Genomic DNA, 108,459 nt, shown 5'->3' with positions numbered 1-108,459 from the left:
AAGCGTGACAGGGTGAATGCCGTTAAGGCGAAAATTGCCAATGAGGTGAAGTTTCCAGCGCAGCGGATCGTGAAGTGATCCGTGCAGCAGTAAGGTGCGTTGGCCGGTGAGTTCGAATTCGGCGTTACTAACGGCGTTAAGCGCGTCATCGCTGGCGAGGTGTGACTCGGCGAAGCGTACGGCGAGCTTGTGCGCGACGGCGATGGCTTCGGCGTCAGAGTGGATGATGTGGGGCGGTGCGAGGGGGTTGGGCAGAGGTTGTCATGGGGCCGACTCCGGGATCCTGGTGAGTACCCGAGACCTGTAACACAAGTCGTGCCAAAACAATTAATCGTTGTTATTGATAAAAATATGGTCGTTCTAGAGGAAGTATCTGAACACCGTTGCAACAAAATGTGGGTTCATTGTTGCTTGAGCAACACTCAAGCAGCAATGCCCAACTTTCAAACAGAAAGTTGAGCATTTCTACAAAACCGATTCGATCAGGAATCACTGATGCGGTAAGTGGCAGGAGGGGAAATTCGAACGTCCCCCTCACGATCGACCCTATATGTAAAATCTGCAGAACGCTCTACGAAGTTCAGCAACATCCGCCTTGACACTTTAAGGTGGATTGGAAACTTCTCATCGCCAATCAAAAGTTGCTCCGCAACAAACACGTCAACAACAAAAAGACGGACAATATCGCCCTTCTCAATATTGGGTATATGGGGGATTTCAGCTGTTGCCCCATCGGGGACAAGTTTCAGCTTAATTTCGTTTTCTACAGCTTCGAGAATTTTGAGTTTGTGTAACATTTAAAGATTCCTTTCACTTGACGTTCAAGAGAGCCTGATTAGCAATGAATATGTATTGCCGAAGTACCGCGCGGCACACAGCGCGAACTGATCTCTATTTGAAGTTCAATCGGACTCTGCGTCTACTGTCAGAAATAACAGGTTGGTGATGACTTCCGACGAACGGTAGCCTGTAATCAAATCACTACGTTCCGCACAAATTGCGTCGCCACGTTTCCATCATTGCGGTAGGAATGCGGCTGGTTACTGGCAAACATGAAAAACTCACCCGCGCCAATCTGATGCGGCGTATCTCCCAGCATCAACGTCAAGCAGCCTGCGAACACATAGATCTGCTCACTCCAACCCTCCGCATCCGGTTGCGACGGATAAATCTCCCCCGGTTGCAGGCACCATTCCCATTGCTCCACTTCACGGGTGGCGGTGGCTTTGGACAGTAGAACGGCTTTGCTGCCGGGAATCGTTCCGGCCCAGGCGACTTCGTTGATGCGGCTCGGGTCGCGGGCATCCGGCGCCTGGATCAAATCACTGAACGCCACGTCCAGCGCTTCGGCCACGCGGTCGAGGGTGGTCAGGCTGACGTTTTTCTCGCCGGCCTCGATCGCCACCAGCATGCGGCGGCTGACACCGGACTTTTCGGCCAGCGCGGTCTGGCTCATGTCGGCGGCATGGCGCAGGCGTCGGACGTTCTGGCTGACGTGCTGAAGGACCGAAGCCCGCGGGGTAGAATCTTTGTGCACTATATTGCTCACTCGATGGGGTTGGGCAGTATACTGCGCAACATTCGGCGCATTGTGCGTCCCCCTCAGGTAGCGCGCAAGGTCATGACGTCGGTGAACGCCTCTCCCACTTCTTCCCGTTTCTCGCGGTTCAGCAAGGCCGAGTGCGTGCTGGTGCTGATCACCATGGTCTGGGGCGGGACATTCTTGCTGGTGCAGCACGCAATGACCGTCAGCGGGCCGATGTTTTTCGTCGGCCTGCGCTTTGCCGCGGCGGCGATCATTGTGGTGCTGTTCTCCTGGCGTCAGCTGCGGGAACTGACCTTGTTCGAACTCAAGGCCGGGGCGTTTATCGGCGTGGCGATCATGCTCGGTTATGGCTTGCAGACTGTCGGCTTGCAAAGCATTCCCAGCAGTCAGTCGGCGTTTATCACGGCGCTGTACGTGCCCTTCGTACCGTTGCTGCAATGGCTGGTGCTGGGACGGCGTCCGGGGCTGATGCCGAGCATTGGAATCATGCTGGCGTTTACCGGATTGATGCTGCTGTCCGGGCCAGCCGGAGCTTCTTTCAACTTCAGTCCGGGTGAAATCGCTACGTTAATCAGCGCTGTCGCGATTGCGGCGGAAATCATTCTGATCAGCACCTATGCCGGTCAGGTCGATGTACGCCGGGTGACGGTGGTGCAACTGGCGACCACCTCGGTGCTGTCGTTCCTTATGGTGGTGCCGACTCAGGAAGTGATTCCGGGTTTCTCATGGCTGTTGCTGTGCAGCGCGTTGGGGCTAGGCGCGGCAAGTGCGGCAATTCAGGTGGCGATGAACTGGGCGCAGAAAAGCGTCTCGCCAACCCGGGCGACGTTGATTTATGCGGGGGAGCCGGTATGGGCCGGGATTGTCGGAAGGATAGCAGGGGAGCGGTTACCGGCGATTGCGCTGGTGGGTGCGGGGTTGATTGTGGCGGCGGTGATTGTGAGTGAGTTGAAGACCAAGGGTAAGGCAATACCCGAAGTTGAAGAAGATTCGGTACAGGAAACCGAACACTGATCGTTCCCACGCTCTGCGTGGGAACGATCAAATCCACCCCTTTGAAACAATGTGAATCAGGCTTTTCCCATCTATCTTGTAGGATTCTGCGACAGCTTGGCGTTTGGTGATCCGGGAGCTGGCACGTATGATGCTTCACAAACTTCCGCAGATTAGAAGCCTATGTCCCTGATAGTTCTACTGCTTCTGCCTTTTATCGGCAGCTGTCTGGCGGCTTTGCTGCCTCACAACGCGCGTAACACCGAATCTTTGTTGGCTGGCCTGGTGGCCTTGATAGGCACCGTGCAGGTTGCCCTCTTGTACCCGCAAATCGCCGATGGCGGCGTCATTCGTGAAGAGTTCTTCTGGCTGCCCAGCCTGGGCGTTAACTTCGTGCTGCGCATGGACGGTTTCGCCTGGCTGTTTTCGATGCTGGTGCTGGGCATCGGCACGCTGGTTTCTTTATACGCACGCTACTACATGTCACCGGACGATCCGGTGCCGCGGTTCTTTGCGTTTTTCCTGGCGTTCATGGGCGCGATGCTCGGGTTGGTGATCTCCGGCAACCTGATCCAGATCGTGTTTTTCTGGGAGCTGACCAGTCTCTTTTCATTCCTGTTGATCGGCTACTGGCACCACCGCGCCGATGCGCGACGCGGCGCCTATATGGCGCTGATGGTCACCGGCGCAGGCGGATTGTGCTTGCTGGCGGGGGTCATGCTGCTCGGCCATGTGGTCGGCAGCTATGACCTGGACAAGGTCCTGGCCGCCGGCGATCTGATTCGCGCCCACTACCTCTACCCTATCCTGCTGCCCCTGATCCTGATCGGCGCCCTGAGCAAAAGTGCGCAATTCCCCTTCCACTTCTGGCTACCCCACGCGATGGCGGCGCCGACACCGGTTTCGGCCTATCTGCACTCGGCGACCATGGTCAAGGCCGGGGTGTTCCTGCTCGCAAGACTGTGGCCGTCGCTGTCCGGCAGTGAAGAATGGTTCTACATCGTCAGCGGTGCCGGGGCTTGCACCCTGTTGCTCGGCGCGTACTGCGCGATGTTCCAGAACGACCTCAAGGGTTTGCTGGCCTACTCGACCATCAGCCACCTCGGCCTGATCACCCTGCTATTGGGCCTGAACAGTCCGCTGGCCGCCGTGGCCGCGGTGTTTCACATCCTCAACCATGCCACCTTCAAGGCCTCGCTGTTCATGGCCGCCGGGATCATCGACCACGAAAGCGGCACCCGGGACATTCGCAAGCTCAGTGGCCTGATCAAGCTGATCCCGTTCACCGCCACCCTGGCGATGGTCGCCAGCGCCTCGATGGCCGGAGTGCCGCTGCTCAACGGCTTCCTGTCGAAAGAGATGTTCTTCGCCGAAACCGTGTTCATCAACGCCACGGCCTGGATCGAGATGACCTTGCCGATTGTCGCGACCATCGCCGGCACCTTCAGCGTCGCCTACTCGCTGCGCTTCACCGTTGACGTGTTCTTCGGCCCGACCGCCACCGACCTGCCCCACACCCCGCACGAACCGCCACGCTGGATGCGCGCGCCGGTTGAATTGCTGGTGTTCGCCTGTCTGATCGTGGGGATTTTCCCGGCGCAAGTGGTCGGCCCGTTGCTGGCCGCGGCTGCCCTGCCGGTGGTAGGTGGAACCTTGCCCGAATACAGTCTGGCGATCTGGCACGGCTGGAACGCGCCGATGATCATGAGCCTGATCGCCATGTCCTGCGGCATCGCGCTGTATCTGCTGTTGCGCAAGCAGCTCAAACTCGGGCGTTTCAAATACCCGCCGATCATTGGCCGGTTCAACGGCAAGCGCCTGTTCGAACGCAGCCTGGTGATCATGATGCGCCTGGCCCGTCGGCTGGAGCGGCGGATCAGCACCAAACGCCTGCAAACCCAATTGTTCCTCGTGGTCCTCGCGGCGGTGCTCGCCGGGTTGATCCCGATGCTGCACAGCAGCCTGAGCTGGGGTGACCGGCCGAAGATTCCGGGCTCGATCGTGTTCGTGACCCTCTGGCTGCTGGCGATTGCCTGTGCCCTCGGCGCGGCGTGGCAGGCGAAGTATCACCGGCTCGCGGCCCTGACCATGGTCAGCGTCTGCGGCCTGATGACCTGCGTTACGTTTGTGTGGTTCTCGGCGCCGGACCTGGCGCTGACGCAACTGGTGGTCGAGGTGGTGACCACGGTGCTGATCCTCCTCGGTCTGCGCTGGTTGCCGCGCCGGATCGAAGAGGTGTCGCCGCTGCCGAGCACCCTGCGCAAGGCGCGCATCCGTCGCATCCGCGACTTGCTGCTGTCGACCGTGGTCGGTGGCGGTATGGCGTTGCTGTCCTACGCGATGCTGACGCGCCAGACGCCCAACGACATTTCCTCGTTCTACCTCAGTCGCGCCCTGCCCGAAGGCGGCGGCAGCAACGTGGTCAACGTGATGCTGGTGGACTTCCGTGGCTTCGACACCCTCGGTGAAATCACCGTATTGGCGGCCGTGGCCCTGACCGTATTCGCCCTGCTGCGACGCTTCCGCCCGCCGAAAGAAAGCCTGCAGTTACCCGCCCAGCAGCGTCTGCTGGCGCCCGACGTCGTCACCGACCTGGTCAACCCGCGTCAGGCCAGCGACACCGCGCTCGGCTTCATGATGGTCCCGGCGGTGCTGGTACGTCTGCTGCTGCCGATTGCCTTTGTGGTGTCGTTCTACCTGTTCATGCGCGGGCATAACCTGCCGGGTGGTGGTTTTGTCGCCGGGCTGGTGATGTCGGTCGCGTTCATCCTGCAATACATGGTTGCCGGCACCCAGTGGGTCGAAGCGCAAATGAGCCTGCGACCGCTGCGCTGGATGGGCACCGGCCTGCTGTTCGCCACGGTCACCGGGCTCGGCGCGATGGCCGCTGGATATCCGTTCCTGACCACCCACACCTGGCATTTCGGATTGCCGGTGCTGGGCGACATTCACATCGCCAGTGCGTTGTTCTTTGATATCGGCGTCTACGCCGTGGTGGTCGGCTCGACGCTGTTGATCCTCACCGCCCTCGCGCACCAATCGGTACGGGGTCACAAGACCGCTGCCCTGCCTAGATCCGTCGCCACCAAAGGAGCCGTCTGATGGAAGAAGTCATCGCAATCGCCATCGGCGTACTCGCCGCGTCCGGCGTCTGGCTGATTTTGCGGCCACGGACGTTTCAGGTGGTGATGGGCCTGTGCCTGCTGTCCTACGGGGTCAACCTGTTCATCTTCAGCATGGGCAGCCTGTTCATCGGCAAGGAGCCGATCATCAAGGACGGCGTGCCGCAGGACTTGCTGCATTACACCGATCCACTGCCGCAAGCGCTGGTGCTGACCGCCATCGTGATCAGCTTTGCCATGACCGCGCTGTTTCTGGTGGTGCTGCTGGCCTCCCGCGGCTTGACCGGCACCGACCATGTGGATGGCCGGGAGCCTAAAGAATGACTGCGATGACGCACCTGATCGCCGCACCGATTCTGCTGCCGCTGCTGACCGCCGCCATCATGCTGATGCTGGGCGAGAAACATCGCCCGTTGAAGGCCAAGATCAACCTGTTCTCCAGCCTGCTGGGCCTGGGGATCTCCGTGATGTTGCTGCAATGGGCGCAGACCACCGGCGTGCCCGGCTCGATCGGCGTCTACCTGCCGGGTAACTGGCAGGTGCCGTTCGGTATCGTGCTGGTGGTCGATCGCTTGTCGGCGTTGATGCTGGTGCTGACCGGGATCATCGGCGTCAGCGCCTTGCTGTTTGCGATGGCGCGCTGGGACGGCGCCGGCTCGAGTTTCCATGCGCTGTTCCAGATCCAGATGATGGGCCTTTACGGCGCGTTCCTGACGGCGGATCTGTTCAACCTGTTCGTGTTTTTCGAGGTGCTGCTGGCGGCCTCCTACGGCCTGATGCTCCACGGTTCGGGCCGGGCACGGGTGTCGTCGGGCTTGCATTACATCTCGATCAACCTGTTGGCGTCGTCGCTGTTCCTGATCGGCGCGGCGCTGATCTATGGCGTCACCGGCACGCTGAACATGGCTGATCTGGCGCTGAAAATCCCGCTGGTCCCGGAAGCCGATCGCGGCCTGCTGCATGCCGGCGCGGGGATTCTCGCGGTAGCGTTCCTGGCCAAGGCCGGGATGTGGCCGCTGAACTTCTGGCTGGTGCCGGCCTATTCGGCGGCCAGCGCGCCGGTGGCGGCGATGTTCGCGATCATGACCAAGGTCGGCGTGTACACCTTGCTGCGCTTGTGGACCCTGCTGTTCTCCGGCCAGGCCGGGGCGTCCGCGTACTTTGGCGGTGACTGGCTGATCTACGGCGGCATGGCGACCATCGTCTGCGCCGGCGTGGCGATTCTCGCCGCACAACGGCTGGAACGCATGGCCAGCCTGAGCATTCTGGTGTCGGCGGGGATCCTGCTGTCGGCTATCGGTTTTGCCCAGCCCAACCTGATCGGCGCGGCGCTGTTCTATCTGGTCAGCTCGACCCTGGCGTTGAGCGCGTTGTTCCTGCTGGCGGAATTGATCGAGCGCTCCCGGTCGGCCAATGAAATGCCGCTGTTCGACGACGGCGACCTGCTGCCACGACCGATGGAATCCCTGCAACCGCCCAAAGGCATCAACCTCGATGACGAACAGAAAGCCGTGGTCGGCCAGGTGATTCCCTGGACCATGGCGTTCCTCGGTTTGAGCTTTATCGCTTGCGCGCTACTGATCATCGGCATGCCGCCGCTGTCCGGATTTATCGGCAAACTCAGCCTGCTCAGCGCCCTGCTCAACCCGTTGGGATTGGGCAATGGCGCTGATGAACCGGTGTCGAACGCGGCGTGGGGTTTGCTGGCGTTGTTGATCCTGTCCGGGCTGGCGTCGTTGATTGCGTTCTCGCGCTTGGGCATCCAGCGTTTCTGGACCCCCGAAGAACGGCCATCACCCTTGTTGCGCCGCTTCGAGTGCGTGCCGATCATCGTCCTGCTGGGGCTGAGCGTTGCGCTGACCTTCAAGGCCGAACCGCTGATGCGTTATACCCAGGCCGCCGCCGATGCCTTGAATAACCCGCAGCAATACGTCATGGCGGTGCTGGGCACGCGTGTGGTCCCGAGCCCGGAAGCCAGGGCGGCGATGCTGGAGGTGCAGCCATGAAGCGTCTGTTTCCGGCACCGTGGTTGTCGCTGGCCTTGTGGTTGTTGTGGCTGGTGCTGAACTTGTCGATGAGCCCCGGCAACCTGTTGCTCGGCGCAGTGCTGGGGTTCTGCGCGCCGCTGATGATGCGCAAGTTGCGGCCGCTGCCGATCCGCATTCGTCGGCCCGGGGTGATCCTGCGTCTGTTCTTTCTGGTCGGTCGCGACGTGCTGGTGTCGAACCTGGCCGTGGCCTGGGGCGTGCTCAACGCCGGTCGCCGTCCACCGCGCTCGCGTTTCATCAAAGTGCCGCTGGACCTGCGCGATGCCAACGGCCTGGCGGCGCTGTCGATGATCTGCACGGTGGTCCCCGGCACGGTCTGGTCGGAACTGGCGCTGGACCGCAGCATCCTGTTGCTGCACGTGTTCGATCTGGATGATGAAGCGCTGTTTATCGAGCACTTCAAGGCGACCTATGAGCGCCCCTTGATGGAGATCTTCGAATGAGCGAATTGCTGTCGAACGCGATCCTGCTGAGCCTGTTCCTGTTTTCCCTGGCGATGATCCTGACCCTGATTCGCCTGTTCAAAGGCCCGTCGGCCCAGGACCGGGTTCTGGCGCTGGATTACCTGTACATCATCGCGATGCTGATGATGTTGGCGCTGGGCATTCGTTATGCCAGTGACACGTACTTCGAGGCGGCGCTGCTGATCGCCCTGTTCGGCTTCGTCGGCTCGTTTGCCCTGGCCAAATTCCTGCTGCGTGGCGAGGTGATCGAATGAACGCGGAACTGTCTCTGTGGGTTGAAATTCCGGTGGCGATCCTGCTGGTGCTCGGCAGTGTGTTTGCGCTGATCGGCGCCATTGGCCTGGTGCGGATGAAGGATTACTTTCAGCGCATGCACCCACCGGCGCTGGCCTCGACCTTGGGGGCGTGGTGCGTGGCGCTGGCCTCGATCATCTACTTTTCGGCGCTCAAGTCCGGGCCGGTGCTGCATGCCTGGCTGATTCCGATCTTGTTGTCGATCACGGTGCCGGTGACCACGTTGCTGCTGGCCCGCGCGGCGCTGTTTCGCAAGCGCATGGCGGGGGATGATGTGCCGGCTGAGGTGAGTAGCCGGCGCACTGAGAATCAGGGCCAGGTTTAGAGGTTTGTGGTGAATGACACGGCCTCTTCGCGGGCAAGTCGAATCGTCGCACCGCTCGCTCCTACAGATTTTGCGCGATCCTGTAGGAGCGAGGCTTGCCCGCGAAGCTTTTCAGCAACAATTCAGATCCAGGCAACTGCCAACAACCCGGCCCCTAACACCACACACAATGGCGAATACGCCCAGGTGTCGAGCCGGGCAAACTTCGAATCCTTGACCTGCTTGAAGAACCCCACCAGGTTCGAGTCGCCAATCGCCCGGGCAAACATCAGCATCGCAATGGCGCTGATCACCCATTGCAGCGCCCAGTGCTGCACCGCCGGCAAGTACAGGCCGACCCGCAGGCATACGAGCATCGCAATCAACAGCAACCCCACCGCGACCAGCAACGTGGCAAACCCCGACGGCTTGAACGCCGGCCTGGACTCCGCGCCGCCCTCCCCGGGCACGCGTGGCACCGCCGCCTCGCTCCCCAACTTGCCGCCCGCCGCCCAGTACAAATGGACCAGGCTGATCAAGAGGAAGATTGCTGCAATCCATTGCGCGACCATTAAGCTCATATTCAGACATCCAGCGTGAAATGTTGCAGCAGGATGAACCTCCTTGAACGTTTTTGTAAGGGTATTTGTCATCGACGGTGGTAAAGTACCGCTCCATGAAATTCGCCCGAACTGATCGCACTTTGATGGCCTGGATGCTTTATTGCTGCGTCCTGTTCAACGTGTTCGCCTGCAGTATCGGTCACGGGCAAATGGTCGGGATGCAGCTCAACGGCATCGGCGGCCAGTTCTGTTCGGTTGATCCGGCCACTCAGGCGCCAGCCTCCCCGAACAGCTCCGAAGACAAACTGCCGACCCTGTCCAAAGCCTTCGGTTGCCCGCTGTGTTCCACCGGCGGCATGGGCCCGGCGCTCAACTCCAGTCTGACCCTGGCGATCCTCCCGGAGCAACACAGTCCGCCCTTGGCCGTCGTCGCCAGTGCTGACCTCCCTGCCCGCTTCACCTGGCCTTCGGCCAATCCTCGCGCCCCGCCTTTCGCCTGAGTTTCTTCGCCTATTCCGATCAGCCCACCACGCCAACGCGTGACGTTTGCCTGTGCGCTGCTTCCTAGCCAAGAATTCAGGATTCATCGATGAAACGCATTCCTTTACTGGCCAGCCTTTGCGGCTGCCTGTCTGTTAACGCCTGGGCGCAATCCACTGTCGACCTGGCGCCTATTACCATTGATGGCGAAGCGACGGCCGAGCCGGGGCTAAGCCTCGATCAAGCCAGCGGCATGGCCTCGCGCCTGGGCCTGAGCGTGCGTGAAACCCCGGCCTCGGTGGCCATCGCCAACCGTAACGACATCGAGCGCCACGGCGCGCAAAACTTCCAGGACGCTGCCAACACCTTGCCCGGCGTCAATGCCAGCGCCCCGCCGGGTTTCGGCGGGTTCGTCTCCTACCGCGGTTTCACCAGCAGCCAGATCACCCAGATGTTCAACGGCATCAACGTCTCCGGCGGCCTTGCCCGGCCGGTGGATGCGTGGATTTATGATCGGGTGGAACTGGTGGGCGGCCCGTCGTCGCTGATCAATGGCGCGGGCTCCGTGGGCGGCTCATTGAACTACGTGACCAAACTCGCGACCCGCGAAGAGCAAGCGGTCGAGGGCCGCGTCAGCTACGGGACGTATGACACCACCGAGACCGCGTTCGGCCTCAATCACGCGCTCAGCGAGCCCGGCGCTGATGTGCAGCATTACGCGCGGCTCGACGTCAGCCACAACACCGGCAATGGCTACATCGACCGTCAGGAGCGCGATGCCTGGAGCGTAGCGTTCTCGCTGCTCAGCGACCTGACGTCCAATCTGTCCCACACCCTGGCCCTGGAATATCAGGACGAACACGAAGACAGTCCCTACTGGGGCACGCCCGTGCTGAACCCCAAGGCCGGCGAACTTAAAATCGACAGGCACAACCGCTTCAACAACTACAACGTCGAAGACGGGCGTTATGAGCAACGCACCCTCTGGGTTCGCTCGATCATCGACTACCGGATCAACGACAGCACCACCCTGCGCAACACCCTTTATCACCTCGACAGCCAGCGCGATTACCGCAACCTGGAAACCTACCAGTACAACGCCGACAACAGCGCGGTGAACCGCTCCACGGCGTATCAGGTCCGGCATCAGGGCGAGCAGAACGGCAACCAGTTCGAGCTGCGCCACGACAATTCGCTGTTTGGCCTGGACACCACTTGGTCTGGTGGTTTCGAGTACAAGGTCAACCAGACCACCAACTCGCCGTTGAACGTCAAAGGCGCCAGCACCGGCGACCCGAACAACTTTCAGCCAGGGCACTTCTATGACATCCCCGGCACTAAACCGGGGTTTGTCAGCGACAAGACCAACGAGGTGACGACCAAAGCCCTGTTCGCCGAGAACCGACTGGCGCTGACCGACAAACTGGCGTTGCTGACCGGCCTGCGTTACGACGATATCGACCTGGACGTGACCAATCACCGGGAAGTGACCGCCAGCAATCCCCGGCATTTGAAACGCAGCTGGGAGCCGGTGACCGTTCGGGTCGGCCTGACCTACCAGTTCATTCCCTCCGCCAACGTCTACGTGCAATACAGCACCGCCGCCGAACAGCCCAACGGCACGCAGAATTTTGACGTGTCCACCGGCAAGCAATGGGAAGTTGGCAGCAAGTTCGATTATCTGGACGGGCGCGGTTCGGCAACGGTGGCGGCGTACACGATAGAGCGCAAGGATTTCGCCGTGACCGATCCACTGGACCCGACCACCAGCATTCCCGTGGGGCAGCAGACCTCCAAAGGAATCGAGTTGGCCAGCTCGTTGCGGATCACCGATAAGCTGTTGGCTGAGGGCAACTTCGCGTGGGTCGATGCGCAGTACGACGAGTTCACCGAGAAGAACGCGGCCGGCGTGGTGGTTTCACGCAAGGGCAACACACCGACCAACGTGCCGGACCGGGTCGGCAATCTGTGGTTGACCTATGACTTCGCGCCACAATGGCAAGGCGGTGTCGATGCGCGGTACGTGGCCTCTGTGTTTGCCGACAGCGCCAACACCATGACCGTGCCTTCGTACACGCTCTATGGTTCGTTCCTCAGTTACAAGGTCGACCGGCACACCACCGTTACTGGCCGGGTGCGTAATTTGACCAATGAGGTGTATGCCGAGTTTGCGCATGTGTCGCCGGCGTATTACCTCGGGACACCGCGGACGTTTGAATTGGCGGTGCAGACTCGTTTTTAACCCTGCACATAACTTGTGGCGAGGGAGCTTGCTCCCGCTGGGCTGCGTAGCAGCCCTGACTTTCTTTCACCCAACACCGTGTAAGCAGGTTTTACGACTGCTGCGCAGCCGAGCGGGAGCAAGCTCCCTCGCCACATTAGTCACTGGAGACTGGCGGAAACCTTATCCGCCACATCCTTTGGCACCCACGCCTGCCACACCTCCGGGTGCGCCTTCATGAACGCCTCCGCCGCCTGACGTGGCGGGGTGTGTTTTTCGCTCATTTCAGCCAGCGCCTTGTTCAAAGGGGCGATCGGAAAATCGACCTTGCTGAAGAAATCGGCAATCTGCGGATACTGTTTCTGAAAAGGCGTGGACACGCCAATCGACAGCTTCGAGGCCAGCGAGCGAGTCGGTTTCGGATTGGGGTTGTCAGCATCGGTCAGAGTTTTCCAGGCTTCTGCATCGAAGGGTGGCTCCTCCAGCTGAATCAGCTTGAAGCGCCCGAGCAACGGCGTCGGTGACCAGTAGTAAAACAGCACCGGCTTGCCGCGACGGATCGACGAACTGATCTCTGCATCCAGCGCCGCCCCGGAACCGCTGCGGAAATTCACATAACTGTCGTTCAGGCCATAGGCCGTGAGTTTCTGCTTGTTCACCACTTCCGACGTCCAGCCAATCGGGCTGTTGAGGAAGCGTCCCTTGCCCGGGCTTTCCGGATCGCTGAACACATCCTTGTACTTTGGCAGGTCACTGACACTGCGCAAACCTGGCGCCAGCGGCTTGATGCCCTTGGCCGGGTCGCCCTTGATCACATATTCAGGCACCCACCAGCCTTCAGTCGCACCTTTGACCGTATCGCCCAGGCTCACGACTTTGCCCTCGGCTTCAGCCTTGACCCAGACCGGACTGCGACCAGCCCACTCTTCGCCAATGACCTGAATGTCATTGTTGGCCAGTGCGGTTTCCAGGGTGATGGTGGTGCCGGGCAAGGTGTCGGTCGGCAAGCCGTAGCCCTTCTCAACGATGATCCGCAGGATGTCGGTGATCAGGCTGCCACTTTCCCAGTTCAGGTCGGCGAAGTGGATCGGCGCCTGGGCAGCGGATACCGGAAGGGATGAACTCAACACGCCAAACGTGGCCAGGGCAACGGCCAGCAACCGTCGAAATCCTTTCATGCTTTTGCACCTCGTGCTGTTCACAGCAATAGCAGGATGGCCTGACAGAAGACCGCAAGCCTCTGAATACTCAGTCAACTGACTGTAGTAGAGGTTCCTGCTTTCGAGGGGCATGAATTACTTTTCGGAAGTTTCCTGCAAGCGTGCCAGCTCTCTTCTTACCATGCTGGCGTACGCCGCCGGGCGCAGCGTATAGATCTGTGACCCCACCCAACTCAGCCAACCTCCCTGCAGAACAGCCTTCTGCTCGAACAGCCGCCGGGCTTCGACTTGCGCGCTGGCCTGGTTCTGTTCGTGGAAATCGGCGCGGGTCAGGGTCATTACTCGCTGGCCTTGAACGTGATCAGTTCGCCCTTGCGCCACTTGGCGGCTTTGGCGGTCACGGCTTTCAGGGTTTTGGTCAGGCCTTCCTGCAACTGCTGGTGGGCGGCGAAGACCATCACCACGCTATGACCTTCCTTGAACACAATCGCGTGACCGTCTGCGGTGGTGACAAAGGCGTAATCGCCCAGCCCATAAACCGTCAGTTTGATTTCACGGAACTTGATGTCGAGCTTGCCGCCTTCACGACTGGGCAATACCGATGCGCTGAAATGATCGCCGACCTTGAGCTTGAGGCCAGGCTTGTCATCGACCACCAGCGCCTCTTCGGTGTCGATCTCGGCAATGTAAATGCCTTCAGCGTTCTGTTCGGTGATGTAAACGAAACGTGACTGAAACTGTTTCACCAGCTTTGCGCGCAAATCACCCAGCACGAACAAAGCATGCATATCGAGATTACTTACTGCCAAGGAAACATCCCCACATCTGAAAATGATGCCGCACGCAGAAGAAGCGCACAGCAGAAAAAAGCGGCCATGCCGAAAGTTTGCCGAAAGACCCGGTTTGAAATCCTGAGCCGAGCAGAGCGCTCATGCCTCGCGAGGTCAGTGAGGTTACTGGAGTACCCCTCGCGCCGTCCTCTGTGAAAGTCGTCAGATGTTGAAGGAAAACGCCCTTCTTACAGCCAGAGGAAACCGGATTACCAACTTTAGGGAAAATTCTCTTTAAAAAAAGCACTTTTCCGACATATCGCCAGTAAAAAATTGCTTTAGATGAACACCATTCGCCCACTAGTGAGGGTGATTCTAGAGCAGCCATGCTCACCGAGACTACCCAAAACGACGTACACACGTCGGCAAAACAATGAAAAGGACTTCACATGTGCACAATGACTCACTTCGTTTCCTCCCAAACAAAGCGCGCAAACAGCTCCGCCCCCTTGCTCCCGATGCTGTTCCAGCCGCATGGGTTTCAGCCGGAAAGCTTTCTGCTGCCACGCTTTCAAGTGGTACTGGCCGGTAACGCCTTCTTCCATATCAAGGAAATTTCCACCGGCCGTGTAAGAGGTTTCCGTGGCAGCCATAACGAAGCCTGCGCCCTCGCCCGTTCACTCGAGTCACGCGCCTGACGCGTTCGTCTGCATTCATGCCAATAGACGTTTCGTCATGCCGGCGACTTAACTCAGCCGCCGGCAGGCAACTACTGCCATACTGCCTGACCCACGAAATCCGTCCCCAGAACGGATGGCGTTCAACACAACAATATATTTCCAAGGGAAGGCAGCTACGTGACGGAATTTGATATCGGTGAATTTTTTATCCGGGGCGAAGCCAGAGAGGTCGAGGGCGAATTCCAGGCAGTCATTGTCATGCGTCCTAAACCACCGTTGACCAAGGAGACGTATCACCAGGTCGAGAAGGATCGCTGGTTTAAAACCTCGGATGTCGCCGCCGTTGCTGCCCAGGAAGCCGCCAAGGAACTGAAGCTTGCCGTCGATAACGGTGCATTGAAAGCCTGATCGTCGGATTTGCCGTCTATGCTCTCTCCTGCTTTCCAACATCGCTTTCGAACTCCTGAAGCGCGGCCCCCTCAGATGCAATGAAGCCGCACCTCAGATCGCGACCGCAAGGAGATAAAGATGGATTCACCTACCCACGACTTGAAAGGTTTGTTCGACCAACTCGGCCTGGACTCCAGCCAGAAAGCCATCGACGATTTCATCGCCAGTCATTCCCCCTTGGCCGACGACAAGAAACTCATCGATGCCGAGTTCTGGACGCCGCAACAAGCCGGTTTCCTCAAAGAACAATTGCGTGAAGACGCCGACTGGGCGCGGGTGGTCGACGACCTGAACCTGCGCATGCACCAGGTTCACTGACCCGCCTATCTTGATTCAACGAAAAACCTGTGGCGAGGGGCTTCCTGTGGCGAGGGGGCTTGCCCCCGTTCGGCTGCGCAGCAGTCGTCAATCCAGGCAACTCGGTCTGTCTGAAAGGACGTAGGGGGCCGCTTCGCGACCCAACGGGGGCAAGCCCCCTCGCCACAGGCAAGCCACCTCACCACAAGTTATTTATCGCTTGTTCTAATTCTTGGGCTTCTGCGGCTTGTAGCCCAACCGCAATCCACCCCAATGCCGCCCCTTGAGCATGATCGGCACCGAGAGGTCGTGCATCAGTTCGCCAGTGTCGCGGGTATAAGTCTGCAACAACACCGGCTGTTGATGGCTGCCACAGCGGATGCCGGTGCGGTCGGCGAATTTGCGCTTGGTGCGGTTTTGTACCGTATCGACCTGCGCATCGCCGGTCAGCGGCTGACTGAAGATTGTGTTGTGGGTGGGCACGTAACCCTGCTGGGTGCAGGCGATGGCAAACACCAGGCCTTCATGGCGCGGCAGCAACGGTTCCTGGATCGCCGGCAAGACCTGATCGGTATAGCGATCGAAGCGGGTCTGAAACTTCGCGGGGCTGGTGTTGGGGATCGGCTGGTAACTGCGATCGAACAGGTCATCGAGGCTGACACGGCCCTGATCGATATCCGCTTCGAAGCGCGCGGCAATCTGGCTCGCGCCTTCGCGGGCCAGGTCATAAATCCGTTGGTGGTAGTCATCCAGCCCGACTTCGGCGAGTCGCTCGCTGATGGTTTCGGCCTGACCTTCCATTTGCACGGCGGCCTGAGCCAGACGCTGGGTCTGTTGGTCGCTGACCGCCAGGTCGCTGCGCATCTGTTCGATGGCGTGGAACAGGCTGTCGAGTTGTTCACGGTTGGTGTCCGCGCCCCTGGCGATTTCCCCGACCTGGTGCTCGACACCGGCGGCCAGACGCGCAATGTTTTCCAGGTGCTGGCCAGTGTGTTCGACCTGCTCGACACCGGTGTCGAGATCGCTGGAGAGTTGGCGGATCTGCTCCACCACTTGCGCCGTGCGCTGCTGGATATCGGCGACCATGTCCCCGACTTCGCCGGTAGCGGTCGCCGTGCGTGCCGCCAGACCGCGAACCTCATCCGCCGCCACCGCGAACCCGCGACCGTGTTCCCCGGCCCGGGCCGCTTCGATTGCGGCGTTCAAGGCCAGCAGGTTGGTCTGGCTGGCGATCGACTGAATCACCAGGGTGACCCGTTGAATATCGTCACTGCGCAGGCTCAGGGCCTCGATCAGTTCACGGCTGCTACTGGCGCGCTGACTGAGCTGATGCATGCGGCTGATGGACTCAATAAGTTCCGTACGCCCTGCTGCGCTGCTCTGATGAGCTTCGCTGGCCGCACTGAGGGCTTCGCGACTGAGTGTCGAGGTGGCTTGTTCGGTCGCGATCATCACTTCGGCGTTGCTGACGATTTGCGCCGCCGCGTCGAGTTGCGATTGCAGTTTGTCCGCCAGCTGCTTGACCGAAAAGGCCACGCCTGCGGCCGACAAGGCGTTATGACTGGTGGTGTAGGAAAGATCGCGAGTCAACTCGGCGATGGCACTGGCGCCGTCGACACGGGTCGCTTCGGGAGTGGCGCGTGAACGCAGGCGAGGCAGCCAGATAACCAGCACGGCCAGTGGCAGGCAAAGGTAAAGCGACCAGCCACCCAGCGCCATGCCGCACAGCAAAAGCATCAGGGCGATGCTTTGCAGGGTTGGCGTCAGCCAAAGGTTTTTCGGCAAAAACACTGGTGCAGGCACTGCCGCAACCAGAGATCCGTCTCTCGTCATCTTCGTCACCCCATGTACCTTCTAATTGTTGTGCAGGCATTAAACGCCACTACAAGGCCATTATCTATGGTCCATTAGTAGTGGGCGTTGCAGCAGGTCAATAGAAGTACTTGAGATTTTCGCAGGCGAAAAAAAGCATCGCGGGCAAGCCTCGCTCCTACAGGAGTGGCTCGCCCGCGATGCGGGGCGCTACGAAATCAGGCCTGACGCTGGTGCTTGTCGATCTGTTCGTGACGCTCTTGAGCTTCGATGCAGTACTTGGTGGTCGGGCTGATCAGCAGGCGTTTCAGGCCGATGGCCTCGCCGCTGTCGTCGCACCAGCCGAAGCTGTCTTCTTTGATGCGTTCCAGAGCCTGTTCCAACTGAGGCAGCATGCGCTGGTCGCGATCGATCGCGTTCACCAGCCAGGTGCGCTCTTCTTCGACAGAAGCAGCGTCGGCCGGATCGGCTGGGGTGTCCAGGCTCTCGATGGCGATGCGGTTCTGTTCGATGCGCTCATGGGTTTCGACTTTCATGTTCTGCAACAGCTCGGAGAAGAAAGCATGTTGCTCGGCATTCATGTAGTCATCCGCCGGCATGGCCAGCAACTTGTCCTTTGTCATTGATATCTCTATAAAAAAACGTGCATTAAGGCGAATTAGGGAGCATTCCGGCAGACCAGGTCTGGCCATCGGAAAGGCGCCGTTTATTCCAAGCGCCACCCGGCACTCAATTTACGAGGGCCGGCAGTCTAAGGCCGACTTGAGGCCTCAGCAACTGAAAAGACAGCGAATTTGTCCGACAAAGCCCGGAAAGTGCTCTATGGCAGCCTTTGCGGTGGTTATCGGAGTGCGTTTATAGCAAGAAATTCAATCGGGCGGCTGTACAGAGAAGACAAACGGCTGCGCCACGCGGGTCAGGCGTGGCGCATTGGCTGTCTGTTCGACGACTCAGCGCTTGAGTTTACGCTTGTTGCGGTATTGGTCGATCACCACCGCCGCCACAATAATCAGCGCCTTGATGATGTCCTGAATATACGCATCCACCCCGACAAAGGTAAACCCGCTGGAGTTGCATGACTGCATCGTTTCAGCAAACCTCACGTCGGCCGCAAGCTCAAGATTTTGTTCCGGCCTACCCTGTAGACTGCGCACAGCCAACCTGTTGTCAGGGGATGACACAAAAGTCAGCCCTATAAGAACAAGCCAGAAGGATTCCCTATGTCCCGCACCGATCAGCCGGCTACGACCGAGAGCACGCCCGACAGCGCACTCGTCAGCCCCCCGATCAATGCCGAGCGTCTGCTGCAGTTGATCACCAACGAATACGAAAGCCTGCCGCGCCAGCTCAAACGCATCGCCAGCTACATGAGCCAGCAAAGCGACCGGATCATGGTCGACCGCATCAGCGACATCGCCCGCGAATGCGAAGTGCACCCGTCGGCCATCGTGCGGTTTTCCCAGCGCTTCGGGTTCAGCGGTTTCAGCGAAATGCAGGCCCTGTTCCGCGAGGCGTATACGCACAAAACCACGCCGGTACAGAACTACCAGCAACGCATTCGCAGCATGATCGCCAACAAGTCGCAGAAAGCCAGCGGCGGCGACCTCGCCCGCGAATGCATCGACGCGACCCTGTCCGGCATCGAGCGACTGGGGCAGGAACTCGATGACGAAGCCTTCGACAAAGCCGTGGACCTGGTGGTGAATGCCGACAACATCTACGTGGTCGGCGTGCGCCGCTCGTTCGCGGTCGCCGATTACCTGGTCTACAACCTGCAACACACCAACAAGCGCATCCACCTGGTCTCCGGCCTCGGCGGCAGCTACCGCGAGCAGATGCGCAGCGTGCGCGCCAATGACCTGGTCATCGCCATCAGCTTCACCCCGTATGGCAAGGAAACCCAGCACTGCCTGCGCATCGCCCAGCACAACCAGGCGAAAACCCTGATCATCACCGACAGCAACCTCTCGCCCCTGGCCAAACGCGCCAACACCGTGCTGCTGGTCAACGAAGGCAGCTCGTTCGCCTTCCGCTCGTTGAGCGCGACCTTGTGCCTGTGCCAGGCGCTGTTCATCGCCGTGGCGTATCGACTGGAATTGAAGGTCGACGAGATTCACGAACAGGTCGGTTTCGACGATTAGCCCGGCGCCGTTTGCAGGTCGCTGAACCTCAGCTAAGGTAGTCCATCCCGACATGGACACCTGAAGGAGCGGCTCAATGAAACTGATCGGCATGCTGGATTCGCCCTACGTGCGGCGCGTGGCCATTTCCGCCAGAAACCTGGGCATCGACCTGGAGCACGAATCGGTTTCCGTGTTCCGCCACTTCGAGCACTTCCAGCAGATCAACCCCGTGGTCAAGGCGCCGACCCTGGTGCTGGACGACGGCGAAGTGTTGATCGACTCGACGCTGATCATCGACTACCTCGAAGCCCTGGCCGGCCCTGGCAAAAGCCTGATGCCCGGCGACCTCAAGCAACGGCTGCGCGCATGGCGCCTGATCGGACTCGGGTTGGCGGCGTGCGAAAAATCGGTGCAGCTTTACTACGAACGCAACCTGCGCCCGGCCGAAATTCAATACCAGCCTTGGGTTGAGCGCGTCGAAGGCCAACTCGCCGCAGCCTATTCAGCGCTTGAGCGCGAACTGGAAAAACAGCCGCTATCAAGCGACGCCTCAATTGGGCAAGACGGCATCACCCTCGCCGTCGCCTGGAGCTTCACCAACCTGGTGACACCGGATCAAGTCGATGCCTCACGTTTTCCGCTGATTGCTGAATTCACCGCGCAGGCGGAAAAGCTTGAGGCCTTCATCAGTACCCCGATAACCTGACCGGCCCCCTCGAACGGACCCGACCATGACCGCCGCCGAACAACCTGCCCCGGCGCTGAAGGAAATCTTCAACGCCGAACGCCTCAAGCACATCGCCACCGAAATGACGGCGGTCTACCCGGCATTCAACGCCAAAGCCTTCCTGAAAATGGCCAACGACGGCCTCGCCGACCTGTCGATCATGCAACGCATGGCCCGGGTCAGCGAAAGCCTGCACGCCGTATTGCCGCTGGGTTATGACGAATCCCTCGAAGTGCTGCGCGCTCTCGCCCCTCGTTTGAACAGCGGGTTTGTCAGCATCTCGTTGCCGCATTACGTGGCGATGTATGGCGCGCATGATTTCGAGCAGTCGATGGAGGCGCTCAAGTACTTCACGGCGTTTGGGTCTGCGGAATTTGCGATTCGGTATTTTCTGCGCAGCGATCTGCAGCGGTCGTTGGTGCTGATGCAGGAATGGTCTCGGAGTGAGAATGAGCATGTGCGACGACTGGCCAGTGAAGGCAGTCGACCGCGGTTGCCTTGGTCGTTTCGGTTGGAGCAGATTCAGAGTGATCCGACGTTGGCGGCGGCGATTCTCGACAACCTCAAGGCGGATGACAGCCTTTACGTGCGCAAGTCGGTGGCCAATCACCTGAATGACATTACCAAGGACCATCCGGAGTGGGTGTTGGACTTGATTGAGGGGTGGTCGCTGGAGAACAAGCACACGGCCTGGATTGCCAAGCATGCGCTGCGGAGTTTGATTAAGCAGGGGAATCAGCGGGCGTTGGCGATTATTGGGGCTAGCGGTAAAGCTGAGGTTGATATTGTTGGGGTGAAGGTGGAGCCGGCGGTGATTCGGTTGGGGGAGAAGATTACGCTGTCGTTTGGGGTGAGATCTACGGTGGCGGAGAGTCAGCGGTTGGTGATTGATTATGCGATTGATTACGTCAAAGCCAATGGCAGCACTTCGGCGAAGGTGTTTAAGCTGAAGGCTTTGACGTTGACTGGGGAGGCGACTGAACGGGTGAGCCGTGGGCAGCAGATTAAGGAGCTGACCACTCGGAAGCACTATGTGGGGAAACACGCAGTCCACATCCTGGTGAACGGCGAACGCCTTGCCAGTACCTCATTCGAAATCCTCGCCTAACTCTTTGTAGCAGCTGCCGAGCAGCGCGAGGCTGCGTTCGGTTCGGGCCGCGTTCGGACGAAGCAGTCGTAAAATCACGCAGCTGGTTCTTTCAGGAAAACCGCGTCTACTGGCTTGCAAAGACTACGCCCTCGAACGCAGCCTCGCGCTGCTCATCAACCGCTACACATGCACGCACTGATCGACTGTTAAGTAAATCCACCCCGCTATTCCCAGACCAATCTTGCCAGCGCATCACAGGATTGATGGCCATGGCATGGGGGGCATTAACTCGGCATGGTGGTGTCTGGAGTAGATAAGCCAAAAAGGCAGCCAAGCCAAAAAAGGGACGAATGTGTTTTTCCGTTCTTTGTGCAGTCCACTTCGGATCGAATGCAGGGCTCGCGACAGCCACCAATCGGCCAACAGCGGACGCTCGCGGCTTAGCTCAGATCTTACGTATACAGTAATATCCGTCTGCACCGCCCAAGCTATGGAGTCGGGCTATTAGCCATGAAGGGATCAAGTGAATCTACAACTTGAAATTGAGAGGATCTTTGGGGGTAAAGCATTTGCCAGGCCACTTTTCTATTCCTATCCAGGAGGTCTGCGTTTTGAGCTCTCTGAAACTGGTGGAGTGATTGAGCAATTTCTAACAGCACTACGAAAATCAACAAAGATCTGCAGCGATATCTTCCTTGATGACGCGACGCTTGTTGCTTGTCTGCGCATTCATTCTGGCAGCAACCGATTTGCTCATCGGCCCCTGATTCACGCTCTTCGATCTGCCGGCATTAACATACCCACGGAATGCTCAGTCTGGAGTGAGGAGATAGATCCGGAGGAATGGTTTTGCGAAAGGGAGCCGGAGTATTGGATCAACATCGCATTTGAAGCGCCTGCGACTCTGCTTCAAGCATTTCTTTGGTGTGCTTTGGCTAGGGACTTTGCCGCAATTCAGCCTAAACCCAACTGCGTTTTATACCTCTTCAATTTGAAGAAGCACGTCATGGTTTTTCCCTACGACGACAGAGGTATGGATGTGGTCGGCCCCAACAAAGATCTGCTTTCACAGCTGTATCGTCTGCATCATACATACCTGCTGGATTACGACCGACACACGATGGACACCACATTTGAAGGGCCTGCGAGCTAGCCTCATTGCTTACATTGGAGCTGAAACGTAAGCGCTCCATAAACCCACCTGCACATGAAGCGCCGATTCAAGGATGCTGAGCTCCCATTTCTCGCTCGGATCGACCGATCCGCCGGACGGTCTGTTAGTCGTTACGTGTCTGTTCAAGCCGCTTATCAAGCTCGCTTGGCGGCAAGTTCGGCGTCGAGTGAAGCGTCAGCCAGACGGCCCGCAGAATGTTGATCGCGGCCATGTTCAGGTGTTGTTCGGCGGCGTGCAGGGCCAGTTCGGCTGCCAGGCGCTTGTCGGCAGCACTGAGGTGCGCCGTTTTGTGGGTCATGTCCGCATCGATGTTGGCCAACAGCCCCTGGAGTTCCTGCACCGCCTGATCCGATGCCTGACGCATGTCCGCCAGCAGGCGGCTGGCTTCGGCAGGCGTCATGGACAAGGCGCGGACGCTGCGAAAAGTCAGGCGGGCGGGCAAGGTGGCCAAACTGAAACCCGTCGAAATTAACTTGCCAATCATGCGAACAACTCCTGTAAACGAGTGTTTCAGCAGCGTATCAGAGTAAATCGCAAAAAATGTCTGCTCATAAAAGAGGACGGATTTATTTTTATAGGGAAAATATATCCGTCCCCTTTTTTCTTTTGAAGCAAAAGCCCACTGAAAGAGGGGACTAGGGTCCCCTCCAATTACTGCATTAATGCAAAGCTTGAATCAGGGAGTTGAAGAAAACACCCTGCTCGCTATACAACACATCAGGTCCTTCAGCGTGCTCCCAATTGGACCACTGGACCATAATCAAATTTTCCTTCTGATTGATTGCGATCGCTTGGCCGAAAATGCCATATGCCCAAAAGGTTTCGTCTGAATTGAAGGTACTTGTAGGTGCAGAGGAAGCCTCATCACCGGGCGCAAATCCCATATACCACCACTGATAACCATACTGACCCTTCGGAGCCCATGACGTTACGGATCCGTCTGCGTTAGTCCAATCCGTAGAACGCTTTATCCAGTCGCCTGGCAGGACATGTTCGCCGTCAGAAAGTACGCCATTATTGGCCACAAACAGACCGAAGCGTCCCCAATCTCGCAATGTTGCATTGAAGCCATAGCCACCCATATCAGCTTTTCCAGGTTTAAGCGCATACCAAATACCGTCTCGCTCCATTCCGGCTGGCTGCCACACTTTTTTCTCCAAGTATTTGGCGATGGTCATTCCGGTTGCACGTTCCAAAACCAAACCTACCAACCAAGAACCACCAGCGTTGTAACTCCAGCGCTCCCCTGGTTTTACACCGGGATTTCGGGCGAGGCCGCTAACGAGCGAGAGGATACAACCGTAAGGATCTTTAGTAGTCTCGCATAAGATTATCTTGGAAACATCGGAGTTGGGATCAGTGTAACCCTGACTCCATTGAATGCCGGAAGTATGTTGCATGAGTTGGTGCAGCGTTACTCCTTCCCATGCCGTACCTTCCAGTTCGGGAATATATTGCGTGATCAACGTATCAACCGATTCGATGGCATGGTCTTTTATCGCCGCACCAACGAGTACAGATACAATGGCTGTAGCAACTGATCTGGATGTCCAAAGCGTTGTCTCATTAACGCTGTCACCGTAATGTTCCAAGACAATTTTGCCATTCTTAATTAACAGTAGTCCCGCAACGCTTTGATTTCTCAGGTAGTCGCTAATGCCAAGTTTTTTGTTGTCTAACTTATATTCCACATTTGAAATAGATTGGCCGAACGGTAGCTTTTGCATGTTATTTTCGGAGCTTGAAAAAACATCACCACCATAAAGGTGGTACATATTTTTAGAACCAACAAATCTTTCACTCTGACTCCAGGTAAGTCTTTTTTTAGGGTCAGGAATAATTCTATCGGCCGGTTCTGGGCAAGAGTTCATCATATAACCATAGCAAGCCACAAGAGGGCTGGCACAAACTTCTTGCCAAAGTAAACTGCCGACAAGCAAGCTACAAATTTTTATTGATTTGATCGCGCTGTTGGAAATTATTATTTTCATGGCGAGCCTCAATTAACTATTAAGCGCATCCACTCATAGCCTCATCTGTTGGTTATTGCAGGTTTCCGCTTGAACAATATAGTCATAGGATCAAATATTCCTAGTTGAAATCAGCAAAAACATGTAATTTCGAAATACCAATTTGAGGCAAAAAACCACTGTATATTCCGAATGGCTATCCCTGTAAATAATTTGAGACAACAAGGGCGTATCGACCTGTTTTACGTTCTATTCTGACTGTAAAATTTGCTCAAAAACGTTTTCACACAGCCTGGACCGATAGCAGCCAGCAATGATCCGATTTTGGCCCAAAAGCTGAAACCTCAAGGATACAGTTGCCGACTTACCCTCCCTCTGTGAAGCCGGACTATCCGACCGCCACAGAGGGTTTGCCCTTACTCCTTCACCTCAACCTTATCCAACGCCTGATTCACCGCCAATTCTCCCAACATCACCACCTGCGTAATCCCCAGCAGCGTCTTGCGGTGCGAGTTATCCAACAACGCCGCGAAATTGCTGAGCATGGTCGTGGCCGAGCCCAGTGATTCGCTGGCGTTGGCCAGTAGGGATTCGGTGTCGTACGCCGGGTTGGCGAGGAACATGGGTTCGGGTTCGTGGGTGCTGGCCATGATGTTGGCACCTGGGTTGAGGTAGTGGTCGAGGGCGCGTTCGGCGGCTTCGTGGAGTTTTTTGGAATCGAGGGATTCGTAGGGGGATGCCGGATTGGTATCCGGTGGGTTGGGTGTTGGTTTGATCATAGATGGAACCTCTAGCGCGAATATTAAGGAGCCATCACCTTCGCTACCAAACGAAAGGTGGCGGCCATACGCGGGTTGGTAGACCGGTCGCACTAGAACCCGGCGCCCACGAGTGGGCCCCACGCATGACCACCATGAAAGCAAAGTCTTGTGAAAACGACTGCGCAAGGTGAAGCCATGCATCTAGCAACGAATTGGGCTACCAAACCCGATCACTGTTTTTCAGTGACCCAGCCACGATAGAACCCACGCCCTAGACGCACAAGCCGGCGGATTCTGGCGTACGCGTAGGTAATGACGCAAGGCGTTGTAGCCATTGGGACGTAACACTGAGTGTCTTTAAACGGGGGCCTTGAAACCTGTTTAAGTGCATCAACAGTCGAGCAAAATATTCATGCCTGAATATGGGGTGTCAGGTCTGGCGTCATCGCGGGCAAGCCCGCTCCCACTGGGCTTGTGGCGAATTCGACGTCGTGGGTGCACCGGGTTTGGGTTTATCGCTGACGCTGGTTGACCGCATTGCCGGATCTGCCCGGCAGCATCCGCGTCAGCGTGTTGTCCCGCACCCAATAGTGATGAAACAACCCCGCCGCCGCGTGCAAACCGATCAGCCAATAACCCGCGCTGCCGAGCAGTTCGTGCCAGTATTTGAATTGCTTGGCCAAATCCGGATCAACCGCCACCGGCGATGGCAGGTAGAACTCGAAATAGGGCATCGGTTTACCACCGGCCGAGAGCATCAGCCAGGCCAATAACGGCGTGGCGATCATCAATACGTACAACGCCAGGTGCATCAGGTGCGAAACGCCGGTCTGCCATTTGGGCAGTGCCGGGGTGATCGGTGGCCGCGGCGTCAGGCGTCCGAGCAGTCGCACCCACACCAGGGCGAAAATGCTCAACCCGAACAGGCCGTGCAGTCCGAGAAACATTCCCCTCAAAGCGTGCCCCTTGGGCAGCAGGCCTTTGATTTCGATGCAGGCATACACGCCCACGAACAACGCCAGCATTAGCCAGTGCATTGTGATCGACAGTTTTCCATAGCGTTGTGCGACTGAATCGCGGGTCATAAAGGGCCTCGATAACTTCATTGCCGGCTGCCGAGTCATTCGTGCGGCCAGGGTCCGGTGTGTCACCGCACCGACGGGCCACACCCTGCCCGCCCAGTCTTAAGGCAATCTGAAGACAGCGGCAGATGATCTTTTTCCCACCTTCAGACTCCGTTAAGAAATGCCTCCGATACTCCTCCCACACTGACCCGGGAGGCGTCTTCCAATGCCCGATTTTGAATGGAGTATTCCTCTACCCCTGCGCTTCGGCCAGGCCGAAACCCCGCCGATGAGTCTGGCCAGAGCGTTGCCGGACGACGTCGAGCGTCCTGTCTTCGAAGACTTTATCCAGCAACGTTTTCGTAAGGCCCACGGTGCCGATATTCGACATTTCATGCCGGAGCTGTTCGGCATGAGCGATGCAGCAGGCACGCTCAGCGCAGTGGCCGGTGTGCGCCTGGCCAACGCCGAATCGTTGTTTCTGGAACGTTATCTGGACGAGTCGATCGAGCCGCTGATCAGCGCGGCGGCCGACCGCCCGGTGGATCGCGCCGGCATCGTCGAGGTCGGCAACCTGGCCGCCAGCGACACCGGCAGCGCGCGGATGAGCATCATCGCCATCACCTACTTGCTGGCCATGGGCGGTCTGGAATGGGTGGCGTTCACCGGCAACATCGGGCTGGTCAACAGCTTTCATCGCTTGGGCTTGAAACCGGTGACGCTGTGCGCGGCCGATCCCGAGCGGCTGGGTGATGAGCGTCAGCACTGGGGCAGTTATTACGAGAGCAAGCCCTGGGTTCATGTCGGCAACATCCGCGCCGGTTTCATTCATTTGCGCAATATCGGGATGTTCAATCGCCTGGGGTTGCCGACGTCCCTTGAGGAATCCAGCCATGTCGCCTGAAACCGAGCGTTTCAAACAGACGCTGCGCAGCCATGCCCAGCGCAAGACCCACGCCATCGCGTTGTGGGGTGATCAGCTGAAAGTGGATTACGCCACGCTGTACGCCGAAGTGGTGTATCGCCAGCAACGGCTGCGCGATGAGCAGGTCAAGGTGATCGCACTGGCGTTGGACAATGGCGTCGAAGCCATGCTCTGGGACCTGGCGGCGCTGTTCGAAGGCTTGACGTGCCTGACGTTGCCGCCCTTTTTCAGCCCGGCTCAGCGTGCCCATTGCCTGGAGCAGAGCCAGGCGGAACGGGTGATTGCAGAATCTGGACTGGATGATGAACTGGAAATGGCCGGGTACGAGAAAACCGGTGAGTTTTGGCGCCGCACGTTCAGCGGCCCGAACCGGATGCCGGAAGGCACCGCCAAACTGACCTTCACTTCCGGCACCACGGGGACGCCCAAAGGCGTGTGCCTTAGCGCCGAGAGTCTGTTAACGGTCGCTCGCGAACTGGATCAGGCCAGCAAACCCACCGATCCGCAGCATCACCTAGCCCTGTTACCCCTGGCGATTTTGCTGGAAAACCTCGGTTGCTATGCCGCGTTGTATGCCGGTGCGACGTTGAGTTTGCCCAGTCAGAAAAATCTCGGAATTCAGGGGGCCAGCGGTGTTGATGTGCCACGGTTGCTCGGTTGCCTGGCGACCCGGGCGCCCGAGAGTCTGATTCTGGTGCCGCAGTTGTTGCTGATGCTGGTCAGCGCCGCCGAGCAGAAAGCCTTCAACCCCTACTCTTTGCGTTTTGCTGCGGTGGGCGGCGCGCGGGTTTCCGAGGAATTGCTGCATCGTGCGCAACGGTTCGGCATACCCGTTTACGAAGGTTATGGGCTGTCGGAGTGCGCCTCGGTGGTGTGCCTGAATCGGCCCGAAGCACGCCGCCCCGGCAGTGTCGGCCGGCCCCTGCCCCACGTAGAGATTCGCTTGGCGGAGGACGGCGAAGTGCTGGTCAAGGGTTCGACTTTGCTCGGTTACCTAGGAGACGCGTCGCACACCGAAGAATGGTGGCCGACCGGCGATCTCGGCGCGTTTGACGCCGATGGTTTTCTCTACCTCAAGGGGCGCAAGAAGCATCAATTCGTCACCAGTTTCGGGCGCAACGTCAACCCGGAGTGGGTCGAGGCCGAGTTGACCCAACGCCGCCATATCGCCCAGGCCTTCGTCTACGGCGAAGCCATGCCGCACAACCACGCGCTGCTCTGGCCCCATCGCCCGGAGTGCACCGACGGCGAACTGGCCGCTGCCGTCGCACAGGCCAACGAGGCCTTGCCCGGTTATGCCCAAGTCCATCACTGGACCCGTCTCGATCAACCCTTCTCCACCGCCAATGGCCTGCTCACCGCCAATGGCCGACCGCGCCGTGACGCCATCGTCGAGCGTTACCGGTCGCAACTGACCGAATCTGTACTTTCCGAGGAATCCGCATCATGAGTTTTTTCGACACGCTGCAAGAAGCCACGCAACACGAACGCCATGAATTGTTCAATCTGCCGATCATTCGCGATGCGCTTGAGGGCAAGGTCAGTCTGGAAAGCTATCGGGCTTTTCTGGCGCAGGCTTATTACCACGTGCGCCACACCGTGCCGTTGATGATGGCCTGTGGTGCGCGATTGCCGTCGCGCCTGGAATGGTTGCGTGAAGCGGTCTGCGAGTACATCGAGGACGAATACGGCCACGAACAATGGGTCCTGAATGACATCGAAGCCTGCGGCGGCGACAAGCACGCGGTGCGCGACGGTCGTCCGTCCCTGCCGATCGAATTGATGGTCAGCTTTCTTTACGACCTGATTGCCCGCGACAACCCGGTCGGTCTGTTCGGCATGGTCAATGTGCTGGAAGGCACCAGCATCGCCCTGGCCACCCACGCGGCCGGCAGCATTCGCGAGCGTCTGGACTTGCCGGAAAGCGCCTTCAGTTACCTGAGCTCCCATGGCTCCCTGGACATCGAGCACATGCAGACCTATCGCCGGTTGATGAACACCCTCAACGATCCGGCCGATCAGGCGGCGGTGATTCACGCCTCTAAAGTGGTGTACGCGCTCTACACCGACATGTTCCGCGGTTTGCCGCGCGACGGGGAGACTTTGCATGCAGCTGCATGACGCTCGCGTGGTGCTGACCGGCGCCAGCGGCGGCATCGGCCTGGCGATCACCACCGCCCTGTGTGCCAGTGGTGCCCGGGTGCTGGCGGTGGCTCGGCATCAGGAACCGCTGATGCCTTTGCTTCAGCGCTATCCGCAACACCTGTGCTGGGTCGGTGCGGACCTGACCATGCTGTCCGACCGGCGCAAGGTGCTGATCGCAGCCGAAGCGATGGGCGGGGTCAACCTGCTGATCAACGCCGCCGGGGTCAATCACTTCGCGATGCTCGAACAGCTGGAGGACAGCGACGTCCACGCGATGCTGGCGGTGAACATCAGCGCGCCGATCTGCCTGACCAAAACCCTGCTGCCGCTGCTCAAGCAAGCCGAGAGCGCGATGGTGGTGAACGTCGGCTCGACTTACGGTTCGATCGGCTACCCCGGATACGCCAGTTATTGCGCCACCAAGTTTGCCTTGCGCGGGTTTTCCGAGGCGCTGCGCCGGGAACTGGCGGACACCCGGGTCAGCGTGCTCTATGTCGCCCCGCGCGCCACCCGCACCAGCATGAACAGCCCGGCGGCGCAGGCGTTGAACGATGCGCTCAAGGCTAACGTCGATGATCCGCAAACCGTCGCCGCCGCCGTGATTCATGCAATTGCCGGTGACCGCCGCGACTTGTACCTGGGCTGGCCGGAGCGTTTTTTCGTGCGCCTCAATAGCCTGCTGCCCAATCTGGTGGACCGCGGCTTGCGCAAGCAATTGCCGCTGATCCGTCGCCTGAGTCAGAAGCCCGACAACGAGAACCTCAAACCATGAAAAAAATCATCGCTTGCCTGCTGCTGGGGGCTCTGAGCCAAAGCGCCTGGGCGCTGGAGCCCGCCGACCAGCAACGCCTCAAGGACATCCAGCAAAGCTGGGCGCACATTCAATACGAAGTGCCGGAAGCGCAACGCACCGCGGCCTTCGAGAAGCTGGCGGCCCAGGCATCCGCGTTCACCCAGGAACGCCAATCGGTGGCGGAAGCGTGGATCTGGTCCGGCATCGTCACTAGCAGTTGGGCCGGTGCGCAGGGTGGCCTCGGTGCATTGAGCAAGGTCAAGGCGGCGAAAGCCAATCTGGAGAAAGCCATGACGCTGGACCCCAAAGCCCTGCAAGGCTCGGCCTATACCAGCCTCGGCGCGTTGTATGACCGCGTCCCCGGCTGGCCGATCGGTTTCGGTGACTCGGACAAAGCCGAACAGCTGCTCAAGCAGGCCTTGCAACTCAACCCAAACGGCATCGATAGTCTGTACTTCTGGGGCGATCACCTCTACCGTCAAAAACGTTACAGCGAAGCGCGCGGCGCGTTGCAAAAAGCCCTGCAAGCCGCCCCAAGGCCAGGCCGGGAAACCGCCGACGCCGGGCGGCGCAAGGAGATCGAAGCGTTGCTGGTGGACGTGAACAAGAAACTCGACTGACAGGAGTTCGTGTGCGCTTATTACTGATCGAGGACGACGTGGCCCTTGGCGAGGGCATCCATCAAGCCCTGGGCCGCGAAGGCTACACCGTCGATTGGCTGCAGGACGGCACCAGCGCCTTGCATGCGCTACTCAGTGAAACCTTCGACCTGGCGGTGCTCGACCTCGGCCTGCCGCGCATGGACGGGCTGGAAGTGCTGCGGCGCTTGCGGGACAGCGGTTCCAACCTGCCAGTGCTGATCCTCACCGCGCGGGACGCGACCGAAGACCGCATTGCCGGGCTGGATGCCGGGGCCGACGATTACCTGATCAAGCCGTTTGATCTGGCTGAATTGAAGGCTCGCCTGCGGGCGTTGTTGCGGCGCAGTGCCGGCCGCGCCCAGGTGCTGATCGAACACGCCGGCATCAGCCTGAACCCTGGTACGCAGCAAGTCAGTTATCAGGGCGAACCGGTGGCGCTGACGCCCAAGGAATATCAGTTGCTCCACGAATTGCTCTCGCCGCCGGGCCGGGTCATTACCCGCGATCACTTGATGCAGTTGCTGTATGGCTGGAACGAGGAAGCCGAAAGCAACACCCTGGAAGTGCACATTCATCACCTGCGCAAAAAATTCTCCACCGACCTGATCCGCACCATTCGCGGTGTCGGTTATCTGGTGGAGGAACGTCGATGACGTCGATCCGGCGCCGCACCCTCACGCTGATCATTGGCCTGATGCTGGTGGGTGTGGCGGTGATCAGCCTGTTCAACCTGCACGACAGCAATCACGAAATCGCCGAAGTCTACGATGCTCAACTCGCGCAAAACGCGCGGCTGTTGCAGGGCGTGATGCGCATGCCGATGGCCAGCAAGGAACACGCCGATCTGTTTCAGGCCTTCAACAAGGCGCTTGGCGAAGCGGAACCCAAGGTTGACGGCCATCCCTACGAATCCAAATTGGCTTTTCAGGTCTGGAACCGCACCGGCGAAGTGCTGGTGCACACGGCCAGCGCACCCTCCTTCAACGCGCCGCCGACCAAACCCGGCTTCAGCGACGTGGTGGACCTGAACAACCGCCACTGGCGTGCGTTCCTGCTGGAAGACAAACAGAACGACCTGAGAATCTGGGTGGGCGAACGGGACGACGTGCGCTCGGACCTGGTGGACCGGATCGTGCGGCATACCTTGTGGCCCAACGTGCTGGGCAGCCTGATTCTGGCGGCGATGATCTGGATGGCCATCGGCTGGGGCCTCAAGCCGCTGGAAGACATGGCGGCGACCTTGCGCGCACGCCACAGCGGTTCGCTGGAGCCGCTGCAACTGACCCCTTTGCCCAGTGAGCTGGAGCCGATGCAAGCGGCGCTCAATCGCATGCTCGCGCAGATTCAGGAAGTGCTGGGCCGCGAACGGCGCTTCATCGCCGACGCCGCCCACGAAATGCGCACTCCCCTGGCGGTGCTGCGTGTGCATGCGCAAAATCTGCTGGAGGCTGGTACTGAACAGGAGCGTCGTGAATCCCTGGAATTTCTGATCGCTGGCGTCGACCGCACCAGCCGTCTGGTCAATCAACTGCTGACCATGGCCCGCCTCGAACCCAAAGCCACGGCCCCAGTGTTGCACCGCATCGACCTGGCCGAGACCGTGCGCGACAGCCTCGTGCAGCTGACGCCCTGGTTATTGAGTAAAAACCTTGAGCTGGCCTTCGACGTCACTGATCGTCCCTTCGAAGTGGTGGCCGACGCCGCCGCCATCGACATCGCCCTCAACAACCTGATCAGTAACGCAGCAAACTTTTCCCCCGAACACGGCGTTATCACGGTGCAGTTGGGTCAAGCGGACGGGTTCTATTCGCTGAGCGTCGAGGATCAGGGCCCCGGCATCGACGAAGCGGATCGCGGGCGATTGTTCGAACGGTTCTACAGCCGTGGGAATGTTCATGGAGCGGGTCTGGGCCTGACCATCGTCAACACCATCGCGACTCGACTGGGCGGACACATTACGCTGGCCAACCGAGCGGAAGGTGGGTTGCGCGCGACGCTGTCCATTCCCGACAGCCAGCCCCGCGATCCTTTACAACGCACCACGCGAGAGTTGCCGCCGAATGCTTGAGAGACTACGACACGCTCGCGGTGCTCATGACACTGGAGTAAACCACCATCACTGCGGAGTCAGTGTGTAATGATAGTGGACTGCTCCCGTCTCTGGATGTACTAGCCAGTAGTCATCCTTGTCTTTTTTCAGGCGATAACATTCTTTGGGAATCGTGGGCGAAGTGAAACAAATCACTCCATCCTTGACGGTCCAATATTCCGTCTCGGGTTGTTTGCCGGACATTTGGAATATTTCAGTCCCATCCGCGTTGAAACTCAACGAATAGGGCAAACCTGAAGTGCCGACATTATTGAGCTTGTTCCCAACCAAAGTGCTGCGGACTTGTTGATCATCAAGCGCTACTGCTGAAGCTGAAACCGGCTTCACCGTATTGCCTCCAGACGAAGCGCATCCAGACAAGACAAGTGCCAGGAGGATATAACTCCAACGTTCAATATTCATACCACACCTCTACTAATCACCACTCCGCCAGAATTTATAAATCAAAGACAAAAACCTTAGCCTTTATTTAACGGTGAATTTGTTATTGGTTTTGTTACTCACACTATCAACAAACCAGATGTTGGCCCCATCAGTAAGTACTTTATTGCATTCCTTGCCATATTTCTGATAGGTCACACAGATGATGTCCTCCGTAATCACCCATTGACCGGTTTGCATCGACTCAGTGGAAATCTGGATCACTGCCGTCCCGTCAGGGTTTAATGTTTGAGAGAAGGGAAAACCCGTAGACGTCACACTCGAATGCTTGCGACCTATCACCGACGAGTTAATCTCGTTTGCGCTTAGTTGTTTGGCGTTTGCCGGCACGTCAGCGTGAGCATCAGCCGCAGCTTGATGACCAGAAGATGAGCAGCCCGCCATGAATAACATGATCAGTGAGTAAATAATTACCTTATTCATAACCTTTACCTTTGTTATGAGCGCAATGGATCCAACACCTTAATAGTAGCCACACAGAAATCCGTGAATATATTTATTCACGATAAACTTAATCGCGCAAAATCGCCGAAGATGAATCATTTGTGAGACAAGTTTAAGCGATGGGGCATTAGGCGTGCAGTTATTTTTATACCCGACTTGTTCGCTGTAATGGTTGGACGGAGTTATTTGCCAAGGGAAAATATATCCATTTCTTATTTGAAACACGGCCGTTAAACATGTTTGGGCGTACCGACGTCGGGCAAAAAATCCTCGGCTGAATTTGTTGTGTCAGATCGGACGCCATCGCGAGCAAGCTCGCTCCCACAGGGGGCGGTGTCGGCTACAACATTCGCGAACTACGCCGAACCCATGTGGGAGCGAGCTTGCTCGCGATGGCGGTGACACATACAGCACCCATGTCAACGTCATACCACTTTGCGAGCCGTTTACAGTCGCTTCACTTTTTAACACTCGCCAAATAATGCGCAACCAACGCATTGGCATGCCCATGCCCCATACCGTGCTCATCCTTCAGCAACGCCACCATTTCCATATGCTTCTTGCCGCTCACTGTCGCGAGCAGATCCAGCCAATGGTTGATCGGCTGCCCATACTTTTTCTCGATTGACGGAAAGTACGACGCCGGGCCTTTCACTTTTGTCTCTTCGGTCATGCTGCAAGCTCCCTTGTTCGCGACGGAGTGTCGGTGGACGCTCCTTGTCTTCAACCACGAATTGAAGGCCAAGACGGCTATGCAGTCCAGTGGGAACAAGTGCTCGGTTAATAAACAACGATGGAAGCTATCGCGAAGTGCTCTAACGAACTGTCAGTTCTTACAGGTCACTTTCAGTTTGGCCGGGGCTAAGCTGCGCACATTGGAGTAAATTGAGGTGTTCATCATGGTCTGCAATCGATATCTATTGCCGCTGGGCGTCAGCTTGTTGGCGATGCTGCCCATGTTCGGCGATGCCGCAGGCGCCCAGTGGACGTACTTACGACTCGAAGTGAGTTTTCAATGCGATAAAGGCGACACGACGCCGGGCTACAGCGTGTATGTGGTTGGCAACCGTCCAGAGTTAGGGAACTGGAATCTGGCCAACGCCGTAAAGCTCGACCCTACGCCCTACCCGACATGGACCGGCAAGGTACTTTTCCCAGGCGCGGACGACGGCAAAGATGTGGAATGGAAGTGTATCGTGCGCAATGAGACCGTACCGACCGACGTGCAGAAGTGGCAGGGCAATCCCAACAACATCGTTAAGTTGGCTTTCACCGCAAAGAGTGTGGGCACGTTCTAGATGTGAGTGAGTATTGGGAAAATGAATCTGACATTCCCCACCTGTGGCGAGGGAGCTTGTCGGAACGCCGCATCGTCCCGCTGGGTCGCGAAGCGGCCCCCTCTCTCCCGAAAACGCAGGGGACTGCTGCGCAGTCCAGCGGGAGCAAGCTCCCTCGCCACAGGGGTTGTGTTGGTTGCTTCGTTGCTTGGCTGATCGAAGTTTTGTGTTGGGTGCCAGGCTATCCCATCAACAACCCCTGCTCCGCCTCACACAACTCCACCACGTAATCCCACATCACCCGCAGCCTTACCGACTTGTGCAGCTCGCGCCGCGTGCTGATCCAGTAACTGCGCTGAATGCTCTCATCCGCAAACAATGGCACCAGCTCCGGATCGGCACTGGCCATGTAGCACGGCAGCACCGCGATCCCCAACCCCGAGCGCGCCGCTTGTTGTTGGGCGATGACGCTGGTGCTGTGAAAGACCACCTGAGGGTTGCGACAGAAACTGTTGAGGAACATCAGTTCCTGGCTGAACAGCAAGTCATCGACGTAGCCAATCCAGGCATGGCGGCCGAGGTCTTCGCGGCTGTGCAGCGGGGGTGCCTTGTCGAGGTAAGCCTGGCTGGCGTAGAGCGCCAGGCGATAGTCGGTGAGTTTGCGCGTGACGAGCATGTCGGCGGCCGGGCGTTCGAGGTGGATGCTGATTTCGGCTTCGCGGTTGAGGATGCTGACGAAGCGCGGCACGGCCACCAGTTCCACTTCCAATCCGGGGTAGCGCTCGAACAGGCCGTTCATGCGGCTGGCGAGGAACATGATGCCCAACCCTTCGGTCACGCCGACGCGGATCTTGCCCAGTGGCGCCGTGGATTGGGTGATTTCTTCTTGCGCCAGCAACGCGACGTTTTCCATGGCTTCGGCGTGTTTGAGCAGCGCTTCGCCGGCCGGGGTCAGTTCGTAGCCTTGGGCGTGCTGGACAAACAGCGCGGTGCCGAGGCTCTTTTCGACGGCCTCGATGTGCCGGGCGACGGTGGCGTGGGTGGTGTTCAAACGGCGGGCGGCGGTGAGCAAACGCCCGCTGCGCTGCAACTCGAGAAAAAACCGCAGGTCATTCCAGTCGAACATGAGTCGTCCTTGGGTCTACGCTGGGTGAGGCGCTGTCTGAAAACGCACAGCGGCTGCGCAAAAACTAACATTCTTTTGACGAAAGCTAACAACTAGGATGACCGACAACAAGAACAACAATACGAGGTCAGGGATGCAGACTTCCCTTGATGAATTCGACTACATCGTGGTCGGCGCCGGGCCGGCCGGTTGTTTGCTGGCCAATCGGCTGTCCGCCGACCCGCAACACCGCGTATTGCTGCTCGAAGCCGGCGGCCGCGATAACTATGCGTGGATTCACATCCCCGTGGGTTACCTGTTCTGCATCGGCAACCCGCGCACCGACTGGTGCTTCAAGACCGAAGCGCAACCCGGCCTGCAAGGTCGCGCCCTGAGTTACCCGCGCGGCAAAGTGCTGGGCGGCTGCTCCTCGATCAACGGCATGATCTACATGCGTGGCCAGGCCGGCGACTATGACGGTTGGGCCGCTGACGGCAATCCCGGCTGGAGCTGGAACGACGTCCTGCCGCTGTTCAAGAAAAGTGAAAACCACTTTGCCGGCGATTCGGAATTTCACGGCGCCGCCGGGGAATGGCGGATCGAGCGTCAGCGGCTGTCGTGGCCGATTCTGGATGCGTTCCGCAGCGCCGCCGAACAAGCCGGCATTGCCAGCATCGATGACTTCAACCAGGGCGATAACGAAGGCTGCGGCTACTTTCAGGTCAATCAGAAGGCCGGGATTCGCTGGAACGCGGCCAAGGCGTTTCTTAAACCGATCCGCAACCGCGCCAATCTCACCGTGCTGACCGACGTCGAAGTCGATCGCGTGCTGCTGGAAAATGGCCGCGCATCGTCGGTCAGTACGCGTTATCAAGGTCAGGCGAAAACCTTCAAGGCACGCAAGGAAATCGTGTTGTGCGCAGGCTCCGTCGGTTCGCCGAGCATCCTGCAACGCTCCGGCATCGGCCCTCGCCCGCTGCTTGAAAAACTGGGGATCGGCGTGGCCCATGAGCTGCCCGGCGTTGGCGGTAATCTGCAGGATCACCTGCAATTGCGGCTGATCTACAAACTGGAAAACGCGCGCACCCTGAACCAGATCGCCGGCAGCGTGTGGGGCAAGATGGGCATGGGCCTGCGTTATTTGTATGACCGCAGCGGCCCGCTGTCGATGGCGCCGAGTCAGCTCGGGGCGTTTGCCCGGTCGGGGCCGGAGCAGACCTCGGCCAATCTTGAATACCACGTGCAACCGTTGTCGCTGGAGCGTTTTGGCGAACCGTTGCACGCCTTCCCCGCGTTTACCGCGTCGGTTTGCGATTTAAGGCCGCAGAGTCGGGGGCGCGTGGAGATTCGTTCCGCTGATCTGCAGGAAGCGCCGTTGATTCAGCCTAATTATTTGAGCCATCCTGAGGATTTGCGGGTCGCCGCCGATGCCATTCGCCTGACCCGGCGCATCGTCGCCGCCCCGGCCCTGCAAGCGTTCAAACCGGTCGAGTACTTGCCCGGTGACAGCTTGCAGACTGAAGAAGAATTGCACGAAGCCGCTGCGCGGATTGGCACGACGATTTTCCATCCGGTGGGGACCTGTCGGATGGGCAATGATGTGAATGCGGTGGTGGATGCCGAGTTGTGTGTTCACGGGATTCCCGGCTTGCGCGTTGCTGATGCGTCGATCATGCCGCGGATTACATCGGGCAATACCTGTTCGCCTACGCTGATGATTGCCGAAAAAGCTGCACAGCTGATCCTCAACCCCGGCGCAGGGAGCCTCACCTCGGAGAAGGAACTGCTGACTAACGCCTGAATCACACCCGTAGGAGCGAGGCTTGCCCGCGAAGAACGATGACGCGGTGTATCAGGTCTGACGCCTTCGCGAGCAAGCTTCGCTCCTACAAAATTTGATATTCACCCCGCTTTATGGAATACGCGGCACCCGCCCACAAGGCCGGCGCTGACAGTGGAACAACAAAAACAATCACTGTGAGGGATACCGATATGTCAGAACATGTTCAGCCGCTGGATGCCGCGCGCAGCGTCGACACCAGCCCAGACACCCGCAAAGTCATCTTCGCGTCGTCACTCGGGACGGTTTTCGAGTGGTACGACTTTTTCCTCTACGGCGCCCTCGCGGCGGTGATCAGCAAACAGTTTTTCGCCGGGGTGAACGACACCACGGCGTTTATCTTTGCGCTGATGGCCTTCGCCGCCGGTTTCATCGTCAGGCCATTCGGCGCGTTGGTGTTCGGACGGCTGGGGGACATGATCGGGCGTAAATACACGTTCCTCGCGACCATTATCCTCATGGGCGTGGCGACCTTCTGTGTGGGATTACTGCCTACCTATTCAAGCATCGGCATCGCCGCGCCAATCATCCTCGTGGTGCTGCGCATGCTGCAGGGCCTGGCCCTGGGCGGCGAGTACGGCGGTGCCGCGACTTACGTCGCCGAACACGCGCCGATGGGTAAACGCGGTTTCCACACCAGCTGGATTCAGTCCACCGCGACCCTCGGCCTATTGCTGTCGCTGCTGGTGGTGCTCGGTTGCCGCTACTTCACCGGTGATCAGTTTGAAGTCTGGGGCTGGCGGATTCCGTTTCTGTTTTCCATCGTTCTGCTGGGCATCTCGACCTGGATTCGCCTGAGCCTGCACGAGTCGCCGGCCTTCGTGAAAATGAAAGAGGAAGGCAAGCTCTGCAAGTCGCCGCTGCGCGATTCCTTCGGTAAATGGGAAAACCTCAAAGTCGTACTGATCGCCCTGTTCAGCATCAACGCCGGGCAAGCGGTGACCTTCTATGCGGCGCAGTTCTACGTGCTGTTTTTCCTCACCCAGTTCCTGAAAATGGACCCTGCCCTGGCCAACAGTCTGCTGATTGTCAGCGTGATTATCGGCGCGCCGTTCTTCATCTTTTTTGGCTGGCTGTCGGACAAGGTCGGGCGCAAACCGGTGCTGATGCTCGGCTTGCTGCTGGCCACCGCACTGTACTTCCCGATCTTCAAATCCATCGCCCACTACGCCAACCCGGCCATCGACCAGGCCAGCCGTCAGGCACCGATCACCGTGCTGGCGGACCCGGCCACCTGCACGTTCCAGTTCGACCCGGTGGGCAAGGCGAAATTCGACAGCCCGTGCGACAAGGTCAAAACCTTCCTGGTGAAACAGGGCCTGCCTTACAAAAGCGAAGCGGCCCCGGCCGGTAGCGCCGTGCAGGTCAGCGTCGGCGACGTGAAACTGGATGGCTTCGACGAAGCGGCCCTGCGCGGTGCGGTGACCCTGGCGGGCTATCCGTCACAAGCCGATACGCAACAGGTCAACAAGACCATGATCGTGGCGCTGATGGTGGTGCTGATCATCATTTCCGCCATGTGCTACGGCCCGCTGGCGGCGCTGATGGTCGAACTGTTCCCGACCCGCATCCGCTACACCTCGATGTCCCTGCCGTACCACATTGGCAACGGCTGGTTCGGCGGGTTCCTGCCGACGGTGTCGTTTGCGTTGGTGGTGTATACCGGGGACATCTTCTACGGGCTGTGGTACCCGGTGGTGATTACCGCGGTGAGTCTGGTGGTGGGGATGATCTGTCTGCGTGAGACGAAAAACGTGGATTTGGATACCAACTGATAGCGACCGCAAAATAACGCCCCGCGCTGCGGTGATACTGTTCACTTAAGCCCGGGGCGACACATTTGTGGCGAGGGGGCTTGCCCCCGTTCGGCTGCGAAGCAGTCGTAAATCCAGACAACTCATTTTGTATGACAGAACGCTGGGGGCTGCTTCGCAGCCCAACGGGGGTAAACCCCCTCGCCACAGGTTAAGCTCGAAGATCTTTACAGCCCCGACACTCACCCGACCGAGGCCCCATGATCATTTCATCCGCATCCGACTACCGCGAGGCAGCACGTCGCAAACTCCCACGTTTCCTGTTCGATTACATCGATGGCGGGGCTTATGCCGAGCATACGCTGCGGGCCAACAGTGCCGACCTGACGGGCATCAGCCTGCGTCAGCGCATTCTGAAAAACGTCGAAACCCTGAGCCTGCAAACCACCCTCTTCGATCAACCGCTTTCAATGCCCGTGATCTTGGCGCCGGTCGGCCTGACGGGCATGTTCGCCCGCCGAGGTGAAGTGCAGGCGGTCAAAGCGGCGCAAAACAAAGGCATTCCCCTGTGCCTTTCAACGGTGTCGGTGTGTTCGATCGAGGAAGTCGCGGCGCAGAGCCAGCAATCCATCTGGTTTCAGCTGTACGTGCTCAAAGACCGGGGCTTCATGAAAAATGCGCTGGAGCGTGCGAAGGCCGCCGGGGTGAAAAACCTGGTGTTCACCGTCGACATGCCCACACCCGGTGCCCGCTACCGGGATGCGCATTCAGGCATGTCAGGTCCTTTCGCCTCATCGCGGCGAATGCTTCAGGCCATGACCCGACCCGACTGGGCGTTCAACGTCGGCGTCATGGGGCGGCCACACGACTTGGGCAACATTTCGAAGTACTTGGGCAAAGCTGTCACGCTCGAAGACTACATGGGCTGGCTGGCCAATAATTTCGACCCTTCGATCAGCTGGAGCGATCTGGAGTGGATTCGTGATTTCTGGAAAGGCCCGATGATCATCAAAGGCATTCTCGACCCTCAGGATGCCAGGGACGCGGTCAGCTTTGGCGCGGATGGCATTGTGGTGTCGAACCACGGAGGGCGGCAGCTCGACGGCGTACTCTCCACCGCCAAGGCCTTGCCGCCGATCATGCAAGCCATCGGCAATGACCTGACCGTGCTGGTCGACTCGGGCATCCGCTCAGGGCTTGATGTGGTGCGGATGTTGGCAATGGGCGCGAAAGGCGTATTGCTGGGACGATCCATGGCCTATGCACTGGCGGCCGATGGTCAACGCGGGGTGGAGAACATGCTGGATATTTTCGCCAAGGAAATGCGCGTGGCCATGACGCTGACCGGGGTGACTTCGATTGGTCAGATTGATGAATCGACGTTGGTCGAAGCGGTACGAATGGGCTGAACACTGACGCTGAAAACGCCCCTATTCCCTGTAGGAGCTGTCGAGTGAAACGAGGCTGCGATCTTTTGATCTTGTTTTTACAAAAGCAAAGTCAAAAGATCGCAGCCTCGTTTCACTCGACAGCTGCTACAGGGGGCCGCCGTGGCATTTTCGCGGGCCTCACTCAACGTCCTTGAGAAGCTCAAACGTGACTTGATCGGGATAGAACGCCACATACCCGCGAATCTGATCGACCGACACTTTGGGTTCTTCATATCGCCACACCGCATTCGCCCCCTCATGCCCCGGGATTTGCAGGCTGTAATAAGTAGCGTCGCCCTTGTACGGGCAATAGGTCGTGTGGTCGGTACGGGCAAAATATTTTTCGGCGATATCCTCCCATGGAACGTAGTACACCGGAGGATAATTGGCCTCGAGCAGCACCAGTGCGCGCGAGGAGGCGGCCACCTGAATACCGTGAAACTTCACCAACAGGATGCCCGGCTGCTCGGCGATGGTGATGACAGGACTGGGACCGTTGCTTTTCATGGAATACGTTCCTCATGACGGTGATGGACCTGCGGGAGCGTGCGGCGCGGCGATGGGTCGCGCAGCGGCCCCAAAACCTGAGACCACGAATGTCAGGTATAACCCAAAATTCGACATCGCGACGGCCCCGCGGCCGAACGGGGCGTTTTGACTGCCGCAAACATACGCAACAGCTTTGCTGTACATCCATACAGATAATGATTGATCCATTGCTAATCACCAGCCATTCTGTGCGCCTCTTGCACACTTGATGAACGATGGTGGTTATGCAGCTGTACCTCTGTGAAAAACCTTCCCAGGCCAAAGATATCGCGGCAGTGCTCGGCGCCAAGCGTCGGGGCGACGGTTGCTGGCTGGGAACGGATGTCACGGTGACCTGGTGCATCGGCCATCTGCTGGAAACCGCGCCACCGGATGCCTACGACGCGCGATACAAGCGTTGGGTGCTGGCGGATCTGCCGATCATTCCGGATAAATGGAAGATGACGGTCAAACCGCGCACGGCCAGCCAGTACAAGGCAGTCAAACGCTTGCTCGGCGAGGCAGATGAGCTGGTGATTGCCACCGACGCCGACCGGGAGGGCGAGATGATCGCCCGGGAGTTGGTCGAGCATTGCCGTTATCGCGGGCCGATCCGCCGACTGTGGCTGTCGGCATTGGACGATGCGTCGATCCGCAAGGCGCTGGCGGCGCTCAAACCGGGTGCCGAGACCTTCAGCCTTTATCATTCGGCGTTGGGACGTTCCCGGGCCGACTGGTTGATCGGGATGAACATGAGCCGGTTGTTTACGCTGCTGGGGCGACAGTCCGGTTATCAGGGCGTGTTGCCGGTGGGCCGGGTGCAGACGCCGACCTTGCGGCTGGTGGTGGATCGCGACCGCAGCATTGCCGATTTTGTGCCGGTCGCCTATTGGGCCATCGACGTGCAACTGCTGCACGACGGCACGGCGTTCACCGCCCAGTGGCGCGCGGCATCCGACGTCTGTGACGATCAGGATCGCTGCCTGAATCAGGCGCTGGCCCAGCAAGCGGCCGCCGCCATCAGCAGCGCGGCGAGTGCCCGAGTGATCAAGTTGCGTACCGAGCGGATGCGTGAAGTCGCGCCGTTGCCGTTCGACCTTGGCACCTTGCAGGAAGTCTGTTCGAAGAAGCTCGGGCTCGGCGCCCAGGAAACCCTCGATATCGCCCAGGCGCTCTACGAAACCCACAAGGTCATCACCTATCCGCGCAGCGATTGCGGTTTCCTGCCGTTGAGCCAGCACAGCGAAGCCCCGAGCATTCTCGCCGCACTCCGGCAAGCCGATCCGTCCCTGAACGCCTTGAACGATCACCTGGAGCCACAGCGCCGCTCACGGGCCTGGAACGATGCCAAGGTCACGGCTCACCATGGCATCATCCCGACGGCGGCGGCCAAGCATCTCGATCGACTGGTGGGCAAGCAACGCGCGGTTTACACCCTGATTCGCGCGCGCTATCTGGCGCAGTTCCTGCCTAACCATGAATACGACCGCACCCAGGCTGACTTCGACTGTGCCGGTGAAGCCTTGCGTGCCGTTGGCAAGCAGATCGTCGAACCCGGCTGGAAACGCGCCCTGCCCGAGGCGCTCGCCCCGGCCAAGGGTCGCGAGGCACCGGCACCGCAAACCCTGCCGGCCTTGGCCGAAGGGCGTGACTGCGCGGTGGCCGATGTGAAGCTCAAGGACCTCTGGACGCAACCGCCCAAGCCCTTCACCGAAGGCGACCTGATCAAGGCGATGAAGAACGTCGCCAAACTGGTGGAAGACCCACTGCTCAAACAGAAGCTCAAGGACACCACCGGCATCGGCACCGAAGCCACCCGCGCCTCGATCATCCAGGGCCTGCTCGACCGCGGTTACCTGATCAAGAACGGCAAGGCCCTGGCTGCGACCCCGGCCGCCTTCAGCCTGATCGATGCGGTGCCGCGCGCCATTGCCGACCCCGGCACCACGGCCATCTGGGAACAGGCGCTGGACATGGTGCAAAGCGGTGAGATGAGCCTGGAAGAATTCGTCACCAAACAGGCCGCGTGGATGAGCAAGCAAGTCGCCCGTTGCGCCGGCCTGAGCCTGACCATCAGTGGGCCGGCGAGCCCGGCCGGTCGGGGTGCCGCACCATGGAAAAACAAACGAAAGCCCGCCAAGCGCAAGCCATCGACGGGCACCAAACGCGCCGCGAAACCGGCCAGCAAAGCTTGATGGCACTTCGAATGGACTGTGATGGTCTAGTGTTCTTCAAGTCCCGGCGATGGCTCCATTTTCTGAAAAGGCATCGCAGCCTCGTTTCACTCGACAGCTGCTACAGGAACCTTGTTTATGATTATCGTGCACCACCTGAACAACTCCCGCTCCCAACGGATTCTCTGGCTGCTGGAAGAACTGGCCATTCCTTATGAGCTGAAACGCTATCAGCGTGACCCGAAAACCAATCTTGCACCGCCGGAATTGAAAGCGATCAACGCCCTGGGCAAATCGCCGGTCATTGAGGATGGCGCGCAGAAACTGATCGAGTCCTCCGCGATCATCGACTACCTGATCCGCCGCCATGGCCAGGGGCGTCTGCAACCCGATCCGTCGACCCCCGCCTACGACGAATACGTCCAGTGGCTGCACTTCGCGGAAGGCTCAGCCATGCTGCCGCTGATGTTGAACCTGTACGTCGGGCGTCTGGGTGAAGCCGGTGCGCCGCTGCATCCGCGCATCAATTCGGAAGTGGCCAACTACCTCGGTTACCTCGACACGGCATTGAGCCAGTCCGATTACCTGCTCGGTGACGAGTTCAGCGCTGCGGATATCCAGATGAGCTTTATCGGCGAGATCGCCCGGGCTCAGGGCAAACTGGGCAACTACCCTCATGTAACGGCCTGGGTACAACGCTTTCAGGCACGCCCTGCTTACGCTGCTGCGTTGAAGACAGGTGGGACGTACGACTTCGCGCCCCACTGAGTGATCCCGAATGGGCCACGGACGGCCCTGCGATCTGGAGCGAGCCAGCATGCCTTCAATAGAACTGCACGTCGCACACCGCGATGAACTGGAAACGATCGAAAACCTGATGCAGTTCTACATGCACGACTTCAGCGAGTGGCTGCCCCTGAAACTCGGCGAGCACGGTTTCTACAACATCCAGCCGAAACTGGATTACTGGCGCAACCCCGCGACCCGCCCGTTTCTGATCAAGGTGGAGGGTGAGCTCGCGGGATTCGTGACCGTGGACGACGACGTTCATATCGAGGGTGCCGAGCACAACATCGGCTACCTTTTTGTCAGTCGGCGCTTTCGTGGCCAAGGTGTCGCGAAGTTTGTCGTTTCCACCCTCTTGAGCCGGTTCCCCGGTCAATGGCAGATTTTCTACCTCGACGCGAACCAGCCTGCACGGCGGTTCTGGGCCAGGGTGATGCCCGAGCTCTCGGGCGATGGATTCACCCTGCATCAGCGGCCGGTAGACGGTTATCCCTGCACCTTCTACCGCTTCCAAAGCCAGCAAACATCGGCCTGACCGGCGCGTTGCGGCTTGCCTTTTTAATTCCAACGCGCTTTGTCCGACAATATGTAGTGACGGAAAATAATCACTACATAACGGTTGACGCCTCCGATTTGCCCTTGCATGATGCAGACATCTCCCCGATCGGGAGTACAGCAACATGTTTGAGCAAGCTCGTCTGACCGCCGAGCTGTTTTTCCCGGATACACGCTGCCCACAAGGCAGATTGAAGAAGCTGACCTGGCCCGAACGTCCAGTACAAGGACGAGAAGCGCTGGCGATCAATCCTCATGAAGCTTGTGGCCGACCCTTAAAAGTCGGCGGTGGCCTCCAGGTTTTCGCTGCTTCTCTTCGTTGTGACGCAATTGCGTAGCAGTTATTCAACACGACTACATGCAACAGACGCGAGACCCCGTTGAATTGACGGCCGACCGCTGACGTCCTGGTTTCGGTGCCAGGGATCAACTAACCGATGGGCTACCTGTATTAGCGAATCAACTTTGAAAGATCACCAAATGGTCAAGGGGCATATTATGAATTTGAACAATCAACCTACTATCGATGAACTGGCTGGTATCTTCGCTGCGCAAAAAGACAGCCATGACAGCCACATTCTGTGGATCAGCAAATCGGGCCAGGTTCATATCGACTGCCTGTCGCCACACGCCCACGAAGCCGAGTTCGACCAGAACAACCAGAACCTGCTTACCCGACTGAAGATGTACCGTCGCGGCCAGGGCTACGTCGGCAAGAAAGCCGCGGCCGACAAGGACTTCATCGGTCATGTTCTGCAAACGCTGAAACAGGCGTGGGCCTCGATGCAGAACCAGAATGAAGTTCGGGTGATTGACCGGTTCTACTGATACCCCCACTGCCAATCAATAAAAAGGCCCCGCTCGAATGATCGAGCGGGGCCTTTTTTTGTTTGTCTCGTGCACGGCAAATGCAGCTATTGTTAAGCGTATTCGCTGCTGTGCCCCTGGAGACTTGCGATGAAAAATACCCTGATATTTATGCTGTTAATGGCTACTGCAACTATTGCTCAAGCAAACAAGATCGAAGGTGTTCCCTCATTCGATGTGGAATGCCCCGGGAAAATCATTATTCACGCGGATCAGGACGGACCGGTGATGATCAATAACGTAGAAGCCGAAACCAAAGCCATGATCAAAGCGCGCAGCTTCGAAGCCAAGGGTTCGGGCGTGACGATTTCGATCGTTCTCGCCGATGACGACTCGGTGACCGTAAGTTCGACGGGCAAGGCGCCCAATGGCGTCTGCCAATCACTGGACGACTGACTCCGCCGCCCCCAACACCAGATTCATAAACGCCACAGACGCCGCGCTGTGATAGTTGTTCTTGCGCCGCAGCAACGCTGCCCCGCGCGTAGGCGCGTCCCCCAGCAACGGAATTTTGCGCAGTGCCCGGTCCTGGGTGGCGATGGGCTCCGGGAGGATGGTGGCGATGGCCGTATGCCGAATCACCTCCAGCAACGTGCTCACCGAGTTGACCTCGATCACTACCTTCGGCGTGATCTGCTCCTGAGCAAAATATTCATTGATACGGGTGCGGGTGACGAAGTCCTGGGCCAACAGTGCAAAATCCAGTTGCGCCACCTCTTCAGCGGACAGCGCGGCCTGGCGTTCATATAGCGGATGATCCCGCCCTACCATCACCCCCAGGGTTTCGGTAAACGCCGGGATCGACTCGATGTCGGCATTTCTGACCTGGGTAAACGCGATGGCGATGTCCAGCGAGTCATCCGCCAGCCCCGCTTCGATGTCATCCATCGACAACTCGAAAATCTGCAGATGGATGTTAGGAAACCGCGCCACGTAATCGCGCACCAACGGCCCCACCAGATACGCCATGAACGTCGGTGTCATGGCCAGGCGCAAGGTGCCGCGCGACAAGTCCTTCACGTCATGCAGCGCCCGCTTGCCGGCTTCCAGCTCCACCAATACTCGACGTGCGCACTCGATGTAGGCCTCGCCCGCATCGGTCGGTTTGACCGTGCGCGAGGTGCGGTCGAACAGGCTCACGCCCAGGGTTTCTTCCAACTGGCGGATTTGCTGGGACAGAGTCGGTTGTGAAACGTGCAGCGCTTCGGCGGCGCGGGTGAAGCCGCCGTGGTCGGCAACCGCCAACAGATAACGCAGATGTCGCAGCAACATAGGGCACACCATCTATAGGCAGGGCTTATGCGCAGCATTGTATATCGGTCTTGGACGCTATGGATCAATCGGCAGAAGATTGCTTCACACCCAAGCAATACAAACCCGATAGGAGAAACACCATGCAACAGTCCCACGCTTACAACGACCCAAGTCTGGCCCTGACCACCTCGATCCTCGACGCCAAGGCCCGCAAAAACCTGTCCTGGCAGGATCTGACTGACGGCACCGGCCTGGGCCTGGCCTACGTCACCGCCGCCCTGCTCGGCCAGCATCCGCTGCCGGAATCTGCCGCCCAAGTGATTGGCGAGAAACTGGACCTGGACGCCGACGCCGTGGCCCGCCTGCAAATCATCCCGCTGCGCGGCAGCCTCTCCGGTGTGCCGACCGACCCGACCATCTACCGTTTCTACGAAATGATCCAGATCTACGGCACCACCTTGAAAGCCCTGGTTCATGAGCAGTTTGGCGACGGCATCATCAGCGCGATCAACTTCAAGCTCGACATGAAAAAAGTCGAAGACCCGGAAGGCGGCCACCGCGCTGTGATCACCCTCGATGGCAAATTCCTGCCACTGCGTCCGTTCTAACCGATCTCCAAAGCACACAACCCCTTGTAGCAGCTGTCCTGTGGCGAGGGGGCTTGCCCCCGTTGGGTGGCGTAGCCGCCCCAGCACTCCTTCAGAGACACCGTGCTTGCAGGTTTCACGACTGCTTCGCAGCCGAACGGGGGCAAGCCCCCTCGCCACAGGACAGCTGCTACAGGGCAACCATCCGATTCAAGAGGACATCACCATGAAAGCGCTCATCGAAGGTTTTTTGAAGTTCCAGAAAGAAGCGTTCCCGCAACGCACCGACCTGTTCAAACACCTGGCCACCACCCAACATCCCGGCACGTTGTTCATCACCTGTTCTGATAGTCGCGTCGTGCCCGAACTGCTGACCCAGCAAGAACCCGGCGAATTGTTTGTGATCCGCAACGCCGGCAACATCGTGCCGTCTTACAGTCCGCACCCGGGTGGTGTGTCTGCCACCGTTGAATACGCGGTTGCGGTACTGGGCGTGACCGACATTGTGATCTGCGGCCACTCGGATTGCGGCGCCATGACCGCCGTCGCCAAGTGCAAATGCATGGATCACCTGCCGGCCGTCAGCGGCTGGTTGCAACACGCTGAATCAGCCAAGGTCATCAACGAGTCCCGCTCTCACGCCAATGATGCGGCGAAGGTGAGTTCGATGGTCCGCGAGAACGTCATCGCTCAGCTGGCCAACATCCAGACGCATCCGAGCGTGCGCTTGGCCCAGGAAAAAGGTCAGCTGAACCTGCATGGCTGGGTCTACGACATCGAGACCGGATCGATCGACGCCCTGGAGGCCGGCACCCGCGCGTTCGTGTCGCTCGCCGAACACCCGACCACCTGCGCCGTGTATGGCAAAGCCGTCGAAGCCGCTTGATGGGTTGCTGCACTAGATCTCTAGCACCAAGGGCTCATCCCCCTTGGCCGGCACCGCGCAGCAGATCAGGACTTCCCCTGGCGCCGGCAGCTCGGCGGGCATGTTCAGATAATGCACCTGCCCGCGGAGCAACCGGGTGCGGCACGTCCCGCACGAGCCGCCACGGCAACTGAAATCCGGATTCAAGCCTCGGCTTTCAGCCAGTTCCAGCAAACTCCCGCCACCCGGCTCCCAGCGTGCCTCCTTGGCCGACGCTGAAAACACCACTTTCACCGAACTGTCCGCTGCCGGCACTTGTGCCGGGGCCGGGCTCAACTGGTCGCGCAGACGGACCAGCGTGGAAGGGCCGAACGTCTCTGCATGAATGCGCTCATCGCCGATGCGCAAGGCCCGCAAGCTGTCGTAAATCCCTTGGGTAAACGCACCGGGCCCGCACAGGTAGAAATCGTAATCGTCCAGTGGCAGCAACGCCTTGAGCAACTCGATGTCGACACGCCCCGCCACCTCGAAATCCTCGCCTTCACGAGCATGGTCCTCGGGTTGGCTGAGCAGGCGCAGCGCCCGAACCGAATCCTTGGCACGGGTGGCCAGTTCGTACAACTCATCGCGAAACCCCAGCTCGGCGAGGCTGCGGGCACTTTGAATAAACCAGGTCGGCCGAGTGCGGCGGATGCGTTCACCTTCGTAAATCACCTCGCGCAGCATCGACAACAACGGCGTCACACCGACGCCCGCGGCCACCAGCACCAGCGGCCGCCGCTCATCCGCTTTCACCGTGAACCGGCCCTGCGGCGCGCGGGCTTCGATCAGATCGCCCTCGCGGACACGCTCGTGCAGATGCGATGAAATCAGCCCGTCACGCTTGACGCTGATTCGGAAAAAACTGTCCGACGGCGCGCTCGACAGGCTGTAAGTGCGCACCAAAGGCGCCTGCCCCTCGGCCAGGCAAAAGCGCACGGGCAAGTGCTGCCCGGCCTCGAAGCGCGGCAAGCCGGCGTCGTCGGTCGGCTCCAGGTAAAACGAACGGATACTGGTGCTTTCTTCAACGATGCGGGCCACACGCAGCAATCGCCATTGATCGCGCAAGGCATCGGCCTGCAAACGACCCTCAGCCTGCTGCCAACTGCCGGTCATCAGGCTGTTGGGGGAGAATCCTTCAAATTGCCAGCGCAGCGACAGCACGCCAGCGCGACGCACGACGTGCTCCACCGTCATTCGCCAAAGCCGTTCGGCGCCCTGGAACGCCGCTATTTCAGGGCCTTCGAGGATGATCTCGGTGCGCCCCGCGACTTGCAGCACATCACCCGATTCGAAGTCGACAAACAGCAGCCCCACCCGTGGATTGAGCAGCAGATTGCCTAGGGTATTGAAATGCAGATTGCCGGCGAAATCGGGGATCGTCAGCACGTTACCCTCTATCCGCACGAAGCCGGCATTACCTCCACGGTGCGAGACATCCACCGAGCGCTTTGTCGGGTCGCCATCGAGGTCTACGTAGCTGGTAAGGAAAAAGGTATCGGCGTTGCTAATGGTCGCCCGGGCGGCTTCGTCGAGTTCATCGAAACGCTCGACGGCGACCGCAGATGAAGGGCGGCCCACCGAGCCAGGGTCGACGGCACGCAGTTGAATGTATTGCGGGCAATTGCCAAAAGCGTGCTCGACGGCAACGGCAAAACCGCCTTGGGTGGCGGTGCTGATGCGGCCATTCATTCGGTTGCGTCGGCGGGTTTTCAGATCGATACCGAGCAGGCCCACCGAGGCGCCCGCCTTGAGCGCGGGCCTGACGGGATCGCCCTCGGCAGGCAGGCGTTCGAGTTGCAACTGGTGGGGATCAGGCGAATGCGCAAATCCGGGCGGCCCTTCAATCAGGGTCGCCCATGGCACGCCGTGCTCATCGACGGCGCCCACCAGCAAATACGGCAGTTGCGCGTAGAACTGTTGATGCTGCTCGGGCAGGTAATCGCGCACCACCTTGCGCCCGAAGACTTCCATGCGCTCGGCCACACCGACGCTTTCCTGCAACTGCCGCTCGCCTGCATGCCAAGGTGACGCGCCCTGCTCTTGCGACTGATTCATGACGACCTCTACGCCTTCGTGCCCACCAGCCTGCACTGGCTTTTGTGGCTCAGGCGTTGAAGCGTAGTTCGCCGTGTCGGACTATGGCGGTTCGTCGGATGTACGGAGCAGATGAAGGGCGTGCCGGATCAGGGCACTTGCGGCGTTTCATACCATTGGCGAGACGGTGTCGGAAAACGCATTTTCTGGCGGATATTGGCTGCGTTCGCGGCGCTGCTCAGGTGTTCGAGCAGCACGAAGGCGACTTCCGTTGCAGTGCCGGGGCCACTCGAAGTAATGATGCGGCCATCGACCACCACGGGCCAGTCGACGAAGCGGGCACCGGATTCAACCAGCTGGTTTTTGCGCTTGCCACCCACCTGGTGATAGGTCGTGGCGTCTTTGCCTTTCAGCACCCCGGCAACGCCCAGGCACACCGAAGACACGCAGACACTGGCGACGACTTTACCGGCCGCGACAAAGTGCCGGATGACCGCCAGAAACGGCTCACTCAAGGCCTCTTCATAAAAGCCCGACGGTTCGAATCCGCCGGGCAATGCCAAGGCATCGAAGCTGTCCAGATCCAGTTCACCCAATAAATGAGCCGGATTGAGGGACAGCCCGAAGGTCGTGACGATCTGCGGTCGAAGGCCGGCGTTGATCAATTCCACCGGTTGATCGCCAAGCAGATTGGCCCAACCGAGCACATCGGTAAACGCCGCCATTTCTAGCGGCTCGACACCGTTGGCCAACAACATGAGGACGCGTTTCATTGGGTAAACCTCTCAGGGACCGGCAGATAGTCCGCCTTTGCTTCCCATGAGAGAACACCCAAAAAACGCAATCCATTGTTGCTTGAGCTGAAATGCCCGCGTCGAGGCGCTCCCGGTTTACGGGAGCGCTGCTCACAAGGTCGCCCTGATCAGTGGTCGTCCTGGTCTGACGATGATGGCCGACGTTCGGAGGTTTCTTCGGCGTTGGGAGGAACTGGATTACTGCCTGGCGTGAACACGTGGGTCAGCAAGTCCCTGGCATCGATTTCGACGACACCCGGCACCGTGCGGGCCAGCGCAACCGCCTGCTCGCATTGTTTATGGGTGTTGACTCGACCGCTCAATGCCACCGTACCCGCCAGGGTTTTGACATGGATTTGCAGGCCGAGGGTAGTGTCGGCCAATGCCAGGGCCGACTTCACCCTGGCGGTAATCCACGTGTCGTGCGCGACCATTTCCAGATCGTGGGAGTAATGCTGAAAAGAATGAAGTTTCATGGCGCAGCCCTCACTCAAAACACAGACGCAAACACACCTTAATTATAGTGCGCTCGCTGCCTGTGCCCGGAATGCTCAGCGTTTGACCGAAAGATCCGTCTGGGTCATGCGACTACGAACGGTAAACACCCCATCTCCCGAAAGAATGGCGCTTCGGGCAAACAGGCGACCGCTCTCCCAGTTCGATAGACCCAACTCTGGCTTGTTCAGCGCATATTGGCCGTCGACCCAGCGGGTAATCCCGTTGCCCACAAACGGTGCGTTGACCGCGTTGTAGAAACGTTCGTGCGCCGCCCCGTCTTCACTGATCAGCGACACGGTGAACTGCGGGCTGTAGCGATTGAACAAGGCGATGGCGCCGTCCAGGTCATCAACGATTTTGAGGCTGACTTCCGGGGTTTCTTCCCATTCCCACTCGCGCCCCAGCTGATCCTCGGGCAACGGTTCGGCCAGCGCCTCGGTCTGGTAGCCTTCGGCGCGATACACCTCAACGCTGCCGGTTTGCCATTCAGTCGGCAACCACGGCTCGCTGCCCTCAACGATGTGCAACTTGCAACCCTGGCCCCGAGAGGTACCGGCCTGTTGCAGTGCGTCGAGAAACAGCGGGACCAGTTCAGCGGCGCGATCGCGCTGGATCAGGCAGACGTTCAAGGTGTTGCAGACCTTGCGGTCCAGAGAATTGCGCACCACAGCGGCGAAGCGCTGGGCATCAGCCTCCTTGTCGGCAATCAGCCAGGCGCCACCGGTGCCGTGCAGGCTGACGGCGGTGCCGGCCTGTTGGGCGATGCTGCCCAGCTGGCTGACCGCACGGCCCGAACCACGGGCCACGGCCAGCGACAAACGGCGGTCAGCGAACATTGCCCAGCCGGCGGCGTGATTGACGCTTTCCACCAGAGACACGGCGCCGGTCGGCAGTCCGGCGTCGCTGAGTGCCGGGTTCAGTGCGTGAGTGACGATTGCCTGAGCGGTGCCCAACGCATCGCTGCCAATGCGCAGCACGGCGGTGTTGCCGGTGCGCAATACACCGGCGGCGTCGGCGAACACATTCGGTCGGCCTTCGAACACGAACGCGACGATGCCCAGTGGCGACACCACTTGCTCGACTTTCCAGCCGTCGTGTTCGACGCAACTGATCACCTTGCCACGAGTCGCCGCTGCATCACGCCAGGCTCGCAGGCCGGCGATCATGTCGCGGCGCATGCGCTCATCGGCAAGCAGTCGTGTGGTTGAACGTCCGCGGGCCTTGGCGCGCTCGATGTCAGCCAGGTTGGCGGCCTCGATCAAGGTCCAGCACTGCGGATTTTCCAAACGTTGGGCAAAGAGATCGAAGAACGCGCTGATCGCCTGATCCGAGACGCTGGACAGCGCGGTGAACGCCGCTTCTGCGCGCTCGATGGCGACGGCCGCCGCTTGCTGGTCAGCCACCGGGATCAGCAACAACTCGCCGCTGACCTGTTCCACCAGCAAATGGTCCCCGGGCTGAAAGCGCGCGGCCAGTTCGGGGCTGACGACAGTGACACGATTACCGGCAAAAGGGATCGGCGTGCCAGCGACTAGACGTTCGAGCGCAAGAGACATGAAGCGGTTTCACCATGCAGGGGGCGGCTGGAAAATGTATAGGAAAATCCAGGAAGCGTCATTAACCGCGCCGCGCCGAACGCCTTAGAACACCGACCAGCCAATCCGCTGACTCAACAATTCCAGCGCCGCCATCCCGGCCAGGGAGTTGCCGGCGGCGTTCAATTCCGGTGACCAGACACAGACCGTGAACTGCCCCGGCACCACCGCGACAATCCCCCCGCCGACGCCGCTCTTGCCCGGCAATCCGACGCGATAGGCAAAATTGCCGGCTTCGTCATACAGGCCGCTGGTGGCCATGATCGAGTTGACCTGCTGGGTCTGGCGGGCGGTGAGGATCTGTTCGCCGCTGTGTTTGCAGAACCCGTCGTTGGCCAGGAAGCAGAACGCCCGCGCCAGGTCCACGCAATTCATGCGCACCGCGCAATGGCTGAAGTAGCTGCGCAACACGGCTTCGACGTCGTTGTGAAAGTTGCCGAACGACTGCATCAGGTACGCCATGGCCGCGTTACGCGCGCGGTGCTGGTATTCGGATTCGGCAACCTTGCCGTCCACCATGACCTGCGGGTTGCCCGACAGCCGACGGACAAAATCGCGCATCGACAACGCCGGCGCGGCGAAGCGTGACTGGTTGATGTCGCAAATCACCAGGGCACCGGCATTGATGAACGGATTTCGCGGACGGCCGCGTTCGAATTCCAGTTGCACCAGCGAGTTGAACGGTTGACCGGAGGGCTCGTGACCGAGGCGCTCCCAGATCGCTTCGCCGGAGTGATCGATGGCCTGCACCAGGCTGAACACCTTGGAAATGCTCTGCACCGAGAACGGCGTGTCGGCATCGCCCGCGCAATACAGCTCGCCGTCGTTGCCATACACGGCAATGCCCAACTGATTGGCCGGCACCGTGCCTAGGGCAGGAATGTAGTCAGCCACCTTGCCCTGACCGATCAGCGGCCGGACGGCGTCAAGGATCTCGTTCAACAGCGCTTGCATGCCGGGTTCCGAAGTCTCGCCCCATTGGATTGCGGGGACACGGAGGCTAGACGCCTTTGGTCGGCGCGGGATCACAGATTGTCGCCCCCCCGCCCAAAATCACCACTGCCTTGTAGCAGCTGCCGAGCCTGCGAGGCTGCGTTCGGCTGCGAAGCAGTCGTGAACCCTGTGCACGCGATTTACCTGAAGTACCGAGTCGTTTGATTTTACGACTGCTTCGCAGCCGAACGCAGCCTCGCAGGCTCGGCAGCTGCTACAGGATTGGGGGTTGGCCGAGAAATGTCGGTGGCTGTGTATCGGAGTGTGTACAGACCCGCCTGCGACACACCCCGCCCATAAAACCCCGCACCAAAGACACATCGCAGATACACCCGCTTGATGAACTGTGCGTGTCGATTGGCCAAGCCGATCAAAGCGCTCAACTCACTCAACGCTACGGAGTATCACCATGTTCAAGCTCTCGACTTCTTCCCTGACCCTCGGCCTGATCATCGCTGGCGGCCTGGCCCTGTCCAACGTGGCTTCGGCCTCCGAATCCGAGGCGTTCAGCATGAAGCAACTGGCCCACGGCTACAGCCAGGCCCAGGCCGACACCTCGGAAAAACCCGCTGAAGGCAAATGTGGCGAAGGTAAGTGCGGCGAAGGCAAGTGCGGCGCCGGCGAGTAACCCTCTGCGCGGGGCAACCTTGCCCCGCCTCTTGTCTGAACGGAGATCAAGCCCATGAACACCTCACTCTCATCGGCCGTGAAAGGCCTGCACCTGAACCTCGATCGTGCCGGTAGCTGGCTCGCGCCTTTGACGCTGCGGCTGTTCATTGCCTGGGAATTCTTCGAATCGGGCCTGGAAAAATGGAACGGCGACAACTGGTTTGCCGACATCCAGGACGCCTTCCCGTTTCCGTTCAACCACGTGTCGGCGACGTTCAACTGGGAACTGTCGATGTGGGCCGAGCTGATTTGCGCCCTGGCCATCCTGGTCGGCCTGGGGACGCGGGTGTCGGCCATCATTCTGATCGTTGTCACCATCGTCGCGACCGCCGCCGTTCACTGGCCGGCCGATTGGTCTACATTAAGTGAGCTTGCCCAAGGTTACTCCATCAGCAACAAAGGTCACGGCAACTTCAAACTGCCGCTGATCTACCTCGCAGCCCTTACGCCGTTGTTGCTCTCGGGTGCCGGCAAGCTCAGCCTGGATGCACTGTTGGCTCGTTTCGCCTGGCGTCGCAATAACCGTTGATACGCCAGAGTCTTCATCGCGTCCTCCACTCCCATAAAAACGGAGCATTCGCAATGAGCCTCACTCTCTACGGTTTTGACGGCAGTACGTATGTGCGCACAGTGAAGATGCTGCTTGCGGAGAAAGGTGCGGATTTCGACCAGTTGCAGGTCAATGTGATGAAAGGCGAACCGCGCCTGCCCGAACACCTGGCACGCCATCCCTTCGGCAAGGTGCCGGTCATCGATCACGACGGTTTCCGCATTATCGAAACCGACGCAATCGTGGCGTACCTTGACGAAGTCCTGCCGGGCCCTTCCCTGACGCCCGACAATGCCCACGACCGTGCCCGCACACATATGGTCATGGGAATTTACGACTCCTACGGCTACGGTGCGCTAGGCTCGGTGTTCGGCTATCACTTGTTCCCCGACTTCATCGGAGGGAAAAACGAAGAGTCGCGCCGTAAGGGCATCGAGACCTCGAAAATGGTCCTGCGTGAATTGATGAAAATCAAAGGCTCCGATCCATTCGTCGCCGGCCAGGATCCGAGCCTGGGTGACTTTTACCTGGCACCGGCCTGTGCTTACATGGCGATGACGCCGGATGCACCGCAGGTGTTTGCCGTTAACGGCTTCGATGACTGGTGGAAACGGATCCAGGCATTGCCCAGCTTTCAGGCCACTCCACCGCAATAAGCTTCCCCCTCTCACTTGTGTAGACAGGAGCCACCATGAGCGTGACCACCCAATGGATCGAGATCGACAGCGACGAAGGCACATTCGGCGCTTACCTGGCGATTCCGCATACCCGCAAAGGCCCGGGGATCGTGCTGATCCAGGAGATCTTCGGCGTGAATGAACACATCCGCTCGGTTGCGGAGCAATACGCCGCCGATGGTTACCTGGTGATCGCGCCGGACCTGTTCTGGCGCAACGGCCACCGCATCGAATTGACCTACGACGAAGCCGGCTGGAAACGCGCCGTCGAATTGATGAACGCCACGGACATCGACAAGGCACAGGCCGACATCAAACTGGCCATCGACGCGCTGGATGCGCAACCTGGCCTGGACGGTGGGATTGCTTCCATCGGTTATTGCTTCGGCGGCTTGCTGTCCTACCTCACCGCCACCAACGGGCTGGTGGAAGTGGCCGTCGCCTACTACGGCGGCGGGATCCAGAATTATCTCGACCGCGCCGATGAAATCGAGGTGCCGCTATTGATGCACTTCGGTGAACAGGACAGCCACATATCACTGGAAGCCGTGGAGAAAATCGCCGAGCGTTTCGAGAACAACGACAACGTGGAAATTGTCGTGTACCCGGAGGCCGAGCATGGCTTCAACTGCTCCCATCGCGACAGCTACAACCAGCGTGCAGCTGCTGAGGCGCATGGCAATACGTTAATCTTCTTGGGGCAGGAACTGTAAAGGTCGACGCTAATGTAAAAGGCACCTTCATCTGCCGATGAAGGTGCCTTTTTTGTTTGCAGCCGATTTTGCCGCCAGAGTTGTGGCAGACGGCCCTTAGGTTGCTTTAACACCGCAGATTCAGCCGTGATAACGACTCACTGACGGTTCATTTGTTTTCCGCCCAGCGACGATAATTTGAGTGCCTGCCTGGACGCCCACGCTTGTCGTTTGATTAGGGGTGTGTTCGTCGTTCGGATTGCTGATCCCCATAGGAGAAAAAGTTGTGTCAGCAAATCCGTCTTTGGTAATGCGACCGACGACGCATAGGCGCGCATCTACCTCCCCCGCCGCGACAATCGAGTCATTTGAATCAATATCTGCCGACGTCCACTGCAGTTTTCTTAGCGGAATCCTGGTGATGACATCGTTCGCATTATTAAACGTCACGTCGTCTGTTCCATTGCTGAGTGTTCTTGTTATCCACCCATTGGTGCCATTTGAAATCGCACCGATTGCGACAAGTTTGTTGTCGGATTGCAGGAGGATTTGATTCAGTCTGATAGGTCCGTCGATTGACTTGAATACAGTGATGCCGTCTTCTTTGCCAAAGGAGCGGTCTGTCTGGCCAGTTGATGTATAACCGGCAACAAAACCTTGATTCGGAGTGAATCCTGCCAAAATAATCCTGCCGTCGGCTTGTTTTACTACACCGACAGTCGAGGTATTTTGGTTGTTATGACGGAAGAAAATATAACCTAGGCCGCCCAGGTTCTTGTCTAAGGTGCCCTGCATTGTCAGTTGAATCAGCAAGCCCCAATGTCGGTATGGCCCAGGCGCGCTGTTGTTAACCGAAATGAGGATCTTACCGTTCTTCGTTTCAGCGACCGCCAAGGTATCAGTAGCACTCGTTTGCAGCGTTTCCGAGGAAAGTGCCTCGTTTACTTGCGGTGCGGGCTCCTCGAATCTGAACTTCCCAAAAACCAGGTTCGGAGATCCATTGGCATGAAACAGTGCCGCAGCCGGGAAACTCGGGGCTAACGAGGTGTCCCGAACGTGTCCCGACACCAGAATTTGATCGTTGTCGATGACGGTCAGACCGCTGGGTGTCGAGAGACTTGCAGCTGTACCGAACCGATCTTCAGAATAACCCGTTGCAGTCGGCCCGAACGTAGTGTCCAGCTCACCTGTTTTGTTCAGCCGGAAAAGTTTGAACATGCCCGTGCTGGTACTGATAACTCCGATGATCTTGCCCTGATTAACACCTTCAGCTTTCAAGACAACCATGGCCTTTACTTCCGATCCCTCCAGCGACCGGGTTCCATAGGCACCAAAGGTGAAATCCAGCTTGCCAGGTTCATCCAATGGCTGAGAATCGTTTTGAGAAAACATGGGGGGACCTCCGTGGTCTGAGTTCCCGTGCAAAGCACAGGTGTGAGTCATTCAGCCTGCGTAAATGCAATCGGTAAACTGTCAGAGTTGACAGTTGGCGTATGGCCATACGCTGAAAAAGTCTGCCCCTAAAAAACGCAAAAAGCCCCGCCATTCAAATGGCGAGGCTTCTATTTTTCAGCGCTTACTTGATCAACATCCCCAGCGGACTCAGCGGCCCGATCGGCATCAGTTCGAAGGTCAGCAAATCAACCTCTCCCAGCGGCAATGCCTTGAGTAAACGATCAGCCTCCTCGACCGAGTCAACGGTCATCAGGAAGATCACCCCCGCTTCGTTGTCGCGCATCCAGAATTGTTCCATCTTGCCGTCCAGGTACTGCAAGGTGGCGGGCACTTCGGCGGGCAGGTAAGCCACACGCTGTTCGGCGGTCAGGGGTTTGAGTGTTCCGATGGCCATGACTTTCATGATCACACCTCTTCCGTTTGCGCAGAGACAGCCAGTTTCGGCTGATCGTTGCGTTCGTGAACATGGCGATGGGGCGTGCGGTCGATGTTGAGGCTCAGTATTTCCGGACGACTGTAATGACCGCGGCCGTCCATCTAACGTTTACGGATTTCGATCTGGATCAGGTCGATGTCAGCGATCACTTCGCCCTCGCCTTCGGTCAGTGCGCCGACGACTTCCCCTTGAGAATCGATGATCGCGGTGTAGCAACCGCCGGAGATCGGGCCGATCTCGCAACCGGTGTCGGCCATGATTTGCGCCTGCTGTTCCGGGTAACAACCACGCGGTCGAGTTCACCACGAAGCAAGCTGATTCCAGGGCGTGCATGCGGATGCTGACTTCCATCTGGCGGGTGAACAGCGGACCTGCGAACAGCATGGGCGCTCCATCGAACGCCCTAAAACACAGGACCTTCTACTTCGCCGTCCCATCACGCGGCTTGTAAAACCGGAACATCCCGGTTTCAGCCGTTTTGATGTATTCCTTGGCCCAGACCGGTTTCACCGTGCGGTCATGGAAATACATCGCGCCACCGGTGCGATCCGGCAGCTGTTTGTTCAACGCCTTGCGCGCGATTTCCTTGGCCAGGGCATATTGGGTTTCTTCCTGGACCGAGTCCGACTTCCCATCGCACCACCACGAAAACTGGCAGCTCCTGGTTTCGGAACCTTGCTTGACCACCGCGCACACCGTGTCGGGAAAACCGGCGTGGCCGAGGCGGTTCATCACCACGTTGGCGACCGCTTGCATGTCGGTGGTGTCCTTGCCCTTGGCTTCCCAGTAGATGGAGCGGGCCATACAGGTGATCGCATCGTCCAGCGGGGACTTGCCGGCCGGATCGACGGCCTGGACTTCGGATTGGGTGATCGCCTCGGATTTCGGTACGGGCAAATCCCCGCCCTTCTCCGCGGCTTTGTGCTCAAGCACCTGGGCCTTGTCTTCGGCTACTTCTTTTTTTTGTTGCTGGTCGTCGGCGATGGCCTGACCGGCGAGAAGGGTAATGGCGAGAAACGTAGCTGACCATTTGAGGGGCATGATGGAGACACTCTGTAGGGCGTCGAGGGAAGCGCCCAGTGGGCGACTTGGCTTCAGTGTAGTAGCCAAATCATGTCAACAGGCACGCAACAATCTGCAAAAAGGCATTGCGCGGCATGGGGTGAAATCGCGCATCATGGGCGCACTCAGTTCAAGGAGGATTTCCATGCGCGTTCCGTCATCCGTTTTGCGTGTTGCCGCGTTGTCATTGGGGCTGGTGTTCACCGCCACGGCGATGGCCACCGAAGAGACGCAACTGGTCGAGTCGATCAACGTTTACCGCAGCCAGGTACAGCGTTGCGGCGGTCAGGTGTCATCGGAATTGCCACCGCTGACGAGCGATCCGCGCCTGGTTTTATCGGCCAGCGGGCCCGTCGATTTGCAGCAGGCCATGGCCCGGGCGTCGTACCCGATGGTCAACGTGCAGGCGATCACCATGTCCGGGCCGCGTGATGCGCAGTCCGCCATCACGGCGATCAAGGAGAGCTTCTGCCAGGTGGTGCTGGACTCGCAGTTCGTCGACGTCGGTGTCAGCCACGAGGGGCGCGACTGGCGTATTGTGCTGGCGCGACCGCTGCTGACCGCGCGCCTGGGCGACGCCGCAGCTGAAGGCCAGAAGCTCCTGGAAATGCTCAACACCGTCCGCGCGCAACCTCGTCAGTGCGGTGGCCAACCATTTGCGGCAACCACACCGCTGACCTGGAACGCGACGTTGGCGACCGCGGCCCAAGAACATACCCGGTCGATGGCCAATAACAATTTCTTCGACCACAAGGACCGCGACGGCCGCACCCCGGGTGATCGCGCTGAACTGGCGGGTTACAACTTTCAGGAGATCGGCGAGAACATCGCTGCCGGGCAAGACACCCCGCGCAAGGTCGTCGATGGCTGGCTGGCCAGCTCCGGGCATTGCGCCAACTTGATGAATCCGAAATTCCGCGAACTGGGCGCGGCCTATGCGACCGATCCCAAGAGCGATGCGGGAATTTACTGGACCGCCATGTTCGGTACGCAATAAGGGCGATGGTCGGAGCGGTGGTTCACCGCTCTTACAACGTATGTTGGCTGTCGCCGATTTTTTTGGCTTTATCGATTGCCCACTCCATAGCGTCTTCCATGTCTTTCAGGTGCGGGGACGGATGCTCGTCCTCTTCAATCACCGAGCCGTCCGGCCGGTAAACACCGATGAACATCTTCAGGGAGCCGTCCCTCAATATCTCGGCTTTCACCTCGATCCTGCATCCGTTGGAAAGCGTCTCCTTGTGTTCCTCATGGCGTTCAGTCATTGCTGCATCCTCTCGTCGGTGATAGCCGAGTAATGGGTTAACCGGGAATAACCCCCTTCTGTGCAAGCCGTTTCAACGCGTTGATCATGATCTCCTCATTGTTGACGACTTCGGTAAAACCCGCACGCCGAATCTTGTTCATGTCGCTAATCCTGTCGGGGGCCAGCCCGCCCGGTTGAAATTGAATACGGGTATCTGAACCTGTAGCAGCTGCCGAGCAGCGCGAGGCTGCGTTCGGCTGCGCAGCAGTCGTCAAACCTGAACACGCGGTTTACCTGATAGACCGCAGTGCCTGACTTTACGACTGCTTCGCAGCCGAACGCAGCCTCGCGCTGCTCGGCAGCTGCTACAAAGAGCGCGCAAGGGGTGGTTACGCGCCTGATTTTGCGGCAGGAATTGCCCGCGACGAACCTCCCGAGACAGCGGCGTAATGCCACCTATACTCCATTCCACCAACCCCACCCGGGGCCTGCACTACCAACAATAAAAAGCAGAGGTGGAACATGGTCTGGCAGCAAATCTACGATCCCTTCGGTAACCCGGTGCTTTCAACCATCATGGCGGCAGTGCCCGTGGTGGTGATGCTGGCATCCCTGGCGTTTTTCCATATCAAGGCCCATCTGGCGGCCTTGCTGGCCCTTGGCTCGGCGCTATTGATCGCAATCTTTGCCTTCGGCATGCCCGCGGACATGGCCGGCTCGGCGGCACTCTACGGCGCCGCCAACGGCCTGCTGCCGATTGGCTGGATTGTGCTCAACATCATCTTCCTGCACCGGCTGACCACCGAAAACGGCTCGTTCAAAGTGCTGCAGGATTCCCTGGCGCGCATCACCGACGATCGACGCCTGCAACTGCTGCTGATTGCCTTCTGCTTCGGCGCCTTCTTCGAAGGGGCGGCCGGGTTCGGCACGCCGGTGGCGGTGACCGGGGCGATTCTGATCGGGTTGGGTTTCTCGCCGCTGGCCGCCTCCGGCCTGGCATTGATTGCCAACACCGCCCCCGTGGCGTTCGGCGCGCTGGGCACGCCCATCATTACCCTGGCCAAGGTCACCGGGCTGGATGAAATGGAGCTGTCGATGATGGTCGGCCGGCAACTGCCGTTCTTCTCGGTGCTGGTGCCGTTCTGGTTGATCTGGGCCTTTGCCGGCTGGCGCAAAATGCTGGAAATCTGGCCGGCCATTTTGGTCGCCGGGGTCAGTTTCGCCGTGCCGCAGTTCCTGGTGTCCAACTACCACGGGCCGATGCTGGTGGACGTGATCGCCGCGCTGATCTCCATGGCGTGCCTGACCGGCTTCCTCAAGGTCTGGAAACCGGCCACGATCCACACCTCGGCCGCCCTGACCGGGCGCGTCGACAACTCGAAAATCGACGAGGAATATCAGCAAAAGCCCGAGGCCAGCGGGACCTTTGCCAGCGATGCGAAACCGGCGGTGATGCGCGCGTGGATGCCGTGGATCATCCTCACAGTCTTCGTCTTCGCCTGGGGCACCCAAGGCTTCAAAAACTTGTTCGACACCCGCCCCGCGATCGATCCGGCCACTAACTCGGCCAAGCTCGACCCTCAAGGCAAACCGATGCGCGAAGCCAACCCGATCTTCGCCCCGGTCGTGACCTTCACCACCATTCACCAGCAGATCGAGAAAGTGCCACCCGTGGTGCCCGCGGTTAAAACCGAGGAAGCGGTGTACAAGTTCACCTGGTTGACCAGCACCGGCAGCGGCATCCTCCTGGCGGCCATCGTCGGTGGCCTGCTGATGGGCTATTCCATCCCGCAACTGGCACGCCAATACCTGCGAACGCTGTGGGTGGTGCGCTACTCACTCATCACCATCGTGGCCATGCTCGCGCTCGGCTTCCTCACCCGTTACTCGGGCCTCGACGCCACCATGGGCCTGGCCTTCGCCGCGACCGGCATCTTCTACCCCATGTTCGGCACCCTCCTCGGCTGGCTCGGCGTAGCCTTGACCGGCTCTGACACGGCCTCCAACGTGCTGTTCGGCGGCTTGCAACGGGTGACCGCCGAGCAATTGGGGATCAGCCCGGTGTTGATGGCTGCCGCCAACAGTTCCGGCGGGGTCATGGGCAAAATGGTCGACGCCCAGTCGATCGTGGTCGCGTCCACGGCGACTCGCTGGTACGGGCATGAGGGGGAGATTCTGCGTTATGTGTTCTTCCACTCGATTGTGCTGGCGATTCTGGTCGGTGGGTTGGTGACGTTGCAGGCGTATGTGGCGCCGTTCAGCAGTATGGTGGTCGGCGGACACTAGATATCAATCGGTCCATAACCCGGGCAAGCCGCCCGGGTTATGGCTTTTAACGCACGGATCAAGTCAGACTGCTCCCCGCCATCAACCCCTCCGTCAGCAACGACACCAACGGCTGCACAAGATGCTGAGTACGAACATCATCGCCAACCACCGCCACCTCGGTGCTGGGCAAGGTCGGTAACTTCTCCGACGGTTCCAGTATCCGCATCCCCTCCTGCAAAAACGAAGTCCCCAACGCCGTAATCCCCAACCCGCCCGCAACGGCTGCCTGAACGCCCATCAAACTGCTGGCCAGACAGGCTGATGCCCATTCCCGCCCGACAGTGGCCAGAGCCTCGATCATGATTGCCCGGTACGCACAGGGTGGCCGCATCATCACCAGGCGCACAGGTTTTGACGCTTCGATTTTGTAATCCTTCGCGGCAATCCACACCAACGGCTCGCGCCAGATGACTCGGCCTCGCGTGGTGCCGGAACTGAATTTTCGCTTGGAAATGACCACGTCCAGCAACCCGGTTTCGTAGTCGGTGAGCAGGTCGTCGCTCAGGCCCGTGGTCAGCTCCAGTTGAATGTCGGGATACAACTGGGTGAAGCGCGACAGCAGCTTGGGCAGTTGGGTCGGTACAAGGTTTTCCGAGATCCCCAGGCGCAGCAGGTTGACGGTGGCCGGCGCTTTGATGTCCCGCATGAAGGTGTCGAAATGCACCATCATCCGGCGCGCGCCCACCAGCAGTCGCTCGCCGTCCGGGGTCAGCGTCAGCGCGCGGCTGGTGCGTTCGAAGACGCGAAAACCGAGCACCTCTTCCAGCCTGATGATTTTCTGGCTGACTGCCGATTGCGACCGCGCGATCACCTCGGCAGCAGCCGTGAAACTGCCGGTCTCCGCCACCGCGATAAACGCCCGTAGCAGGTCGATCTCAAGGTCGCTGGCTTGCATGATTAATTCGCCTTTCAACTGGATGCCATTAAATTTATGCGTTTGTGTTCTAGATAGCAAATGCCGAACATCGTACTCAACCTGAATACGAGGAGTTCGAAAATGGCAGTCAACAAAGCAGTAGAGATTGTTGAACGTTTCTGGCGTGAAGTGTGGCAAGCCAAAGACCCGCAAGCCGCAGCGCGCTTTGTGGCTGAAGACTTTGTCATCACTTCTGGCGGTATGGATATCGTCGGCCGCGAAGCGTTCATTCAATGGATCGGCGTCTTTCTGTCAAAAATCGAAGACTTCGAATTTGGCAGCATCGAGACGTTTCAAAATGCCGAAGGCACTCGCGTCGCCTCTCGCTGGAAACTGGCCGGAAAGAACCAGGGTTTTATCGGTGGCCGCACGTGCAACAGCCCGTTTGAAATGCTCGGCACGGCGGTCTGGGAAGTTCGTCCGGACGGCCTGTTGGCGCATAACTGGGTCGAGCGTAATGCGCTGGAAGTTCATCGCGACTTGATCGGGTTTTGAATACCCGAGTTGAACTGCAACATGAAACCGACAACTTTTTTCATATTGCTTCTGCAGATCCTGACACCCCCACACGGCGCACGACCACCTGAAGTCGTGATGGATGTCAGGAGCCTTTTGCATGGATCGGCGTTGCAGTATTCGCCGACCTGTTTGAAATAACCGGAGACACACCCATGAATACCCGTGCTTTGTTCGCCAGTGCTGCTTTTGCCTTTGTAGCACTCACCAGTAACGCGTTTGCAGACACGCCAAACGTACCCGCCAAGCCTTATCACTACGGCATGCCGATCAACGTGGCCAAAGTCATTTCCCTTGAGGAGCCCTCTTCCGCCGATTGCGAAGTGGTCAACGCCAAGCTCACTTATCTGGACGACTCAGGGAATGTCAAAGCCTTTACCTACTTCAAGATGGCCCAGGCCTGCGAAGAGCAGAACTGAATGAGGGGCCCTAAAACAAAAGCCGCATTGAACGGCAAGCCAATTGACCCGCTGTTGCATCGCATCAGCGGGTCTTTTTTTACATCGAATTAAAGATGATCAAGCGCTGGCAACTGCCGTGGTATTCAATCGACTGACCCCACCTACTTGGGCAGATCAATCTTATCCAACACCCGGTTCGCCGTGATCTCCGCCACCATGATGCTGTTGGAAATGCCCAGCAAGGCGTAGCGCGACCTCCCCCTCCAGATGAGCCGCCTGGTTCGAAAAATCATTTACGCCGTAACGCGATCTGTAGCAGCTGGCGAAGCCTGCGTTCGGCTGCGCAGCAGTCGTAAAATCAGTCGATGCGGTGTAACAGGAAAACCGCATGCTCAGGATGTACGACTGCTTCGCAGCCGAACGCAGGCTTCGCCAGCTGCTATGTATGGACTTGCCCCCACTGTCTACCCGCTTTTGAAAAACCGCCGCCCCGTTGCATCTATGTATTAGGCCTATTCGAGGAAGCCGTCTTCGGCTTCTGGCCAAAATTGGAAGAGCTCGTGGTATGCCGATTACAGTCAGGCCTCGAAGGCCAGTAGCAGCTAAGGCATCAATCCACGCCGGTCTTACCTGGGGTCAATTTTTTTTCAGCAAAGGGCCGGACAGTTAGTACCTCGGTGGCAGAACTCTGTCGCTCAGTGGCTCATCGTCGCTTGCTGGCCATCACCCGCCTGGCGACGATAAGTCTGGTCATTCTGTAGAAGCACCCAGACGATTCGCAGGTTGCGGTTGGCTAGCCTGATCGCAGCCTCCTTACGGCCCAGTCGGCTCATCCAGCGCAACAAGCGGCGGTCATCGGGTTGCTGGGAATCAGGTCGTAGTTGTTGCAGTACCGCATGGGCTCCCTGGATCATCAGGCTGCGTAAATAAACATCGCCTCGCTTGGTCATGTCCCCCAGCCGGACCGTCTGCCCGCTGCTGTGCTGGTCAGGCACCATGCCAAAGTACGCGGCAAACTTGCGGGCATTGGGAAATCGCTCAGGCTTGGTTTCCTTGGCCACCAGTGCCGTGGCAGTGACTGGGCCGATGCCGCGCACAGTCATCAGTCGCTTCGCCGTCATGTCGGCGTTGGCGGCCACTTCCAGGCGCCCCGTCAGCACGCTGATGCGCTCGCCCAAATGGCGCCACTCGGCCAACAGTTCGTCGATCAGTTCACGCAGCACGCCCGGCACCGGCTGGGTGGCATCTTCCAGTACCCGCGGAATTTTCTGGCTGATCGCAACATCGCCCTGCGCCAAGGCCACGCCATGCTCGAGCAGCAGGCCGCGCATCTGATTGCTCACCGCCGTGCGTCGACGCACATAGCCCTGGCGGGCGCGATGCAATGCCTGCATTGCCAGCGCCGCAACGCTTTTGACCGGCACTGCGTAGATCTTTTCATCGCGACCAGCCCGCAGAATCGCCAGCGCATCGTTGCGATCATTTTTAGGCCCGCTGCGATGTGTGGCCACCAAACGGGCTGGAAGAATCCGCGCCAGATTGCCTTGGTCTTGCAGCTGCCGGGCCCAGGCTTGAGCACCCGGACCGGTCTCCATCAGAACCACGACATGAGGTGGCAACTGGCGGAGAAACTCATAAAACGCCTCGCGCGACTTGATCCGCTGCTCGTAGTGCACCTGGCCGAGGACATCTTCCCCGGCGACCTGAAAGACCTGCTTGGCCAGATCGACCGCCACGGTGGTGCAGACCGACAAATCGGAAGAAGACAGGGATTGATCAATCGAAGTATGCTTTTTCATGGACTCGCCCTCGCTGTCGTTGGCTGTTTAGACTGCCACCGTGGCGCATTGACGCCTCGGCTTGGGCGAGTCCATCCAATTACAGGAGTTGTGTTATCGGGGAAACTGGCGGAGGTATCAGGCTGCTTTATCTGCCAGGCCAGTACGGACCTTGACCACCGAGGGTTGCGCCGTGCTGAACACCAACCCCGATGCAAACACCACCCCAAGAATCACGCCACCCGCCCCCAGCAACTGCCAGACATTGGGCAACACACCCAATATCGAGGACACCAGCATGGTGAACACAGGAGCCAGGTTGAAGAAGATCGACGTGCGCGCCGCACCGATGGTGTGAATGCCTTTGAACCACAGCAGGTAGGCAATCAACGAACCGAAAACGGCCAGGTAGACAACGGCGCCATGAACCGACAGCGAAGCGGTGCCGATCGCGGCAATCGGGTTCTCATAGATGAAGCCCAGCACGATCAGGCCAATGACACCGAACAACATGGAAAACGTGGTGGTTTCCAGTGGGGTCGAGTTTTTGACGAAGCGACGGGTGCCGACCATGTTGGCGGCCCAGGCGACGCTGCCGGCCAGAATGATTGCGTCGCCGGTCGCCACTTTCAGCCCGAGCAGTACCTGGATATCCCCGCGCGTAATCACCAGGCCGACGCCCAGCAAACCCAAAACCAACCCGATGGCACGGCCGCGATCAATGCGCTCGCCTTCCAGCAGCACCGCAAAGATCATGGTCCACAGCGGCGTGGTCGCCAGGATCAGTGCGCCGTTGATCGGTGTGGTGGTTTGCAGGCCAAAGAAGGTCGCGAGGTTGAACGCGGTAAAGCCCAGAAGGCCCAGACCGATAAAGGCAGGTAGATTTTTCTGCAGCGTGCTGAGGCGCAACTTGCCCGCCAGGCCGAAAATCAGCACGAGCAACAGGGTGGAAATGGCAAAGCGTTCAATAGAGGCGCTAATCGGTGCCATGCTCTTGATGATGTAGGCACCCGCGTTGAAGTTCGTGCCCCAGAAAAACGTGGCTCCGACAATGCCGGCATACGCGAGAGGCGTTGATTTTGACATGGCTTTTTCCTCGTCAAGTCGTGCGATGAACACGCCGCAAACTGCGGAATGCTTCAGACCTGCTTGTCAGGTGTTGAAGGATTCTTGCAGGCTTGGCTCTGGGGCAGAATTCCCCATTTATTCACCCTTCATGTGAGAAAACGCCCATGTTCGACTGGGAGGATCTTCGCTACTTCATCGTCTTCGCCCACGAGCAGTCCTTGTCCGCGGCGGCGCGCAGGCTCAAGGTCGACCACGCCACCGTGGCGCGGCGCATCAGTGCGCTGGAGAGCTCGCTGAACCTCAAGTTGGTGGACCGGCGTCCTCGTTCCTATGTCATCACCGAGGACGGGGAACGCATCGCGCAGCTGGGGCGGCGCATGGAAAGCGAGTCTTTCGCGGTGCAGCGCACGGCACTGGCCGGGCAGGATAGTTTTAGCGGCGAAGTCACCGTCAGTGCCCCGCCCGCCCTCGCCTGCGCGTTGATCGCGCCGCGAATAAACGCGTTGCGTACCCAACATCCGCAGCTGTCGTTGCAGTTGATTGGCAGCCTGGACAGCGCTTCGTTGTCGCGGCGCGAAGCCGACATTGCCGTGCGCCTGAGCCGCCCCAAGGAACCGGACCTGGTGGCACGCAAAGTCGCGACGGTGCAGTTCCACCTGTATGGCTCGACGGATTATTTATCCAGAACGGCCCCGGAAGATCTGGCCTTCATCGCCTACGACGAGACCATGGAGCAAACCCCGCAACAGGTCTGGCTCAAGCAACAAGCAGGCGATCGGCCGATCCTGCTGCGCAGCAATGATTTGAATATCCAGGCGACCATTGCCCAGGCAGGCGCAGGCGTTGCGGCATTGCCGTACTTCCTTGGCGAGCACTACGGCTTGCAAGCGATGGAGACCATGGGCACGGGCCTCGCGCGTGACGTGTGGCTGGTGGTCCATAGCGACATTCGGCACACGCCGTCGGTGCAGGCGGTGATGAGTTTCCTGGTGTCCTGCTTCGAAAACTGAGTCCGTGCGCCAAACACTGCTTTACTGTTTCAGATCCTGAACCAACGGGAAGCGCCCCCATGGACCGTCTCACCGCCAAAGACTTCGCCCCGGAACTGCTTGAGCTCTACGACTACTACGCCCACGGCAAAATCAACCGACGCGAGTTTCTTGATCGAGCCGCGCTGTTCACCCTGGGCGGTTTGACGGCCAGTGCCCTCCTCGCCGCCCTGAGCCCGAACTACGCGCTCGCCGAGCAGGTTGAATTTACCGACCCGGACATCCTCGCCGAGTACATTTCTTACCCATCGCCCAAGGGCCACGGCAATGTCCGCGGTTATCTGGTGCGCCCGACCAAAGCCACGGGCAAGGTGCCGGCGGTACTGGTCGTGCATGAAAATCGGGGGCTCAATCCTTACATCGAGGACGTCGCCCGACGCGTCGCCAAGGCAGGGTTCATTGCGCTCGCCCCCGATGGCCTGAGTTCAGTGGGCGGCTATCCCGGCAACGATGAAAAGGGCAAGGAGTTACAAGCCACTGTCGATCCGGAAAAGCTGATGAATGACTTTTTCGCCGCCATCGATTGGCTGATGAAAAACGACAAGACCACGGGGAAAGTCGGCATCACCGGGTTCTGCTATGGCGGCGGTGTCTCGAATGCGGCGGCGGTGGCCTACCCGGAACTGGCGGCGGCCGTTCCTTTTTATGGCCGTCAGCCAAAGGCCGAAGATGTGCCGAAAATCAAGGCGCCGCTGCTGCTGCATTACGGTGAACTGGACAAGGGCATCAATGAAGGATGGCCGGCCTATGAAAAAGCGTTGAAAGCGTCGGGCAAGACCTACGAGGCGTTCATTTACGCAGGCTGCAATCACGGTTTTCATAACGACTCCACGCCTCGCTACGATGAGGCCGCGGCGAAGCTTGCGTGGGACAGGACAGTGGCGTGGTTCAACAAATACCTGGTTTAGGTTCAAAAGATCGCAGCCTCGTTTCACTCGACAGCTGCTACAAGCAACCGGTGTAGCAGCTGTCGAGTGAAACGAGGCTGCGATCTTTTGGGGTTGTACAGGGGTGGGCTACGCAGCTATCAATTGCTTCGATCTTTTAAATCATGAAGCCGAATTTTTTATTTCTCAGTGGCGAGTTCAGGATGGCGCCACCTCTGATAATTCGGGCGACAGCTTCATGAACATCAATTTTGCGTTTGCGTGCTTGATCGTGGTGTCGTTTGCGATTGCGCTGGGACATGGCTGATCGCTCAGGCGTCCGCTTGCACCACTTCGATTCCCAGCTTGCGATAGTCGTCGATGTCGCCCGACGCCACGTGACGCTCGGTAATCAGGGTGTGCAAACGTGAGCACGGCACGACGATGTACGGTTCCACCGCACCCAGTTTGTCCGCCGTGGTGACGGCGATCACTTGCGAGGCACTGTCAAACAGCGCCTGCTTCACTGGCACCTCATCAAAATGCAGCGAGCTGATGCCGACCTCCGGATGAATCGCACAAACCCCGGTAAACAGCACGTCAGCCTTGATGCCTTGCAACAAGCGCACGGTCTCGTGACCGCTGACCGACATCGTCGCCAGGTTAAGTTGCCCACCTGCCAGAATCACCTTGATGCCTGGATATTCCGCGAGGGTAATCGCGGTCAACGGCGATGTGGTGATGGCCGTGATGGAAATATTCGAAGGCAAGGACCGGGCGATCTGCAGCGTTGTGCTTCCCGAATCGAACATCACGATCTGACCGTCCCGGACGTGTCGCACGGCGAGTTGTGCGAGGTGCACTTTCACCTCGTCGGTTTCCCCCACCCGAGTGAGGAAATCCTTGCCCGTGTCCTTGGGCCGCGGCAGCGCGCCACCATGCACGCGTTGCACCAGGCCGGCGCTGTGCAGCTCCGACAGATCGCGGCGAATGGTGTCTTCCGAAACGGCGAAGTGCTGGCTCAGTTCCGAGGCCATGACCTTGCCGTCGCGTTCGAGGATCAGGAGGATTTTTTGTCGGCGGACGGAAGGAAGCTCGGATGCCGCGTGCTGATCATGCATGTTTTTGCCTGAATATGCGTGTTTGTGCGAGATTAGCCAAAGCGTTGCTCAAACACAATCGTGGTTTTGTTTTCTGGCAAACTCCTTCGGCGCCTCCATCCAGAGCAGTCACTTCATGCATTTCGCCCTCGTCTCAAACGGTTTATCCCTCACACCAGACCAGCCCGACGTCACGGTGACGTGGTGGAGTTTTACCAAGACGGTGCTCGCCGCCGCGGCCCTGTCGCTGGTGCGTGATGGATTGATCGGTTTGGATGATGCGGAGCCGGAAGGTCCTTTCACGTTGCGTCAACTATTGCGGCATGAAGCGGGGCTTGCGGATTATGGAGAGCTCGCCGACTACCACACCGCCGTGGCCCGCCATGAGACACCTTGGTCAGCCGCTGACATGCTGCAACGGCTTGATGCTGCCCGGTTGCGCTACGCGCCGGGAGACGGCTGGCGATACTCGAACGTCGGCTACCTGTTCGTCGCCAGACTGATTGAACGCGTGACAGGCCTCGCGCTTGAGGAAGCACTGAAGCAACGGGTGTTTTCGCCTCTCGGTTTATCGCACGTGCGCCTGGCAACGACGCGAAGCGATCTGGAGGGCGTGAACATGGGAGCGGCCTCGACTTACGACCCGGGCTGGGTCTATCACGGATTGCTGGTCGGTCCACTTGCTGACACCGCCCTGTGTCTGGACCGTCTGTTGAGCGGGCACCTGTTGCCGCAATCATTGTTGCGGGAGATGCAAACGGCACGCACGCTTGGCGGACCGATTGCCGGACGTCCCTGGATTGCTCCGGGTTACGGCCTCGGTCTGATGCAGGGCACCGTGGAGGGAGGTCTCACCTTGAGCGGTCACACCGGAGCCGGACCGGGCAGCGTCGTTGCGGTCTACCGCTGCGTTGAGGGCGGCAGCACGGCGAGTTGCGCGGTGTTTTGTGAAAGTGGCGAGGAAGGCGCTGTGGAGGCAGAGGTTGTGCGCCACCTGAAGAGCGCAGCACTTGAATAAATCTGAAATCATCTGGCCGCCTTCCTCAAAAAGGGGGGGCTATACCTCAACGCGGGGAGTACACAAAACCTGTGGCGAGGGGGTTTACCCCCGTTCGGCTGCGCAGCAGTCGTAATCCTGTGTACGCGTTTTTTCTGAATTAACGTAGTTGCAGGTTTTGGGGCCGCTGCGCGACCCAACGGGGGTAAACCCCCTCGCCACAGGATTGTGTGCGGTCAGACCTCGATGTGGGGAATTCACACATTTGACGGATTAACGGATCACGTTGAATGTGCATCAGTATCTAGCCACTTGCACCCCATTACCCGACGTCACCAACGCCTTCAGCGAAGCATCAAACTGCTTCAGCGCATTCACCTGCACTACGTTTTGCTGGTCAATCTGCGCGGCAATCTCCGGGGCGGCTTTGCCATGCACCCACACCGAAGGCATCTGCTGTTCACGTGAACCTTCGGCCTGGCCAATGTATTGCAGGTTCGAGTCGTAGAACTTGGCCAGGAAACGCGCTTCAACCTGGTTGTTGCGTTTGGACACCAGACGGCTGTAGGTGTCCAGCATCACCACCACATCCGGATGGGCTTGCACCACGGCGTCGAGGTTGTCGTAGACGGTCACCGAAGCGAATTGTTTTTGCAGCGAGCCCATCAGCCAGTTGATCGCCCGCTTCGGATCGGAGCTGTTGACGAAGGCGTTGCTGATGCGCGAATCCAGCGCCGGGTTCTTCGCGCCGTTCAGCGCGACAGAATGGTACTGCTCAAGGTATTCGATCGTGTTGAGGGTGTTTTCGCTGTAGAGCACGCCGACCGATTGAGTGTGCTGCAAGCTGGCGGGGCTGTCGGCCACCGGAAGGAAATGGCAGGACGGGTCAGCCGCGTAAGCCGGCACGGTGGCGGCAACACCGCCGGTCAATACAGCGACAAGGGCCAGCAAGGTAGAGATTCTCATCGCGCAGGTTCCTTCAGAGGCGACTTTGGTATGACGCTATCCTCCTCTCATGACAAAAAAACTGAACTTGCATTCCTTGATGGTGATTATTGATTAAACGAATGGTTGCGAAATAACGCCTGAGGCATGACCCAGCGCCTGATCCAACGGTTGAGCATGATGTCGAGTGGATATCTGCGAGAAGCCGATTATGCTTCATGAAACCTTGCAGCGATGCGAGGCAGTCAACCTGTGTGCATGCTTCGCGCAATCCGTAATCTGACGACATCAGCCCAAGGGCCTGGGTGCGGCAAAGAGGTAATGGGGTACTCCGGCCTATAACAAGAACGACGGAGAAGACTCATGGCCGCAATCGACAACACCTCCACGGGCAGTGCGCCCCACCATGGCATCACCAAGGAGGAGCGCAAGGTCATCTTCGCCTCGTCCCTGGGCACCGTGTTCGAGTGGTACGACTTTTACCTTTACGGCTCCCTGGCCGCGATCATCGCCAAGCACTTCTTCGCCGGCGTCAATGAGACAACGTCCTTCATCTTCGCGCTGCTCGCATTCGCCGCGGGCTTCGCGGTGCGTCCATTCGGTGCCATCGTTTTCGGCCGACTGGGCGACATGATCGGGCGCAAGCACACCTTCCTCATCACCATTGTGATCATGGGTATCTCCACCGCCATCGTGGGCTTTCTGCCCGGCTACGCGACCATCGGCGTGGCGGCGCCGATCATCCTGATCACTTTGCGCCTGTTGCAAGGCCTGGCGCTGGGTGGCGAGTACGGCGGCGCGGCGACCTACGTCGCCGAGCATGCGCCGAAAGGCAAGCGTGGCTATTTCACCTCGTGGATTCAAACCACGGCGACCCTCGGCCTGTTTCTGTCGTTGCTGGTGATCCTCGCCTGCCGCACCATCCTCGGCACCGAAGCCTTCGAGGCCTGGGGCTGGCGGATTCCGTTCCTGCTGTCGATCCTGCTGCTGATCGTTTCGGTGTACATCCGCTTGCAGCTCAGCGAGTCGCCGGTGTTCCTGAAAATGAAGGCTGAGGGCAAGGCCTCCAAGGCGCCGCTGACCGAATCCTTCGCCCGCTGGGACAACCTCAAAATCGTGATCATGGCCCTGCTCGGAGGCACCGCTGGCCAGGCCGTCGTCTGGTACACCGGGCAGTTTTATGCGCTGTTCTTCCTCCTGCAAACGCTGAAGATCGACCCGCAGACCGCCAACTTGCTGATTGCCGGCTCGCTGCTGATCGGCACGCCGTTCTTCGTCATCTTCGGCAGCCTGTCCGACCGCATCGGCCGCAAAGGGATCATCATGGCCGGCTGCATTATCGCAGCGCTGACTTACTTCCCGATCTTCCATGCGTTGACCCAATACGGTAACCCCGACGTGTTCGTCGCGCAGGAGAAGAACCCGGTCACGGTGATCGCCGATCCCGACCAGTGCTCGTTCCAGTTCGACCCGGTGGGCAAGGCCAAATTCACCAGCTCCTGCGACCTCGCCAAAACCGTGCTGGCGAAGAGAGCCATCCCGTACAAGAACGAGAAGGCCGAGCCGGGTGCCGTCGCGCAAGTGCGCATCGGTGACAAGGTGATCCAGAGCTTCGAGGGCACCGGCATGCCGGCCGCCGACTTCAAAGCCAAGAACGATGCCTTCACCGCTTCCCTCGGCGCCTCGCTCAAAGAAGCCGGCTACCCCGAGAAAGCCGATCCGGCCAAGACCAACTACCCGATGGTGCTGTTGCTCCTGACTATCCTCGTGATCTACGTGACCATGGTCTACGGCCCGATCGCTGCCTGGCTGGTGGAACTGTTCCCGGCGCGCATCCGCTACACCTCGATGTCGCTGCCCTACCACATCGGCAACGGCTGGTTCGGCGGCTTCCTGCCGACGGTGGCGTTCGCCATGGTCGCGGCCACCGGGGATATCTACTACGGCCTCTGGTACCCGATTGTCATCGCCGTGATGACGGCCGTTCTGGGCATATTCTTCATGCCGGAAACCAAGGATCGGGAGATTCATCACACCTGAGTCTGGCACCTGCCCTCTCGTGCGAGCGAGAGGGCACTCCTGCTTCGGATCAAACGGTCTACGCTCATCCACATTGCTTCGGGCCTTCCCCGGGCACTGACGGGGGGCACCGTGATGATCCGTATCCTGTTGAGCGCTTTTCTGCTTGCACTGAGCATCCCGGCCCATGCCGGCGTGACGCCCTTTCCTGCCGGTTTTCGTGTTCAGGACATCCCGGTCGAAGGCGCGACAATTCATGTGCGCGTCGGTGGCAAGGGCCCCGCCGTGGTGATGCTGCATGGCTTCGGTGACACCGGCGACATGTGGGCGCCACTGGCTGCCGACCTGGCCAAGGACCACACCGTCGTGGTGCCGGACCTGCGTGGCATGGGCTTGTCGTCGATCCCGGACAGCGGCTACGACAAGAAGACCCAGGCGGGCGACATTCGCGGGGTGTTGGCAGCGTTGAAGATCGAGCACGCGGTGGTCATCGGCCACGACATCGGCACCATGGTCGCCTTCGCCTACGCCTCGCGTTATCCGCAGCTGACGGATCGCCTGGTGGTGATGGACGCGCCCGTGCCGGGCATTCCACCCTGGAACGAGATTGTTCGCTCACCGATGCTGTGGCACTTCGACTTCGGCGGGCCGGATGCCGAACGTTTGGTCGCCGGTCGTGAGCGCATCTACCTGGACCGCTTCTGGAACGAGTTCGCTGGCGACCCGACCAAGGTCGATGAAGCGACCCGTCAGCACTACGCCAAGCTTTATGCCCGCCCCGGCGCCATGCACGCGGCCTTCGCGCAGTTCCGCAGCATTCGTCAGGACGCAGTGGACAACGAATCGTCGATGAAGACACGCCTGACCATGCCGGTGCTGGCCATCGGCGGTGAGAAATCCTTTGGGAACAACGAAGCAATTGTGATGCGCAACGCGGCGGACACGGTGACGGAAGTGGTGATACCGGGGGCGGGACATTGGCTGATGGAAGAAGCGCCGACGCAGACCATTAAGGCGATTCGCGAGTTTATTGCGCAGTAGAGCCACAACTCGACCTGAGTAGCAGCTGGCGAAGCCTGCGTTCGGCTGCGCAGCAGCCGTAAAACCTGAACACGCGGTTTTCCTGAAACACCGCAGTTACCGATTTCACGACTGCTTCGCAGCCGAACGCAGGCTTCGCCAGCTGCTACAGGGTTCGAGGCGTACGGATGTGTTATGGCTTCACAGCCCAACGCATCAAAAAACGAATTGAACCCTGCGCCTCATCGTGTTTTCGAAACCCTATCAGCGCCAATCTTTGATCACGAGCGGCGCCATTGGAGAGGAAATCCCGATGAAACGTAGACTGCTGTTTCTGCTCGCCAGCCTGAGTCCCACGCTGGTATTCGCCGAAGGCTGTGATGTCCTGACCCGATCCCAAAGCCCTTCGGTGCCGGTGGTCGAGTCCCATACCTGCTATGAGTACGAAGGCATGCCGGTGAACGCCATCGATTGGTCATGCAGCAACGAGAGCAAGGAGATGCTCACCAGCACCAAGAAAAAAGTCGAACAGTGCGACGATCACTATCAGGCCGCGTGCATCGCGACGCTGACCCAGGAATCGCTGGCCAACCCCCACTCCACCAGCAAGGACAAGGACAGCAAGTCGCTCAACATTCCCGACAATGCCCAGGTCACCACGTATTACTACGGTGCGGAACACTTGAACCAATCGAAGATCGATTGCGAATCGGGCGGTGGGCACTGGAAAGCGAAGTGAGGTCGCGGGCTGATACATCGCCGTTACATCGCTCTATTTTCTGTATCCGCGTTGTTACCTTACCGACCGTGTTGTCACTTCTACAGTGCGCGGCAGGCCAATAGAGTATTGGCTTCGGTGTGTGGGCAGGGACGAAAAACGTGCCGGCTTGCAGTCCGCCGATCCCCCCATCACGGAAGAGGTGACATCATGAGTTTCGTAACCGTTGAAAAAAACCAGAGCAGTGCCCCGTCGGAAGCCGACATGAAAAAGGCCATGACCGACTCTGGCGGTAAACCCGGGGAAGTCACCGGGAACAATGCGGCCCGGAAACTGACCTACACCGGCACGGTCAATCACACCGTGTACGAGAACAAGCTGATCGAGATTGCCAAAGGCAAACGGACCAGCTGGAACTTTGTCTGGGCCGACGCGAAGGTGAGTAGCCCAGCTGTATGAGCCACGGTGGGGCGGTCGCACGGCCGCCCTGCTGTTTCGACTTGCAGATCCCCTTGATACAACCCGGTTACGCACGCTGTTACCTTGCCGGGTCAACCGCCCTCCCCGCTGTAACGCCAAGACACTTCGCCGCCCTGAATCCTGCGCCTACTGTGAAGCCGTCAATGGGTTTAGAGGGTGCTGCCCGATCACTTGTCGGATTCGCTGCCCGCTGCCCATTGATTGCCTAACACAACCAAGGAAGAGGAAAGCCATGAGTAAGTCGAGCGCTGTGAGCAATCAAAGCCTGCAACTCCACAATGATGTGCAAGAGGCCTTCAAATCGTTCCAGAGCGTTGCCCCAAAGAATCTCAAAACGTCGGACTACAGCAAGGTGTTGACGTCAACCCTGGCGGCCACTCAAAAGTCAGTCACGATCGAGATCGCAGCCGCTGACCTGACCCTGCTCAAGCAGTCAGGCTACAAGCTGTGCTTTGCCAAGAAGGTCGGTAACGAAGCCTATAACGTTGTCTGGCAGTCCTATGACAAGTACCTGAGCAACAACGGCTTCAGCTGGACACCTCAGTACCAACTGTTCGGGTCCAATAGTTTTCAGGCTGACGTGACGGTGAAGGTCTCGACCAACATCGTCACGATCGGCCTGGGGCAACAATCTGTGCTCAGCGCGGAAGGCTTGTTGGGCCCGGCGGTAACCGGTGGCCCTGATACCTCCATCACCCTGGATAACGAATACGGCCCGATTCACCCCGGCATCAACCAATTGTCCGTCGGCATCGACGGCCAGCAGATCAGCACCCCGATCTACGTTGCCACGAACCAGGTGGTCACCGGCAATACCGTTTTGACCCCCGTCGAAACCATTCTCGTGTGGTTCGAACAGAACGTGCAGACCAGCACCATGTTCAGCACTTCGCGGTCCAAGGCCATCGAAATCGACCTGACCGTCGTTAACGATGCAACCCGCCTCTACGAAGACGGTGCCTGGAAAACCGTGTAATCGTCGCATCGAGGGGCAGCCTTGCGGTTGCCCCTTTTCCTCAGGAAACATCACCGCCGCCCCGGGCGAAATAGCCCGTCAACGACCGACAGATCGACTCCGCCAGGTCTTCCTGGGTCGCGATGCCGTAAGGTCGATTGCGATCGAATTGCTCTGACCAGCGGATCCGGCCCTGAGCGACATCAATCAGGCGCACCGATGCGCGGACCCGGCTCGGCTCCACCCGCACGCTGCCCTCGAGGGAATAGTTACCGCGCCCTGCCCGCACAACGTCCAGTGCTTTAACGCTGTTTCGCGGCACCTTCATCAATACGTGGTTGCCTTGGCTTTGCGTCTGCTCGAACGACTCGAACAGCCGGCAGCTCAACTCTTCGCACAAGCCCCGGGTAAAGTCGTCGCCGTCGCGGGTGATGCAGGTAAACGGCTGAATCTGCAGGACCGGATGGCGAGTCGCGAGGCTTTTGGGTCTGAGCCGCTGGTAAGCCAGCCGATAACAACCGGCCGGTAGGCTCAGTCGAACCGGGTCTTGCTGACCCAGGGTGGCGTAATGAGCCGCGAGCTTGCGCCGCAACCGCCCCACCTGGACGCGCACCACCGGGTCGTCACCCGTGCAGTAAACCGACGGGTCACGGCGAAACACCGCAATGCCGATGGCGTGCTCGGTGAGCGGAATATTGGGAAATTGAAGGTCGTGATCGACCAGGAAACGCAGCAAACTGCCCATGCGCCTGGACTTGGCAAACACCGGACTGGCCAGCAACAGCGCCAGCACTCGCTCTATTTCTTGACGATCGAGTGGTTCGGGAACGCCCTCGGCACTCGTATTGCCTACGTGCTTGATCACCATTGCCTGCCTCCGTGCAGGTTACCGACAATCGCTCGCCACCCCTGTTGAGGTGGATATTGATACTGAAGTCGTACTCCATGGCCACGCTCAACGCCCGAGCCCGTAAAGGCTCGGACGCTGCAACGTCGAAGCTTAGCAGCCGTAACGCAATGGCGAAGATATTGTGCGGATTGCCGCGTTGCGAGCGGTTTTCAGCAGCAGCGCGTCGTGCATTGCTTGCCGCCGTAGCGGGCTTCCTGACGCTCACGAAGAAACGCCGAATGGCTCATGACCGGTTCTTCCGGGTGTTTGAGCGCCATCTGGGTAACGTAATTGTCGTAATCGGGGACGCCGATCATCAAACGTGCGCTCTGGCTGAGCAGTCGGGCGGCTTGCTGCAGTTTGCGGAACATGGCAACGCTCTCATTGTGAGGGGGGACGGGACCATGAAAGCGCACTTATGTATCTGGAATGTGTCCGCGTGGCAATGTGTCCAACACCCGCCATCAACCGCACCGCATAACCTGTAGCAGCTGCCGAGCAGCGCGAGGCTGCGTTCGGCTGCGCAGCAGTCGTAAAATCCGAGAACACGGTTTACCTGACACACCGCACTGCCCGATTTTACGACTGCTTCGCAGCCGAACGCAGCCTCGCGCTGCTCGGCAGCTGCTACAGGGGATCGAGTTATGCCAGGGTGTCAGTGGTCCGCGCTTTTCTACTGATCCGTAGTTTTTTGCGATTCCTGCACCTGTACCAAAACCACCCCTCGTCCAACAATGAGCGAAGCACGGTCACAGTTTGTTAATATCCACACGTTTTTTTTCGTCTGATACATCAGGCGCTGTAGATCTCACGTCGCAACACAGGAATGCTTTTCCATGAGTACGTTGTTTACCCGTCGCACGGTCCTGCGCGGTATGGGCTTGTTGAGTCTTGGCCTGCTCGCCGGTTGCGATGACGGCCCCAAGCTGTCGTTCAAGTACGGCAAGGACCTCAGCGACAAGATCATGGGACGTACCTTCAAGCTCAAAGACGCCCAGGGCGAAACGAAGATGCTCACCAGTTATCGCGGCCTGATGCCGATGGTGTTTTTCGGTTTCACCCAATGCCCAGCGGTCTGCCCGACGACCCTGGCCCGAGCGGCGCAGGCCAAGAAGCTGATGGGCCGCGACGGCGAGAAGCTGCAGGTGATCTTCATCACCCTCGACCCCGAACGCGACACCCCGCAAATGCTCGACGCCTACGTCAAATCGTTCGACCCGAGTTTCGAGGCGTTGCACGGCACGCTCGAAGAAACCGCCGCCACCGCCAAAGAATTCGGCGTGTTCTTCGAAAAGATCCCGAGCGGTTCGACCTACACCCTCTCCCACACCGCGACCAGCTACGTCTTCGACTCCCGGGGCAACTTGCGCCTGGGGCTGTCCGCGTCCCTTACGGCTAAAGAGTGCGCAGAAGACCTGCTCACTGTCATGGAAGTCTGCTAATGAATTCGATCTGCGCAAAAACCGCTTTCTCGCGACGTGCCAAGCAACTGGTCCTGGGATGCGCCCTGATCGGCATGGCCTGGCAAGTATCTGCTCAAACCAAAGTGGACGATGCCTGGGTCCGTGCAACCGTTGCCGGCCAGCAATCGACTGGTGCGTTCATGACATTGCAAGCTGACAGCGACAGCAAGCTGCTCAGCGTGCAATCGCCAATCGCTAAAATCGTGCAAATTCACCAGTCAATCATGAAAGACGATGTGATGAGCATGCGTCAGGTCGAGTCCGTCGCGCTGCCGGCCGGCAAACCGGTGAGCTTTGATCCTCACGGTTACCACGTGATGCTGATGGACCTGACGGCGCAGGTGAAGGAAGGCGATAAAGTCCCCCTCACCCTGACCGTGGAAAACGCCAAGGGCGAGAAAGAGACGATTAAGGTAGACGCCGAGGCCCGAGCACTTGGCATGGCTGATCACAGCAAGATGCATTAAAGCTATTCACCCAAGCTCAGACTCCCACATTTGTGGCCTGACGGGGCTTTTGTGGCATGGGAGTTTACTTGTGGCGAGGGGCTTTTGTGGCGAGGGGGCTTGCCCCCGTTCGGCTGCGGAGCAGTCGTAAATCCGGACAACTCGGTCTGTCTGAACGGACGCTTCTGGGGGCCGCTCCGCGACCCAACGGGGGCAAGCCCCCTCGCCACAAAAGCCCCCCTCGCCACAGGGTTTATGTTCGGCTGATCTTATTTAACGAGTCGCTTTTCCTTGGAAGGCCGGTAGCCGAAATACGAGCTGTAACACTTGCTGAAATGGCTCGGCGACACAAAGCCGCACGCCACCAGCACGTCCACCTGGGACAGCTCCGTATGCTGGAGTAGCCGCCGCGCTTCGGTAATCCGCAATTCCATGTAATACCGTTGCGGCGTTGTCCCCAGTTGCTCCTTGAACAAGCGCTCAAGTTGTCGACGTGAGCGACCGGCGTAAACCGCCAGTTGCTCCAGCTCCAAAGGTTCTTCGAGGTTGGCATCCATCAGCTTCACCACCTCGCGCAAGGGCGCGCTCACACAGACATTCTCCGTCGGCTTGATGCGTCGGTAGCGGGACTCCTCGAAGGCCAGGATGTCCTCGATCCCCTCGACGAGCGCTTTGCCGTACAGCCCTTTGATCCAGTCCAGCGCCATGTGAAATGCGCCGGAAGGACTGGACGCTGTCAGTCGGTCTCGGTCGATGATGTAAGGCTCGCTGCTGACCTGCGTCGCCTTGCAGAAATCCGCGAGTGCGGGGCGATGCTCGGGGTGAATCGCGCAACGGTAACCGTCCAGCAAACCGGCCTTCCCCAGGAACCACGCACCGTTCCACAACCCGGCCAGGCTGACGCCTTGGTCTGATGCCGTCCCCAACAGGCTGATCAAGCCTTCGCTGGCCCTGAGTTCTGTCCTGTAGCCGCCGCAAATCACCAGCAGGTCCAGCGCTTTGATCGCTGAACAATCGATGCGCGCATCGGGCCGGATGACCAGGCCCAGATCGCTGACGACCTCGCCTTCATCCAAGCCGAACGTGCGGGACGAGAACGAGTCGGGGCGTAGCAGATTGGCCGTAATTACCGTATCCAGCGCCTGGGTGAACGCGGGCAGCGAGAAATGTTCGAGCAGCAGGAATCCGGCGCGGACCGTTTGCTGGGTCCCATCAGGGTGTTCATTCAGATAGCGAAGGTTTTTGCCCTTCATGCCTCCGCTAAATTGGCGTCGTTCGATCAATCTCGCCCCACTCCATTACGTTACCGAACCGGCTGTCTTAGACGCCATGTTACCCCGCAGCGCCACGTTGGCGTATCCACTCGCCTTGATGGAACGCTGGATAGCGCTCTGCCTCAGTTATTTATACTCAAATGCCAGCTTAATAATATTTTACCGATACCAGGGTCATCCCTAGTCTTGAGCCCAAGAAATGGCAGGCCGTTCGCGACCTCACTCCAACTTCGAAGGGTATTGAGATGACCACTGAAAAAATAAAAACAGATACGCTGATTGTTGGCGCCGGTCAGGCTGGCGTGGCCATGAGTGAACACCTGAGCAAACTCGGCGTGCCACACCTGGTACTGGAACGCAACCGTGTTGCCGAGCGCTGGCGTACCGGGCGCTGGGATTCGCTGGTGGCGAATGGTCCGGCGTGGCACGACCGGTTTCCAGGTCTTGATTTTGACGACCTCAGTCCCGACGAATTTGCCCCGAAAGAACGCGTCGCTGATTACTTCGAAGCCTATGCGAAGAAATTCAACGCACCGATCCGCACTGGCGTGGACGTGCTGAAAGTCGAACGCAATGTCGGTCGCCCGGGCTTCACCATTGAAACCTCTGAAGGCGTGATTGAAGCCAACCGAGTGGTGGCGGCCACCGGGCCTTTCCAGCGTCCGGTCATCCCGCCGATTGCGCCGCACGATCAACCCTTCCTGCAGATCCACTCGGCCGATTACCGCAACCCGGCACAACTGCCTGAAGGCGCGGTGCTGGTGGTCGGCGCGGGTTCGTCCGGCGTGCAGATTGCCGATGAATTGCAGCGCGCCGGGAAGAAGGTTTACCTCTCGGTCGGTGCCCACGACCGCCCTCCTCGCGCTTATCGCAACCGTGATTTCTGCTGGTGGCTGGGTGTGCTTGGCGAATGGGATCAGGCGGCGATGAAACCGGGTCGGGAACACGTGACCATCGCGGTCAGCGGCGCCCATGGTGGCCGCACCGTGGACTTCCGTGGCTTGGCGCATCGCGGCATGACGCTGGTGGGTTTGACTCAATCGTTCAACGATGGTGTGGCGACGTTCCAGCCGAATCTTGCCGACAACCTGACGCGTGGCGATGAGAACTATCTGGCTCTGCTGAATGCCGCCGACGCCTATATCGAACGCAATGGCCTGGACCTGCCGGAAGAACCTGAAGCGCGCCATGTGTTCCCGGATCCGGAGTGTGTAACCCAGCCGATTCTTGAGCTCGACCTGACCAAGGCCGGCGTCACCTCGATCATCTGGGCCACCGGTTTTGCCACCGATTACAGCTGGCTCAAGGTCGATGCCTTCGACGACAACGGCAAGCCGCAGCATCAGCGCGGCGTGTCGAGCGAGGCTGGCGTGTATTTCCTTGGCCTGCCGTGGCAGTCCCGTCGCGGCTCTTCGTTCATCTGGGGTGTCTGGCATGACGCCAAATACGTGGCTGATCACATCGCCATTCAGCGCTCTTACCTCGACTACCACGACGCGGCGCAACGCGAGGCTGAACAGGCCCCGGTCGCCCATAAAACCACGGTCAGTGCTTAAGCCTTTCTCTTTTCAGGAGCGTCATATGTCCACGCCAACCCATACCCGTATTCGCATGTTCAACACCAAGGAAACCTACCCGAACCAGAGCCTGGACAACGACCTGTGCCAAGCAGTCCGCGCCGGCAACACCGTTTATGTTCGCGGCCAGGTCGGGACTGATTTCGAGGGCCGACTGGTGGGGCTGGGTGACCCGCGTGCTCAGGCCGAACAGGCGATGCGCAACGTCAAGCAGTTGCTGGAAGAGGCTGGCAGCGACCTGAGCCACATCGTGAAAACCACGACTTACCTGATTGACCCACGGTATCGCGAGCCGGTGTATCAGGAAGTCGGGAAATGGCTGAAAGGCGTGTTTCCAATTTCTACTGGCCTGGTGGTTTCGGCACTCGGGCAGCCGCAGTGGTTGATGGAGATTGATGTGATTGCGGTGATTCCTGAGTAAGCAGGTAAGACCCAGTCGCGGCCTTCGCGAGCAAGCTTCGCTCCTACGTTAGATCTCGATTTCATGCACGACCCCGATCAATGTAGGAGCGAAGCTTGCTCGCGAAGAGGCCCGCCCAAACACCTCATTCGCCCAGGCAAACCAAGGAGCAAAACCCATGACCTTCTCCATCGCCGCCCGTTGCCCCGAAACCGGTCAGTTCGGCATTGCGATCAGTTCCTCCAGCATCGCCGTCGGCGCCCGCTGCCCGTGGTTGCTGCCGGGTGTCGGCGCCGTCTCCACACAAAACATCACCCTGCCGTCGTTAGGCCCGGAAGTCCTCGCCCTCATGGAGCAAGGCCTCGCCCCGGCCGAGGCACTGGACAAAGTCCTGACACGCAACGGCTACAGCCAATACCGCCAGATCACCGCCATCGACCACCTCGGCCAAACCGCGCATTTCAGCGGCGCGCAAACCCTTGGCAACCACAACGCCGTGTCCGGCGAGCAATGCGTCGCCGCCGGCAACATGCTCGCGGACCGTTCGGTGATCGAGGCCATGGTCGAGGCGTTCGAACACGGCGAAGGTCAACTCGCCGACCGATTGCTCGCGGCGATGAAAGCCGCCATCGCCGCCGGTGGCGAAGCCGGGCCGGTGCATTCGGCGGCGATGGTGGTGGTCGGTGAACTGACCTGGCCGATCATCAACCTGCGGGTCGACTGGGCTGACGAAAACCCCATCGGCCAGTTGGAAAAACTCTGGGACGCCTATCGCCCGCAGGCCCAGGACTACATCGACCGCGCCCTCGCTCCCGACAAATCTCCGGGCTACGGCGTCGCCGGAGACGACCGATGAGTAGCAGCCGCGATTTGCTGCAAACGCTGGTGGCGTTCGACACCACGAGCCGCGAATCCAACCTGCACCTCATCGAATTCGTCCGCGACTACCTCGCGAGCTTCGACGTGCCTTGCGAACTGATCTACAACGAGCAGCGCAGCAAGGCCAATCTGTTCGCGACCATTGGCCCGGCGGATCGACCGGGCATCGTGCTGTCGGGGCATACCGACGTGGTGCCCGTCGACGGCCAACCGTGGACCGTTGCGCCGTTCGAACTCACCGAGCGCGACGGCAAGCTGTACGGGCGTGGCACGGCGGACATGAAAGGCTACATTGCTTGCGTGCTGGCGTTGGTACCTTCGTTGGTGAACGCTCGGTTGCGGCTGCCGGTGCACATTGCGCTGTCCTACGATGAAGAAGTCGGCTGCCTCGGCGTGCGCTCGTTGCTTGCGGAACTGGAGCAGCGTCCGGTCAAACCGATGCTCTGCATCATTGGTGAACCGACCGAACTTAAACCGGTGCTCGGGCATAAAGGCAAACTGGCGATGCGTTGCGATATTCATGGCGAAGCATGCCATTCGGCGTACGCGCCGCTTGGGGTTAATGCGATTGAATATGCCGCTGAACTGATCGGTGAACTGGGACGGATTGGTAAACGCCTCAAAGCGCCCGAGCATCACGACGCGCGTTTCGATCCGCCGTTCAGCACCGTGCAAACCGGTGTGATTTCCGGTGGCAAAGCGTTGAACATCGTCCCCGCTGATTGCCGCTTCGATTTCGAAATCCGTGCGTTGCCTTCGCATGATCCGAGTGAGGTAGCGCAGGAGCTGAAAGCCTATGCCGAGCAACAGGTGTTGCCGCGTATGCGTGCGGTGAGTGAACAGAGTGAGATTCGATTTAGCCAGTTGTCGGCGTACCCCGGATTGGCCACCGATGCGCACAGCGAAGCAGCCGAGTTGATCGCCATATTTTCCGGTTCCCGAGAATTCGGCACAGTAGCGTTCGGCACCGAAGGCGGCCTGTTTGACGCCGCCGGAATCGCCACCGTCGTCTGCGGCCCAGGCAGCATGGACCAGGGCCATAAACCCGACGAATTCGTCAGCCTCGAACAACTCACCGCTTGCGATGCCATGTTGAAACGGATGCTGACCTCCATCTCCGACTGACACGATCATTGTAGGAGCGCGGCTTGCCCGCGAAGGCGATGTGTCAGTCAACTACGATGTTGAATGTTCGGCCGCCTTCGCGGGCAAGCCTCGCTCCTACACGGTCCGTGGTGTTTTAACGATCCGGCAGGCCTGAAATCACGAAGCATTGAACACCCCCAACCCCCTGTGGGAGCTAGCCTGCTAGCGATAGCGATCTGTCAGCCAAATCATTTTTGACTGTCAAATCGCTATCGCTAGCAGGCTAGCTCCCACAGGGTTTTCGGCTACCCGGCGACATACATTTTTTAACGTCTATACCCACAATCTTTCTAATTTATCTATCCGCCCCCACCGCACATCATCAACTCCAACAAGAAAAGCGTCGCCCCCGTGCGGCGCTCACCGAAGTACGTCCACGTACTCAAAATGCCTTGGAGTCCGTCATGGTTACCACAGCAACAACCGCCGCCCCGCTCATCGAAAAACACACCATCGGCTACGTGCCGCCCGAAGATCGCCACGGCAAAACCCGCGACCTGTTCACCCTCTGGTTCGGCGGCAACATCGCCCCGCTGCCCATCGTCACCGGCGCCCTCGGCGTGCAGATGTTCCACCTCAACCTGGTGTGGGGCATCGTCGCCATCCTCGTCGGCCACCTCGTCGGCGGCGTGCTGATGGCGCTGCACTCCGCGCAAGGCCCGCAGATGGGCATTCCGCAGATGATCCAGAGTCGCGCCCAGTTCGGCTCCCTCGGTGCACTGTTGGTGGTGCTGATCGCCGGCATCATGTACATCGGCTTCTTCGCTTCCAACATCGTCCTCGCCGGCAAGTCATTGCATGGCGTAGTCGACAGCGTTCCGGTACCCGTGGGCATCGTCATCGGCGCCCTCGGTTCCGGCATCATCGGCATCATCGGCTACCGCTTCATCCACGTGCTCAACCGCATCGGCACCTGGGTACTCGGCGCCGGCATCGTGCTCGGCTTCGGCTACATCTTCACCCACGTGCAAACCGCCGACTTCCTCACCCGCGGCAGCTTCAACATCTCCGGCTGGCTCGCCACCGTGTCCCTCGCCGCGCTCTGGCAAATCGCCTTCGCGCCGTACGTCTCCGACTACTCGCGCTACCTGCCAGCCAACGTACCCGTCGCCGCAACGTTCTGGACGACTTATCTCGGCACCGTCCTCGGCTCCAGCCTCTCGTTCATCTTCGGCGCTGTCGCCGTCCTCGCCACACCCGTCGGCATGGACACCATGGACGCCGTCAAACTCGCCACGGGCTCCATCGGCCCACTGATGCTCGTGCTGTTCCTGCTCAGCGTCATCAGCCACAACGCCCTCAACCTCTACGGCGCCGTGCTGTCGCTGATCACCCTGATCCAGACCTTCGCCTACCGCTGGATCCCCACCGCCAAAAGCCGCGCCGTCCTCTCGGTCATCATCCTCGCCGCTTGCTGCTTCGCCGCTGTCGGCGCGTCTGCCAACTTCATCGGCCACTTCGTCGACATGGTGCTGGTGCTGCTCGTGGTGCTGGTGCCATGGACCGCGATCAACCTGATCGACTTCTACGCGATTCACAAAGGTCAGTACGACATCAACTCGATCTTCAAGGTCGATGGCGGCATCTACGGCCGGTACAACCCCCAGGCGTTGCTGGCGTATGCGATCGGGATTGCGGTGCAGATTCCGTTCATGAACACGCCGCTGTATGTCGGGCCGATTTCGGAGCACATCAACGGCGCTGACTTGTCGTGGTTGGTCGGTCTGCTCATCACCTCCCCGCTCTACTACTGGCTGGCCAACCGCGACACCGCCTACAAACGCCGCCTCTCAACCGGAAAACTGGCCAACTCAATCTAACTAATCCCCCATTCCCCTGTGGGAGCGAGCCTGCTCGCGATGAGGCCCTGACAGCCAATATGGATTGGCCTGCCAGCCCACCATCGCGAGCAACCCCGCTTACGTCTCCCCAAAATTAAATGAACCCTGCCCACCACAACCCACCTAACGGAAAGACTATCTGGAGGGTGACTAATGCAAATCGAAACAATCTGGATCGTACTGACAACCGTTCTATTGCTGGTCGAGCTATGGGCCATCAACCGAGTACGCAAAGCCGAAGGCAAATCGAGCAACAAACTCTTGTGGATCGTAGTGATCGTGTTTGTGCCGCTGATTGGGGTGGTGGCGTGGGCATTGGCGGGACCGAAGCACACCGAACACAACCCGCATTCGCCGCAGGCTGGGCAATGAGGTCGGATGGTCCGCGATAAGGATTAGAAAACTGCGCAATTTCAAATGACAAAGCCCCGATGATTTGGGGCTTTGTTTATTCTGACTGACTCAAAGCACAATTTACTTTTGCAGGTACATCTGAAATCTGTTTCAGGTCTCACCAGCTGTCGTGGATGGTTGCAATTTAAAATCACCGCTACCATCTCGGGCACTATTACCCCCGCCGGAACAGCGCGATGAAACAAAAATTCGTTATACGCTTGATGTTCGAATGGGGTGGCGGCGTGTTGTGGTGCGGGAACGAAGCCGCACGCGAACAATTTTCGGTAGGCCCAATTGAAGATCAGCTACCGCTTACTGACAAAACCCGAACGTCTCTGAATGAATTGACACGCTGGCATGACACATCTCTAAACTGGGACTACCCACCAGATCCCGGCCCTTGGGAATCAGAGGAGTACACACGGTTCGATTCTGCGGCGCACGCCCTGCTCGCCACTATCCAAATCGAACTGGGATCTAATTTCGAAGTGGTTTATGAAAAGCTATGAATGAAGCCGTGCCTCTCCGGCCACGCTTAATGACCACGCAACAGAGGCTGCTTTTCTTTGATTTTCATCTCCGAAAATCGTGTGGGAAATCACCCTCTGTGACGAGGGAACTTGCTCCCGCTGAGAGGCGAAGCCGTCCCAAACCCCACCAAACCTTTAAACATGCACACATCCTGTAGCAGCTGGCGAAGCCTGCGTTCGGCTGCGCAGCAGCCGCAAATCCAGCACGCACGGTCCACCTGACATTAAACAACCTCTGATTAAACGACTGCTGCTCAGCCGAACATAGTCTTCGCCATCAGCCACAAAACACCGATTTACGTCCTACCCCCCCGTTTGCAGCCACCAAAATCGCCGCCTATATTCGAACCATCGCTGACCAAAGTCAGCGATTGGGTTTCGCAGCCCTGCAGAAGTGATCACACCGCTAAAAACAACTGTGGCAAACTTTGCCGCCGTTACGTTTTATGGCGGCTGTGTGTGGGAGACCTTCGGGTCTGCCGGCTTTGATCTCTTCTCCGGTCTGCGAACCCGCACATAGCTGCCACCCAATGTTTCGTAGCAGAAAGGTGGCTTCATTAGCTTTTGAAGAGTTCATCCTTATGACAACGAACATTCCGCCCCGCCGCTTCACCCCAATGTCCCAACTCGCCACCGACCACCCCGTCCTGCTCATCGACTACGACGCCCCACTGCGCGAACTCCACAACTGCCTCAGCGAACGCCTCAACGCCGTCCTCAAATACCTCAACCTCATGGCCTGCACCAGCCTCCCCGACTACGCCGAACACGACATCAACACCGTCACCAACATCGCCCGGATCATGGTCCAGGATGTGAGCGATGTGTTTCGGGTGATTGAGCAGCGTGGGTTTGATGTGCCCACGGGACAGTAACCGACCAATGAATATGCATCAAAAAAACGCATTGCTGCGCATCCGCTAATACCTATGCAAAAGACCCTTTGAGGTTTGCTGCCCAACAGATAAAAAGAAGACCCAAAAAAGGTGGCACCCTATTCATTTAAATAGAGCTGTCACCTCTTTTCTTATGTCAAGGAGCCTGATGCCAGACTGAGGTGTACTTCAACTGGACGATCGCTATGAGCCAATGCTGTCTTTAGGTTCCATTGCCTCCCAACGCCACGAATAGAAAACATTGGAACAGTAAACGCAGTTTAAGCGCAGAGGCTTAGCGTATATTTTTTTGAACCCCCATAAGCTCCCCAATCCGGAAATGAGATGGACGCGCTAGGAGTTATTCAGTTTTGGTCTAGAAAACTGTCATCTTTTACAGGTTACTTACTGAGCTGGCACGCTCATGCTTTACATGCAAACAATTAATCTGACTTAAGTTTAGGGAGTGATCATGGCGGATACGGTAGAAATTACAGTGACTGAGATTGAAGGGAAGGCGGTGACTTTTTCTAACTTGCCCCGCGTCCTTCGCGAGAAATATGGAATGGAGATTGTCGGTATGCGCTTTTCAGATGACGGCAAGAGCGTAAAAGCAGAAGGTAGAATGATTCCAAGCAAACCATTGGTCGTTGAGACATTCGCTCAATACCCTCCTCTGGGAAGGTTCACAGTAAAATTCGCAGAGATAGAAGCATTGCTCTAACTGTGTGGTTCAACTTTCCAGTTTCCCCTCCAAAAAAGGTGACCAAAAAAGGTGAGGGTGACAGATCTATTTATAAAAATAGATCCGTCACCATTTTCTGGGTTTGATGTACCAAAGAAACAGTGACCAGAGTTGAGTCGAAAAAAATAGCGGGTTTTCAGTTTTGTTCAGGCCTGTCAATTTGGCAAGAGGATTGCCTTCTCTATCATCGCAGCAACATCCTTCGCACCAAAACACCGGAATTTAACGCTGCCAGCGCCGGTATCCAGACGGATGATCTTCGTCATAAACCCGCCTTCAATCGTGACCTTCCGGATTAATGCCAGTGGGAGTTCAATATCCAGCGTCCCGTCCTGAACGAGGCGGTTCATGGCATTGGCACTCAAACGAACCATTTTCTGGGTCAGCTCCATCTTCCCGCCAACCCAAAGTCCTCCGTATGCTTCCTTGAAGGCCTCCAGCGCATCGCCCAACGCGTCCACATTGCCAGCCTCGGCCATGGAATATAAATCGTCGACGTTGTCGTAATTCACCTCGGCATCGGCCACCAGAAAATTCACCAACTTCGACTTCAAAACCTGTCCAGTCATTTTTGCCTCTCCATAATTTGAGTCGCACTGGGGCGCACCGCGCGAACACAATATCGTCGCAAAGCACCGTCCTATTTGGCTGCCAGCACTCATGCTAATATGCCATCATCTTTTCAATGAAGTACACCCGCATGGATGCAATGTCCCGCCCTTTCGGCCTATTTCCACTGCTCACCGCTGCCTTGATCCTCTCTGGATGCCAATCGACAAAGCCCGCGCACGCTCAAATCACACCACCTGAGGCCCAGCCGGGTTTTGCGGTTTTCAACAGTGTGCTGTTTGAGACACCCGTGCCCAACTCGATCGTGCGCGAGGGAGATCGGATCACCTATGTGGTGACTTCGTCTCCTAGTCCAGAACTGCACTATCTGGCACGTTTCGACGCCAACTGCAGCCAGCCGGATGCGCAAATGGCTTACCGCAGCAAAGCGGGAATGTCGCTATTCGCCGCCAATCCGCGGGGGCGTTCGGAGGAATCCTGGCAATTGCCTGCTGAACAAAAGAGCCAGTACCTGCAAAGTGCGCAGTTGAAGCAGGTTTGTGCCCAGACAACACCTCCTCAATGGCGCGTGTTCTCGGCACCCGAGCATCAGGATTGGCAGATGATTGACCGCGCCAGCCTGAAAGTAAAAGGTGACGAGGTGACTTTCTGGACGGCTCGGGTACTCCCCTCCGAGATGTTGGTGCCCGGCAACAACGCCTTGTATGGGCAGGTACGCCAGCGGTGGACGGCCAACTGCGCCCAGCAACAACTGACCGCGTTAAGCCATTTCTACCTTGATACTCACAGTCGTGTGCTCGCTGGAAACGTGCAGACAGATCTCAAAGCTATCAGCTCGAAAAGCCTCGGAGCCGATGAGCGTCAGCTGGTTCAGGTGGCCTGTGGCAAGCCGCAGTCGCTGGATCGATACAAACAATTTGAAGGGCGTGAGCAGTCACCCTTTGAGGTGCCGGTCCCCGTAGTTGCCGCCCCGGTGTTGAAAGCCATCGAGGCATTGAACATGCCCAAACCGGAGAAAAGCATTCAGCACCTGCGCCGGGTGTTCAAGGATAACTCCGAGCCAAGACAGTATTCAGATGAAGCCGTGCGGCTCAACGGGCGTGACTCGAAATACCTTTCTGGCGAGGCGGGCAATCAACTGACGGAGCGTTTTAAAGAGCGAGGAAGTCAGTCAGTCAAAGCCACTTTCCGAGGCCTGATTGATCTGGCTGGAAGTGAATTCAGCGCTCGTGCAGGTGAGATAACGATCGAGGATAAGGCGCTGACGAACCTCAGTTTCGAGGGCGATTGGGCGAACATGCCGGTCGGCGCACTCCTGCGATACACGGCGCAGGATATGCAGTTCCGTTATGCCAACGGTGGGAAAGGTCCCAGAGCCTTGGTACCGGTCGACAACAGATACAGCTGTGAGGTGCAGTTGCAGAAACCCGCCAGCACGTATCACCCGAGTTTGACCGGGACTGCCAAGGTACTCAGCTGCATAAAAGATGCTTACCAATACAGCACCGACATTTACGTCTACCTCGAAGCGTATGGAATGTTTGTGCCGTTCCAATACGTCACGCGGAACGTGCAGGGCGAATGGACGATTGAGGTGGTGGAATCTTGAATTGCCTGGCGATTCGAAAAAAGAGAACAGATCTATGTACTCAAATAGATCTGTCACCTTTTTCAAATAGATCTGTCACCTTTTTGTCATTTTTTGGTCACCTTTTTTGAAGCAAGTTTGTGCCCAGACAACACCTCCTCAATGGCGCGTGTTCTCGGCACCCGAGCATCAGGATTGGCAGATGATTGACCGCGCCAGCCTGAACGTAAAAGGTGACGAGGTGACGTTCTGGACGGCTCGGGTACTCCCCTCCGAGATGTTGGTGCCCGGCAACAACGCCTTGCATGGGCAGGTACGCCAGCGGTGGACGGCCAACTGCGCCCTGCAACAACTGACCGCGTTAAGCCGTTTCTATCTTGATAACCACAGTAGTGTGCTCGCTGGAAACGTGCAGACAGATCTCAAAGCCATCGGCCCGCAAAGCCTCGGTGCCGATGAACGTCAGCTGGTTCAGGTGGCCTTAATTACCCAACTCAGTAAGTCGAGGGGTTCCCGCCAATTGATGGATCATACTTGGCGTATTCATCAATCGACTCGATTTCGGAGGCAGCTACAGTCTCGCGCGCCAAATTGGCTCTGTTTTTAAACACAACAATGGTCTGGCCAGCAGTTGTTTCCAGCCCTGCGAAAACTCCAGAGCCTGAAATGCCATCCACCCTCTTATATTTGTAAATGAAGTCCTTCTTCAGATTGCTCACATTCGCGCTCATCATATCTTCCTTAATTTGATTAGATAAAACACAGGCGAGAATTGGCTTTCACGCCCTATTGATACTTCGACTGCACAGAGAGCTTACGCAAAAGACCTGTGCTGACACACCTGTAAGAACTGACAGTTTTTAGATGAATTCGCAATAAAGGCCACATTCTTTAATCAATCGATACTACGAGTGACTGTTTTGGAAGCCGCTTCCATGCGTCGCCATACTTTCTGGATGTATCAGTCAAAAATTCGCCGGCGTATTCGCACTAATAATCTCCGCCTCATCCGCCCCGATATTCCGAAACTTATGCGGCAGCGTAGTCGGAAAATAATACCCATCTCCCGCATTCAACACGCTCACCGAACCATCCACCGTCAACTCAACAGTCCCACGCGTCACCAACCCGCACTCCTCACCTTCCGAATGCACTAAAAAAGGTGACAGATCTATTTACTTAAATAGACCTGTCACCTTTTCTGTTTACTGAAGCCCTGAAGGTGAATGGTAAATAGCAGGTTCGTTACCCACGAAACCGCAGCGCCGGTAAAAATCAGCCGCGTTCAACGTAGCGTCCAGATTGACCTCCTTCAGGCCCAACTCCCGCGCCAGGCATTCCAGATGTCTGAGCATCTTCAAGCCGATGCCTTGTCCCATGAAATCTGGCAGCACAAAAATCGCGCCGATTTCGCTGTTTTCCAGATCAAGCATCCCTGTCGCGACCGGTTCACCCTGAATACAACCCAGGTAAAAGTGTTTATCCATCAGGTCGCCGTACCCGTCCTTGGCGGCTCCGGCCGTCCAGGCAAGCATTTGTTCTGCGGTATAAGCGCCGATGCATTGGTGCCGTATCGCTTGAAGGCGGATATCGAATGCCGTTTGGGCATCGCTGGGCTGGGCGCGTCTGATCTCGAACATTTCATTCTCCTTGAGCCATCAGTGGACGGAGAACTAAAAAGCCCCGTCCATTTCTGGCGGGGCCTTGGGTAACTACGTCAATTCCTGTGAACGCGTGACCTCACGGCCCGCCAGCGGCGGTCATGGAAGTGCACATCATGTTCATGCGGGAAATGTAGGTCATGGGTCGATAGTGTTTTGAATGATCCGGGTTGTCAATTTTGGGGGGAAATAGGCCGGCCTCCCCACGCCAAGAATTTGTACTATTTTTATAGATTCTCTGGATTGACCTGTTCTTGATCAGAACGGGCTGACGGTCATCAATGATCCGTAACAGGAGGTCGCATCATGAAGCGCTTGCTTGGGTCCCTTGGACTCTCATTGTTGCTGGTGGCATCGGCGGTGTTCGCCCATCACGGCTGGAGTGAGTACGACTCGAGCAAACCCCTGCAGCTGGACGGAACGATCGAGGAATCCGGTTATTCTCACCCGCATGGGTTCGTTCGCCTGAAGACTGACGACAAAACCTGGAACGTCGTGCTGGCGCCACCCTCGCGCATGGAGAACCGTGGTCTTTCCAGGGAAATGCTGACTGTCGGCAAGCGGGCTACGGTGGTTGGATATCAGAATCGCAACAAACCCGATGAACTGCGCGCAGAAAGCATCACGGTCGACAACAAAACCACTGAGTTACGCTGATGCAGACAACTGGCACCAGCGCTGGATCGGGCCTCGACGGCTGGCTGGACTATGTGGGTGACTCGCAACTCGGGTCGGCCATGCGAAGCGAGATATGGCTGTATCCGATAGTCGAGGTGGTTCACATCCTTGGTTTCGTGGTGCTTGTCGGCTCTGTCGTCATGTTCGATCTGCGGGTTCTCGGGCTGTCGAGAGGTCTTCCGGTGACGGCACTGGCTCGTCACCTCCTGAGGTGGGGTGTCACGGCCCTGCTATTGATAGTCCCGGCTGGGCTGATGATGTTTTCAGCCCATCCGCACGACTTCGCATCCAACGGCGTTTTTATTCTGAAGCTGTGCCTGATCGGTATTGCGGGCCTCAATGCGGCTCTTTTTCACGTGGGTGTTTTCCGTTCAGTAGACCGGTGGAACACCGACATCGCAGCGCCTGGAATAGCAAAAATCCAGGCGATTTTTTCGATTATGTTATGGGTCAGCGTAGTGTTCTGCGGTCGACTGCTGGCTTACACCTGACAGGGCAACATGGAAAAAAAGTTAAAGAACAAAAGGAACCAGATCTATGTATCAAATAGATCCGTCACCTTTTAACCCAGCATCAGCCCAGCAGCGCGACCTTCTTCAGCAGCTCGTATAACCCGGCAGGAACCAGCGGCGTATCGCCAGTAATACTGTCGAGCGGCAGCCACTTCGCAATAAAGGTAGCGCCATCGGTTTCTTGAGCGTTCAAGTGGGGCCGTTCATAGACGCTGGCATCCACGAATTTCGCATCGTAGACCTGCACGATTTCGTGCCCGGGCGTGCCGGCATAGGTGAAGATGTTTTCGAGCGTGCCGAGTAAGCGAACATCGGTGATGGATAAACCGAGTTCTTCATCGACCTCACGTATTACGGCTTGGGCACTGGTTTCGCCAAACTCGATTCCGCCACCGATTGGGCGCATGAATGGCTTTCCAGTAACGGGGTCGTGCGCTTCGTTGACCAGTATCTTGCCATCGTGATGGAAGATGCAGAGTGCGAGGGGGCGGATGCGGTGTGCGGTCATGTGGTGAAGTCCATTTACTTTGTTTAAACCCTGGAGCAGATGCTTCCATTTGGCATGGGTGGTGGCTGCGGACGCAGCCTTCGGCAGCTGCTACAGGGTAGTGTCCGTTTCGAGATCAGAAGTTGGCCGGGGTGTTGGCGCTGATGATTTCAGCTTCATCCTGGCCGATATTGCGAAACTTGTGAGGCAACGTCGTCGGAAAGTAGTACCCGTCGCCAGCGTTGAGCACACTGATCTGTCCATCAACCGTCAGCTCAACAGTGCCACGGGTCACAAGCCCACACTCCTCCCCCTCCGAATGCACAATCGGCTCTTCCCCCGAACTCGCGCCAGGCGCGTATTGCTCGCGCAACAAACGCATCTGCCGGCTCGGCACCGACGCGCCAATCAGCAGCAACCGTAGCCCATGACGGCCGAGATCCGGCTGTTCATTGGCGCGAAACACGTATTGATGCTCGCGTGGCGGTTGGTCGAAGGTGAAGAAGTCCGCCAGGGACATGGGGATGCCTTCGAGCAGTTTTTTCAGGGAGCTGACGGAGGGACTGACGCGATTCTGTTCGATCAGGGAAATGGTGGCATTGGTGACGCCGCTACGCCGGGCCAGCTCGCGCTGGGAGAGTTTGTAGCTTTCGCGTACTAATTTGAGTCGTGAGCCCGTGTCCATGACAGCCTTATGCGAGAAATACTTAAGGGTTATGGGGGTGGATGGCGGGCGACTTTTGGCCGCGAAAGTACCGCTTCCCTGTCCCGGAATTGTGAAAGGCGGGTATTAAATCACGTTTGGTGGTGTCGCTCAGCAGGATCGATAAATGGCTGGGTAAAAAGGTTGTCTGGACCTGAAGTAGGGAGGTTAGGTTGGGATTGAGGGTGGCTGGTTGGGCCTCATCGCGAGCAGGCTCGCTCCCACAGGTTGGTCCTGGTCGATCTCAGATTCTGTATACGCCATAGATCTCCTGTGGGAGTGAGCCTGCTCGCGATGGCGGTGTGTCAGACGACATTGATGGCGACTGATATGGCCTCATCGCGAGCAGGCTCGCTCCCACAGGGTTTCTGCGTTGGGGTTAGATGCCGAACCGATCACGCAACGCGTAATACGCGGCGCCCATGGCGGTGAGCGGGGCCTGGAAGGTGCGGCCGCCGAGCATGGGCATGTGCGGCAGCGAGGCAAAGGCGTCGAAGCGTTCGGCATCGCCGCGGATCATTTCCGAGATCAGTTTGCCGGCCAGGTGCGAGCAGGTGACGCCGTGGCCGCTGTAGCCTTGCATGTAGTAGGCGTTTTTCTCGATGCGGCCGAATTGCGGCATGCGGGACATGGTCAGCAGGAAGTTGCCGGTCCAGCGGTAGTCGATCTTCACGTCCTTCAGTTGCGGGAAGGTCTTGAGGATTTTCGGCTTGATCAGTTGCTCGATGTCGTCCGGTTCGCGGGCACCGTAGACCACGCCGCCGCCGTACAGCAGGCGGTTGTCGGCGGTGAGACGGTAGTAATCGAGCAGGTAGTTGCAGTCTTCGACGCAGTAGTTGTTTTTGATCAGGCTGCGCGCAACCTTCTCCGACAACGGCTCAGTGACGACGATTTGCGAACCGCAAGGCATGCTTTTGCGCGTGACGCGGTTGTCGAGGTCTTGCGGCAGGTAGGCGTTGCCGGCGATCAGCAGGTACTTGGCGCGGACCAGGCCTTTGGCGGTGCGCACGGTGATCGGCTCGCCGTAGGTGATTTCCACCGCGGCCGATTGCTCGTAGATTTTGCCGCCAAGGCCGATGATGGCCGAGGCTTCGCCGAGGGCCAGATTCAGCGGGTGGATGTGGCCGCCCTGCAGGTCGAGCAGGCCGCCGACGTAGTTGTCGCAACCGACTTCGCGCTTGATGTCCGCGGCGTCGAGCATCTTCAGGTTTTTGTTGCCGTAGCGTTCCCAGCTGCTTTTCTGTTCGGCCAGGCCTTTGAGTTGCTTTTTGTTCAGCGCGGCGAAGATGCCGCCCGGCTTGTAGTCGCACTGGATGTCGTAGTGTTGTATGCGCTGACGGATGATGTCGGCGCCTTCGAAGATCATGCTGCCGAGGACTTCGGCGGTTTTGTCGCCGTAGCGTTCTTCGATCACATCAACGTCGCGGCTGTAGGAGTTGACCAGTTGGCCGCCGTTGCGACCGCTGGCGCCGAAGCCGACTTTGGCGGCTTCGAGCACTGTCACGCTGTAGCCCGCTTCGCAGAGGAACAGGGCCGAGGACAAACCGGTGTAGCCGGCGCCGATCACGCAGACGTCGCAGTCCACCGCTTGTTCCAACACCGGGAAGTCGCCGGTGAAGTTGCGAGTGGCGGCGTAGTAGCTGTTTACATGTGTTGTTTGTTTCATACGTTTCTCCGATGGCCGCAGGATGGCCTGCGACCGCCGCTGTAAAGGTGTTAGAGCTTGATCCAGGTCGCTTTGAGTTCGGTGTATTTGTCGAACGCGTGCAGCGATTTGTCCCGACCGTTACCCGACTGCTTGTACCCGCCGAACGGCGCGGTCATGTCGCCGCCGTCGTACTGGTTGACCCAGACGCTGCCGGCGCGCAAGCCGCGGGCGAAGGTGTGGGCCTTGCTCAGGTTGCTGGTCCAGACGCCGGCGGCCAGGCCGAAGATGCTGTCGTTGGCAATCGCCAGGGCTTCTTCAGCGGTGTCGAAGGTAATCAGCGACAGCACCGGGCCGAAGATTTCTTCCCGGGCGATGGTCATGGCGTTGGTCACGCCGTCGAAAATCGCCGGTTCCACGTACAGGCCGCCGGTGGCTTCGAGGGTGCGGCTGCCGCCCGCGATCAGTTGTGCGCCCTGGTCTTTGCCGACCTGGATGTAGCGCAGCACGTTTTCCAGTTGGCGCTGATCAACCACTGCGCCGACGGTGGTTTCTGGATCGAGGGCGTGCCCCGGCTTCCAGGCTTGCAGCGCTTCCACCAGCAGCGGAATGAACTGCTCGCGGATCGAACGCTCGACCAGCAATCGCGAACCGGCGGTGCAGACTTCGCCCTGGTTGAAGGCAATCGCACCGGCCGCCGCTTGTGCTGCCGCGCGCAAATCCGGCGCGTCGGCGAACACCACGTTTGGACTCTTCCCCCCTGCTTCGAGCCAGACGCGTTTCATGTTGCTTTGCCCGGCGTAAATCAGCAGTTGCTTGGCAATCGCAGTCGAGCCGGTGAACGCCAAAACATCGACATCCATGTGCAACGCCAACGCCTTGCCAACGGTGTGACCGTAGCCCGGCAGGACGTTGAATACGCCTTTCGGGATGCCGGCGTCCAGCGCCAACTGCGCGATGCGGATGGCCGTGAGCGGCGACTTTTCCGAAGGCTTGAGGATGAACGAGTTGCCGGCGGCGAGTGCCGGTGCGAACTTCCAGCTGGCCATGATCAACGGGAAGTTCCACGGCACGATGGCGGCGACCACGCCCGCAGGTTCGCGGGTGATGAGGCCGAGTTGGTCGTGGGGCGTGGCGGCGACTTCGTCGTAGATCTTGTCGATGGCCTCGGCGCTCCAGCGGATCGCGTTGGCGGTCGCCGGGATGTCGATGTTCATCGAATCGTTGATCGGCTTACCCATGTCGAGGGTTTCGAGCAGGGCGAGTTCTTCCTGGTTGGCCAGGATGAGATCGGCGAAGCGGATCAGAATACGCTTGCGTTCGGCCGGAGCGAGGTTGGCCCAGATGCCGGAATCGAAGGTGCGGCGCGCGACGGCCACGGCTTCGTTCGCATCGGCTTCGTCGGTGCTGACGACGTTGGCCAGGAAACGGCCGTCGACCGGGCTGATGCATTCGAAGGTGTCACCGCTGAGTGCCGAGCGGTATTGGCCGTCGATGAAGGCGCGGCTTTCAATGGTCAAGGACTGGAAGCGTTGCTCCCAGTCGCTGCGAGTGTTTGTCATTGTTGTGACTCGACGCAGAGGAATAGTTGATCGTCAGTTAAAACTTGAAATGCAATCCCCTGTGGGAGCGAGCCTGCTCGCGATAGCGGTGTGTCAGGCGACATCAATGTTGAATGTGCCGACGCCATCGCGAGCAGGCTCGCTCCCACAGTTGATCGGGTTTTCAGCCTGGATCCAGTGTTGCCCATCAAACCGTGTGCAGGTACCAGTTGTACTCAAGGTCCGAGATAGAGTTCTCGAACTCGGCCAGCTCGCTTTCCTTGCACGCTACGAACACGTCGATGTACAGCGGGTCGATGTATTTGGCCATGACTTCGCTGTCGTCCAGCTCGCGCAGGGCATCGCGCAGGTTGTTCGGCAGGCTCTGTTCGTTTTGCTCGTAGCTGTTGCCTTCCACCGGGGCGCCCGGCTCGATCTGGTTGGTCAGGCCGTGGTGGATACCGGCCAGCACCGAGGCCATCAGCAAGTACGGGTTGGCATCGGCGCCCGCGACGCGGTGTTCGATGCGCACCGAATCCGGCGAACCGGTCGGCACTCGCACGGCAACAGTTCGGTTGTCGATGCCCCAGCTCGGCGAGTTCGGCACATAGAACTGCGCGCCGAAACGACGGTACGAGTTGACGTTCGGGCACAGGAAAGCCATCTGCGCCGGCAGGGTCTCGAGCACACCGCCGATCGCGTGTCGCAGCGCGGCGTTCTGCTCGGGATCCTCGCTGGCAAAGATGTTGTTGCCTTCTTTGTCGAGAATCGAAATGTGCACGTGCAAACCATTGCCCGCCTGGCCCGGATACGGCTTGGCCATAAACGTGGTGTCCATCTCGTGGTCGTAGGCGATGTTCTTCACCAGACGCTTGAGCAACACCGCGTAGTCGCAGGCCTTGATCGGGTCATTGACGTGATGCAGGTTCACTTCGAACTGCGCCGGGGCGCTTTCCTTGACAATGGCGTCGGCAGGAATGCCCTGCTCTTTCGCGCCTTCGAGGATGTCTTGCAGGCAATCGACGTATTCGTCGAGGTCGTCGATCAGGTAGACCTGGGTCGACACCGGACGCTTGCCCGATACCGGCGAACGCGGCGACTGCGGACGACCGTTCACGTTGTCCTGGTCGATCAGGTAGAACTCCAGCTCGAACGCCGCGCAGATGGTCAGGCCCAGATCGTCGAATTTGCGCACGATGTTGGCCAGCACTTCGCGTGGATCGGCAAAGAACGGCTCGCCTTCCAGTTCGTGCATGGTCATCAGCAACTGAGCGGTCGGGCGCTTCTGCCACGGCTCGATGCTCAGGGTGCCAGGGATGGGAAAGCAGATCCGGTCCGAGTCGCCGATGTCCAGACCCAGGCCGGTGCTTTCCACCGTGGAGCCGTTGATGTCCAGGGCAAACAGAGACGCCGGGAGGTTGATGCCTTTTTCGTAAACCTTATGAAGACTGGTGCGCTCGATGCGCTTGCCGCGCACCACACCGTTCATATCCGCAATCAGAAGGTCGACGTACAAAACCTCAGGATATTTCTTAAGGAATGCGTTTGCTTCGTTGAGTTGAACGGTACGCAGAGGGACCGACATTTTGCACCTATTAGCTGTTAATTATTATGTTCACTACCTTGTTGCGAGCCCAGTCAACCCGAACGGCAAAGTGAAGTCAATAGCGAACACCCGGCCTCTCATCCTTTATTTTCAGGGCTTTTTTGGGCACGAGAGTGCCATATAGGTCTTCTACGCCGCACAAAGACTAGCGATCAGACGCACGGCGTTTAGAATTTTTTACATGAGAGTTGTTAATTAAAATCAACAAGGCTAAGCTCCGGAAAAGCTCGTTCAAGTGTGAAACTTCGAGGTGATAAAAATGGCATTCAAGCCATTGATCGGCATTACTGCGTGCGTCAAACAGATTGGCCTGCACCCCTACCACGTCAGCGGCGACAAGTACTTGCGTGCTGTCAGCGTCGCGGCTTTGGGGCTGCCTGTGATCATTCCTTCCTTAGGCGAATTGACTGAAATCGATGATGTGCTTTCCCATCTCGACGGTCTGTTGCTGACCGGCTCTCCCTCGAATGTGGAACCTTTCCACTATCAAGGCCCGGCCAGCGCCCCCGGCACGGATCACGATCCGGCGCGGGACGCCACCACCCTTCCTTTATTGCGTGCAGCCATCGCGGCGGGCGTTCCGGTGCTCGGCATCTGCCGCGGCTTCCAGGAAATGAACGTGGCGTTCGGCGGCAGCCTGCATCAGAAGGTGCATGAACTGCCGGGCATGCTCGATCACCGCGAAGCAGACAGTCCGGAGCTGGCGGTGCAATACGCACCGGCGCATGCGGTGACGGTGCAACCGGGCGGTGTGTTCGAAGCGCTGGAGTTGCCGGCCGAGTTCATGGTCAATTCGATTCACAGCCAGGGCATTGATCGACTGGCTCCGGGCTTGCGCTCGGAAGCGATTGCGCCGGACGGTTTGATCGAGGCGATTTCGGTGGAACACAACAAGGCGTTTGCCGTCGGCGTGCAATGGCACCCGGAATGGCAGGTCCTGGCGAACCCGCCTTACTTGAGTATTTTCCAGGCGTTCGGCGATGCATGCCGGCGACGGGCCGCGTTGCGTAAAACCCGCTGACCTAAAACACGAATTTACTGCCCCCGCGAGTCAGGCGGGCGTGCCTTTGCGCGTCCGTGACTTGCGAAACAACACACTGCAATAACAACAAGTACGACCCCGGCAGCCAGGACGGCGGCGCCGAATAAGCCCGAGCGGTATGGATCAGGCGAGCGCAATCCCTTGTAGGAGCGAGGCTTGCCCGCGAAGGCGGTGTATCAGGTAACAATGATGTCGACTGACACGCCGTCTTCGCGGGCAAGCCTCGCTCCTACAGGGTTCGCGCTTCAACTGACCTATCCGGGCTAGCAATCCACTCTTAAGTCAGGCCGCGTTGGCCCGACGACTGAAACCTGTTGGGAGTTTCACATGGCAAACGCCTCCAGCATCTACAGGAAGGCTCTTGAAGGTCACCAGACATCGAAAAAGGTGTTGGTGAAAGTCGACCGCGTCACCAAGAAATTCGACGAAACCTGCGCAGTAGACGATGTCTCGCTTGAGATTCATCAAGGCGAAATCTTCGCCCTGCTCGGTGGTTCCGGTTCCGGCAAATCGACGCTGCTGCGTATGCTCGCCGGCTTCGAGCGCCCGACCGAAGGCCGGATCTTCCTCGACGGCGTGGACATCACCGACATGCCGCCGTACGAACGGCCGATCAACATGATGTTCCAGTCGTACGCCTTGTTCCCGCACATGACCGTGGCACAGAACATTGCCTTCGGCCTGAAGCAGGACCGTTTGCCCGCCAGCGAAATCGACGCCCGCGTGGAAGAGATGCTGCGTCTGGTGCACATGACCCAGTACGCCAAACGCAAACCCCATCAGTTGTCTGGCGGCCAACGTCAGCGAGTCGCCCTCGCCCGCTCCCTGGCCAAACGTCCGAAGCTGCTGTTGCTCGACGAACCGATGGGCGCCCTGGATAAAAAGCTGCGTTCGCAGATGCAACTGGAGCTGGTGGAAATCATCGAGCGCGTCGGCGTGACCTGCGTGATGGTGACCCACGACCAGGAAGAGGCCATGACCATGGCCCAGCGCATTGCGATCATGCACCTGGGCTGGATCGCACAGATCGGCAGCCCGGTCGACATCTATGAAGCACCGGTCAGCCGCATGGTCTGCGAGTTCATCGGCAACGTGAACGCCTTCGAGGGCACCGTTGTGGAAGACCTTGAAGGTCACGCGATCATTCACAGCCCGGACCTGGAGCAGAAGATTTACGTCGGTCACGGCGTCAGCACCTCGGTGCAGGACAAGTCGATCACCTACGCCATCCGCCCGGAAAAAATGCTGGTCAGCACCCTCAAGCCGGACACCCGTTACAACTGGTCCGAAGGCAAGGTGCATGACATCGCCTACCTCGGCGGTCACTCGGTGTTTTACGTCGAGCTGCCTGGCGGCAAGGTCGTGCAATCGTTCATGGCCAACGCCGAACGCCGTGGTGCCCGTCCGACCTGGGACGACAAAGTCTACGTGTGGTGGGAAGACGACAGCGGCGTGGTACTGCGCTCATGAAAACACTCAATCAGCAGTTCATGCGGCTGATGCCGAGTGGTCGAAAGCTCGTCATCGGGATTCCGTTCCTGTGGCTGTGCCTGTTTTTCCTGTTGCCGTTCTTCCTGGTGATGAAGATCAGCTTCTCGGAAGCGGCGCTGGCCATTCCTCCTTACTCCGAGATCTACACCTTCGCCGAGCAGAAATTCCAGCTGCTGCTGAACCTCGGCAACTACTCGCTGCTGACCCAGGATGAGCTCTACATCTCGGCTTACTTCGGCTCGTTGAAGGTCGCGTTTTTGAGCACGCTGATGTGCCTGGTGATCGGTTTTCCGATGGCCTATGCGATCACCAAGGCGAACAAGGAAACGCAAAACGTTCTGCTGTTGCTGATCATGATGCCGACCTGGACGGCGATCCTGATCCGCGTGTATGCGTGGATGGGCATTCTCAGCAACAACGGTTTGCTCAACGGGTTTTTGATGTGGACCGGGCTGACGGATCACCCGATCGAGATCCTCAACACCAACACCGCCGTCTATATCGGCGTGGTGTATGCGTATCTGCCGTTCATGGTGTTGCCGCTGTACGCCAACCTGGTCAAGCACGATCAAAGTCTGCTGGAAGCCGCGTCCGACCTGGGTTCGAGCAACTTCAACAACTTCTGGAAAATCACCGTGCCGCTGGCCAAGAACGGGATCATTGCAGGCTGCATGCTGGTGTTCATTCCGGTGGTCGGTGAGTTCGTGATTCCGGAGCTGTTGGGCGGTCCGGAGACGCTGATGATCGGTCGTGTGCTGTGGCAAGAGTTCTTTAACAACCGCGACTGGCCGGTGGCGTCTGCCCTGGCGGTGGTGATGCTGTTGATCCTGATTGTGCCGATTCTGCTGTTCAACCGCAGCCAGGCCAAAGAGATGGAGGCACGGGGATGAAACGTTTCGGATTCTCAAAGTTCATGCTGGTTTTCGGCCTGTCGTTTATCTACCTGCCGATGCTGATTCTGGTGATCTACTCGTTCAACGCCTCGAAGCTGGTGACGGTGTGGGGTGGCTGGTCGTTCAAGTGGTACGCCGGTTTGCTCGACAACACGCAACTGATGGGCTCGGTGGTGCGCTCGCTGGAAATCGCCTGCTACACGGCGATTGCGGCGGTGGCACTGGGGACGCTAGCGGCGTTTGTGTTGACTCGCGTGACGCGCTTCAAGGGTCGCACGCTGTTTGGTGGCTTGGTGACGGCGCCGTTGGTGATGCCGGAAGTGATCACCGGTCTGTCGCTGTTGCTGCTGTTCGTGGCGATGGCGCAGTTGATCGGCTGGCCGATGGAGCGTGGCATCGTCACGATCTGGATCGCCCACACCACGTTCTGTGCGGCGTATGTGGCGGTGGTGGTTTCGGCGCGTTTGCGTGAGCTGGACTTGTCCATCGAAGAAGCTGCCATGGACCTTGGGGCGAAGCCGTTCAAGGTGTTTTTCCTGATCACCATTCCGATGATTGCGCCTTCACTGGCGGCCGGCGGCATGATGTCGTTTGCCTTGTCGCTGGATGATTTGGTGCTGGCGAGCTTCGTGTCCGGCCCGGGTTCGACGACCTTGCCGATGGAAGTGTTCTCGGCGGTGCGCCTGGGTGTGAAGCCTGAGATCAATGCCGTGGCCAGTCTGATTCTGTTGGCCGTTTCGATCGTGACGTTCATGGTCTGGTACTTCAGCCGCCGCGCTGAAGCCACCCGCAAACGGGCGATCCAGGAAGCGATGGACCAGACTGCCAGCGAATCGTGGCAGCAACCTAAAAAGCAAATGGCAGGAGCAACGGCCTAAGTGCCGGCAGCGCGCACACTTTGTAGCAGCTGGCGAAGCCTGCGTTCGGTTCGGGCCGCGATCGGACGAAGCAGTCGTGAATTCAGACACTGCGGTTCTTTCAGGAAGATTGAATTTCGCAGGTTTTACGACTGCTTCGTCCGATCGCGGCCCGAACCGAACGCAGGCTTCGCCAGCTGCTACAAGGGGTGCGCGAAGGCTGCAATTGTTTTGCGTACTTGAATAAAAAAGAATTGGAGTTGTACCGATGAAAATGTTTGGCAGGACTCTGCTGACACTGTCCTTATTGGGCGCGATTGCCACGGCTGCCCAGGCCAATGACAAGGTTCTGCGCGTCTATAACTGGTCGGATTACATCGCCCCGGACACGGTCAAGAAGTTCGAAGACGAGACCGGCATCCGCGTGACCTACGATGTATTCGACAGCAATGAAACCCTTGAGGCACGGCTGCTCGCCGGCAAATCCGGCTACGACATCGTCGTGCCGTCCAACAGTTTCCTGGCCAAGCAAATCAAGGCCGGTGTCTATCAGGAACTGGACAAGTCGAAGCTGTCGAACTGGAAAAACCTCAACCCGGTGCTGCTGAAAAACGCTTCCGCGAGCGACCCGGATAACGGCCACGCCTTCCCGTACATGTGGGGTTCCATCGGCATTGGCTTCAATCCGGCCAAGGTCAAGGAAGTGCTCGGCGCCAACGCACCGACCAACTCCTGGGACCTGCTGTTCAAACCGGAAAACGCGGAAAAACTCAAAGCCTGCGGCATCAGTTTCCTCGACTCGCCAACGGAGATGCTCCCAGCCGCCTTGCACTACCTGGGTTACCCGGTGAACTCGCAGGACAAGGGTCAGATCGCTGAAGCTGAAGCGCTGTTCATGAAGATTCGGCCTTCGGTGGCGTATTTCCATTCGTCGAAATACATCTCCGACCTGGCTAACGGCAACATCTGCGTCGCGGTCGGTTATTCCGGTGATGTGCTGCAAGCCAAGGCCCGCGCTCAGGAAGCGGGCGACAAGGTGAAGATCGATTACAGCATTCCGAAAGAAGGCGCTGGCAGCTTTTACGACATGGTCGCCATCCCACGGGATGCGGCGAACGTCGAAAACGCCTACCTGTTCATGAACTTCCTGATGCGCCCGGACATCATCGCCGAGATCACCAACAACATCGGCTACAGCAATGCCAACGCGGCAGCCACGCCATTGGTGGATGAGGCGATCCGGGATGATCCGGGGTCGTATCCGCCGCAGGACGTGATGGCGACGTTGTATGCCATTCCGGATATGCCGATCGGCGTTCAGCGGGTGATGACCCGGGGTTGGACGCGGGTGAAGCTCGGGAAGTAATTGCTCGTGCCCATTGTAGGAGCGAGGCTTGCCCGCGAAGACGGTGTGCCAGTCACCATCAATGTTGAACGTGATGGCCTCTTCGCGGGCAAGCCTCGCTCCTACGAGAACGTAGGCATGACACAAATAGGTGGTTTTTACCCATTTCCGTTCACGCAGCGCCTTACCACCGCTGCACCCTCTCTGACGAACGGCCTCACCTGGCTTCCTCGGTTCAGGTGAATTCGGGCGCCCTCCTCGGGCGCCTTTTTTTATGAGGGGACGAGCGGCCATTCGGCCAGCGCCCGATACCGTCCCTTATGGGATTCGAACAAGACAAAGCGATCAGCACGCAGGAAAAATTCGGGTGGCGTCGCGGATTCAGGCACCGGCACTCGATAATCACGCATCAGGGTCAGGTGCGGTCGAAACTCCTTCGGCGCCTCCTCAAAGCCAAACGGCAACACCGCCTGTTCCAGCGCATACACCAGACGCAGCAACTCCGGTGGTGCCTGCTCCGGCGCCAGCACCAGAACCCCTGCCCGGCGCCAGACATCCATTCGATCCAGCGCCAACCTCAATGGCGCACCCGGCACGCGAACCTTAGCTGCCGCCGTGCAGATCTCGCCGATTTGCGCCACACCCACAGCCCCCAAAAACAACAACGTCAGGTGAAAGTTTTCCGCCGGCACCGGGCGCCCGCTGCGCAGCTCAAGTGCGCTGCGCCACTGGGCAATGGCCTTGCGTTGCTCGGGCGGGCAATTGAGTGCGAAAAACAGTCGTTTGGACGGCTCATGGGAATCGTCAGTCATGCCTGGCAGCTCCTGACATGCACGTTATAGTTGA

The 108,459-nt window shown here is 58.6% G+C and carries 114 protein-coding genes and 4 pseudogenes; 71 read left to right on the top strand and 47 right to left on the bottom strand.

What is annotated here, in order from left to right:
* Positions 1-482: 482 nt before the first annotated feature.
* Both ACYZT6_RS10620 and ACYZT6_RS10615 read right to left on the bottom strand, forming a co-directional pair.
* Complete coding sequence (locus ACYZT6_RS10620) at positions 483-797, bottom strand: hypothetical protein (RefSeq protein WP_462026842.1); 315 nt, start codon at positions 795-797, stop codon at positions 483-485.
* A 176-nt stretch (positions 798-973) separates the two neighbouring features.
* Positions 974-1,537 carry a helix-turn-helix domain-containing protein gene (locus ACYZT6_RS10615; protein ID WP_462026841.1) on the bottom strand — a complete coding sequence of 188 codons (564 nt, stop codon included), beginning with the start codon at positions 1,535-1,537 and terminating at the stop codon, positions 974-976.
* Positions 1,538-1,552: 15 nt separating this feature from the next.
* On the opposite strand from ACYZT6_RS10615, the gene ACYZT6_RS10610 reads away from it, so the two are divergent.
* The 7 genes from ACYZT6_RS10610 to ACYZT6_RS10580 all read left to right on the top strand — a co-directional run bounded on the left by ACYZT6_RS10610 (position 1,553) and on the right by ACYZT6_RS10580 (position 8,792).
* Positions 1,553-2,560, top strand: a complete 1,008-nt coding sequence (locus ACYZT6_RS10610; protein ID WP_462029927.1) for a DMT family transporter — start codon at positions 1,553-1,555, stop codon at positions 2,558-2,560.
* 162 nt (positions 2,561-2,722) lie between these two features.
* Positions 2,723-5,641, top strand: a complete 2,919-nt coding sequence (locus ACYZT6_RS10605) for a monovalent cation/H+ antiporter subunit A (protein ID WP_462026840.1) — start codon at positions 2,723-2,725, stop codon at positions 5,639-5,641.
* Entirely contained in the window at positions 5,641-5,985 is a 345-nt protein-coding gene (locus tag ACYZT6_RS10600) for a Na+/H+ antiporter subunit C (protein ID WP_007986256.1), read from the top strand. Before ACYZT6_RS10605 ends, ACYZT6_RS10600 begins: the two co-directional genes overlap by 1 nt.
* The gene (locus ACYZT6_RS10595; RefSeq protein ID WP_462026839.1) at positions 5,982-7,667 is read left to right on the top strand and encodes a monovalent cation/H+ antiporter subunit D; all 1,686 of its coding nucleotides are present in this window, start codon (positions 5,982-5,984) and stop codon (positions 7,665-7,667) included. Before ACYZT6_RS10600 ends, ACYZT6_RS10595 begins: the two co-directional genes overlap by 4 nt.
* Positions 7,664-8,152, top strand: a complete 489-nt coding sequence (locus tag ACYZT6_RS10590) for a Na+/H+ antiporter subunit E (protein ID WP_461981430.1) — start codon at positions 7,664-7,666, stop codon at positions 8,150-8,152. Before ACYZT6_RS10595 ends, ACYZT6_RS10590 begins: the two co-directional genes overlap by 4 nt.
* Positions 8,149-8,427 carry a K+/H+ antiporter subunit F gene (locus tag ACYZT6_RS10585; RefSeq protein WP_131060204.1) on the top strand — a complete coding sequence of 93 codons (279 nt, stop codon included), beginning with the start codon at positions 8,149-8,151 and terminating at the stop codon, positions 8,425-8,427. Before ACYZT6_RS10590 ends, ACYZT6_RS10585 begins: the two co-directional genes overlap by 4 nt.
* Positions 8,424-8,792 (top strand): Na+/H+ antiporter subunit G, encoded by a 369-nt coding sequence (locus ACYZT6_RS10580; RefSeq protein ID WP_461958478.1) that lies wholly within the window; start codon positions 8,424-8,426, stop codon positions 8,790-8,792. The genes ACYZT6_RS10585 and ACYZT6_RS10580 overlap by 4 nt, the downstream gene beginning before the upstream one ends.
* Positions 8,793-8,914: 122 nt before the next feature.
* On the opposite strand, the gene ACYZT6_RS10575 is transcribed toward ACYZT6_RS10580, so the two are convergent.
* The gene (locus tag ACYZT6_RS10575; RefSeq protein WP_462026838.1) at positions 8,915-9,352 is read right to left on the bottom strand and encodes a DUF3995 domain-containing protein; all 438 of its coding nucleotides are present in this window, start codon (positions 9,350-9,352) and stop codon (positions 8,915-8,917) included.
* Positions 9,353-9,447: 95 nt separating this feature from the next.
* Between ACYZT6_RS10575 and ACYZT6_RS10570 the strand changes: the two genes are divergently transcribed.
* Positions 9,448-9,834, top strand: coding sequence for a DUF2946 domain-containing protein (locus ACYZT6_RS10570; RefSeq protein ID WP_462026837.1), 387 nt, complete (start codon positions 9,448-9,450; stop codon positions 9,832-9,834).
* A gap of 89 nt (positions 9,835-9,923) precedes the next feature.
* Positions 9,924-12,056, top strand: coding sequence for a TonB-dependent receptor (locus ACYZT6_RS10565; RefSeq protein ID WP_462026836.1), 2,133 nt, complete (start codon positions 9,924-9,926; stop codon positions 12,054-12,056).
* A 140-nt stretch (positions 12,057-12,196) separates the two neighbouring features.
* Here ACYZT6_RS10565 and ACYZT6_RS10560 read toward each other — a convergent pair whose 3' ends face one another.
* From ACYZT6_RS10560 to ACYZT6_RS10550, 3 genes are all read right to left on the bottom strand, one after another.
* Complete coding sequence (locus tag ACYZT6_RS10560; protein WP_462026835.1) at positions 12,197-13,213, bottom strand: ABC transporter substrate-binding protein; 1,017 nt, start codon at positions 13,211-13,213, stop codon at positions 12,197-12,199.
* Between the two features lie 117 nt (positions 13,214-13,330).
* Positions 13,331-13,534 (bottom strand): hypothetical protein, encoded by a 204-nt coding sequence (locus ACYZT6_RS10555; protein ID WP_462026834.1) that lies wholly within the window; start codon positions 13,532-13,534, stop codon positions 13,331-13,333.
* Positions 13,534-14,004, bottom strand: coding sequence for a hypothetical protein (locus ACYZT6_RS10550; RefSeq protein WP_131060197.1), 471 nt, complete (start codon positions 14,002-14,004; stop codon positions 13,534-13,536). Before ACYZT6_RS10550 ends, ACYZT6_RS10555 begins: the two co-directional genes overlap by 1 nt.
* 410 nt (positions 14,005-14,414) lie before the next feature.
* On the opposite strand from ACYZT6_RS10550, the gene ACYZT6_RS10545 reads away from it, so the two are divergent.
* The 3 genes from ACYZT6_RS10545 to ACYZT6_RS10535 all read left to right on the top strand — a co-directional run bounded on the left by ACYZT6_RS10545 (position 14,415) and on the right by ACYZT6_RS10535 (position 15,413).
* A complete protein-coding gene (locus ACYZT6_RS10545; RefSeq protein ID WP_462026833.1) occupies positions 14,415-14,663 on the top strand; it encodes a hypothetical protein in 249 nt (82 codons plus the stop codon).
* Between the two features lie 159 nt (positions 14,664-14,822).
* Complete coding sequence (locus ACYZT6_RS10540; RefSeq protein ID WP_462026832.1) at positions 14,823-15,053, top strand: hypothetical protein; 231 nt, start codon at positions 14,823-14,825, stop codon at positions 15,051-15,053.
* A 120-nt stretch (positions 15,054-15,173) separates the two neighbouring features.
* Positions 15,174-15,413: a DUF2789 domain-containing protein gene (locus ACYZT6_RS10535; protein WP_462026831.1), complete on the top strand. Its 240-nt coding sequence runs from the start codon at positions 15,174-15,176 to the stop codon at positions 15,411-15,413.
* A 204-nt stretch (positions 15,414-15,617) separates the two neighbouring features.
* Here ACYZT6_RS10535 and ACYZT6_RS10530 read toward each other — a convergent pair whose 3' ends face one another.
* From ACYZT6_RS10530 to ACYZT6_RS10520, 3 genes and pseudogenes are all read right to left on the bottom strand, one after another.
* Positions 15,618-16,844, bottom strand: coding sequence for a methyl-accepting chemotaxis protein (locus ACYZT6_RS10530; RefSeq protein ID WP_462029926.1), 1,227 nt, complete (start codon positions 16,842-16,844; stop codon positions 15,618-15,620).
* A gap of 578 nt (positions 16,845-17,422) precedes the next feature.
* Positions 17,423-17,827 carry a TraR/DksA family transcriptional regulator gene (locus ACYZT6_RS10525; RefSeq protein WP_007907888.1) on the bottom strand — a complete coding sequence of 135 codons (405 nt, stop codon included), beginning with the start codon at positions 17,825-17,827 and terminating at the stop codon, positions 17,423-17,425.
* A 327-nt stretch (positions 17,828-18,154) separates the two neighbouring features.
* A pseudogene (locus ACYZT6_RS10520) lies at positions 18,155-18,274 on the bottom strand (ABC transporter permease); the annotation flags it as partial.
* 150 nt (positions 18,275-18,424) lie between these two features.
* Here ACYZT6_RS10520 and ACYZT6_RS10515 point away from each other — a divergent pair.
* From ACYZT6_RS10515 to ACYZT6_RS10500, 4 genes are all read left to right on the top strand, one after another.
* Complete coding sequence (locus ACYZT6_RS10515) at positions 18,425-19,345, top strand: MurR/RpiR family transcriptional regulator (protein WP_462026830.1); 921 nt, start codon at positions 18,425-18,427, stop codon at positions 19,343-19,345.
* Between the two features lie 76 nt (positions 19,346-19,421).
* Positions 19,422-20,033, top strand: a complete 612-nt coding sequence (locus ACYZT6_RS10510) for a glutathione S-transferase (protein ID WP_462026829.1) — start codon at positions 19,422-19,424, stop codon at positions 20,031-20,033.
* Positions 20,034-20,058: 25 nt separating this feature from the next.
* The gene (locus ACYZT6_RS10505; protein ID WP_462026828.1) at positions 20,059-21,162 is read left to right on the top strand and encodes a DNA alkylation repair protein; all 1,104 of its coding nucleotides are present in this window, start codon (positions 20,059-20,061) and stop codon (positions 21,160-21,162) included.
* A gap of 505 nt (positions 21,163-21,667) precedes the next feature.
* A complete protein-coding gene (locus ACYZT6_RS10500; RefSeq protein ID WP_462026827.1) occupies positions 21,668-22,297 on the top strand; it encodes a DUF3885 domain-containing protein in 630 nt (209 codons plus the stop codon).
* 124 nt (positions 22,298-22,421) lie between these two features.
* Here ACYZT6_RS10500 and ACYZT6_RS10495 read toward each other — a convergent pair whose 3' ends face one another.
* The 4 genes from ACYZT6_RS10495 to ACYZT6_RS10480 all read right to left on the bottom strand — a co-directional run bounded on the left by ACYZT6_RS10495 (position 22,422) and on the right by ACYZT6_RS10480 (position 26,134).
* A complete protein-coding gene (locus tag ACYZT6_RS10495; RefSeq protein WP_462026826.1) occupies positions 22,422-22,802 on the bottom strand; it encodes a hypothetical protein in 381 nt (126 codons plus the stop codon).
* Positions 22,803-22,977: 175 nt separating this feature from the next.
* Positions 22,978-24,309 carry a serine hydrolase domain-containing protein gene (locus ACYZT6_RS10490; RefSeq protein WP_462026825.1) on the bottom strand — a complete coding sequence of 444 codons (1,332 nt, stop codon included), beginning with the start codon at positions 24,307-24,309 and terminating at the stop codon, positions 22,978-22,980.
* 395 nt (positions 24,310-24,704) lie between these two features.
* On the bottom strand, positions 24,705-25,067 hold the full coding sequence (locus tag ACYZT6_RS10485; RefSeq protein WP_010459606.1) for a DUF6124 family protein: 363 nt from the start codon (positions 25,065-25,067) through the stop codon (positions 24,705-24,707).
* A 494-nt stretch (positions 25,068-25,561) separates the two neighbouring features.
* The gene (locus ACYZT6_RS10480) at positions 25,562-26,134 is read right to left on the bottom strand and encodes a cytochrome b (RefSeq protein WP_462026824.1); all 573 of its coding nucleotides are present in this window, start codon (positions 26,132-26,134) and stop codon (positions 25,562-25,564) included.
* Positions 26,135-26,339: 205 nt separating this feature from the next.
* On the opposite strand from ACYZT6_RS10480, the gene ACYZT6_RS10475 reads away from it, so the two are divergent.
* Genes ACYZT6_RS10475 through ACYZT6_RS10445 form a run of 7 tightly spaced genes read left to right on the top strand, consistent with a single transcriptional unit; the run spans position 26,340 to position 32,685 of the window.
* On the top strand, positions 26,340-27,017 hold the full coding sequence (locus ACYZT6_RS10475) for a thermostable hemolysin (RefSeq protein ID WP_462026823.1): 678 nt from the start codon (positions 26,340-26,342) through the stop codon (positions 27,015-27,017).
* Positions 27,007-28,488, top strand: coding sequence for an AMP-binding protein (locus ACYZT6_RS10470; protein WP_462026822.1), 1,482 nt, complete (start codon positions 27,007-27,009; stop codon positions 28,486-28,488). Before ACYZT6_RS10475 ends, ACYZT6_RS10470 begins: the two co-directional genes overlap by 11 nt.
* Positions 28,485-29,159 carry a TenA family transcriptional regulator gene (locus tag ACYZT6_RS10465; protein WP_462026821.1) on the top strand — a complete coding sequence of 225 codons (675 nt, stop codon included), beginning with the start codon at positions 28,485-28,487 and terminating at the stop codon, positions 29,157-29,159. Before ACYZT6_RS10470 ends, ACYZT6_RS10465 begins: the two co-directional genes overlap by 4 nt.
* Positions 29,146-29,955, top strand: coding sequence for an SDR family oxidoreductase (locus tag ACYZT6_RS10460; protein WP_462026820.1), 810 nt, complete (start codon positions 29,146-29,148; stop codon positions 29,953-29,955). Before ACYZT6_RS10465 ends, ACYZT6_RS10460 begins: the two co-directional genes overlap by 14 nt.
* Positions 29,952-30,596: a tetratricopeptide repeat protein gene (locus tag ACYZT6_RS10455; protein WP_462026819.1), complete on the top strand. Its 645-nt coding sequence runs from the start codon at positions 29,952-29,954 to the stop codon at positions 30,594-30,596. Before ACYZT6_RS10460 ends, ACYZT6_RS10455 begins: the two co-directional genes overlap by 4 nt.
* Positions 30,597-30,607: 11 nt before the next feature.
* Positions 30,608-31,270, top strand: a complete 663-nt coding sequence (locus tag ACYZT6_RS10450; RefSeq protein ID WP_462026818.1) for a response regulator — start codon at positions 30,608-30,610, stop codon at positions 31,268-31,270.
* Positions 31,267-32,685, top strand: a complete 1,419-nt coding sequence (locus ACYZT6_RS10445) for an ATP-binding protein (protein ID WP_462026817.1) — start codon at positions 31,267-31,269, stop codon at positions 32,683-32,685. The genes ACYZT6_RS10450 and ACYZT6_RS10445 overlap by 4 nt, the downstream gene beginning before the upstream one ends.
* 48 nt (positions 32,686-32,733) lie before the next feature.
* Here the strand turns inward: ACYZT6_RS10445 and ACYZT6_RS10440 are convergent, their stop codons facing one another.
* From ACYZT6_RS10440 to ACYZT6_RS10430, 3 genes are all read right to left on the bottom strand, one after another.
* Complete coding sequence (locus ACYZT6_RS10440) at positions 32,734-33,129, bottom strand: hypothetical protein (protein ID WP_462026816.1); 396 nt, start codon at positions 33,127-33,129, stop codon at positions 32,734-32,736.
* A 63-nt stretch (positions 33,130-33,192) separates the two neighbouring features.
* Positions 33,193-33,591, bottom strand: coding sequence for a hypothetical protein (locus tag ACYZT6_RS10435; RefSeq protein ID WP_462026815.1), 399 nt, complete (start codon positions 33,589-33,591; stop codon positions 33,193-33,195).
* Positions 33,592-34,069: 478 nt separating this feature from the next.
* The gene (locus tag ACYZT6_RS10430) at positions 34,070-34,285 is read right to left on the bottom strand and encodes a DUF4287 domain-containing protein (RefSeq protein ID WP_462026814.1); all 216 of its coding nucleotides are present in this window, start codon (positions 34,283-34,285) and stop codon (positions 34,070-34,072) included.
* Between the two features lie 226 nt (positions 34,286-34,511).
* Here ACYZT6_RS10430 and ACYZT6_RS10425 point away from each other — a divergent pair, with 226 nt between their 5' ends.
* Positions 34,512-34,910, top strand: a complete 399-nt coding sequence (locus tag ACYZT6_RS10425) for a carbohydrate-binding module family 20 domain-containing protein (protein ID WP_462029925.1) — start codon at positions 34,512-34,514, stop codon at positions 34,908-34,910.
* Positions 34,911-35,130: 220 nt separating this feature from the next.
* Here ACYZT6_RS10425 and ACYZT6_RS10420 read toward each other — a convergent pair whose 3' ends face one another.
* The gene (locus ACYZT6_RS10420; RefSeq protein ID WP_462026813.1) at positions 35,131-36,015 is read right to left on the bottom strand and encodes a LysR family transcriptional regulator; all 885 of its coding nucleotides are present in this window, start codon (positions 36,013-36,015) and stop codon (positions 35,131-35,133) included.
* 133 nt (positions 36,016-36,148) lie between these two features.
* On the opposite strand from ACYZT6_RS10420, the gene ACYZT6_RS10415 reads away from it, so the two are divergent.
* The 3 genes from ACYZT6_RS10415 (at position 36,149) to lldD (ending at position 40,997) form a co-directional block, all read left to right on the top strand.
* Entirely contained in the window at positions 36,149-37,795 is a 1,647-nt protein-coding gene (locus ACYZT6_RS10415; protein ID WP_462026812.1) for a GMC family oxidoreductase, read from the top strand.
* Positions 37,796-37,986: 191 nt separating this feature from the next.
* Positions 37,987-39,609, top strand: coding sequence for an MFS transporter (locus tag ACYZT6_RS10410; protein ID WP_462026811.1), 1,623 nt, complete (start codon positions 37,987-37,989; stop codon positions 39,607-39,609).
* A 239-nt stretch (positions 39,610-39,848) separates the two neighbouring features.
* Complete coding sequence (gene lldD, locus ACYZT6_RS10405) at positions 39,849-40,997, top strand: FMN-dependent L-lactate dehydrogenase LldD (protein WP_462026810.1); 1,149 nt, start codon at positions 39,849-39,851, stop codon at positions 40,995-40,997.
* Positions 40,998-41,156: 159 nt separating this feature from the next.
* On the opposite strand, the gene ACYZT6_RS10400 is transcribed toward lldD, so the two are convergent.
* Positions 41,157-41,525: a DUF427 domain-containing protein gene (locus tag ACYZT6_RS10400; RefSeq protein ID WP_462026809.1), complete on the bottom strand. Its 369-nt coding sequence runs from the start codon at positions 41,523-41,525 to the stop codon at positions 41,157-41,159.
* 266 nt (positions 41,526-41,791) lie between these two features.
* Between ACYZT6_RS10400 and ACYZT6_RS10395 the strand changes: the two genes are divergently transcribed.
* The 6 genes from ACYZT6_RS10395 to ACYZT6_RS10370 all read left to right on the top strand — a co-directional run bounded on the left by ACYZT6_RS10395 (position 41,792) and on the right by ACYZT6_RS10370 (position 46,324).
* Positions 41,792-43,741 carry a DNA topoisomerase III gene (locus ACYZT6_RS10395; protein ID WP_462026808.1) on the top strand — a complete coding sequence of 650 codons (1,950 nt, stop codon included), beginning with the start codon at positions 41,792-41,794 and terminating at the stop codon, positions 43,739-43,741.
* A 117-nt stretch (positions 43,742-43,858) separates the two neighbouring features.
* On the top strand, positions 43,859-44,488 hold the full coding sequence (locus ACYZT6_RS10390) for a glutathione S-transferase family protein (protein WP_462026807.1): 630 nt from the start codon (positions 43,859-43,861) through the stop codon (positions 44,486-44,488).
* Positions 44,489-44,537: 49 nt separating this feature from the next.
* Positions 44,538-45,041: a GNAT family N-acetyltransferase gene (locus tag ACYZT6_RS10385; protein ID WP_462026806.1), complete on the top strand. Its 504-nt coding sequence runs from the start codon at positions 44,538-44,540 to the stop codon at positions 45,039-45,041.
* 145 nt (positions 45,042-45,186) lie between these two features.
* A complete protein-coding gene (locus tag ACYZT6_RS10380) occupies positions 45,187-45,399 on the top strand; it encodes a hypothetical protein (RefSeq protein ID WP_462026805.1) in 213 nt (70 codons plus the stop codon).
* Between the two features lie 160 nt (positions 45,400-45,559).
* Positions 45,560-45,889, top strand: a complete 330-nt coding sequence (locus ACYZT6_RS10375; RefSeq protein WP_462026804.1) for a hypothetical protein — start codon at positions 45,560-45,562, stop codon at positions 45,887-45,889.
* Between the two features lie 129 nt (positions 45,890-46,018).
* Positions 46,019-46,324 (top strand): hypothetical protein, encoded by a 306-nt coding sequence (locus tag ACYZT6_RS10370; RefSeq protein WP_462026803.1) that lies wholly within the window; start codon positions 46,019-46,021, stop codon positions 46,322-46,324.
* Here ACYZT6_RS10370 and cynR read toward each other — a convergent pair.
* On the bottom strand, positions 46,310-47,200 hold the full coding sequence (cynR, locus tag ACYZT6_RS10365; RefSeq protein ID WP_462026802.1) for a transcriptional regulator CynR: 891 nt from the start codon (positions 47,198-47,200) through the stop codon (positions 46,310-46,312). The genes ACYZT6_RS10370 and cynR overlap by 15 nt on opposite strands.
* 122 nt (positions 47,201-47,322) lie before the next feature.
* On the opposite strand from cynR, the gene cynS reads away from it, so the two are divergent.
* Both cynS and ACYZT6_RS10355 read left to right on the top strand, forming a co-directional pair.
* Positions 47,323-47,790, top strand: a complete 468-nt coding sequence (gene cynS / locus ACYZT6_RS10360) for a cyanase (RefSeq protein ID WP_462026801.1) — start codon at positions 47,323-47,325, stop codon at positions 47,788-47,790.
* Between the two features lie 205 nt (positions 47,791-47,995).
* The gene (locus tag ACYZT6_RS10355; protein WP_462026800.1) at positions 47,996-48,655 is read left to right on the top strand and encodes a carbonic anhydrase; all 660 of its coding nucleotides are present in this window, start codon (positions 47,996-47,998) and stop codon (positions 48,653-48,655) included.
* 12 nt (positions 48,656-48,667) lie between these two features.
* Here the strand turns inward: ACYZT6_RS10355 and ACYZT6_RS10350 are convergent, their stop codons facing one another.
* The 5 genes from ACYZT6_RS10350 to glsB form a co-directional block, all read right to left on the bottom strand.
* Positions 48,668-50,731, bottom strand: coding sequence for a 2Fe-2S iron-sulfur cluster-binding protein (locus ACYZT6_RS10350; protein ID WP_462026799.1), 2,064 nt, complete (start codon positions 50,729-50,731; stop codon positions 48,668-48,670).
* Between the two features lie 128 nt (positions 50,732-50,859).
* The gene (locus ACYZT6_RS10345) at positions 50,860-51,483 is read right to left on the bottom strand and encodes a DJ-1/PfpI family protein (protein WP_462026798.1); all 624 of its coding nucleotides are present in this window, start codon (positions 51,481-51,483) and stop codon (positions 50,860-50,862) included.
* Between the two features lie 149 nt (positions 51,484-51,632).
* On the bottom strand, positions 51,633-51,980 hold the full coding sequence (locus ACYZT6_RS10340) for a BON domain-containing protein (RefSeq protein WP_462026797.1): 348 nt from the start codon (positions 51,978-51,980) through the stop codon (positions 51,633-51,635).
* Between the two features lie 75 nt (positions 51,981-52,055).
* Positions 52,056-53,558, bottom strand: coding sequence for an aldehyde dehydrogenase family protein (locus ACYZT6_RS10335; RefSeq protein WP_462026796.1), 1,503 nt, complete (start codon positions 53,556-53,558; stop codon positions 52,056-52,058).
* Between the two features lie 84 nt (positions 53,559-53,642).
* Positions 53,643-54,551 (bottom strand): glutaminase B, encoded by a 909-nt coding sequence (glsB, locus tag ACYZT6_RS10330; RefSeq protein ID WP_010459549.1) that lies wholly within the window; start codon positions 54,549-54,551, stop codon positions 53,643-53,645.
* Positions 54,552-54,999: 448 nt separating this feature from the next.
* Here glsB and ACYZT6_RS10325 point away from each other — a divergent pair, with 448 nt between their 5' ends.
* From ACYZT6_RS10325 to ACYZT6_RS10310, 4 genes are read left to right on the top strand one after another with little or no spacing between them, the layout of a single operon-like run.
* Positions 55,000-55,218 carry an HvfA family oxazolone/thioamide-modified RiPP metallophore gene (locus ACYZT6_RS10325; protein ID WP_462026795.1) on the top strand — a complete coding sequence of 73 codons (219 nt, stop codon included), beginning with the start codon at positions 55,000-55,002 and terminating at the stop codon, positions 55,216-55,218.
* Between the two features lie 54 nt (positions 55,219-55,272).
* Complete coding sequence (locus ACYZT6_RS10320) at positions 55,273-55,788, top strand: HvfX family Cu-binding RiPP maturation protein (RefSeq protein WP_462026794.1); 516 nt, start codon at positions 55,273-55,275, stop codon at positions 55,786-55,788.
* Positions 55,789-55,841: 53 nt separating this feature from the next.
* Complete coding sequence (locus ACYZT6_RS10315) at positions 55,842-56,465, top strand: glutathione S-transferase family protein (RefSeq protein WP_462026793.1); 624 nt, start codon at positions 55,842-55,844, stop codon at positions 56,463-56,465.
* A 35-nt stretch (positions 56,466-56,500) separates the two neighbouring features.
* Positions 56,501-57,199, top strand: coding sequence for a dienelactone hydrolase family protein (locus ACYZT6_RS10310; RefSeq protein ID WP_462026792.1), 699 nt, complete (start codon positions 56,501-56,503; stop codon positions 57,197-57,199).
* A 120-nt stretch (positions 57,200-57,319) separates the two neighbouring features.
* Here ACYZT6_RS10310 and ACYZT6_RS10305 read toward each other — a convergent pair whose 3' ends face one another.
* From ACYZT6_RS10305 to ACYZT6_RS10290, 4 genes and pseudogenes are all read right to left on the bottom strand, one after another.
* Positions 57,320-58,570 carry an NHL repeat-containing protein gene (locus ACYZT6_RS10305; RefSeq protein WP_462026791.1) on the bottom strand — a complete coding sequence of 417 codons (1,251 nt, stop codon included), beginning with the start codon at positions 58,568-58,570 and terminating at the stop codon, positions 57,320-57,322.
* A 184-nt stretch (positions 58,571-58,754) separates the two neighbouring features.
* Positions 58,755-59,036, bottom strand: coding sequence for a hypothetical protein (locus ACYZT6_RS10300; protein ID WP_462026790.1), 282 nt, complete (start codon positions 59,034-59,036; stop codon positions 58,755-58,757).
* A 2-nt stretch (positions 59,037-59,038) separates the two neighbouring features.
* Positions 59,039-59,456: pseudogene (locus ACYZT6_RS10295) on the bottom strand (nitrilase-related carbon-nitrogen hydrolase); the annotation flags it as partial.
* Positions 59,457-59,489: 33 nt separating this feature from the next.
* Positions 59,490-60,110 (bottom strand): cell wall hydrolase, encoded by a 621-nt coding sequence (locus tag ACYZT6_RS10290; RefSeq protein ID WP_462026789.1) that lies wholly within the window; start codon positions 60,108-60,110, stop codon positions 59,490-59,492.
* 166 nt (positions 60,111-60,276) lie between these two features.
* On the opposite strand from ACYZT6_RS10290, the gene ACYZT6_RS10285 reads away from it, so the two are divergent.
* A complete protein-coding gene (locus ACYZT6_RS10285) occupies positions 60,277-61,128 on the top strand; it encodes a CAP domain-containing protein (protein WP_462026788.1) in 852 nt (283 codons plus the stop codon).
* A gap of 31 nt (positions 61,129-61,159) precedes the next feature.
* Here ACYZT6_RS10285 and ACYZT6_RS10280 read toward each other — a convergent pair whose 3' ends face one another.
* Positions 61,160-61,396: a hypothetical protein gene (locus tag ACYZT6_RS10280; RefSeq protein ID WP_462026787.1), complete on the bottom strand. Its 237-nt coding sequence runs from the start codon at positions 61,394-61,396 to the stop codon at positions 61,160-61,162.
* 503 nt (positions 61,397-61,899) lie between these two features.
* Between ACYZT6_RS10280 and ACYZT6_RS10275 the strand changes: the two genes are divergently transcribed.
* The gene (locus ACYZT6_RS10275; protein WP_462026786.1) at positions 61,900-63,663 is read left to right on the top strand and encodes an L-lactate permease; all 1,764 of its coding nucleotides are present in this window, start codon (positions 61,900-61,902) and stop codon (positions 63,661-63,663) included.
* Between the two features lie 58 nt (positions 63,664-63,721).
* Here ACYZT6_RS10275 and ACYZT6_RS10270 read toward each other — a convergent pair whose 3' ends face one another.
* Entirely contained in the window at positions 63,722-64,600 is an 879-nt protein-coding gene (locus tag ACYZT6_RS10270; protein WP_462026785.1) for a LysR substrate-binding domain-containing protein, read from the bottom strand.
* Between the two features lie 102 nt (positions 64,601-64,702).
* Between ACYZT6_RS10270 and ACYZT6_RS10265 the strand changes: the two genes are divergently transcribed.
* Both ACYZT6_RS10265 and ACYZT6_RS10260 read left to right on the top strand, forming a co-directional pair.
* On the top strand, positions 64,703-65,116 hold the full coding sequence (locus tag ACYZT6_RS10265) for an ester cyclase (protein WP_462026784.1): 414 nt from the start codon (positions 64,703-64,705) through the stop codon (positions 65,114-65,116).
* 176 nt (positions 65,117-65,292) lie between these two features.
* The gene (locus ACYZT6_RS10260; protein ID WP_462026783.1) at positions 65,293-65,556 is read left to right on the top strand and encodes a DUF2790 domain-containing protein; all 264 of its coding nucleotides are present in this window, start codon (positions 65,293-65,295) and stop codon (positions 65,554-65,556) included.
* 143 nt (positions 65,557-65,699) lie between these two features.
* Here the strand turns inward: ACYZT6_RS10260 and ACYZT6_RS10255 are convergent.
* From ACYZT6_RS10255 to ACYZT6_RS10245, 3 genes and pseudogenes are all read right to left on the bottom strand, one after another.
* A pseudogene (locus ACYZT6_RS10255) lies at positions 65,700-65,798 on the bottom strand (DUF6124 family protein); the annotation flags it as partial.
* 435 nt (positions 65,799-66,233) lie between these two features.
* Complete coding sequence (locus ACYZT6_RS10250) at positions 66,234-67,292, bottom strand: IS110 family RNA-guided transposase (RefSeq protein WP_462029924.1); 1,059 nt, start codon at positions 67,290-67,292, stop codon at positions 66,234-66,236.
* Between the two features lie 162 nt (positions 67,293-67,454).
* Positions 67,455-68,402 (bottom strand): DMT family transporter, encoded by a 948-nt coding sequence (locus ACYZT6_RS10245; protein ID WP_462026782.1) that lies wholly within the window; start codon positions 68,400-68,402, stop codon positions 67,455-67,457.
* 146 nt (positions 68,403-68,548) lie between these two features.
* Here ACYZT6_RS10245 and ACYZT6_RS10240 point away from each other — a divergent pair, with 146 nt between their 5' ends.
* Positions 68,549-69,394 carry a LysR family transcriptional regulator gene (locus ACYZT6_RS10240; RefSeq protein WP_462026781.1) on the top strand — a complete coding sequence of 282 codons (846 nt, stop codon included), beginning with the start codon at positions 68,549-68,551 and terminating at the stop codon, positions 69,392-69,394.
* 59 nt (positions 69,395-69,453) lie between these two features.
* Positions 69,454-70,341 (top strand): YghX family hydrolase, encoded by an 888-nt coding sequence (yghX, locus tag ACYZT6_RS10235; protein WP_462026780.1) that lies wholly within the window; start codon positions 69,454-69,456, stop codon positions 70,339-70,341.
* Between the two features lie 290 nt (positions 70,342-70,631).
* Here yghX and ACYZT6_RS10230 read toward each other — a convergent pair whose 3' ends face one another.
* Positions 70,632-71,420 (bottom strand): DeoR/GlpR family DNA-binding transcription regulator, encoded by a 789-nt coding sequence (locus tag ACYZT6_RS10230; protein ID WP_462026779.1) that lies wholly within the window; start codon positions 71,418-71,420, stop codon positions 70,632-70,634.
* A 115-nt stretch (positions 71,421-71,535) separates the two neighbouring features.
* On the opposite strand from ACYZT6_RS10230, the gene ACYZT6_RS10225 reads away from it, so the two are divergent.
* Complete coding sequence (locus ACYZT6_RS10225; protein WP_462029923.1) at positions 71,536-72,417, top strand: serine hydrolase domain-containing protein; 882 nt, start codon at positions 71,536-71,538, stop codon at positions 72,415-72,417.
* Between the two features lie 276 nt (positions 72,418-72,693).
* Here ACYZT6_RS10225 and ACYZT6_RS10220 read toward each other — a convergent pair whose 3' ends face one another.
* Positions 72,694-73,362: an ATPase gene (locus ACYZT6_RS10220; protein WP_462026778.1), complete on the bottom strand. Its 669-nt coding sequence runs from the start codon at positions 73,360-73,362 to the stop codon at positions 72,694-72,696.
* A gap of 342 nt (positions 73,363-73,704) precedes the next feature.
* On the opposite strand from ACYZT6_RS10220, the gene ACYZT6_RS10215 reads away from it, so the two are divergent.
* The 5 genes from ACYZT6_RS10215 (at position 73,705) to ACYZT6_RS10195 (ending at position 78,554) form a co-directional block, all read left to right on the top strand.
* Positions 73,705-75,381, top strand: a complete 1,677-nt coding sequence (locus tag ACYZT6_RS10215) for an MFS transporter (protein WP_462026777.1) — start codon at positions 73,705-73,707, stop codon at positions 75,379-75,381.
* A 114-nt stretch (positions 75,382-75,495) separates the two neighbouring features.
* Positions 75,496-76,401: an alpha/beta fold hydrolase gene (locus tag ACYZT6_RS10210; protein ID WP_462026776.1), complete on the top strand. Its 906-nt coding sequence runs from the start codon at positions 75,496-75,498 to the stop codon at positions 76,399-76,401.
* Positions 76,402-76,693: 292 nt separating this feature from the next.
* Positions 76,694-77,119 (top strand): hypothetical protein, encoded by a 426-nt coding sequence (locus ACYZT6_RS10205; protein WP_462026775.1) that lies wholly within the window; start codon positions 76,694-76,696, stop codon positions 77,117-77,119.
* 189 nt (positions 77,120-77,308) lie between these two features.
* A complete protein-coding gene (locus ACYZT6_RS10200) occupies positions 77,309-77,557 on the top strand; it encodes a hypothetical protein (RefSeq protein WP_462026774.1) in 249 nt (82 codons plus the stop codon).
* A 253-nt stretch (positions 77,558-77,810) separates the two neighbouring features.
* Positions 77,811-78,554, top strand: coding sequence for a hypothetical protein (locus tag ACYZT6_RS10195; RefSeq protein ID WP_462026773.1), 744 nt, complete (start codon positions 77,811-77,813; stop codon positions 78,552-78,554).
* A 40-nt stretch (positions 78,555-78,594) separates the two neighbouring features.
* Here ACYZT6_RS10195 and ACYZT6_RS10190 read toward each other — a convergent pair whose 3' ends face one another.
* Together ACYZT6_RS10190 and ACYZT6_RS10185 are read right to left on the bottom strand one after the other, a co-directional pair.
* Positions 78,595-79,401 (bottom strand): hypothetical protein, encoded by an 807-nt coding sequence (locus tag ACYZT6_RS10190; RefSeq protein WP_462026772.1) that lies wholly within the window; start codon positions 79,399-79,401, stop codon positions 78,595-78,597.
* Between the two features lie 191 nt (positions 79,402-79,592).
* Positions 79,593-79,793: a YbdD/YjiX family protein gene (locus tag ACYZT6_RS10185; RefSeq protein ID WP_462026771.1), complete on the bottom strand. Its 201-nt coding sequence runs from the start codon at positions 79,791-79,793 to the stop codon at positions 79,593-79,595.
* Positions 79,794-80,258: 465 nt separating this feature from the next.
* On the opposite strand from ACYZT6_RS10185, the gene ACYZT6_RS10180 reads away from it, so the two are divergent.
* Both ACYZT6_RS10180 and ACYZT6_RS10175 read left to right on the top strand, forming a co-directional pair.
* Positions 80,259-80,864 carry an SCO family protein gene (locus tag ACYZT6_RS10180; RefSeq protein ID WP_462026770.1) on the top strand — a complete coding sequence of 202 codons (606 nt, stop codon included), beginning with the start codon at positions 80,259-80,261 and terminating at the stop codon, positions 80,862-80,864.
* Positions 80,864-81,352 carry a copper chaperone PCu(A)C gene (locus ACYZT6_RS10175; RefSeq protein ID WP_462026769.1) on the top strand — a complete coding sequence of 163 codons (489 nt, stop codon included), beginning with the start codon at positions 80,864-80,866 and terminating at the stop codon, positions 81,350-81,352. The genes ACYZT6_RS10180 and ACYZT6_RS10175 overlap by 1 nt, the downstream gene beginning before the upstream one ends.
* 248 nt (positions 81,353-81,600) lie before the next feature.
* Here the strand turns inward: ACYZT6_RS10175 and ACYZT6_RS10170 are convergent, their stop codons facing one another.
* Positions 81,601-82,584 carry a GlxA family transcriptional regulator gene (locus tag ACYZT6_RS10170; protein WP_462026768.1) on the bottom strand — a complete coding sequence of 328 codons (984 nt, stop codon included), beginning with the start codon at positions 82,582-82,584 and terminating at the stop codon, positions 81,601-81,603.
* A gap of 266 nt (positions 82,585-82,850) precedes the next feature.
* Between ACYZT6_RS10170 and ACYZT6_RS10165 the strand changes: the two genes are divergently transcribed.
* The 9 genes from ACYZT6_RS10165 (at position 82,851) to ACYZT6_RS10125 (ending at position 90,973) form a co-directional block, all read left to right on the top strand.
* Positions 82,851-84,161 (top strand): flavin-containing monooxygenase, encoded by a 1,311-nt coding sequence (locus ACYZT6_RS10165; RefSeq protein WP_462026767.1) that lies wholly within the window; start codon positions 82,851-82,853, stop codon positions 84,159-84,161.
* 25 nt (positions 84,162-84,186) lie between these two features.
* Positions 84,187-84,603, top strand: a complete 417-nt coding sequence (locus ACYZT6_RS10160; protein ID WP_017338215.1) for a RidA family protein — start codon at positions 84,187-84,189, stop codon at positions 84,601-84,603.
* 157 nt (positions 84,604-84,760) lie between these two features.
* Positions 84,761-85,438, top strand: a complete 678-nt coding sequence (locus ACYZT6_RS10155; protein WP_462026766.1) for a DUF1028 domain-containing protein — start codon at positions 84,761-84,763, stop codon at positions 85,436-85,438.
* On the top strand, positions 85,435-86,586 hold the full coding sequence (argE, locus tag ACYZT6_RS10150; protein WP_462026765.1) for an acetylornithine deacetylase: 1,152 nt from the start codon (positions 85,435-85,437) through the stop codon (positions 86,584-86,586). Before ACYZT6_RS10155 ends, argE begins: the two co-directional genes overlap by 4 nt.
* Positions 86,587-87,011: 425 nt before the next feature.
* Complete coding sequence (locus tag ACYZT6_RS10145; protein WP_462026764.1) at positions 87,012-88,427, top strand: purine-cytosine permease family protein; 1,416 nt, start codon at positions 87,012-87,014, stop codon at positions 88,425-88,427.
* Between the two features lie 174 nt (positions 88,428-88,601).
* Positions 88,602-88,820, top strand: a complete 219-nt coding sequence (locus tag ACYZT6_RS10140; RefSeq protein WP_462026763.1) for a PLD nuclease N-terminal domain-containing protein — start codon at positions 88,602-88,604, stop codon at positions 88,818-88,820.
* 218 nt (positions 88,821-89,038) lie between these two features.
* Positions 89,039-89,353: a hypothetical protein gene (locus ACYZT6_RS10135; protein WP_462026762.1), complete on the top strand. Its 315-nt coding sequence runs from the start codon at positions 89,039-89,041 to the stop codon at positions 89,351-89,353.
* A 602-nt stretch (positions 89,354-89,955) separates the two neighbouring features.
* Positions 89,956-90,249, top strand: coding sequence for a fructose-bisphosphate aldolase (locus ACYZT6_RS10130; RefSeq protein ID WP_462026761.1), 294 nt, complete (start codon positions 89,956-89,958; stop codon positions 90,247-90,249).
* Between the two features lie 472 nt (positions 90,250-90,721).
* The gene (locus ACYZT6_RS10125) at positions 90,722-90,973 is read left to right on the top strand and encodes a hypothetical protein (protein ID WP_462026760.1); all 252 of its coding nucleotides are present in this window, start codon (positions 90,722-90,724) and stop codon (positions 90,971-90,973) included.
* Between the two features lie 176 nt (positions 90,974-91,149).
* Here ACYZT6_RS10125 and ACYZT6_RS10120 read toward each other — a convergent pair whose 3' ends face one another.
* Positions 91,150-91,563: a hypothetical protein gene (locus tag ACYZT6_RS10120; protein WP_462026759.1), complete on the bottom strand. Its 414-nt coding sequence runs from the start codon at positions 91,561-91,563 to the stop codon at positions 91,150-91,152.
* Between the two features lie 131 nt (positions 91,564-91,694).
* On the opposite strand from ACYZT6_RS10120, the gene ACYZT6_RS10115 reads away from it, so the two are divergent.
* Together ACYZT6_RS10115 and ACYZT6_RS10110 are read left to right on the top strand one after the other, a co-directional pair.
* On the top strand, positions 91,695-93,173 hold the full coding sequence (locus ACYZT6_RS10115; RefSeq protein ID WP_462026758.1) for a hypothetical protein: 1,479 nt from the start codon (positions 91,695-91,697) through the stop codon (positions 93,171-93,173).
* Positions 93,174-93,354: 181 nt separating this feature from the next.
* Positions 93,355-93,759, top strand: coding sequence for a hypothetical protein (locus ACYZT6_RS10110; protein ID WP_462026757.1), 405 nt, complete (start codon positions 93,355-93,357; stop codon positions 93,757-93,759).
* A gap of 358 nt (positions 93,760-94,117) precedes the next feature.
* Here ACYZT6_RS10110 and ACYZT6_RS10105 read toward each other — a convergent pair.
* A pseudogene (locus ACYZT6_RS10105) lies at positions 94,118-94,309 on the bottom strand (cupin domain-containing protein); the annotation flags it as partial.
* A gap of 48 nt (positions 94,310-94,357) precedes the next feature.
* Positions 94,358-94,792: a GNAT family N-acetyltransferase gene (locus tag ACYZT6_RS10100; RefSeq protein ID WP_462026756.1), complete on the bottom strand. Its 435-nt coding sequence runs from the start codon at positions 94,790-94,792 to the stop codon at positions 94,358-94,360.
* A 327-nt stretch (positions 94,793-95,119) separates the two neighbouring features.
* Between ACYZT6_RS10100 and ACYZT6_RS10095 the strand changes: the two genes are divergently transcribed.
* Together ACYZT6_RS10095 and ACYZT6_RS10090 are read left to right on the top strand one after the other, a co-directional pair.
* Positions 95,120-95,470: a DUF6152 family protein gene (locus ACYZT6_RS10095; protein WP_462026755.1), complete on the top strand. Its 351-nt coding sequence runs from the start codon at positions 95,120-95,122 to the stop codon at positions 95,468-95,470.
* Complete coding sequence (locus ACYZT6_RS10090) at positions 95,470-95,982, top strand: DUF6644 family protein (protein WP_462026754.1); 513 nt, start codon at positions 95,470-95,472, stop codon at positions 95,980-95,982. The genes ACYZT6_RS10095 and ACYZT6_RS10090 overlap by 1 nt, the downstream gene beginning before the upstream one ends.
* Positions 95,983-96,064: 82 nt before the next feature.
* Here the strand turns inward: ACYZT6_RS10090 and ACYZT6_RS10085 are convergent, their stop codons facing one another.
* The 5 genes from ACYZT6_RS10085 to ACYZT6_RS10065 form a co-directional block, all read right to left on the bottom strand.
* Positions 96,065-96,511, bottom strand: coding sequence for an NUDIX hydrolase (locus ACYZT6_RS10085; RefSeq protein WP_462026753.1), 447 nt, complete (start codon positions 96,509-96,511; stop codon positions 96,065-96,067).
* Between the two features lie 115 nt (positions 96,512-96,626).
* Positions 96,627-97,175 (bottom strand): cupin domain-containing protein, encoded by a 549-nt coding sequence (locus ACYZT6_RS10080; RefSeq protein WP_007946335.1) that lies wholly within the window; start codon positions 97,173-97,175, stop codon positions 96,627-96,629.
* A 397-nt stretch (positions 97,176-97,572) separates the two neighbouring features.
* Complete coding sequence (locus tag ACYZT6_RS10075) at positions 97,573-98,859, bottom strand: NAD(P)/FAD-dependent oxidoreductase (protein ID WP_462026752.1); 1,287 nt, start codon at positions 98,857-98,859, stop codon at positions 97,573-97,575.
* A 50-nt stretch (positions 98,860-98,909) separates the two neighbouring features.
* Complete coding sequence (locus ACYZT6_RS10070; protein WP_462026751.1) at positions 98,910-100,400, bottom strand: aldehyde dehydrogenase; 1,491 nt, start codon at positions 100,398-100,400, stop codon at positions 98,910-98,912.
* Between the two features lie 187 nt (positions 100,401-100,587).
* Positions 100,588-101,964 carry a glutamine synthetase family protein gene (locus ACYZT6_RS10065; protein ID WP_462026750.1) on the bottom strand — a complete coding sequence of 459 codons (1,377 nt, stop codon included), beginning with the start codon at positions 101,962-101,964 and terminating at the stop codon, positions 100,588-100,590.
* 280 nt (positions 101,965-102,244) lie between these two features.
* Here ACYZT6_RS10065 and ACYZT6_RS10060 point away from each other — a divergent pair, with 280 nt between their 5' ends.
* The 5 genes from ACYZT6_RS10060 to ACYZT6_RS10040 all read left to right on the top strand — a co-directional run bounded on the left by ACYZT6_RS10060 (position 102,245) and on the right by ACYZT6_RS10040 (position 107,634).
* A complete protein-coding gene (locus tag ACYZT6_RS10060) occupies positions 102,245-103,006 on the top strand; it encodes a gamma-glutamyl-gamma-aminobutyrate hydrolase family protein (protein ID WP_462026749.1) in 762 nt (253 codons plus the stop codon).
* Positions 103,007-103,354: 348 nt separating this feature from the next.
* A complete protein-coding gene (potA, locus tag ACYZT6_RS10055; RefSeq protein ID WP_131062288.1) occupies positions 103,355-104,497 on the top strand; it encodes a polyamine ABC transporter ATP-binding protein in 1,143 nt (380 codons plus the stop codon).
* 29 nt (positions 104,498-104,526) lie between these two features.
* Positions 104,527-105,408, top strand: coding sequence for an ABC transporter permease subunit (locus ACYZT6_RS10050; RefSeq protein ID WP_167362304.1), 882 nt, complete (start codon positions 104,527-104,529; stop codon positions 105,406-105,408).
* The gene (locus ACYZT6_RS10045; protein ID WP_438660362.1) at positions 105,405-106,289 is read left to right on the top strand and encodes an ABC transporter permease subunit; all 885 of its coding nucleotides are present in this window, start codon (positions 105,405-105,407) and stop codon (positions 106,287-106,289) included. The genes ACYZT6_RS10050 and ACYZT6_RS10045 overlap by 4 nt, the downstream gene beginning before the upstream one ends.
* Positions 106,290-106,536: 247 nt before the next feature.
* Positions 106,537-107,634, top strand: a complete 1,098-nt coding sequence (locus ACYZT6_RS10040; RefSeq protein WP_462026748.1) for a polyamine ABC transporter substrate-binding protein — start codon at positions 106,537-106,539, stop codon at positions 107,632-107,634.
* A 251-nt stretch (positions 107,635-107,885) separates the two neighbouring features.
* Here ACYZT6_RS10040 and thpR read toward each other — a convergent pair whose 3' ends face one another.
* Entirely contained in the window at positions 107,886-108,425 is a 540-nt protein-coding gene (gene thpR / locus ACYZT6_RS10035) for an RNA 2',3'-cyclic phosphodiesterase (protein WP_462026747.1), read from the bottom strand.
* Positions 108,426-108,459: the final 34 nt, after the last annotated feature.

Source organism: Pseudomonas sp. RT6P73 (assembly GCF_054897715.1).
The sequence above is the reverse complement of the archived record's forward strand: the minus strand, read 5'-3'. Positions and strand labels throughout refer to the sequence as shown.

What these genes read in the sequence shown, in the direction of transcription:
- ACYZT6_RS10620 (WP_462026842.1), bottom strand. Translation starts at nt 797, where the DNA reads ATGTTACACAAACTCAAAATTCTCGAAGCTGTAGAAAACGAAATTAAG.
- ACYZT6_RS10610 (WP_462029927.1), top strand. Translation starts at nt 1,553, where the DNA reads ATGGGGTTGGGCAGTATACTGCGCAACATTCGGCGCATTGTGCGTCCC.
- ACYZT6_RS10605 (WP_462026840.1), top strand. Translation starts at nt 2,723, where the DNA reads ATGTCCCTGATAGTTCTACTGCTTCTGCCTTTTATCGGCAGCTGTCTG.
- ACYZT6_RS10600 (WP_007986256.1), top strand. Translation starts at nt 5,641, where the DNA reads ATGGAAGAAGTCATCGCAATCGCCATCGGCGTACTCGCCGCGTCCGGC.
- ACYZT6_RS10595 (WP_462026839.1), top strand. Translation starts at nt 5,982, where the DNA reads ATGACTGCGATGACGCACCTGATCGCCGCACCGATTCTGCTGCCGCTG.
- ACYZT6_RS10590 (WP_461981430.1), top strand. Translation starts at nt 7,664, where the DNA reads ATGAAGCGTCTGTTTCCGGCACCGTGGTTGTCGCTGGCCTTGTGGTTG.
- ACYZT6_RS10585 (WP_131060204.1), top strand. Translation starts at nt 8,149, where the DNA reads ATGAGCGAATTGCTGTCGAACGCGATCCTGCTGAGCCTGTTCCTGTTT.
- ACYZT6_RS10580 (WP_461958478.1), top strand. Translation starts at nt 8,424, where the DNA reads ATGAACGCGGAACTGTCTCTGTGGGTTGAAATTCCGGTGGCGATCCTG.
- ACYZT6_RS10575 (WP_462026838.1), bottom strand. Translation starts at nt 9,352, where the DNA reads ATGAGCTTAATGGTCGCGCAATGGATTGCAGCAATCTTCCTCTTGATC.
- ACYZT6_RS10570 (WP_462026837.1), top strand. Translation starts at nt 9,448, where the DNA reads ATGAAATTCGCCCGAACTGATCGCACTTTGATGGCCTGGATGCTTTAT.
- ACYZT6_RS10565 (WP_462026836.1), top strand. Translation starts at nt 9,924, where the DNA reads ATGAAACGCATTCCTTTACTGGCCAGCCTTTGCGGCTGCCTGTCTGTT.
- ACYZT6_RS10560 (WP_462026835.1), bottom strand. Translation starts at nt 13,213, where the DNA reads ATGAAAGGATTTCGACGGTTGCTGGCCGTTGCCCTGGCCACGTTTGGC.
- ACYZT6_RS10555 (WP_462026834.1), bottom strand. Translation starts at nt 13,534, where the DNA reads ATGACCCTGACCCGCGCCGATTTCCACGAACAGAACCAGGCCAGCGCG.
- ACYZT6_RS10545 (WP_462026833.1), top strand. Translation starts at nt 14,415, where the DNA reads ATGTGCACAATGACTCACTTCGTTTCCTCCCAAACAAAGCGCGCAAAC.
- ACYZT6_RS10535 (WP_462026831.1), top strand. Translation starts at nt 15,174, where the DNA reads ATGGATTCACCTACCCACGACTTGAAAGGTTTGTTCGACCAACTCGGC.
- ACYZT6_RS10530 (WP_462029926.1), bottom strand. Translation starts at nt 16,844, where the DNA reads ATGATCGCGACCGAACAAGCCACCTCGACACTCAGTCGCGAAGCCCTC.
- ACYZT6_RS10525 (WP_007907888.1), bottom strand. Translation starts at nt 17,827, where the DNA reads ATGACAAAGGACAAGTTGCTGGCCATGCCGGCGGATGACTACATGAAT.
- ACYZT6_RS10515 (WP_462026830.1), top strand. Translation starts at nt 18,425, where the DNA reads ATGTCCCGCACCGATCAGCCGGCTACGACCGAGAGCACGCCCGACAGC.
- ACYZT6_RS10510 (WP_462026829.1), top strand. Translation starts at nt 19,422, where the DNA reads ATGAAACTGATCGGCATGCTGGATTCGCCCTACGTGCGGCGCGTGGCC.
- ACYZT6_RS10505 (WP_462026828.1), top strand. Translation starts at nt 20,059, where the DNA reads ATGACCGCCGCCGAACAACCTGCCCCGGCGCTGAAGGAAATCTTCAAC.
- ACYZT6_RS10495 (WP_462026826.1), bottom strand. Translation starts at nt 22,802, where the DNA reads ATGATTGGCAAGTTAATTTCGACGGGTTTCAGTTTGGCCACCTTGCCC.
- ACYZT6_RS10490 (WP_462026825.1), bottom strand. Translation starts at nt 24,309, where the DNA reads ATGAAAATAATAATTTCCAACAGCGCGATCAAATCAATAAAAATTTGT.
- ACYZT6_RS10485 (WP_010459606.1), bottom strand. Translation starts at nt 25,067, where the DNA reads ATGATCAAACCAACACCCAACCCACCGGATACCAATCCGGCATCCCCC.
- ACYZT6_RS10480 (WP_462026824.1), bottom strand. Translation starts at nt 26,134, where the DNA reads ATGACCCGCGATTCAGTCGCACAACGCTATGGAAAACTGTCGATCACA.
- ACYZT6_RS10475 (WP_462026823.1), top strand. Translation starts at nt 26,340, where the DNA reads ATGCCCGATTTTGAATGGAGTATTCCTCTACCCCTGCGCTTCGGCCAG.
- ACYZT6_RS10470 (WP_462026822.1), top strand. Translation starts at nt 27,007, where the DNA reads ATGTCGCCTGAAACCGAGCGTTTCAAACAGACGCTGCGCAGCCATGCC.
- ACYZT6_RS10465 (WP_462026821.1), top strand. Translation starts at nt 28,485, where the DNA reads ATGAGTTTTTTCGACACGCTGCAAGAAGCCACGCAACACGAACGCCAT.
- ACYZT6_RS10460 (WP_462026820.1), top strand. Translation starts at nt 29,146, where the DNA reads ATGCAGCTGCATGACGCTCGCGTGGTGCTGACCGGCGCCAGCGGCGGC.
- ACYZT6_RS10455 (WP_462026819.1), top strand. Translation starts at nt 29,952, where the DNA reads ATGAAAAAAATCATCGCTTGCCTGCTGCTGGGGGCTCTGAGCCAAAGC.
- ACYZT6_RS10445 (WP_462026817.1), top strand. Translation starts at nt 31,267, where the DNA reads ATGACGTCGATCCGGCGCCGCACCCTCACGCTGATCATTGGCCTGATG.
- ACYZT6_RS10440 (WP_462026816.1), bottom strand. Translation starts at nt 33,129, where the DNA reads ATGAATATTGAACGTTGGAGTTATATCCTCCTGGCACTTGTCTTGTCT.
- ACYZT6_RS10435 (WP_462026815.1), bottom strand. Translation starts at nt 33,591, where the DNA reads ATGAATAAGGTAATTATTTACTCACTGATCATGTTATTCATGGCGGGC.
- ACYZT6_RS10430 (WP_462026814.1), bottom strand. Translation starts at nt 34,285, where the DNA reads ATGACCGAAGAGACAAAAGTGAAAGGCCCGGCGTCGTACTTTCCGTCA.
- ACYZT6_RS10425 (WP_462029925.1), top strand. Translation starts at nt 34,512, where the DNA reads ATGGTCTGCAATCGATATCTATTGCCGCTGGGCGTCAGCTTGTTGGCG.
- ACYZT6_RS10420 (WP_462026813.1), bottom strand. Translation starts at nt 36,015, where the DNA reads ATGTTCGACTGGAATGACCTGCGGTTTTTTCTCGAGTTGCAGCGCAGC.
- ACYZT6_RS10415 (WP_462026812.1), top strand. Translation starts at nt 36,149, where the DNA reads ATGCAGACTTCCCTTGATGAATTCGACTACATCGTGGTCGGCGCCGGG.
- ACYZT6_RS10410 (WP_462026811.1), top strand. Translation starts at nt 37,987, where the DNA reads ATGTCAGAACATGTTCAGCCGCTGGATGCCGCGCGCAGCGTCGACACC.
- lldD (WP_462026810.1), top strand. Translation starts at nt 39,849, where the DNA reads ATGATCATTTCATCCGCATCCGACTACCGCGAGGCAGCACGTCGCAAA.
- ACYZT6_RS10400 (WP_462026809.1), bottom strand. Translation starts at nt 41,525, where the DNA reads ATGAAAAGCAACGGTCCCAGTCCTGTCATCACCATCGCCGAGCAGCCG.
- ACYZT6_RS10395 (WP_462026808.1), top strand. Translation starts at nt 41,792, where the DNA reads ATGCAGCTGTACCTCTGTGAAAAACCTTCCCAGGCCAAAGATATCGCG.
- ACYZT6_RS10390 (WP_462026807.1), top strand. Translation starts at nt 43,859, where the DNA reads ATGATTATCGTGCACCACCTGAACAACTCCCGCTCCCAACGGATTCTC.
- ACYZT6_RS10385 (WP_462026806.1), top strand. Translation starts at nt 44,538, where the DNA reads ATGCCTTCAATAGAACTGCACGTCGCACACCGCGATGAACTGGAAACG.
- ACYZT6_RS10380 (WP_462026805.1), top strand. Translation starts at nt 45,187, where the DNA reads ATGTTTGAGCAAGCTCGTCTGACCGCCGAGCTGTTTTTCCCGGATACA.
- ACYZT6_RS10375 (WP_462026804.1), top strand. Translation starts at nt 45,560, where the DNA reads ATGAATTTGAACAATCAACCTACTATCGATGAACTGGCTGGTATCTTC.
- ACYZT6_RS10370 (WP_462026803.1), top strand. Translation starts at nt 46,019, where the DNA reads ATGAAAAATACCCTGATATTTATGCTGTTAATGGCTACTGCAACTATT.
- cynR (WP_462026802.1), bottom strand. Translation starts at nt 47,200, where the DNA reads ATGTTGCTGCGACATCTGCGTTATCTGTTGGCGGTTGCCGACCACGGC.
- cynS (WP_462026801.1), top strand. Translation starts at nt 47,323, where the DNA reads ATGCAACAGTCCCACGCTTACAACGACCCAAGTCTGGCCCTGACCACC.
- ACYZT6_RS10355 (WP_462026800.1), top strand. Translation starts at nt 47,996, where the DNA reads ATGAAAGCGCTCATCGAAGGTTTTTTGAAGTTCCAGAAAGAAGCGTTC.
- ACYZT6_RS10350 (WP_462026799.1), bottom strand. Translation starts at nt 50,731, where the DNA reads ATGAATCAGTCGCAAGAGCAGGGCGCGTCACCTTGGCATGCAGGCGAG.
- ACYZT6_RS10345 (WP_462026798.1), bottom strand. Translation starts at nt 51,483, where the DNA reads ATGAAACGCGTCCTCATGTTGTTGGCCAACGGTGTCGAGCCGCTAGAA.
- ACYZT6_RS10340 (WP_462026797.1), bottom strand. Translation starts at nt 51,980, where the DNA reads ATGAAACTTCATTCTTTTCAGCATTACTCCCACGATCTGGAAATGGTC.
- ACYZT6_RS10335 (WP_462026796.1), bottom strand. Translation starts at nt 53,558, where the DNA reads ATGTCTCTTGCGCTCGAACGTCTAGTCGCTGGCACGCCGATCCCTTTT.
- glsB (WP_010459549.1), bottom strand. Translation starts at nt 54,551, where the DNA reads ATGCAAGCGCTGTTGAACGAGATCCTTGACGCCGTCCGGCCGCTGATC.
- ACYZT6_RS10325 (WP_462026795.1), top strand. Translation starts at nt 55,000, where the DNA reads ATGTTCAAGCTCTCGACTTCTTCCCTGACCCTCGGCCTGATCATCGCT.
- ACYZT6_RS10320 (WP_462026794.1), top strand. Translation starts at nt 55,273, where the DNA reads ATGAACACCTCACTCTCATCGGCCGTGAAAGGCCTGCACCTGAACCTC.
- ACYZT6_RS10315 (WP_462026793.1), top strand. Translation starts at nt 55,842, where the DNA reads ATGAGCCTCACTCTCTACGGTTTTGACGGCAGTACGTATGTGCGCACA.
- ACYZT6_RS10310 (WP_462026792.1), top strand. Translation starts at nt 56,501, where the DNA reads ATGAGCGTGACCACCCAATGGATCGAGATCGACAGCGACGAAGGCACA.
- ACYZT6_RS10305 (WP_462026791.1), bottom strand. Translation starts at nt 58,570, where the DNA reads ATGTTTTCTCAAAACGATTCTCAGCCATTGGATGAACCTGGCAAGCTG.
- ACYZT6_RS10300 (WP_462026790.1), bottom strand. Translation starts at nt 59,036, where the DNA reads ATGAAAGTCATGGCCATCGGAACACTCAAACCCCTGACCGCCGAACAG.
- ACYZT6_RS10290 (WP_462026789.1), bottom strand. Translation starts at nt 60,110, where the DNA reads ATGCCCCTCAAATGGTCAGCTACGTTTCTCGCCATTACCCTTCTCGCC.
- ACYZT6_RS10285 (WP_462026788.1), top strand. Translation starts at nt 60,277, where the DNA reads ATGCGCGTTCCGTCATCCGTTTTGCGTGTTGCCGCGTTGTCATTGGGG.
- ACYZT6_RS10280 (WP_462026787.1), bottom strand. Translation starts at nt 61,396, where the DNA reads ATGACTGAACGCCATGAGGAACACAAGGAGACGCTTTCCAACGGATGC.
- ACYZT6_RS10275 (WP_462026786.1), top strand. Translation starts at nt 61,900, where the DNA reads ATGGTCTGGCAGCAAATCTACGATCCCTTCGGTAACCCGGTGCTTTCA.
- ACYZT6_RS10270 (WP_462026785.1), bottom strand. Translation starts at nt 64,600, where the DNA reads ATGCAAGCCAGCGACCTTGAGATCGACCTGCTACGGGCGTTTATCGCG.
- ACYZT6_RS10265 (WP_462026784.1), top strand. Translation starts at nt 64,703, where the DNA reads ATGGCAGTCAACAAAGCAGTAGAGATTGTTGAACGTTTCTGGCGTGAA.
- ACYZT6_RS10260 (WP_462026783.1), top strand. Translation starts at nt 65,293, where the DNA reads ATGAATACCCGTGCTTTGTTCGCCAGTGCTGCTTTTGCCTTTGTAGCA.
- ACYZT6_RS10245 (WP_462026782.1), bottom strand. Translation starts at nt 68,402, where the DNA reads ATGTCAAAATCAACGCCTCTCGCGTATGCCGGCATTGTCGGAGCCACG.
- ACYZT6_RS10240 (WP_462026781.1), top strand. Translation starts at nt 68,549, where the DNA reads ATGTTCGACTGGGAGGATCTTCGCTACTTCATCGTCTTCGCCCACGAG.
- yghX (WP_462026780.1), top strand. Translation starts at nt 69,454, where the DNA reads ATGGACCGTCTCACCGCCAAAGACTTCGCCCCGGAACTGCTTGAGCTC.
- ACYZT6_RS10230 (WP_462026779.1), bottom strand. Translation starts at nt 71,420, where the DNA reads ATGCATGATCAGCACGCGGCATCCGAGCTTCCTTCCGTCCGCCGACAA.
- ACYZT6_RS10225 (WP_462029923.1), top strand. Translation starts at nt 71,536, where the DNA reads ATGCATTTCGCCCTCGTCTCAAACGGTTTATCCCTCACACCAGACCAG.
- ACYZT6_RS10220 (WP_462026778.1), bottom strand. Translation starts at nt 73,362, where the DNA reads ATGAGAATCTCTACCTTGCTGGCCCTTGTCGCTGTATTGACCGGCGGT.
- ACYZT6_RS10215 (WP_462026777.1), top strand. Translation starts at nt 73,705, where the DNA reads ATGGCCGCAATCGACAACACCTCCACGGGCAGTGCGCCCCACCATGGC.
- ACYZT6_RS10210 (WP_462026776.1), top strand. Translation starts at nt 75,496, where the DNA reads ATGATCCGTATCCTGTTGAGCGCTTTTCTGCTTGCACTGAGCATCCCG.
- ACYZT6_RS10205 (WP_462026775.1), top strand. Translation starts at nt 76,694, where the DNA reads ATGAAACGTAGACTGCTGTTTCTGCTCGCCAGCCTGAGTCCCACGCTG.
- ACYZT6_RS10200 (WP_462026774.1), top strand. Translation starts at nt 77,309, where the DNA reads ATGAGTTTCGTAACCGTTGAAAAAAACCAGAGCAGTGCCCCGTCGGAA.
- ACYZT6_RS10195 (WP_462026773.1), top strand. Translation starts at nt 77,811, where the DNA reads ATGAGTAAGTCGAGCGCTGTGAGCAATCAAAGCCTGCAACTCCACAAT.
- ACYZT6_RS10190 (WP_462026772.1), bottom strand. Translation starts at nt 79,401, where the DNA reads ATGGTGATCAAGCACGTAGGCAATACGAGTGCCGAGGGCGTTCCCGAA.
- ACYZT6_RS10185 (WP_462026771.1), bottom strand. Translation starts at nt 79,793, where the DNA reads ATGTTCCGCAAACTGCAGCAAGCCGCCCGACTGCTCAGCCAGAGCGCA.
- ACYZT6_RS10180 (WP_462026770.1), top strand. Translation starts at nt 80,259, where the DNA reads ATGAGTACGTTGTTTACCCGTCGCACGGTCCTGCGCGGTATGGGCTTG.
- ACYZT6_RS10175 (WP_462026769.1), top strand. Translation starts at nt 80,864, where the DNA reads ATGAATTCGATCTGCGCAAAAACCGCTTTCTCGCGACGTGCCAAGCAA.
- ACYZT6_RS10170 (WP_462026768.1), bottom strand. Translation starts at nt 82,584, where the DNA reads ATGAAGGGCAAAAACCTTCGCTATCTGAATGAACACCCTGATGGGACC.
- ACYZT6_RS10165 (WP_462026767.1), top strand. Translation starts at nt 82,851, where the DNA reads ATGACCACTGAAAAAATAAAAACAGATACGCTGATTGTTGGCGCCGGT.
- ACYZT6_RS10160 (WP_017338215.1), top strand. Translation starts at nt 84,187, where the DNA reads ATGTCCACGCCAACCCATACCCGTATTCGCATGTTCAACACCAAGGAA.
- ACYZT6_RS10155 (WP_462026766.1), top strand. Translation starts at nt 84,761, where the DNA reads ATGACCTTCTCCATCGCCGCCCGTTGCCCCGAAACCGGTCAGTTCGGC.
- argE (WP_462026765.1), top strand. Translation starts at nt 85,435, where the DNA reads ATGAGTAGCAGCCGCGATTTGCTGCAAACGCTGGTGGCGTTCGACACC.
- ACYZT6_RS10145 (WP_462026764.1), top strand. Translation starts at nt 87,012, where the DNA reads ATGGTTACCACAGCAACAACCGCCGCCCCGCTCATCGAAAAACACACC.
- ACYZT6_RS10140 (WP_462026763.1), top strand. Translation starts at nt 88,602, where the DNA reads ATGCAAATCGAAACAATCTGGATCGTACTGACAACCGTTCTATTGCTG.
- ACYZT6_RS10135 (WP_462026762.1), top strand. Translation starts at nt 89,039, where the DNA reads ATGAAACAAAAATTCGTTATACGCTTGATGTTCGAATGGGGTGGCGGC.
- ACYZT6_RS10130 (WP_462026761.1), top strand. Translation starts at nt 89,956, where the DNA reads ATGACAACGAACATTCCGCCCCGCCGCTTCACCCCAATGTCCCAACTC.
- ACYZT6_RS10125 (WP_462026760.1), top strand. Translation starts at nt 90,722, where the DNA reads ATGGCGGATACGGTAGAAATTACAGTGACTGAGATTGAAGGGAAGGCG.
- ACYZT6_RS10120 (WP_462026759.1), bottom strand. Translation starts at nt 91,563, where the DNA reads ATGACTGGACAGGTTTTGAAGTCGAAGTTGGTGAATTTTCTGGTGGCC.
- ACYZT6_RS10115 (WP_462026758.1), top strand. Translation starts at nt 91,695, where the DNA reads ATGGATGCAATGTCCCGCCCTTTCGGCCTATTTCCACTGCTCACCGCT.
- ACYZT6_RS10110 (WP_462026757.1), top strand. Translation starts at nt 93,355, where the DNA reads ATGATTGACCGCGCCAGCCTGAACGTAAAAGGTGACGAGGTGACGTTC.
- ACYZT6_RS10100 (WP_462026756.1), bottom strand. Translation starts at nt 94,792, where the DNA reads ATGTTCGAGATCAGACGCGCCCAGCCCAGCGATGCCCAAACGGCATTC.
- ACYZT6_RS10095 (WP_462026755.1), top strand. Translation starts at nt 95,120, where the DNA reads ATGAAGCGCTTGCTTGGGTCCCTTGGACTCTCATTGTTGCTGGTGGCA.
- ACYZT6_RS10090 (WP_462026754.1), top strand. Translation starts at nt 95,470, where the DNA reads ATGCAGACAACTGGCACCAGCGCTGGATCGGGCCTCGACGGCTGGCTG.
- ACYZT6_RS10085 (WP_462026753.1), bottom strand. Translation starts at nt 96,511, where the DNA reads ATGACCGCACACCGCATCCGCCCCCTCGCACTCTGCATCTTCCATCAC.
- ACYZT6_RS10080 (WP_007946335.1), bottom strand. Translation starts at nt 97,175, where the DNA reads ATGGACACGGGCTCACGACTCAAATTAGTACGCGAAAGCTACAAACTC.
- ACYZT6_RS10075 (WP_462026752.1), bottom strand. Translation starts at nt 98,859, where the DNA reads ATGAAACAAACAACACATGTAAACAGCTACTACGCCGCCACTCGCAAC.
- ACYZT6_RS10070 (WP_462026751.1), bottom strand. Translation starts at nt 100,400, where the DNA reads ATGACAAACACTCGCAGCGACTGGGAGCAACGCTTCCAGTCCTTGACC.
- ACYZT6_RS10065 (WP_462026750.1), bottom strand. Translation starts at nt 101,964, where the DNA reads ATGTCGGTCCCTCTGCGTACCGTTCAACTCAACGAAGCAAACGCATTC.
- ACYZT6_RS10060 (WP_462026749.1), top strand. Translation starts at nt 102,245, where the DNA reads ATGGCATTCAAGCCATTGATCGGCATTACTGCGTGCGTCAAACAGATT.
- potA (WP_131062288.1), top strand. Translation starts at nt 103,355, where the DNA reads ATGGCAAACGCCTCCAGCATCTACAGGAAGGCTCTTGAAGGTCACCAG.
- ACYZT6_RS10050 (WP_167362304.1), top strand. Translation starts at nt 104,527, where the DNA reads ATGCCGAGTGGTCGAAAGCTCGTCATCGGGATTCCGTTCCTGTGGCTG.
- ACYZT6_RS10045 (WP_438660362.1), top strand. Translation starts at nt 105,405, where the DNA reads ATGAAACGTTTCGGATTCTCAAAGTTCATGCTGGTTTTCGGCCTGTCG.
- ACYZT6_RS10040 (WP_462026748.1), top strand. Translation starts at nt 106,537, where the DNA reads ATGAAAATGTTTGGCAGGACTCTGCTGACACTGTCCTTATTGGGCGCG.
- thpR (WP_462026747.1), bottom strand. Translation starts at nt 108,425, where the DNA reads ATGACTGACGATTCCCATGAGCCGTCCAAACGACTGTTTTTCGCACTC.